110 protein-coding genes (1 of these 110 running past the window's edge) are annotated in these 115,343 nt (G+C 39.6%); 53 read left to right on the top strand and 57 right to left on the bottom strand.

Annotated features, from left to right (window positions below; genetic code table 11):
• The 12 genes from glmM to V4596_00495 form a co-directional block, all read right to left on the bottom strand.
• On the bottom strand, nt 1–380 hold the 5' end (the start) of the coding sequence (gene glmM / locus V4596_00550; protein ID MES2767606.1) for a phosphoglucosamine mutase. The gene continues 988 nt to the left of window position 1, outside the view; only the first 380 of its 1,368 coding nucleotides appear in the window; it begins with the start codon at nt 378–380; its stop codon lies beyond the left edge, outside the window.
• A 28-nt stretch (nt 381–408) separates the two neighbouring features.
• Nucleotides 409–1,095 (bottom strand): hypothetical protein, encoded by a 687-nt coding sequence (locus V4596_00545; protein MES2767605.1) that lies wholly within the window; start codon nt 1,093–1,095, stop codon nt 409–411.
• 33 nt (nt 1,096–1,128) lie between these two features.
• Nucleotides 1,129–1,947, bottom strand: coding sequence for a diadenylate cyclase CdaA (gene cdaA / locus V4596_00540; GenBank protein MES2767604.1), 819 nt, complete (start codon nt 1,945–1,947; stop codon nt 1,129–1,131).
• Between the two features lie 68 nt (nt 1,948–2,015).
• On the bottom strand, nt 2,016–4,016 hold the full coding sequence (gene ftsH / locus V4596_00535; GenBank protein ID MES2767603.1) for an ATP-dependent zinc metalloprotease FtsH: 2,001 nt from the start codon (nt 4,014–4,016) through the stop codon (nt 2,016–2,018).
• A 212-nt stretch (nt 4,017–4,228) separates the two neighbouring features.
• Entirely contained in the window at nt 4,229–5,182 is a 954-nt protein-coding gene (gene tilS, locus V4596_00530; GenBank protein ID MES2767602.1) for a tRNA lysidine(34) synthetase TilS, read from the bottom strand.
• The gene (lysS, locus tag V4596_00525) at nt 5,175–6,674 is read right to left on the bottom strand and encodes a lysine--tRNA ligase (GenBank protein ID MES2767601.1); all 1,500 of its coding nucleotides are present in this window, start codon (nt 6,672–6,674) and stop codon (nt 5,175–5,177) included. Before lysS ends, tilS begins: the two co-directional genes overlap by 8 nt.
• An 11-nt stretch (nt 6,675–6,685) precedes the next feature.
• A complete protein-coding gene (locus V4596_00520; protein ID MES2767600.1) occupies nt 6,686–7,636 on the bottom strand; it encodes a class I fructose-bisphosphate aldolase in 951 nt (316 codons plus the stop codon).
• 78 nt (nt 7,637–7,714) lie between these two features.
• Nucleotides 7,715–8,599, bottom strand: a complete 885-nt coding sequence (locus V4596_00515; GenBank protein MES2767599.1) for a hypothetical protein — start codon at nt 8,597–8,599, stop codon at nt 7,715–7,717.
• Nucleotides 8,600–8,609: 10 nt separating this feature from the next.
• Nucleotides 8,610–9,047, bottom strand: coding sequence for a serine protease spb1 (locus tag V4596_00510; protein ID MES2767598.1), 438 nt, complete (start codon nt 9,045–9,047; stop codon nt 8,610–8,612).
• 13 nt (nt 9,048–9,060) lie between these two features.
• Complete coding sequence (locus tag V4596_00505; GenBank protein MES2767597.1) at nt 9,061–9,603, bottom strand: thioredoxin-like domain-containing protein; 543 nt, start codon at nt 9,601–9,603, stop codon at nt 9,061–9,063.
• Between the two features lie 39 nt (nt 9,604–9,642).
• Nucleotides 9,643–10,305 (bottom strand): hypothetical protein, encoded by a 663-nt coding sequence (locus V4596_00500; GenBank protein ID MES2767596.1) that lies wholly within the window; start codon nt 10,303–10,305, stop codon nt 9,643–9,645.
• A complete protein-coding gene (locus tag V4596_00495; protein ID MES2767595.1) occupies nt 10,292–11,572 on the bottom strand; it encodes an acetyl-CoA C-acetyltransferase in 1,281 nt (426 codons plus the stop codon). Before V4596_00495 ends, V4596_00500 begins: the two co-directional genes overlap by 14 nt.
• A gap of 138 nt (nt 11,573–11,710) precedes the next feature.
• Between V4596_00495 and V4596_00490 the strand changes: the two genes are divergently transcribed.
• On the top strand, nt 11,711–12,463 hold the full coding sequence (locus tag V4596_00490; GenBank protein MES2767594.1) for a competence/damage-inducible protein A: 753 nt from the start codon (nt 11,711–11,713) through the stop codon (nt 12,461–12,463).
• A 92-nt stretch (nt 12,464–12,555) separates the two neighbouring features.
• Here V4596_00490 and V4596_00485 read toward each other — a convergent pair whose 3' ends face one another.
• Nucleotides 12,556–13,503: a response regulator gene (locus tag V4596_00485; protein MES2767593.1), complete on the bottom strand. Its 948-nt coding sequence runs from the start codon at nt 13,501–13,503 to the stop codon at nt 12,556–12,558.
• Nucleotides 13,504–13,661: 158 nt separating this feature from the next.
• Between V4596_00485 and tmk the strand changes: the two genes are divergently transcribed.
• On the top strand, nt 13,662–14,303 hold the full coding sequence (gene tmk, locus V4596_00480) for a dTMP kinase (protein ID MES2767592.1): 642 nt from the start codon (nt 13,662–13,664) through the stop codon (nt 14,301–14,303).
• Nucleotides 14,303–15,241, top strand: a complete 939-nt coding sequence (locus V4596_00475; GenBank protein ID MES2767591.1) for an AAA family ATPase — start codon at nt 14,303–14,305, stop codon at nt 15,239–15,241. Before tmk ends, V4596_00475 begins: the two co-directional genes overlap by 1 nt.
• Here the strand turns inward: V4596_00475 and V4596_00470 are convergent.
• Together V4596_00470 and V4596_00465 are read right to left on the bottom strand one after the other, a co-directional pair.
• Nucleotides 15,238–16,455 carry a hypothetical protein gene (locus tag V4596_00470; GenBank protein ID MES2767590.1) on the bottom strand — a complete coding sequence of 406 codons (1,218 nt, stop codon included), beginning with the start codon at nt 16,453–16,455 and terminating at the stop codon, nt 15,238–15,240. The two genes, V4596_00475 and V4596_00470, sit on opposite strands and share 4 nt — an antisense overlap.
• Before the next feature lie 100 nt (nt 16,456–16,555).
• Nucleotides 16,556–17,647, bottom strand: coding sequence for a hypothetical protein (locus V4596_00465; protein MES2767589.1), 1,092 nt, complete (start codon nt 17,645–17,647; stop codon nt 16,556–16,558).
• A gap of 89 nt (nt 17,648–17,736) precedes the next feature.
• Here V4596_00465 and V4596_00460 point away from each other — a divergent pair, with 89 nt between their 5' ends.
• The 3 genes from V4596_00460 (at nt 17,737) to V4596_00450 (ending at nt 19,537) form a co-directional block, all read left to right on the top strand.
• Nucleotides 17,737–18,507, top strand: coding sequence for a TatD family hydrolase (locus V4596_00460; GenBank protein ID MES2767588.1), 771 nt, complete (start codon nt 17,737–17,739; stop codon nt 18,505–18,507).
• Nucleotides 18,508–18,773: 266 nt separating this feature from the next.
• Nucleotides 18,774–18,959 (top strand): hypothetical protein, encoded by a 186-nt coding sequence (locus tag V4596_00455; protein ID MES2767587.1) that lies wholly within the window; start codon nt 18,774–18,776, stop codon nt 18,957–18,959.
• A gap of 215 nt (nt 18,960–19,174) precedes the next feature.
• Nucleotides 19,175–19,537: a hypothetical protein gene (locus V4596_00450; GenBank protein ID MES2767586.1), complete on the top strand. Its 363-nt coding sequence runs from the start codon at nt 19,175–19,177 to the stop codon at nt 19,535–19,537.
• A 90-nt stretch (nt 19,538–19,627) separates the two neighbouring features.
• Here V4596_00450 and V4596_00445 read toward each other — a convergent pair whose 3' ends face one another.
• Together V4596_00445 and V4596_00440 are read right to left on the bottom strand one after the other, a co-directional pair.
• Complete coding sequence (locus V4596_00445) at nt 19,628–21,769, bottom strand: 3-hydroxyacyl-CoA dehydrogenase NAD-binding domain-containing protein (protein MES2767585.1); 2,142 nt, start codon at nt 21,767–21,769, stop codon at nt 19,628–19,630.
• A gap of 2 nt (nt 21,770–21,771) precedes the next feature.
• Nucleotides 21,772–23,076, bottom strand: coding sequence for a thiolase family protein (locus V4596_00440; protein MES2767584.1), 1,305 nt, complete (start codon nt 23,074–23,076; stop codon nt 21,772–21,774).
• A 211-nt stretch (nt 23,077–23,287) separates the two neighbouring features.
• On the opposite strand from V4596_00440, the gene V4596_00435 reads away from it, so the two are divergent.
• The 6 genes from V4596_00435 to V4596_00410 all read left to right on the top strand — a co-directional run bounded on the left by V4596_00435 (nt 23,288) and on the right by V4596_00410 (nt 30,985).
• Nucleotides 23,288–25,576, top strand: a complete 2,289-nt coding sequence (locus V4596_00435) for an NADP-dependent malic enzyme (GenBank protein MES2767583.1) — start codon at nt 23,288–23,290, stop codon at nt 25,574–25,576.
• Nucleotides 25,577–25,629: 53 nt separating this feature from the next.
• Nucleotides 25,630–26,898, top strand: coding sequence for a GTPase HflX (gene hflX / locus V4596_00430; protein ID MES2767582.1), 1,269 nt, complete (start codon nt 25,630–25,632; stop codon nt 26,896–26,898).
• Nucleotides 26,899–27,017: 119 nt separating this feature from the next.
• Nucleotides 27,018–29,300 carry a thrombospondin type-1 domain-containing protein gene (locus tag V4596_00425; protein ID MES2767581.1) on the top strand — a complete coding sequence of 761 codons (2,283 nt, stop codon included), beginning with the start codon at nt 27,018–27,020 and terminating at the stop codon, nt 29,298–29,300.
• A gap of 159 nt (nt 29,301–29,459) precedes the next feature.
• On the top strand, nt 29,460–29,777 hold the full coding sequence (locus V4596_00420) for a hypothetical protein (protein ID MES2767580.1): 318 nt from the start codon (nt 29,460–29,462) through the stop codon (nt 29,775–29,777).
• A gap of 9 nt (nt 29,778–29,786) precedes the next feature.
• Entirely contained in the window at nt 29,787–30,479 is a 693-nt protein-coding gene (locus V4596_00415; GenBank protein ID MES2767579.1) for a hypothetical protein, read from the top strand.
• Nucleotides 30,480–30,592: 113 nt separating this feature from the next.
• Nucleotides 30,593–30,985, top strand: coding sequence for a hypothetical protein (locus tag V4596_00410; protein ID MES2767578.1), 393 nt, complete (start codon nt 30,593–30,595; stop codon nt 30,983–30,985).
• A gap of 67 nt (nt 30,986–31,052) precedes the next feature.
• On the opposite strand, the gene V4596_00405 is transcribed toward V4596_00410, so the two are convergent.
• From V4596_00405 to V4596_00395, 3 genes are all read right to left on the bottom strand, one after another.
• Nucleotides 31,053–31,577, bottom strand: coding sequence for a hypothetical protein (locus tag V4596_00405; GenBank protein MES2767577.1), 525 nt, complete (start codon nt 31,575–31,577; stop codon nt 31,053–31,055).
• A 158-nt stretch (nt 31,578–31,735) separates the two neighbouring features.
• Nucleotides 31,736–32,974: a diaminopimelate decarboxylase gene (lysA, locus tag V4596_00400; protein MES2767576.1), complete on the bottom strand. Its 1,239-nt coding sequence runs from the start codon at nt 32,972–32,974 to the stop codon at nt 31,736–31,738.
• Between the two features lie 17 nt (nt 32,975–32,991).
• On the bottom strand, nt 32,992–34,245 hold the full coding sequence (locus V4596_00395; protein MES2767575.1) for an aspartate kinase: 1,254 nt from the start codon (nt 34,243–34,245) through the stop codon (nt 32,992–32,994).
• 52 nt (nt 34,246–34,297) lie between these two features.
• Between V4596_00395 and V4596_00390 the strand changes: the two genes are divergently transcribed.
• The 4 genes from V4596_00390 to V4596_00375 all read left to right on the top strand — a co-directional run bounded on the left by V4596_00390 (nt 34,298) and on the right by V4596_00375 (nt 37,445).
• Nucleotides 34,298–34,954: a M14 family zinc carboxypeptidase gene (locus V4596_00390; GenBank protein MES2767574.1), complete on the top strand. Its 657-nt coding sequence runs from the start codon at nt 34,298–34,300 to the stop codon at nt 34,952–34,954.
• A gap of 22 nt (nt 34,955–34,976) precedes the next feature.
• A complete protein-coding gene (locus V4596_00385) occupies nt 34,977–35,801 on the top strand; it encodes a 2,3,4,5-tetrahydropyridine-2,6-dicarboxylate N-succinyltransferase (GenBank protein ID MES2767573.1) in 825 nt (274 codons plus the stop codon).
• A gap of 6 nt (nt 35,802–35,807) precedes the next feature.
• Nucleotides 35,808–36,260 carry a GNAT family N-acetyltransferase gene (locus V4596_00380; GenBank protein MES2767572.1) on the top strand — a complete coding sequence of 151 codons (453 nt, stop codon included), beginning with the start codon at nt 35,808–35,810 and terminating at the stop codon, nt 36,258–36,260.
• A gap of 75 nt (nt 36,261–36,335) precedes the next feature.
• Nucleotides 36,336–37,445, top strand: coding sequence for a M28 family peptidase (locus V4596_00375; GenBank protein ID MES2767571.1), 1,110 nt, complete (start codon nt 36,336–36,338; stop codon nt 37,443–37,445).
• Nucleotides 37,446–37,533: 88 nt separating this feature from the next.
• On the opposite strand, the gene V4596_00370 is transcribed toward V4596_00375, so the two are convergent.
• From V4596_00370 to V4596_00360, 3 genes are all read right to left on the bottom strand, one after another.
• Nucleotides 37,534–38,232, bottom strand: coding sequence for a hypothetical protein (locus tag V4596_00370; GenBank protein ID MES2767570.1), 699 nt, complete (start codon nt 38,230–38,232; stop codon nt 37,534–37,536).
• Nucleotides 38,233–38,309: 77 nt separating this feature from the next.
• Nucleotides 38,310–39,575: an FtsX-like permease family protein gene (locus tag V4596_00365; protein MES2767569.1), complete on the bottom strand. Its 1,266-nt coding sequence runs from the start codon at nt 39,573–39,575 to the stop codon at nt 38,310–38,312.
• A 22-nt stretch (nt 39,576–39,597) separates the two neighbouring features.
• Nucleotides 39,598–40,188 carry a hypothetical protein gene (locus V4596_00360; protein ID MES2767568.1) on the bottom strand — a complete coding sequence of 197 codons (591 nt, stop codon included), beginning with the start codon at nt 40,186–40,188 and terminating at the stop codon, nt 39,598–39,600.
• Nucleotides 40,189–40,411: 223 nt separating this feature from the next.
• On the opposite strand from V4596_00360, the gene V4596_00355 reads away from it, so the two are divergent.
• Nucleotides 40,412–41,335, top strand: a complete 924-nt coding sequence (locus tag V4596_00355) for an HD domain-containing phosphohydrolase (GenBank protein MES2767567.1) — start codon at nt 40,412–40,414, stop codon at nt 41,333–41,335.
• Here the strand turns inward: V4596_00355 and V4596_00350 are convergent.
• Nucleotides 41,332–42,231, bottom strand: coding sequence for a LysR family transcriptional regulator (locus V4596_00350; GenBank protein ID MES2767566.1), 900 nt, complete (start codon nt 42,229–42,231; stop codon nt 41,332–41,334). The two genes, V4596_00355 and V4596_00350, sit on opposite strands and share 4 nt — an antisense overlap.
• A gap of 245 nt (nt 42,232–42,476) precedes the next feature.
• On the opposite strand from V4596_00350, the gene V4596_00345 reads away from it, so the two are divergent.
• On the top strand, nt 42,477–43,421 hold the full coding sequence (locus V4596_00345) for a hypothetical protein (protein MES2767565.1): 945 nt from the start codon (nt 42,477–42,479) through the stop codon (nt 43,419–43,421).
• A 59-nt stretch (nt 43,422–43,480) separates the two neighbouring features.
• Here the strand turns inward: V4596_00345 and V4596_00340 are convergent, their stop codons facing one another.
• The 3 genes from V4596_00340 to V4596_00330 form a co-directional block, all read right to left on the bottom strand.
• Nucleotides 43,481–44,041, bottom strand: coding sequence for a YdcF family protein (locus tag V4596_00340; protein ID MES2767564.1), 561 nt, complete (start codon nt 44,039–44,041; stop codon nt 43,481–43,483).
• A 1-nt stretch (nt 44,042) separates the two neighbouring features.
• Nucleotides 44,043–44,429, bottom strand: a complete 387-nt coding sequence (locus V4596_00335; protein ID MES2767563.1) for a RidA family protein — start codon at nt 44,427–44,429, stop codon at nt 44,043–44,045.
• Between the two features lie 117 nt (nt 44,430–44,546).
• Nucleotides 44,547–45,005 carry an Hsp20/alpha crystallin family protein gene (locus V4596_00330; protein ID MES2767562.1) on the bottom strand — a complete coding sequence of 153 codons (459 nt, stop codon included), beginning with the start codon at nt 45,003–45,005 and terminating at the stop codon, nt 44,547–44,549.
• Nucleotides 45,006–45,176: 171 nt separating this feature from the next.
• Between V4596_00330 and clpB the strand changes: the two genes are divergently transcribed.
• Nucleotides 45,177–47,771, top strand: a complete 2,595-nt coding sequence (gene clpB / locus V4596_00325; protein ID MES2767561.1) for an ATP-dependent chaperone ClpB — start codon at nt 45,177–45,179, stop codon at nt 47,769–47,771.
• Between the two features lie 5 nt (nt 47,772–47,776).
• Nucleotides 47,777–48,418: an NAD-dependent epimerase/dehydratase family protein gene (locus V4596_00320; protein ID MES2767560.1), complete on the top strand. Its 642-nt coding sequence runs from the start codon at nt 47,777–47,779 to the stop codon at nt 48,416–48,418.
• Between the two features lie 10 nt (nt 48,419–48,428).
• On the opposite strand, the gene V4596_00315 is transcribed toward V4596_00320, so the two are convergent.
• Nucleotides 48,429–49,127 carry an RNA pseudouridine synthase gene (locus V4596_00315; protein ID MES2767559.1) on the bottom strand — a complete coding sequence of 233 codons (699 nt, stop codon included), beginning with the start codon at nt 49,125–49,127 and terminating at the stop codon, nt 48,429–48,431.
• Between the two features lie 132 nt (nt 49,128–49,259).
• Here V4596_00315 and dcd point away from each other — a divergent pair, with 132 nt between their 5' ends.
• Nucleotides 49,260–49,793, top strand: a complete 534-nt coding sequence (gene dcd / locus V4596_00310) for a dCTP deaminase (GenBank protein MES2767558.1) — start codon at nt 49,260–49,262, stop codon at nt 49,791–49,793.
• On the opposite strand, the gene V4596_00305 is transcribed toward dcd, so the two are convergent.
• From V4596_00305 to V4596_00295, 3 genes are all read right to left on the bottom strand, one after another.
• Nucleotides 49,790–50,608, bottom strand: coding sequence for a hypothetical protein (locus V4596_00305; protein ID MES2767557.1), 819 nt, complete (start codon nt 50,606–50,608; stop codon nt 49,790–49,792). The genes dcd and V4596_00305 overlap by 4 nt on opposite strands.
• 113 nt (nt 50,609–50,721) lie before the next feature.
• Nucleotides 50,722–51,693 carry a cation diffusion facilitator family transporter gene (locus V4596_00300; protein ID MES2767556.1) on the bottom strand — a complete coding sequence of 324 codons (972 nt, stop codon included), beginning with the start codon at nt 51,691–51,693 and terminating at the stop codon, nt 50,722–50,724.
• Nucleotides 51,674–52,582, bottom strand: coding sequence for a DMT family transporter (locus V4596_00295; GenBank protein MES2767555.1), 909 nt, complete (start codon nt 52,580–52,582; stop codon nt 51,674–51,676). The genes V4596_00300 and V4596_00295 overlap by 20 nt, the downstream gene beginning before the upstream one ends.
• A gap of 112 nt (nt 52,583–52,694) precedes the next feature.
• Here V4596_00295 and V4596_00290 point away from each other — a divergent pair, with 112 nt between their 5' ends.
• On the top strand, nt 52,695–53,060 hold the full coding sequence (locus V4596_00290) for a high-potential iron-sulfur protein (protein MES2767554.1): 366 nt from the start codon (nt 52,695–52,697) through the stop codon (nt 53,058–53,060).
• Nucleotides 53,061–53,139: 79 nt separating this feature from the next.
• Here the strand turns inward: V4596_00290 and V4596_00285 are convergent, their stop codons facing one another.
• The 3 genes from V4596_00285 to rpmG form a co-directional block, all read right to left on the bottom strand.
• Entirely contained in the window at nt 53,140–53,592 is a 453-nt protein-coding gene (locus V4596_00285; protein MES2767553.1) for a hypothetical protein, read from the bottom strand.
• Between the two features lie 103 nt (nt 53,593–53,695).
• Nucleotides 53,696–54,025 carry a hypothetical protein gene (locus V4596_00280; protein ID MES2767552.1) on the bottom strand — a complete coding sequence of 110 codons (330 nt, stop codon included), beginning with the start codon at nt 54,023–54,025 and terminating at the stop codon, nt 53,696–53,698.
• 207 nt (nt 54,026–54,232) lie between these two features.
• The gene (gene rpmG / locus V4596_00275; protein ID MES2767551.1) at nt 54,233–54,412 is read right to left on the bottom strand and encodes a 50S ribosomal protein L33; all 180 of its coding nucleotides are present in this window, start codon (nt 54,410–54,412) and stop codon (nt 54,233–54,235) included.
• A gap of 146 nt (nt 54,413–54,558) precedes the next feature.
• On the opposite strand from rpmG, the gene V4596_00270 reads away from it, so the two are divergent.
• Nucleotides 54,559–56,046, top strand: a complete 1,488-nt coding sequence (locus V4596_00270) for an OmpA family protein (protein ID MES2767550.1) — start codon at nt 54,559–54,561, stop codon at nt 56,044–56,046.
• 3 nt (nt 56,047–56,049) lie between these two features.
• Here V4596_00270 and hemF read toward each other — a convergent pair whose 3' ends face one another.
• Together hemF and V4596_00260 are read right to left on the bottom strand one after the other, a co-directional pair.
• Nucleotides 56,050–56,949 carry an oxygen-dependent coproporphyrinogen oxidase gene (hemF, locus tag V4596_00265; protein MES2767549.1) on the bottom strand — a complete coding sequence of 300 codons (900 nt, stop codon included), beginning with the start codon at nt 56,947–56,949 and terminating at the stop codon, nt 56,050–56,052.
• Between the two features lie 174 nt (nt 56,950–57,123).
• Nucleotides 57,124–57,657, bottom strand: coding sequence for a hypothetical protein (locus V4596_00260; GenBank protein MES2767548.1), 534 nt, complete (start codon nt 57,655–57,657; stop codon nt 57,124–57,126).
• A gap of 101 nt (nt 57,658–57,758) precedes the next feature.
• On the opposite strand from V4596_00260, the gene hmgA reads away from it, so the two are divergent.
• Entirely contained in the window at nt 57,759–59,051 is a 1,293-nt protein-coding gene (hmgA, locus tag V4596_00255) for a homogentisate 1,2-dioxygenase (protein MES2767547.1), read from the top strand.
• Between the two features lie 233 nt (nt 59,052–59,284).
• Nucleotides 59,285–61,273 carry a S8 family serine peptidase gene (locus tag V4596_00250; protein ID MES2767546.1) on the top strand — a complete coding sequence of 663 codons (1,989 nt, stop codon included), beginning with the start codon at nt 59,285–59,287 and terminating at the stop codon, nt 61,271–61,273.
• A gap of 195 nt (nt 61,274–61,468) precedes the next feature.
• Here V4596_00250 and V4596_00245 read toward each other — a convergent pair whose 3' ends face one another.
• The gene (locus tag V4596_00245; protein MES2767545.1) at nt 61,469–62,482 is read right to left on the bottom strand and encodes a SurA N-terminal domain-containing protein; all 1,014 of its coding nucleotides are present in this window, start codon (nt 62,480–62,482) and stop codon (nt 61,469–61,471) included.
• A gap of 127 nt (nt 62,483–62,609) precedes the next feature.
• Here V4596_00245 and mreC point away from each other — a divergent pair, with 127 nt between their 5' ends.
• The 6 genes from mreC to V4596_00215 all read left to right on the top strand — a co-directional run bounded on the left by mreC (nt 62,610) and on the right by V4596_00215 (nt 68,080).
• Entirely contained in the window at nt 62,610–63,473 is an 864-nt protein-coding gene (gene mreC, locus V4596_00240) for a rod shape-determining protein MreC (GenBank protein MES2767544.1), read from the top strand.
• A gap of 1 nt (nt 63,474) precedes the next feature.
• On the top strand, nt 63,475–64,008 hold the full coding sequence (locus tag V4596_00235) for a hypothetical protein (GenBank protein ID MES2767543.1): 534 nt from the start codon (nt 63,475–63,477) through the stop codon (nt 64,006–64,008).
• Nucleotides 64,005–66,014, top strand: coding sequence for a penicillin-binding protein 2 (gene mrdA, locus V4596_00230; protein ID MES2767542.1), 2,010 nt, complete (start codon nt 64,005–64,007; stop codon nt 66,012–66,014). Before V4596_00235 ends, mrdA begins: the two co-directional genes overlap by 4 nt.
• Nucleotides 66,014–67,129, top strand: coding sequence for a rod shape-determining protein RodA (gene rodA, locus V4596_00225; GenBank protein ID MES2767541.1), 1,116 nt, complete (start codon nt 66,014–66,016; stop codon nt 67,127–67,129). Before mrdA ends, rodA begins: the two co-directional genes overlap by 1 nt.
• Nucleotides 67,130–67,208: 79 nt before the next feature.
• A complete protein-coding gene (locus tag V4596_00220; GenBank protein ID MES2767540.1) occupies nt 67,209–67,586 on the top strand; it encodes a hypothetical protein in 378 nt (125 codons plus the stop codon).
• Between the two features lie 68 nt (nt 67,587–67,654).
• Complete coding sequence (locus V4596_00215) at nt 67,655–68,080, top strand: hypothetical protein (GenBank protein MES2767539.1); 426 nt, start codon at nt 67,655–67,657, stop codon at nt 68,078–68,080.
• Between the two features lies 1 nt (nt 68,081).
• Here V4596_00215 and trxA read toward each other — a convergent pair whose 3' ends face one another.
• Complete coding sequence (trxA, locus tag V4596_00210) at nt 68,082–68,408, bottom strand: thioredoxin (GenBank protein ID MES2767538.1); 327 nt, start codon at nt 68,406–68,408, stop codon at nt 68,082–68,084.
• A gap of 203 nt (nt 68,409–68,611) precedes the next feature.
• Between trxA and V4596_00205 the strand changes: the two genes are divergently transcribed.
• Entirely contained in the window at nt 68,612–70,543 is a 1,932-nt protein-coding gene (locus V4596_00205) for a DnaJ domain-containing protein (protein ID MES2767537.1), read from the top strand.
• A gap of 18 nt (nt 70,544–70,561) precedes the next feature.
• Here V4596_00205 and V4596_00200 read toward each other — a convergent pair whose 3' ends face one another.
• Nucleotides 70,562–71,248, bottom strand: coding sequence for a hypothetical protein (locus V4596_00200; GenBank protein ID MES2767536.1), 687 nt, complete (start codon nt 71,246–71,248; stop codon nt 70,562–70,564).
• Between the two features lie 124 nt (nt 71,249–71,372).
• On the opposite strand from V4596_00200, the gene lptF reads away from it, so the two are divergent.
• Nucleotides 71,373–72,479 carry an LPS export ABC transporter permease LptF gene (gene lptF, locus V4596_00195; protein MES2767535.1) on the top strand — a complete coding sequence of 369 codons (1,107 nt, stop codon included), beginning with the start codon at nt 71,373–71,375 and terminating at the stop codon, nt 72,477–72,479.
• Here the strand turns inward: lptF and V4596_00190 are convergent.
• Genes V4596_00190 through V4596_00180 form a run of 3 tightly spaced genes read right to left on the bottom strand, consistent with a single transcriptional unit; the run spans nt 72,429 to nt 75,987 of the window.
• Nucleotides 72,429–73,364 (bottom strand): DNA-processing protein DprA, encoded by a 936-nt coding sequence (locus V4596_00190; protein MES2767534.1) that lies wholly within the window; start codon nt 73,362–73,364, stop codon nt 72,429–72,431. The two genes, lptF and V4596_00190, sit on opposite strands and share 51 nt — an antisense overlap.
• A 47-nt stretch (nt 73,365–73,411) precedes the next feature.
• Nucleotides 73,412–75,235: a LysM peptidoglycan-binding domain-containing protein gene (locus V4596_00185; protein ID MES2767533.1), complete on the bottom strand. Its 1,824-nt coding sequence runs from the start codon at nt 75,233–75,235 to the stop codon at nt 73,412–73,414.
• Nucleotides 75,236–75,237: 2 nt separating this feature from the next.
• Entirely contained in the window at nt 75,238–75,987 is a 750-nt protein-coding gene (locus tag V4596_00180; GenBank protein ID MES2767532.1) for a tetratricopeptide repeat protein, read from the bottom strand.
• Between the two features lie 453 nt (nt 75,988–76,440).
• On the opposite strand from V4596_00180, the gene V4596_00175 reads away from it, so the two are divergent.
• The 3 genes from V4596_00175 to V4596_00165 all read left to right on the top strand — a co-directional run bounded on the left by V4596_00175 (nt 76,441) and on the right by V4596_00165 (nt 78,583).
• Entirely contained in the window at nt 76,441–77,331 is an 891-nt protein-coding gene (locus V4596_00175) for a ComEC/Rec2 family competence protein (GenBank protein MES2767531.1), read from the top strand.
• Nucleotides 77,332–77,359: 28 nt separating this feature from the next.
• Nucleotides 77,360–78,031 (top strand): hydrolase, encoded by a 672-nt coding sequence (locus tag V4596_00170; GenBank protein ID MES2767530.1) that lies wholly within the window; start codon nt 77,360–77,362, stop codon nt 78,029–78,031.
• 123 nt (nt 78,032–78,154) lie between these two features.
• On the top strand, nt 78,155–78,583 hold the full coding sequence (locus tag V4596_00165) for a hypothetical protein (protein ID MES2767529.1): 429 nt from the start codon (nt 78,155–78,157) through the stop codon (nt 78,581–78,583).
• A 384-nt stretch (nt 78,584–78,967) separates the two neighbouring features.
• Here the strand turns inward: V4596_00165 and lpxC are convergent, their stop codons facing one another.
• Nucleotides 78,968–79,885 carry a UDP-3-O-acyl-N-acetylglucosamine deacetylase gene (lpxC, locus tag V4596_00160; protein ID MES2767528.1) on the bottom strand — a complete coding sequence of 306 codons (918 nt, stop codon included), beginning with the start codon at nt 79,883–79,885 and terminating at the stop codon, nt 78,968–78,970.
• A gap of 450 nt (nt 79,886–80,335) precedes the next feature.
• Here lpxC and V4596_00155 point away from each other — a divergent pair, with 450 nt between their 5' ends.
• Together V4596_00155 and V4596_00150 are read left to right on the top strand one after the other, a co-directional pair.
• The gene (locus tag V4596_00155) at nt 80,336–80,626 is read left to right on the top strand and encodes a hypothetical protein (protein MES2767527.1); all 291 of its coding nucleotides are present in this window, start codon (nt 80,336–80,338) and stop codon (nt 80,624–80,626) included.
• 1 nt (nt 80,627) lies between these two features.
• Entirely contained in the window at nt 80,628–80,930 is a 303-nt protein-coding gene (locus V4596_00150) for an XRE family transcriptional regulator (GenBank protein ID MES2767526.1), read from the top strand.
• On the opposite strand, the gene V4596_00145 is transcribed toward V4596_00150, so the two are convergent.
• The 4 genes from V4596_00145 to V4596_00130 form a co-directional block, all read right to left on the bottom strand.
• The gene (locus V4596_00145; protein ID MES2767525.1) at nt 80,931–81,317 is read right to left on the bottom strand and encodes a hypothetical protein; all 387 of its coding nucleotides are present in this window, start codon (nt 81,315–81,317) and stop codon (nt 80,931–80,933) included. It abuts the gene before it with no gap.
• Between the two features lie 33 nt (nt 81,318–81,350).
• A complete protein-coding gene (locus tag V4596_00140) occupies nt 81,351–81,923 on the bottom strand; it encodes an NAD(P)H-dependent oxidoreductase (protein MES2767524.1) in 573 nt (190 codons plus the stop codon).
• Nucleotides 81,924–81,961: 38 nt separating this feature from the next.
• Nucleotides 81,962–84,439, bottom strand: coding sequence for an acyl-CoA dehydrogenase (locus tag V4596_00135; protein ID MES2767523.1), 2,478 nt, complete (start codon nt 84,437–84,439; stop codon nt 81,962–81,964).
• A 71-nt stretch (nt 84,440–84,510) separates the two neighbouring features.
• Nucleotides 84,511–85,128 carry a TetR/AcrR family transcriptional regulator gene (locus tag V4596_00130; protein MES2767522.1) on the bottom strand — a complete coding sequence of 206 codons (618 nt, stop codon included), beginning with the start codon at nt 85,126–85,128 and terminating at the stop codon, nt 84,511–84,513.
• Nucleotides 85,129–85,222: 94 nt separating this feature from the next.
• Here V4596_00130 and V4596_00125 point away from each other — a divergent pair, with 94 nt between their 5' ends.
• Nucleotides 85,223–85,957: a 4'-phosphopantetheinyl transferase superfamily protein gene (locus V4596_00125; GenBank protein ID MES2767521.1), complete on the top strand. Its 735-nt coding sequence runs from the start codon at nt 85,223–85,225 to the stop codon at nt 85,955–85,957.
• 54 nt (nt 85,958–86,011) lie between these two features.
• Nucleotides 86,012–86,212 carry a hypothetical protein gene (locus V4596_00120; protein ID MES2767520.1) on the top strand — a complete coding sequence of 67 codons (201 nt, stop codon included), beginning with the start codon at nt 86,012–86,014 and terminating at the stop codon, nt 86,210–86,212.
• 4 nt (nt 86,213–86,216) lie between these two features.
• Here the strand turns inward: V4596_00120 and V4596_00115 are convergent, their stop codons facing one another.
• The 3 genes from V4596_00115 to V4596_00105 form a co-directional block, all read right to left on the bottom strand.
• Nucleotides 86,217–88,292, bottom strand: coding sequence for a site-specific recombinase (locus V4596_00115; protein ID MES2767519.1), 2,076 nt, complete (start codon nt 88,290–88,292; stop codon nt 86,217–86,219).
• A 13-nt stretch (nt 88,293–88,305) separates the two neighbouring features.
• Nucleotides 88,306–88,731 (bottom strand): hypothetical protein, encoded by a 426-nt coding sequence (locus V4596_00110; protein ID MES2767518.1) that lies wholly within the window; start codon nt 88,729–88,731, stop codon nt 88,306–88,308.
• 314 nt (nt 88,732–89,045) lie between these two features.
• On the bottom strand, nt 89,046–90,209 hold the full coding sequence (locus V4596_00105; GenBank protein ID MES2767517.1) for a hypothetical protein: 1,164 nt from the start codon (nt 90,207–90,209) through the stop codon (nt 89,046–89,048).
• A gap of 289 nt (nt 90,210–90,498) precedes the next feature.
• Between V4596_00105 and V4596_00100 the strand changes: the two genes are divergently transcribed.
• Nucleotides 90,499–91,638: a DUF748 domain-containing protein gene (locus V4596_00100; protein ID MES2767516.1), complete on the top strand. Its 1,140-nt coding sequence runs from the start codon at nt 90,499–90,501 to the stop codon at nt 91,636–91,638.
• A gap of 203 nt (nt 91,639–91,841) precedes the next feature.
• A complete protein-coding gene (locus tag V4596_00095; protein MES2767515.1) occupies nt 91,842–93,227 on the top strand; it encodes a hypothetical protein in 1,386 nt (461 codons plus the stop codon).
• Here V4596_00095 and V4596_00090 read toward each other — a convergent pair.
• The 3 genes from V4596_00090 to msrB all read right to left on the bottom strand — a co-directional run bounded on the left by V4596_00090 (nt 93,175) and on the right by msrB (nt 96,501).
• Entirely contained in the window at nt 93,175–94,218 is a 1,044-nt protein-coding gene (locus V4596_00090) for a hypothetical protein (protein MES2767514.1), read from the bottom strand. The genes V4596_00095 and V4596_00090 overlap by 53 nt on opposite strands.
• A gap of 111 nt (nt 94,219–94,329) precedes the next feature.
• Nucleotides 94,330–95,886 (bottom strand): C25 family cysteine peptidase, encoded by a 1,557-nt coding sequence (locus V4596_00085; protein ID MES2767513.1) that lies wholly within the window; start codon nt 95,884–95,886, stop codon nt 94,330–94,332.
• Nucleotides 95,887–95,991: 105 nt separating this feature from the next.
• On the bottom strand, nt 95,992–96,501 hold the full coding sequence (gene msrB, locus V4596_00080; protein MES2767512.1) for a peptide-methionine (R)-S-oxide reductase MsrB: 510 nt from the start codon (nt 96,499–96,501) through the stop codon (nt 95,992–95,994).
• Between the two features lie 165 nt (nt 96,502–96,666).
• On the opposite strand from msrB, the gene V4596_00075 reads away from it, so the two are divergent.
• On the top strand, nt 96,667–97,782 hold the full coding sequence (locus V4596_00075; protein ID MES2767511.1) for an amidoligase family protein: 1,116 nt from the start codon (nt 96,667–96,669) through the stop codon (nt 97,780–97,782).
• A 43-nt stretch (nt 97,783–97,825) separates the two neighbouring features.
• On the opposite strand, the gene V4596_00070 is transcribed toward V4596_00075, so the two are convergent.
• Both V4596_00070 and V4596_00065 read right to left on the bottom strand, forming a co-directional pair.
• A complete protein-coding gene (locus V4596_00070) occupies nt 97,826–98,251 on the bottom strand; it encodes a hypothetical protein (protein ID MES2767510.1) in 426 nt (141 codons plus the stop codon).
• A 162-nt stretch (nt 98,252–98,413) separates the two neighbouring features.
• On the bottom strand, nt 98,414–99,457 hold the full coding sequence (locus V4596_00065) for a spermidine/putrescine ABC transporter substrate-binding protein (protein MES2767509.1): 1,044 nt from the start codon (nt 99,455–99,457) through the stop codon (nt 98,414–98,416).
• Between the two features lie 31 nt (nt 99,458–99,488).
• On the opposite strand from V4596_00065, the gene V4596_00060 reads away from it, so the two are divergent.
• From V4596_00060 to V4596_00050, 3 genes are read left to right on the top strand one after another with little or no spacing between them, the layout of a single operon-like run.
• Nucleotides 99,489–100,598: an ABC transporter ATP-binding protein gene (locus V4596_00060; GenBank protein ID MES2767508.1), complete on the top strand. Its 1,110-nt coding sequence runs from the start codon at nt 99,489–99,491 to the stop codon at nt 100,596–100,598.
• Nucleotides 100,595–101,422: an ABC transporter permease gene (locus V4596_00055; protein ID MES2767507.1), complete on the top strand. Its 828-nt coding sequence runs from the start codon at nt 100,595–100,597 to the stop codon at nt 101,420–101,422. Before V4596_00060 ends, V4596_00055 begins: the two co-directional genes overlap by 4 nt.
• Entirely contained in the window at nt 101,415–102,206 is a 792-nt protein-coding gene (locus V4596_00050) for an ABC transporter permease (protein ID MES2767506.1), read from the top strand. The genes V4596_00055 and V4596_00050 overlap by 8 nt, the downstream gene beginning before the upstream one ends.
• A gap of 92 nt (nt 102,207–102,298) precedes the next feature.
• On the opposite strand, the gene V4596_00045 is transcribed toward V4596_00050, so the two are convergent.
• Nucleotides 102,299–102,997 carry an FKBP-type peptidyl-prolyl cis-trans isomerase gene (locus V4596_00045; GenBank protein ID MES2767505.1) on the bottom strand — a complete coding sequence of 233 codons (699 nt, stop codon included), beginning with the start codon at nt 102,995–102,997 and terminating at the stop codon, nt 102,299–102,301.
• A 128-nt stretch (nt 102,998–103,125) separates the two neighbouring features.
• Between V4596_00045 and V4596_00040 the strand changes: the two genes are divergently transcribed.
• From V4596_00040 to V4596_00015, 6 genes are all read left to right on the top strand, one after another.
• The gene (locus V4596_00040) at nt 103,126–109,407 is read left to right on the top strand and encodes an invasin domain 3-containing protein (protein MES2767504.1); all 6,282 of its coding nucleotides are present in this window, start codon (nt 103,126–103,128) and stop codon (nt 109,405–109,407) included.
• Nucleotides 109,408–109,538: 131 nt separating this feature from the next.
• Nucleotides 109,539–110,054 carry a hypothetical protein gene (locus V4596_00035; GenBank protein ID MES2767503.1) on the top strand — a complete coding sequence of 172 codons (516 nt, stop codon included), beginning with the start codon at nt 109,539–109,541 and terminating at the stop codon, nt 110,052–110,054.
• The gene (locus tag V4596_00030; GenBank protein MES2767502.1) at nt 110,051–110,755 is read left to right on the top strand and encodes a MotA/TolQ/ExbB proton channel family protein; all 705 of its coding nucleotides are present in this window, start codon (nt 110,051–110,053) and stop codon (nt 110,753–110,755) included. The genes V4596_00035 and V4596_00030 overlap by 4 nt, the downstream gene beginning before the upstream one ends.
• Nucleotides 110,727–111,452, top strand: a complete 726-nt coding sequence (locus V4596_00025) for a flagellar motor protein MotB (protein MES2767501.1) — start codon at nt 110,727–110,729, stop codon at nt 111,450–111,452. The genes V4596_00030 and V4596_00025 overlap by 29 nt, the downstream gene beginning before the upstream one ends.
• The gene (locus V4596_00020; protein ID MES2767500.1) at nt 111,449–112,888 is read left to right on the top strand and encodes a hypothetical protein; all 1,440 of its coding nucleotides are present in this window, start codon (nt 111,449–111,451) and stop codon (nt 112,886–112,888) included. Before V4596_00025 ends, V4596_00020 begins: the two co-directional genes overlap by 4 nt.
• The gene (locus tag V4596_00015; GenBank protein MES2767499.1) at nt 112,875–113,450 is read left to right on the top strand and encodes a hypothetical protein; all 576 of its coding nucleotides are present in this window, start codon (nt 112,875–112,877) and stop codon (nt 113,448–113,450) included. The genes V4596_00020 and V4596_00015 overlap by 14 nt, the downstream gene beginning before the upstream one ends.
• Nucleotides 113,451–113,494: 44 nt before the next feature.
• Here V4596_00015 and V4596_00010 read toward each other — a convergent pair whose 3' ends face one another.
• On the bottom strand, nt 113,495–114,454 hold the full coding sequence (locus tag V4596_00010; protein ID MES2767498.1) for a hypothetical protein: 960 nt from the start codon (nt 114,452–114,454) through the stop codon (nt 113,495–113,497).
• A gap of 94 nt (nt 114,455–114,548) precedes the next feature.
• Between V4596_00010 and V4596_00005 the strand changes: the two genes are divergently transcribed.
• Nucleotides 114,549–115,106 (top strand): hypothetical protein, encoded by a 558-nt coding sequence (locus tag V4596_00005; GenBank protein ID MES2767497.1) that lies wholly within the window; start codon nt 114,549–114,551, stop codon nt 115,104–115,106.
• The last annotated feature ends 237 nt before the right edge of the window (nt 115,107–115,343 follow it).

Below are 115,343 nucleotides of genomic sequence, written 5' to 3'. Positions count from 1 at the left end.
GAAATTTTAAAACCATCCGGACCAAAAATTTTAATTCCATTATCATGGTAAGGATTGTGCGAAGCAGATATGACAATCCCCGCATCCGCTCTCATGTTCTGAGTTAAGAAACCAATTCCTGGAGTTGGTAGTGGCCCAACAAGTTGCACATGCACGCCCATAGAGTTTAATCCTGAAGCTAAAGCCATCTCTACCATATAACCAGAAAGCCTTGTGTCTTTTCCGATGACCACTCTTTTGTTATCTGATTTGTGAGCGCCTTCGGTTTTTCTCAAGATATAACCAAGAGCTTGCCCAATCTTCATCACAATGTCTGGTGTGATAGGATAAGTGTTCGCCGTTCCCCTAACTCCATCCGTCCCAAATAAACTTTCCAACATAATTTCTTTCTCCAAAAGGCGCACTTTTTTACTTTTGTTGTAGTGACACTGTCACATTTTTATTTTCTATAGGTAATACGCCAAAATAACTAAATTCTTTTAAACCTACTCTAAATTCTACATTTGTTTTTGATTTATCAAAAACCACCTCTAATGGACTAATTGGATCCGTCCAGACCTCTTGGATTCTACCAAGAACACTTGCAGCGCCTTTTACAATGATGCTTGCAGGTTTAATTTGTGAAACCTTCACAAATTGTGGCTCTTCATCTGCGTCCCAAGTGATCTTCACTGGAACTCTCTTAGTAATGATCTGATCAACATCGACAACTAGAGTCGCTGGATTTACACTCACAATCTGCGCACCAAACGGCAAGGTGATTTTATCCGTAGGAATAGCGATGATCGTTCTTCCCGGTCTTGCATCCTCAAGATTCAATTCGATGGGCTCTAAACCTTTTGCTAATTTTTTGAGTGACAATCTACTTCCTGAAATCTGCACTTGAACCTGATCTGTGATTCCGTTGGCAATGATATGATTCTTTGGAAGTATAAAATTCAATTTTACATATTGATTTAAAACTTGGTCTTTGTTTCCAAGAACCGTGATCCACAAAATCAAAGTGATCAGAAGAGCTACGACCTTGTAGCTTCCATTCTCATAAAGAGTTTCTTTGAACTTATCATTCCACTTTAATTTTGGTTTAGGTGACATAGGGCTCATATACTGGTGCTCATATACTGATACTCATACGTTGGCGCCTCTTTCCATATTGATCTCATGAGACATTTGAAATGCATCATATAAGAATTTTCTTAAAGTCTTATGATCTAAATCCTGAGACATCTGACCGCTCTCAACAACGCTCACAAAATTATTTTCTTCAGAAACCACAATCACAATGGCATCCGTTTCTTCCGTTAAGCCAATCGCGGCTCTATGACGAGTTCCCAAATTTTTATCCACCTGAGGACTCTTAGTTAATGGCAAGAAACATCCTGCCGCTCTAATGCGACCACCGCGGATGATAACGGCACCATCATGTAATGGACTCGATGGTAAGAAGATCGAACTCAAAAGTTCACTGCTCACCGAGGCATCGAGATTTGTTCCGACTTCAACGAACTCCTCTAAGCCCATCTCTCTTTCAATAACGATAAGAGCTCCGTATCCACGTTGTGCAAGCTGAATAGAACATTTTGCGAGCTCTTCAATAACTTGCGTTTCTTCCACAGCAGAAACCCCGCTAAAGAATGGATTTCTACCAATGTGTGCAAGTGCTTTTCTGATTTCATTTTGAAAGAGAACAACAACGATTACGAATAAATTATCGAAGAAGTTTTCTAATAACCATTTGATAGTAAAAAGATCTAACCAATGCGAAGAAACATAAGTGATGGCCAAAATTCCAAGACCTGATAACATTTGAATAGCGCGAGTTTGCCTAATCAATAGAAGAATACGATAAACAATAAGCCAAACGAGGAGCATGTCTAAGACATCCCATATCCTCACTTGTCCGAGGATCCAGCTTATGTTTTCAAAGAAGCGGCCAAAAAATGTCATCTTGTTGCGAGCCGTCAGCCAAAGGCTGACAACTATTCCCCTCACGTTGTTGACTTAGGTTGTTCTAGTTATGTAGTTACTGGACCGGTGTTACCCATTCCTCCACCTGAAGGTTTTTTCAACTCGTCTTTTAAACGAGCCTCTTCAAGTTCTTTTTTCTTATTTTCTTCTTCTTGTTTTTTATTTTGCTCTTCTAGAGTTTTTGCTCTGAGCTCTCTTTCTTTTTCGATATCTGCTAAAGTTTTACCTTCCATGATCATATCGATTTCAATACCATCAAGAGTTTCTTTTTCTAATAATGCTAGAGAAAGATTATGTAACGCTTGTAAATTTTCTTTTAAGATTGTGAGAGCTCTTTCGTGGCCTTCTTTAACAAGCTTTCTTACTTCGCTATCGATTTCTTGACCAGTTTGTTCAGAGTATTCTCTAGCCGGTTGAGCAGAGTTTAAACCTAAGAACACATGACCTTCACGCTTTTCGTAGTGCAATGGTCCTAGTTTATCTGACATACCCCACTCGCAAACCATCTTGCGCGCAAGTTCTGTTGCTCTTTCAATATCGTTTGAAGCGCCTGTCGTGAAATCTGTAAAAATGATTTCTTCCGCAGCTCTTCCGCCAAAAAGCATCGCAATCATGTTTTTAGCTTTTTCTCTTGTTAAGGAAACGCGATCATCGATCGGCAATGTTTGAGTGACACCCAAAGCCATCCCTCTTGGAATGATTGTTACTTTGTGAACTGGGTCCATATGCTTTAGCTTTTTAGCCATGATTGTGTGACCCGCCTCGTGATAAGCTGTATTTTTCTTATCATCTTCGTTGATCACCATAGATTTTCTCTCAGGCCCCATCAAAACTTTATCTCTGGCATTTTCGAAGTCATGCATATCGATAACTTTTTTATTGTGTCTTGCTGCCATCAGAGCAGCTTCATTCACTAAGTTCTCAAGGTCAGCACCAGAAAACCCCGGGGTTCCTCTCGCTACTTTTTCGATAGCCACTTCTGATGCCAAAGGAGTTTTTCTTGTATGAACTTTTAGAATTTCAACTCTGCCTTTAAGATCAGGTTTTCCAACGATAACTCTTCTATCGAATCTTCCTGGTCTCAACAATGCGGGATCCAAAACATCCGGACGGTTTGTCGCAGCGATAAGGATTACGCCTTCGTTACTTTCAAATCCATCCATCTCAACCAATAATTGGTTTAGAGTTTGCTCTCTTTCATCGTGCCCACCGCCCATGCCGGCACCACGATGACGTCCTACGGCATCGATCTCATCAATAAAGATAATGCAAGGAGCACTACGCTTACCTTGTTCAAATAAATCTCTTACTCTAGATGCTCCGACACCTACAAACATTTCAACAAAATCAGAACCAGAGATCGTGTAGAACGGAACACCAGCCTCACCAGCTACAGCTCTTGCAAGCAAAGTTTTACCTGTTCCCGGAGGACCAACCAGCAAAACACCTTTGGGAATTCTACCACCAAGGTTTGTGAATTTTTTTGGAGATTTTAAAAAGTCGATAATTTCAGTTAAATCATCTTTGGCTTCTTCCACACCAGCAACGTCTTTGAAAGTTACGCGATTTTTATTTTCGGTAAGAAGTTTTGCTTTAGATTTACCAAAGCTCATTGCCTTTCCGCCACCAACTTGAATTTGGCGCATGAAAAACATGAACATTAAGAAAATAATAATCAACGGTAACCAGTTTACAAAAAGTGATTGCAAGAATCCATTATTCTCATTTTTCACGTAGTTTGGTGTATACCCGTTTTCTTGCAAAATCTTAAACGATTGCTCGTCTGTGTTACCCACGATAGTGAATTTTTGAGCGCCCTTATATTTTTCTTTAAGCTCGTCTTTCAACTCACCAGTAATTTCATTTGTCTGTTGGTTGAATGCCACTGTGTCGGGCTTGATTTCTTTGGCTTTGATCGCTTCCACGAATTTTGCATAATTAAAATCAGTGATCGTAGTTTGAAGTTTTTGATCATAGAATTGAAAAAGTATGATTGCTACAACAACCAATAATGCCCACAAGGCTAGAGTTTTTTGAGTAGAACGCATCGGATTCCTTTCGAAGAGTTAAAAGCTATTTTAGGATAGCACAAAATCAGGATAATTCATAAAACAAATAAGTTTTAAACTAACAGCCGAAAGTATTAAAGAGACGAATTCTAAGATATATTTACTAGACTCTCGCAGCCAAATGCGAGGCGCAGAATCTTAACAATTGCGCTTGGCCTTAAGGTCGGCTGTTAGTTTAAAACTTATTTGTTTTATTTGATGGAGATATGCTCAGTGTCAACTACCCAGTCACAACCCATCACATGAAATGTGAGTGCCTTTTTGGAACTGTCAAGACGCTTTAAAATTTCATCAATATGAGAGTGAGAATAGTTCTTCACATTCATTTTATTCAAGTAGAAGGCAAATACTCTTCTTTGATCCAACTTATTGAGCAAAATGAGCTTGCTACGAATAATACCACTTTTGTCGATTGTGGCAGAAAAGTCACAGCCAGAATCTGCCTTTAGCATTTGTGAAATATTCTCTAACGAGCGCGTCAGGCTGGACTTTGCCCCAGGTCTATATGCCTCTAAATCTTTCAACCAAGAGTTTCTGATCCAATTTCTAAAATACTTTCCATCCTTGTTAGAAGGATCTTTTACGAAATCCAATTGATATTTTTTTGCATAATTTTCGATCTCTTCTCTACTCCAAGTGAGTAAGGGTCTAAAAATCTCACCATTGAACTCTGTCATAGATTCAAAACCTTGGTCACCCACACCGCGAATCAAGCGAATGAGCCTTGTTTCTAACAAATCATCTCGATGATGAGCTTTGAGCAAAATATCGATTTTATTTTCGGACATTGTCGATACAAAAAAATCATTTCGAAGATTTCTAAAGTATTCTTCGTCAGAGGATTTGTTTTTTTTAGGATCATTCGTAAAAAATGGAATTCTGTTTTCTTCCGCGAGTCTTTTTACAAACGAAAAAGCACGATCACGGTATTTGTTTTGTTTTTCATCAGCAGAAATACCGTGGTGAACGTAACAAACCGAAATATCAAGAGGCAATTTATCTGAAACTTTTAATAAATGATGAAATAAAACAACAGAATCAACTCCTCCGGAAACACCGACAAGGAGTTTTTTATTTCCAAGGTTGTGTTGCTTTAAAAGCTGTTCCGTATTCTTGATAAAATCAAAATCAAATTTCTTAATCATTCTTTATTTTCATCGTAGGGAAGAAGATAATATCTCTGATAGACGCTTGATCTGTAAGGATCATTACGATTCTCTCAATACCAAGTCCTACACCACCCGTGGGTGGCATTCCCACATCAATGGCGTGCAAGAAGTCTTCGTCCATTGGATGAGCTTCTTTATTGTGCGCTCTTTGCTTATCTTGTTCTTCTAGTCTTGATCTTTGCTCTTCTGGATCGTTCAACTCCGAATAAGAATTTCCGATTTCCATACAAGCTGCAAAAGGCTCAAATCTTTCCACAAGACCGGCTTTTGTTCTGTGTTTTTTCGTCAGAGGAGAAATTTCAACTGGGTGATCCGTAATAAAAATCGGATTCCATAAGTGCTCTTCTGCCACCAACTCAAAGAGTTCAGCAGCCATCTCTCCTTTGCTTGCAGGACCTTTTCTGTCGCTGCCACTTTTCTTTAACTGGTCGAAAAGTTCTGCCGAAGATAATTTTTCAACATCCACTTTGCCGTATTCTTTGATGGCATCGTAAACAGAAAGTCTTTTCCAAGGAGTTGTGAAATCGATTTCTTTTCCTTGATACTGAACTTTGTAACTGCCCGTGATTTCTTTGGCTAAGAATGAAACAAGCTCTTCAAATTGTGTCATTTGGTAATTGTAATCTGTGTAGGCCTCATACCATTCAATCATTGAGAACTCTGGGTTATGAGATCTATCGATACCTTCGTTCCTAAAGTTTTTATTTAGATCATAAACTTTATCAAATCCACCTACGATCAACTTCTTCAAATACAATTCTGGAGAAATTTTCATATAGAGCTTCATATCCAAAGCATTATGATGAGTCGTGAAGGGTTCTGCCGCTGCTCCTCCATAAACAGGTTGAAGAATCGGCGTTTCAACTTCCATAAATCCGCGATCGTCTAAGAATTTTCTGATCGCCTTGATAATCTTTGTTCTGGTTTGAAATACTTTTTTAGTTTCTGGAGACATGATGAGATCAAGATGTCTGTAACGATATCTTAAATCTGTATCAACAAGTCCATGATACTTATCTGGAAGTGGTTCTAGAGTTTTAGTAAGAATTTGGAATTTCTCACAGTGGATTGATAATTCCCCTTTTTGAGTTCTGAAGACAAAACCTGTAAGACCTACGATATCTCCGATATCGATATAGTCCCAAGAGATTGCATCTTCCGGAGATAACTCTTGAACTCTGATATAAGCTTGAAATGTTCCTTCTTGATCTTGGAAAGTAAAAAACGCAGCCTTACCCATCGGACGTTTTGTGATAAGACGACCTGCCATTGTGACTTTTTGATCTTTAGCTGCTTCACCGTTTTGAAGTGCTTCGTATTTTTTACGAGCTTCCGTGGCATCGATGCTTCTTTCAAAAGCGTAAGGAAAAGGATTAATGCCTTTCTCTCTGAGTTCGGTCAGTTTTTTTCTTTTCTCAGCTTTTAGCGGATTTTCTCTCTCAACGTGATCATTTATTAATTCACTCAAAACTTTTACCTCTATCCTTTTACAAAAATATCTTGAACATCGTTAATCAATTTAATTGCTTCGAGCTTTGGTCTTTGGAAGGCGTTTCTTCCCATGATCGAGCCAAATCCGCCACCTTTTGCGATATGCTTTACTTCTTCAAGCACCGCATCGGTGCCCTTAGCCGCTCCACCACTAAAGATAATAATTCTTCTACCATCAAAGCAACTTTGCACTACGTGCTTCACTTGTTCTGTGAGTGTTGAAATTGGGATTTTGAATTCATCGAATACTTTTTTAGCTTCAGCAAGTTCTACGTGTTTAGTTGGCGGCTTCACTTTAATAATGTGAGCACCAAGTTGTGCTGCGATTTGAGCAGCATAAGCAATCACGTCTACTGCAGTCTCACCGTCTTTAGAAAGATTCGGTCCTCTTGCATAAGCCCAAATTACAACAACTAAACCTGCTTTTTTTGCTTCTTTAGACATTCTTGCGATCTCTTCGTACATTTGCTTTCTGTCGCCACTTCCAGGATAGATAGTGAAACCAATTCCCGCGCAACCCAATCTTAGAGCATCATCCACTGAAGATGTTAAAGCAGAGATTGGAGATTTGTTATCGTAAAGAACATCGGAATTGTTTACTTTTAAGATCAAAGGAATTTCGCCGGCGTATTCTCTTGCACCTGCTTCTAAAAATCCGAGTGGAGCCGCATAAGCGTTGCAACCTGATTCAATTGCCAATTCGAAATGGTAATGCGGATTGTATCCTGCGGAATTTTTTTGGAAGGATCTTGCCGGCCCATGTTCAAAACCTTGATCCACCGGAAGGATAACGAGTTTTCCAGTTCCGCCAGTTCTTCCGTGATTAAGAAGTCTTGATAAGTTCGCAAGAACTCCAGGATTATCTGCTCCGTACCAGCTTAAAATTTCTTTTACTTTTTCACTGTTTGTTGCTTGATTCGAATAAGTGCCTTTAGCCATGAATGTCTCCTGATTTGAAAGATAGAATTTATATTGAGATCACGAATGAAATCAAGACTGAATGTCTATGCTTATGACTTATCTTGGCCAATGTTTTTGTAGACTCAAGAAAACTGCTCGGCTGAGCTGAGTATTTACCGGTTTTCCGATTAAGGTTTGATCAGAATAACTCGCCGTTACAGAGAGATCTTCTTCGTAAAGGTAACTGACGAGTAGAGTCGAAGAGACGTATCTCTCTATGGAAATCTTTGAATCCACCATTCCTGAGGTTTTACCAGAGTCTTGAAGGTAGGCCAGATTGTTGATTCCAAATCTCCAAGCCGTGTAGTTATAACCAACGCCCACACTTGTCTGATAGATATTTCCAGGCTCAATACGAATTGCGCCAAAACTTTTATCGAAGAGCTTTTGGGTAAAAATATTAGCATTGTAATCCCATTTTTTGATCGTTTTTACGGCAACCGCCCCAACTCCAAGGCCTAAGAGTCCCGTTCCTGTTGAATCCACAGCTTCTAACTCTTGAGTTTCGTAAATGGATTTGCCCGTCGGAAGCTGCGCTTGGGAATACACATAAATTTTTGGACGATACTTTGAGTAATCCCAATCTGTCACAGCTTCATACGCAAAGCTCATTTTAACATCGCCAACTCCTGAGCCATTGGCATTTTGTGTGGAGGATTCGTAAGAATTTTTTTGAAAAGGGGCGCTTAAAGAAATTTGGGTGCGGTCACCCAGAAGGGCTGAGCCTTCCATCGTAAAAATCTCGCGGGTTTTATCTCCATCAAGCTTTTGCCATTTTCCATCGGTGCGCGCTTGGGCATGAACCGACGAAAACATCATACTTGCCGTGAATTGCGCCTGATCATTGTTGGTGATGATGGCCGTGGTACTAGTCCCTCCACTGCAGCAGCTGGCTGCATCTGCGTTGTGACTTAAAAAAAGACCAATTATAAATAAAAACATTCTACTGCCATTATATATCTAGAGAATAAGTAGCTTCATCAAGAACTTGGGATCCATTCTTTAATACAAAACGAATTTCCCAATCCCCATCCATGATAAAATAAACATTCGATACATCAAATGTTGAAGAATTCACTTTTTGTACAGAAGTGGGAGAGCTTCCATGACCCATGGATGGCATCCACAAGATCACCTCTAGCGTTGCGCTTTCTAATTTTTGCATGCTTTCTTCAGATACCATCCCTAGAACTTTCAAATGAAATTTTGAATCTTGAGATTTTTGTGGTGGATTTGCCCATTCTATTTCCGCATAAATTCCAAGTTTTTTAAAAATCACCTGGTATGCTGAGCTCGGAGATACTGGTTTATCTTGAGAGACGTAATCAGCTTTTGCACAAGCCGTTAATGGTTGTATTAATAAAGTGAATGCTAAAATAAAATTTTTCATATGTCTCCTTCAGTTATGTGTCTCTGATCGCACAGCCCAAAACTCTTGTTTCTTTAGGGCTTACTTCTTTTTTTTCTTCAATCTGTTTTAATGCCGTATTCAATAATTGGTCGGAACCTTTTTTGGCTTTGCTACTGGACGTTACGCCGCCTTTATAAAGTATTTCGCCTTTTTTGTTGATCACAAATGCGTGGGGCGTACTTAACGCTCCCAGCTCATTGGCGAAAGTGTATTTTGCGTCTCTTAGAACAGGCATTCCAAAATCTTTCATCCTAAAGTATTCACGAAACTCTTCGTTTTCCTCTGCGCTGGAATAAATTCCCACGAATTTAAAATCTTTATATTCTTTCATCAGCGCTTTTATCGTACCAGTGTGGGCCTCTGAGCATGGGCAGAGTGGAGATAAAAAAAGCACCACCGTGCCTTTTTCAGAATCTTTTAAATTTGAAAAATCAATGACCTTAACTTCTTGAGAAATAATATCTAAGCCTTCAACTTTAGACACGGCAAAGGCATCAAAACCAAAACATAAAGACAAAATCAAAATGAACTTCATAAAGACTTTGTATGCCTGTTTTTAAAGATGTGCAAATAATTAGCTTAAAATTTTTGCGATGACTTTGATGGCTGCTTCATCGACTTCATGGCGGGTATTTGGGAGTTCATGGAAAGTAGCATTTAGGCCTAATTCTGCTTTTAGATCTGCTAAATTCTTTTTAGAGATTTCTATTGGTGAAACTTCATCTTTTGCGCCGTGGATGGCGTCCAATTTAAATTTATCATCCTTGCTGTAATAACGAGCAAGATAATCTGCTGATACAGCAATGATATGCTTTACGTTCATTTCTTTTGCCACCACTGGCGCAAGGTATCCACCTTGAGAAAATCCGATGATCGTAATTGGAAGTTTATCATAGCCTAGTTTTGCAATTAATTTTTTAAGAGCTTTGATCGCGGGCCCTGGCGGAATCACAAAGCGGTTATCTTTGGCGAGATAAAAATACCAAGCGTAAGCCTCTAGGTATCCCGAATCCGTTTTATAGGGAGCTGGAAAGGGTGCATTTGGAGAAAGGATCGCCGCATCTTGCGGTAAAATGGGCGAGAGCTTTTTCATGAGCGACTCACCTCTTTGCGAAAATCCATGCAAAAGTAAAAATAATTGCTTGGAATTTTTTCTATCTAAAGAAAAATAATCGAATTCGATTTCAAAGGAATCCGATTGCTTTTCTTTGGTGTAGGAAAAATTATTTTTCGACAATGGCCACGACTCCCATTCCACCAGCCGTACAAACAGAAATCAGTCCGCGACCTTTTCCATTTTGATTTAGAATCTTGGCAAGACTTGCAACAATTCTTGCTCCAGTTGCAGCGAAGGGATGGCCCAAGGCTACGCTTCCACCTTTGACGTTCATCTTAGATCTATCGATAGAACCGAGGGGTTTGTCTCGACCTAAAACTTTTTTGCAATAATCCGGATCTTCCCAAGCCTTCAATGTGCAGAGGACTTGGCCCGCAAAGGCTTCGTGGATTTCATAAAAATCAAAATCCTGAAGCGTCAAGTTGTTACGTTTTAAAAGTTCGCTCACCGCAATGGTTGGCGCCATCAACAATCCTTCACCGTGTACAAAATCCAACGCTGCCACTTGGGCATCGACAAAATAGGCAAGCACCGGAAGATTATTAGCCTTGGCCCATTCTTCTGAAGCCATCAGGACAGCCGAAGCTCCGTCAGTTAATGGAGTGCTATTTCCCGCCGTAAGAGTTCCTTGCCCCGATGTTTTATCAAAAGCAGGTTTTAATTTTGCTAGTTTTTCTTTGGTTGTATCTTCGCGAAGAATTCCATCGCGCTTTAAGCCTTTAAAGTTAATAACCATGTCTTCATAGAAACCTTCTTTATAAGCTTTTGCTGCATTCTGATGACTGATGAATGTCAATTCATCTTGGGCTTCTCTCGGAATTTTCCACTCTTTCACCATCATTTCACAATGGTCTCCCATAGATTTTCCAGTTCTCTTCTCTCCGGCATTTGGAAAATGAGGTTTTAAATCTTTTGGACGAATACTTAAAATGACTTTTAATTTTTGCATAAAGTTTTTAGCATTTCTCAACTCAATCATCTTCCATGCAAAAGATCTTGAGAATGTCACCGGCACATCGCTGTTCGTATCGGAGCCACCAGCAATTCCCACATCAATTTGTCCTGCTGCAATTTTCAAAGCAATTTGCAGAGAAGTGTCTAAGCTTGTGGAACAAGCACGCTGAACATTATAGCCTGGCGTATGAGGATGAAGTTTTGTTCCCAAAATAGACTCACGAGTTAAATTCCAATCTGCCGAATTTGTGATCAACGCTCCACCTGCAACATCGCCTAATTTTTTACCTTCGAGTTTATAGTCTGTGACTAGATTATTTAAAACTTCGGTGAACATTTGTTGATTCGTTGTTTTTTGATAAGCGCCCATAGATTTTACAAATGGCGTACGCTTCCCACCTAAGATTGCAACTTTTCTCATTGTTTTTGACATTATATCATCCTCTCGCATTGATCTGATACTTAAAGCCTGACACCCAAAACGTCAGGCTTTAAATATGACAACAGAAACTCTTTTTGACAAGTCCACATATGGTTTGATCTTTATGTAGAGAATGGTATCTTGATGAACATGAAAGCATCAATCATTGGCATAGGAACCGAAATTACGTCTGGACAGATCCTCAATTCAAATGGGCAATGGATTTCAAAAAAAATGACTGTCTTGGGTGTGGAGGTTACCACACATGTTGCCATTCCTGACGATCGTAAAATCATTTTAGACACACTCGACTTCTGTAAGGACAAATCAGATATTATTTTTGTTACCGGTGGATTAGGACCGACAACTGATGACTTCACTCGCGATGTGATCGCCGAATGGGCACAAAAGAAATTGGTCTTTGATCAAAAATCTTTAGAAAAAATAGAAGCCCGTTTCAAAGCACGCGGAGTTCCTTTCAGAGAATTTCAAAAACAACAATGCTACTATCCCGAAGGATCACAAATTTTAGAAAATGCTCTAGGCACAGCGAATGCTTTTTCTCTCACCGCTCAAAATAAAAAAATATTTGTTCTTCCGGGTCCTCCAAAAGAAATCGATGGCATTTGGAATGATCACTTAGAAAAAACGTTTGCAGAACTCACAAAAAATCTCGATAAACTCATCACAAAATCTTGGAAGTGCGTAGGCTACGGCGAGTCCGAAGTCTCTCACCGAGTCGAGACTGCTCTCCAAGGCTGTAAACTCACCAAAGGCTACCGCCTCCACGCTCCCTTTGTAGAAGTAAAACTTTCTTATTATAAATCTGAAGAAACAGAGGCCCTCAAATGGATACAAAAAGTCGAAGAGGCCATAGGCGACATCACCGACAACAACAGCTGACCAAAAGTCGCTTAGTCGCTTTTGGCGACCTACCGTGTCGCCACTAAGCGCCTTTTAGTGACGCAGACCTTTGGAAAAGGTGCGGCTCACCTTTATGCTGGTTGCTTGAATTCTATGGGGAGTGGGATTTGGGAGCTTAGAATTAGGCTGACAATTTGGCTGAGCATCATTGCAAAGCGTATATGATTTTCTGTAAATATTTGTGAGTTTCCCATTCTTGCAGAGATCACGCCGTAGAAATATCCACGACGATAAATTGGACAAACGATCATGGAGTTGAACGAAATACTTTTTAAATTCTTTTTCATTTCGACAAGAGTTGGATCTGAATCTAGATTTTCGATCACTACGATTTGCTCTTTGTTCATGACATCTAAAACTTCAGGGTATTTGTCTAAATCGATTTTAAAATTATTCATATCAATGTTGTCATGAGAAACTCTCACATAACCTGTTACACGATCCTCTAAGCATTCAATGAAAGAACATCGAACAGCTTTCAAGGCCAGCGCCAACATCTTTGCCATATTGAAGAGAATTTCGTGATCTGATTTTTTAGAGATTGCTTCCTTCAAGACAAGACTCAAAAGATGGTTGTAGAGATCTCCACCTTGGAGTGCGGTCACGACAGTTTTTTCTTCCTCTGTAAATTCTCTCTTCTTTTGCGCTTGAAAAATCAAACGCGGAAGAAGTGTTTCTGGCTTGATGGGTTTCAAAATATAATCACACGCGCCTTTTTTAATGCACTCTTTTACGTTCTGCACACTGTTGTGACTGGAAGTGATTAAAACTTTTATATCGCGCTTACTGAGTTCTGCATGAGATTTGATGTAATCTAGAACAGCAATTGCGTTCATATCCGGCAACATCAAATCGCAAACCACAAAGCGCGGCTTAAAGATCTTCATCTGCTCAATACCAGCTTCACCTGTCGATGCATGCTCAGCTTCAAAGCCATTTTCGATCAAATATTCGCACAGCCGCCTTGAGGTCTGACCGTCTTTGTCGATAATTAAAATTTTGTAATCGGGATGCCCCATACTATAAACATCGGACTTTCTTAGACTTTTACTTAAATGAAACGCGCGAACCGAGAGAGGCTTAGCCTAAAGAATGGCCATGCCGAGCCCCGTCCTAATAATATTCAAAGGTCATAAAAATAGTGACTCATAGCAAAGGTCCGTTCTATGAATTACGCATGGCTTTTATTGTATTTGAAGGATTGGATGGATCAGGAAAAACCACTTTGATGAAGAAGCTCTCTAGCCTCCTCGACCAAAGTTCAATCCCTTACATTATGACTCGCGAACCTGGCGGCACATCATTAGGTGATGAGCTTCGCGATATTATCCTTCGTAAAGAAGGCGATGCTCCCTGCCCAAGAGCAGAGCTCTTGCTTTATGAAGCCGTCAGAGCACAGCATGTTGAAAAACGCATCAAACCTGCTCTCAAGAATAATCAATGGGTATTGTGCGATCGCTACACAGCAAGCTCCATGGCTTTCCAATCCGGCGGAAGAAATATCAATGCGAAAGACGTAGAATGGCTGAATGCCTTTGCCACGGATGATTTAAAACCAGAGCTTTTTGTTTTATTGGATCTCACCGTTGAGGAAAGCGAAAAAAGACGCATTGGGCGCCAACTCGAAACACACACAGAAGCCGATAGATTAGAGTCTGAGAAAAAAGATTTTCATGAGAGAACAAGACAAGGATATATCAACGAAGCCAAAAAAGAGCCTTCAAGGTGGCTGGTGCTCGATGCCTCTAAAACACCAGACGAGCTTTTTGAAATATTAAATAAAAAAATCACCGAATTAAAACTTCTAAAGGCCCGCTGATGGCACAAATTCTAAAATCCATCATTGGACATAAAAAACAAATCGCGCAACTTCTTTCAGTTATTGAATCTCAAAGAATCTCTTCGTGCTATTTGCTTTCTGGGCCCAGCGGAATTGGAAAAAAGAAAGTGGCTTTTGCCATTGCTCAAGAAGTTCTTTGTAGCAATGGTCGTCCGGCCTGCGGAGAATGTGGTCAGTGCCTGAAAGTGGAAAAAAACGAACACGAAGAAGTCCGATACATAGAACCCGACGGCGCCCAAATTAAAATCGCTCAAGCTGAAGAAATTCATAGATTCTTAAATCTGCAAAAGACAGGGAAGCACAGATTCATTATCATTAACGATGCTCACCTTATGAATCCTCAAGCGGGAAATTCTTTACTTAAAATTTTAGAAGAACCACCGGCAAATACGACTTTCTTTTTAATCACTCACTCCGATCAAGCGGTGCTTAAGACCTTGAGATCAAGATCACAACTTCTCCACTTCTCGTCTTTAAGTTTTGAAGATATGAGAAAACAAACTGATGCTCCCGACTGGATCATTCGATCCTCTCAAGGTAGAATGGATTTACTGGAACAAACAAAAGATGCGGGGCTAGAGTTCGTAAGAACAAAGTCCTTTTCATTTTTAAGAGATGCTCTCAGTAACGACCTGAAGGCGGCAACATCTTTTAAAGAACTTATGTCTGACAAAGAGAGCGCACTAAAACTTGTGTCGCTATGGCAACAGATTTTAAGAGATATTCTTTTCTATAAAGAAGGTTTAAATCCAAGAATTCATTCTGATCAAACCGAAGTCTTCGAAGGCTTTCACGCCGTTTCTCCGGAAAAGATTCAGGATTTATTTCAAAATCTTATTCAAATGGAGCGCGATATTTACGGCAATGTGGATCGCACTCTCACTTTTGAAAATTTCATTTTGAATTTGAGAAGCTAGTTTGAGGCTTTTGCTTCCTCTACAGATTCCACTACAGATTCCTGTACAGGAATCTGTACAGATTCCTCAGAGAATATGTGACGCGATTTCTTCACATAAGTTGTAAAATCACCGGCACTGCAGCTACTATAACTTAAAACTCCTGAGCCTACTTCTGAAAGAAGCTTGCCATCTCCATCTTTACTAACAGGGTAATATACAAAAGCTTGCGGCTTATCAGCCAGTTCTAAAAGCTCTTCTCTAATTATTTTTTTCGTAGACTGTTTATTTGGACTTCCTACTCCAAGACCAATAAGCCTCTTCGCCTCAGCATCTTCTTTTGCAGCTTCTGCACTAGCAATCGCCTCAATGCTATTCTTGTCTTTTGGAGTATACATAAATATAAGTACAGAAGATTTTCCAGCTACTAGATCGTTTAGCATCTCATCAGCAAAACGAATGTCGCTCAGTTGATCTTCAGAAAAGCCAACGGCTTTAAGCGCATGCTTAACAAACACCAGCTGCCTATCCACCTCTTGATGAGCTTTACTTTTCTCAATCATTTCATCTTTGCATTTTTCATATTCTTGATCTTGCACCTGAACTTTTACTGCATTTTCTAAATGGGCACCATGAATAAAGTTCGGAAATAATAATCTTACCAGAGATTTTGTTTTTTCTTCACAGTTATTTTTAATAGCAACACTTTGCGAACAGTAAATCAGATATTTTCTCATTTCTTCTTGCTCTGACTTAGATAAGTAAACACGATTCGCATTTACGCTGCAACTTTTTAGCTTTTTTGATTCACAGATTTCATTAGAAAATTTTCTCATTTCATTATTAAATTGCCTGTTTATATTTTTCGGAACAGGTATCAAATCTCTGCTTTGGACAAATTTTACCTTTTCAGCAGAAGACTGCCTCACTTTACTGTCAAATTCATTTTCAAACATCTTAAGTGACCTTGAGTTATTTTGAACACATTCTTGGAATAGATTTAAAGCTCTACTAAGAGCTTTATCCTTTTTCAAAAATCTTTTTATCTCATCAATATGAATAGGATCTAATTTCACACTGCTCACATGAACATTCTTTGGATCAATAGCGCTTGGATAAAACGAATTGCCATCATCAATTTCCGAGCATATTTTTGCAGATTCGGCATTCGACATCGCATAAGAATTTGCTGATATAGAGAAAATTACCGCAATTGTAATTAAAAAGACTTTCATAAAAGACATCGTTTACCTACCTAAATTATGTTTATTATTCCATAATAGCTTAATTTTTAAACATGTAAATATATTAAGTCCCAATCTAGACCAACGTGTTTTAGCGCGACCCTGAAGATGAGTTATATAAGAAACTCTTTGAAGATGAACTGTTACATCTGATCTTATCTTCGTCGCGCACACTGATCCCTATTTTGGCTCGTGTCACTAAACCTGCTTTGTCATAAAGGTACATGGTCGACTTGGATTCGAAAGCTTTTATCAAACCGAACAATCTGGTCTGGTTTTTATAAAATTTAAAATCGCGATCTTTAATTTCTATTTTATTGAGTTGCGCGATTTCATTTTTTATCTCTGATAAATCTTCTGTGTTGAGTTCATAACTGACCTTCACGATGGTCTTTTTGCCCTTTAAAATCTCTTCAACTTCTCGAAATGAAAAACCATAAATATCTAGAGGTTTATAGCCTAAACTGACAAAAATACTCTTCAATTTTTCATTCTCACTTTGAATCTGCGTCTTTAATTTCTCTTGATCTGCGATTTCCTTTTGGCAATTTTTGCCTCTTATTTTTTTATATTTTTTATCTAAAAAAACATCTAAGCGACTTTGAACGATAGAAGAATAGGCAACGCTTGGCCGCAGCGATGCCAATATTTTTGCAGCATTCTTCACGCAATCTCTAGTCGATTTGACCTCGTAGCACTCATTTAAATCATTTAAACTTTTTTCTTGCTCTGAAGTGACATAAATATCTTTGATCTCGTTAAGAGAGCTTCCAAGCCCCTCTTGCATGACTTGGTACAATCCGGAATTTATACGATTTAAAGAAATTAATTTTTTATCTGTCGCAAACTCACTGAGTTCGCCTTCATAAGCCCAAATTTTTTCTACATCATTTTTTTTCTTAAAAAATTCTAAATCAACTTTATCCTGACATCGACGCAGTTGAGCAAAGTTCTTATCTTGAGACTCACCGATCTCTAAGAATTTCTTTAATGATTCCTTTTGCGAAGGACTCAATTCAACGATTTCTATTTTTGTTCGACCAGCATCATAAGCCAAGGCCGGCTCTAAATCCGGTTTATTTTTAAGCTCTTGAAAAAGGCAGGTGGTGAATTTATCCATCACACTCGCCTTTGCTTGGAGTGCACTTAAAACCATTATCGAAATCAAAAGAAATTTTGCCATAGGATAATTTTAAATCAAGAAACTCCATTTGGGAAATTTTACTCCAACCAGGTCTAGACTCTAGACCTGACTTCATATAGGATTGATTTATGGTTCAATGGATCGATACCCACACTCATTTTGGAATGCTCGAAGAAGGCGCAGAAGCTGGCTTAGAAAAAGCCAAATCACTGGGCGTGCAGAAGTTCATTAACATTGGAACTAACCCAGAAGACCATGAACAAGTTTATGATTTTGCCCAAAAACATTACCCCACGGTTTTTTGTACGTTGGGCGTTCATCCGCATGATGCAAAAATTTATACGGACGAAGTGGACAAGTATTTGAGATTAAAATCTCAAAACAAAGAAGTGATCGCCATTGGTGAGATCGGACTCGATTATTACTATTTGAATTCCACGAAGGAAGAACAAAAAGCGGCTTTCGAAAGGCAACTTCAAGTGGCAGCGGACTTGGGCTTGCCAGTAGAAATTCATACGCGTGATGCTGAAGAAGATACGATTGAAATCCTTAAAAAATACCAAGGCAAAGTTAAAGGACTTCTTCACTGCTTCACAGGTACTCAATGGCTAGCAGACGAAGCCTTAAAAATCGGATTCAATATTTCCATCAGCGGCGTGGTGACCTTTAAAAATGCTGAGGACCTAAGATCTATAGTAAAAAGTTTACCCCTTGATCGTATTCATGTCGAAACTGATGCACCATTTTTAGCACCAGTTCCACAACGCGGAAAAAAGAATACGCCCGCTTTCGTGACACACGTAGGAGAATTCGTCGCAGGTCTTAAAGGAGTAACTCCAGAGGAATTGTCGGCGCAGATTCTAAAAAACACCAAGACTCTCTTCCCTAAATTCATTTAAAAAATAACGCGCCTATTCTTGTCAGGCCAAAGCCAAGAAACATCGCATGGCTTTTCAGGTGTTCACTTAGCTTTTATGGCCTACAACTCGCTTTAAATTCTATTTTTTGAATCAATATCTAAATCTTTTGAATGAAATTTAATTTTATAATAACCATAAGGTTATGACAAGTATAATGAATATCATATTTGACTTATACCTGCCCTCTTACTAAACCTTATCACAAGGATTTTAGAGATTATTTTTGAAAACAATAAGGGGAAATCATGAAAACAATATTAGGAACAATTGCCTTAGTTTTAGCAGCAGGTACCGCAAAAGCTGAACGCATCGTTTGTGATGCTCAAGACCAATTTGGATCAAAAGTTCAAGTTGTCGTCGAAGACAAAAAAGTTACAGTGAAATCAGGATCAAATCCAGAAATGGCGTACAATAATGTAGATCACGTTTAGGATGGACATGCTTCAGGACTGATTACGGCTCCCGGATTTTCAATGAAGTACGAAAATCATTTTGGCTGCATTAAAAAAGTATTGATCGTCGCACCAGTTAAGAATTTAAACTTAGAAGTTCTAGAAATCGCAAAATGCTCTACAGAAGAGTGCCCGTAAAACAATTAAATAAAGGGATACCAGCTTTACCGTTGAAATATTTCATTGGAGAAAAAATGAAAAAAGTAACAGTGTTCATGTTTTTAATGTCTCTTGCAATCAATGCAGTCGGAAGTGAAAAAGAAAGCATTTCCTGTTTAGAAGGAAAACCAATAGATTACCAAGCAAGATTGGATATTGAAGAAACCATTACTGGTAGACTGGAAGGTCTAGGAGGATTTAATGGCGCGCTTAATGCGAGGTTTATTTGTGACGATGACATTCAAGCAGGAAAGATTTTATGTGCCGGATTGCTTGATAAGCTGACAGGCGCAGGGGATCGATTTGTTAGAATTGAAATTTCCAGAAAAAACATGATAGCAGTAATGCAAACCACCGAGCGCAGCTCTGAGCTAGAGTGCTCATCGAGTGTCCGTTAAAATCCTTAATAACTTTACAAACCAGATAAACAAAAGCCCTGACTGCTTTGAATAGTTCAGGGCTTTTTATTTCTAGAATAAATCTAAAAATCAGTTATAGAATTTTCTGTGCGTCTTAGCCATTTGCTTCAGTGGATTGGACGGTTTGAATCTCGGTCCAAACTTCACCGCAAACTCTTCCAAGGTATCAACGATCTTTTCGCTGCCCACGGAGTCTGCGTATCTCAGCAGTCCACCGCGGAACGGTGGAAAGCCCGTTCCCATGATCATGCTCATATCGACGTCTTCTGGAGTTTCCACGATCTTGTCTTCTAAATAGGCTAAAGCCGCTTCGTTGATCATCGCAAAAATACAACGATCTATAGCCACTTTTGCATCCAATTTTTTAGTCGGCATTGGGAGACCTAAATCTTTGTAAATCGTAGGATCAAGATTTAATTTGTAACCTCTGTCGTCATAGAGATAAAAACCTTTCTTATTCTTTTTCCCTAATCTTCCTGTTTCAATAATCTTCATCATGCTCTTTGAAGGAGCGGCTCTCTCGCCGAAAGCTTTGTGGAAAATTTTTGCTACCTTCACACCCACATCGATTCCCACTTCATCAATCAGATGTAACGGTCCCATAGGCATACCGAATTTTAAAAAAGCTTTATCGATATCTTCGGCAGCGTAACCTTCTTCCAAAAGATAAACCGCTTCATTCAAGTAAGGTAACAAAAGTCTATTCACCAAAAATCCTGGTCCATCTTTCATAACGACCGGAGTTTTTCCCATTTTCTTGCAAAGATCAAAAATCGTAGCCACCGCAACATCTGAAGACTTTGCCCCTCTTATCACTTCCACGAGTGGCATCTTGTGAACCGGGTTAAAGAAATGCATGCCCACAAAGTTTTCTGGTTCTTTAAGATCAGCTCCCATCTCGGTCACGCTGAGTGAAGAGGTATTGGTCGCCAAGATCACATCGGGCTTACAGTTTTCATAAGTTTCCGCTAAAACTTTTTTCTTGATGTTCATGTCTTCAACGATGGCTTCCACCACGACGTCAGTATTTTTAAAGCCATCAAAATTAGTCCCACCACTGATGCGGGCTAGTTTTTGCTCATATTCACTTGGTGTAAGCTTTCTTTTTTGCACAAGCTTTGACCAAATTTTTTGCGCCTGTTGAAATCCTAAAGCAATGGCGCTCGTGTTGATGTCTTTCATTCTCACTTCAAGACCTTTATCGGCACCCAGTTGTGCGATACCGCCACCCATGGTTCCGGCACCCAAAACTGCCATCTTCGAAATCTTCAGTGGCTTAACACTAGAATCGGAAACACCAGTTTGTTTTTTTACGGCTTCCATCATGTAAAAAAGATTGATCAAGTTCTTGCTCACATCCGTAGCTGCCACTTCACCAAAGGCTTTGGCTTCGATAGCTAATGCTTGCTTTCTGTTGCTCATGCCGTAAGTTTTCTGCACGACCTCCAAAGCTTTTACCGGAGCGGGATAATGACCTTTTGTTTGTGACAAAAGCATTTTTTTAGCTTGTGAGAAAACAATGGGTCTGCCGATTGGACTTTCTAAAAGTTTTCCCGGTAAACCTTTTGCCGAGAAAACTTTCTTTCTCTTGCGTGCGCCCTTAGCTACAATTTCTTTTGCAAACTTGATGGTGTATTCTTCGAGCATCAGCACCGGAGTCATTTCATCCACTAGTCCCAACTTCATGGCTTTTTTTGCATCTACCGCTTTACCCGCGAGAATAATATCAAGAGCTGCTTGAATGCCAATCACTCTTGGTAAACGGATACATCCACCAAAGCCCGGAAGAATTCCAAGCTTTGTCTCTGGTAGACCAATCTTTGTGGAAGGATCATCGGAAGCAATTCTGTAATCACAAGCCAGCGCCAATTCAGTACCGCCACCCATGCATGCGCCATTGATCGAAGCAATTACCGGGAACGGAAGATCTTCAAATTGATTGATGATCCCTTGCCCTTGAGAAGCTGCATCTTTTGCAGCCTCTGGAGTTTTGATATCTTTAATTTCTTCGATATCCGCACCCGCGATAAAAATTTTAGGTTTTCTTGAAATTACGATCAAACATTTTAATCCCGAACTAGAAAGTTGCTTTAGGGTCTCGCTGATCTTCATCAGCGCAACTTTTGAAAGTTTATTTACTTTCTCCCCTTCAAGATCCAGCTCCATCATCGAAATGTCGTTATCAATTTTTTTAATTCTTAGAACTTCCATGGTTAAGCCTCTCTCTCTATAATCATTGCGCCACCTTGACCACCACCAATACAAAGGGTAGCAAGACCAAATTGAACATTCTTAAGCTGCATCTCTTTCATCAGCGTCAGCACAAGTCTTGTCCCCGTAGTTCCCACAGGGTGACCCAGAGCAATCGCTCCCCCATTCACATTGAGCTTACTAGGATCAATGGTACCGACGGCTTTTGATAATCCTAATTTTTCTTGCGCGAATTTGTCCGATGCCATCGCTTTCTCACAAGCGATCACTTGTGCAGCGAAAGCTTCGTTCAGCTCTACAAGCCCGATGTCTTTTAATTCTAATCCCGCTTTTTTCAGAGCGTGTGGAGTAGCGTATGCAGGGCCCAATCCCATTCTTTCTGGTTCTAAACCTCTGAAGGAGTAAGACTTGATCGAAGCGATAGGTTTGTATCCCAGCTGTTGCGCTTTCTCTCGGCTCATCAAAAGAAGCATCGCTGCTCCATCTGTAATCGGACAAGAATTTCCCGGCGTTACCGTTCCAAATTTTCTATCAAAGAAAGGTTTTAATTTCGCAAGTTGCTCCATGCTTTGACCATCTCTTGGACCGACATCATCGGTGATCACTTTTTTGTAATCTGGACCCAAATAAAATGGCGTGATTTCTTTGGCGAAACGTCCGCTCTTTTGTGCGGCTACGGCTTTTTGGTGGGACTTCACCGCAAACTCATCTTGTTCTTTTCGAGAAATTTGAAATTCTTTAGCCAAAATTTCTGCCGTCTGCCCCATATTAATGCCAACAAATGGATCTGTTAGACCTTCGATGATAGAAATTCTTGGCTTTAAATCTTTGAGTTTAATTTTTTTTAGCGCGCCTAATTTTGCACCAATTGTTTTTGCAGCAGCAAAGGCTCCAAATTTATTTGCAAAACTTCTGGAGAAGAGAAGTGGCATATCTGACATGCTCTCGGTTCCGCCAGCGATCACGATGTCCGCAACACCTGCTTTGATTTTATCAAATCCACCCGCAATACTTTCCATCGCAGAAGCACAGTTTCTGTGAACAGTGTGCGCTGAAACTTCAAGAGGAATTCCTGCATTCAATGCAACCACTCTTGCGATATTCACAGCGTCCGAAGGACTACCCGTGTTGCCAATGATCACCTCATCCACTAACTTGGGATCAAGATTAGTCATTTGCAATAATTCTTTAAGTGCGGAACGGCCTAAATCTTTTGCATGTACATTTTTTAAAACTGTTCCAGATTTTGCAAAAGGTGTTCTCACCCCTTCTACAATGACGACATCTCTAGCGTTTGCGTTTGCCATATGGTGAACCTCATTCGTTGTGTCTTAATTTTTAAGATTTTTTAAATACCCTTAAATGATAAGCACCTGGAGAAATATTGTCACATCTTTATACCTTCACAACTTGCGTTGTGCATAGCAGAAAGTGTAGCTCTAGATACACCTAAAGAGCGCATTGACTATTCCAAGCGAGCCTCATAGTCTCAAGGCTTACATTATAGGGGAATTTTAAATGTCACGCTACACTGACTCACTAGAATATCATTCGTCTGGTAGACCCGGAAAAATCGAAGTTATTACCTCAAAACCTTGTGATACCGACCGCGACCTCTCTCTCGCCTATTCACCGGGCGTTGCTCAGCCTTGTATGGAAATTGCCAAAGATCCAAAAAAAGTTTTCGATTACACGGCAAAAGGAAATTTAGTTGCTGTGATAACAAACGGTACGGCAGTTCTTGGACTCGGTAATATTGGACCGCTTGCTGGAAAACCAGTAATGGAAGGTAAGGGCGTTCTCTTTAAAAAATTCGCTGATATCGATGTCTTCGATATCGAACTAGGATCTGAATCGGCTGAAGATGTAATCCAAGCCGTAAAAGCTATGGAACCTACCTTTGGCGGAATCAATCTTGAAGACATCAAAGCGCCTGAGTGTTTTATCATCGAAGAAGAATTAAAAAGGACCATGAAGATCCCTGTGTTCCATGACGATCAACACGGAACAGCCATCATCACAAGTGCCGCATTAATGAACGCTGTTCAAATTGCAGGCAAAAAAATTGAGAAAATCAAAGTTGTTGTGAACGGTGCCGGAGCCTCGGCTCATGCGTGTTCAAAACTTTTTGTTCATCTGGGTGTAAAAAGAGAAAACCTAATCATGTGTGACTCTAAAGGAGTGATCTACAAAGGTCGTACAGAGGGCATGAACAAATGGAAAGAAGAATTCGCTAACGACACGAAAAAAAGAAATCTCACCGAAGCACTGGATGGCGCTGACGTATTCCTAGGTTTGAGCGTTGCAAGATCCGTCACAGGTGAAATGCTCAAAAAAATGAACGATCGTCCCATCGTATTTGCTTGCGCGAACCCTGATCCAGAAATTATGCCTGACGAAGCCATTGCCGCTCGTCCAGACGTGATCATGGCAACCGGAAGATCAGATTTTCCGAATCAAGTGAATAACGTTTTAGGATTTCCATTTATTTTTAGAGGTGCTCTTGATGTGAGAGCGACTTCTATCAACGAAGAGATGAAGCTTGCGGCAGTTCATGCGATCGCAAAACTCGCGCGAGAAGAGGTTCCGGAAAGTGTTTCTAGAGCTTATGGCGGGAAACAATTTAAATTCGGTCCCGAATACTTTATTCCAAAACCTTTTGATCCTCGCGTTCTTCTCTGGGTCGCTCCAGCGGTTGCAAAAGCAGCGATGGAGTCAGGTGTAGCACAACTTCCAATTCAAGATTTTGAAAAGTATCATGATAAACTCGAAGCTCTTCAAGGCGCTGCAAAAAGTTTTATCAGAACTGCCATCAACAAAGTTAAAACTGCGGCAAAAAAATCTCAATCCGACCTTCCAAAAATTGGATTCACAGAAGCTCACTCAGAAAAAGTACTAAAAGCTTGCAACATTATCTTGGAAGAAGGGATCGCAAGACCCGTGCTTTATGGATATCCTGACGTGGTAAAAAAGAAAATCGCAAGCCTTGGCTTAACTCAACTTGCAGATGTTGAAATTCACAGACCGAGCCAGCACCCTAATCTCAATCTTTATTCACAAACTCTTTACGAAATGAGAAAAAGAAAAGGTGTTAACCTTCCAGAAGCCATGAGACTCATGGCAGATCCGAATTACTTTGGAACAATGGCTGTTCACCTTGGGGATCTCGATGCGGTGATCAACGGCGCTACACAGAACTACGCAACGTCAGTAAAACCAATCTTAGAGATCATTGGAAAAACAAAAGCCGGAGTGGCTTCTGGCCTGATCATCGTTGTTCTAAAAGACAAAGTATTGTTCTTCTCAGATTGTACATTGAACGTAAATCCCACGGCAGAAGAGTTGGCATCGATTGCAATCGATGCGGCGGAGATTGCTCAGTACTTTGAAATCGAACCAAGAATTGCAATGCTCAGTTATTCAAACTTCACCGCAAAGCACGAATCTCCACAAAAAATGAAAAGAGCAGCAGAAATCGTAAAAGACAGATTCCCTCACCTTGCAGTGGATGGGGAAATGCAAGCGGACACAGCTGTTGATCCGAGCATAATCCTAGAACAATTCAATTTCTCTGAACTCAAAAAAGGTGCAAACATTCTTATGTTCCCAGATTTGAGCTCCGGCAACATTGCCTATAAACTGCTCCAACGTCTAGGTGGTGCTGAAATTTTAGGCCCATTCCTCTTGGGTTTAAGAAAGCCTGCACATACTTTACAGCGTTCTTGCAGCGTTAATGATATCGTGAATACTGTAGCGTTAACCGCGCTCCAGACTCAAGTGATCAAAGAGATGAAAGCTCGTAAATAGTACTCACAACAGTGAGTACTGAAATCAGAGATGAAAGCTAGGAAGTAGGAGATATAGAACTGAGAAAAAATCGCGAGAAAGCAATTTTAGTAGGATTAGGACTTAAAACCGAAAACTTTTTTGATATCAAAGAAAGCTTAGGTGAACTTGCAGAATTGGCCGAGGCCGCCGGCGCCGAAGTCGTCGCCACTCTCACTCAGACATTACCCAAATACAATCCGGGAACACTCATTGGTTCCGGAAAAGTCGAAGAACTCCAACAGTTAGCCAAAGATACTAAAGCAGAACTTGTCATTATTGATCACCAACTTTCTGGCGTACAAGCGAGAAACTTAGAGAAAGTCATCGGTGTTCCAATCGTTGATCGCACGCAACTTATCTTAGATATTTTCGCTCAACGCGCACAAAGCCATGAAGGTAAACTCCAGGTCGAACTTGCCCAACTTCTTGATCAATATTCAAGACAGGTCGGTGCATGGCACGGATCTCTTTCGCGCCAAGGTGGTGGTATCGGAACTGTCGGTCCGGGGGAAAAAGCGATTGAATTGGATCGTCGTCATATCAAAGACAAAATCACCATGATCAAAAAGAAACTCGAAGTTGTCGAACTTGCCCGTAAAACCAGAAGAAGCAAAAGAGAATCCAGTAACGTTCCAAGCTTTGCGCTAATCGGTTACACCAACGCCGGCAAAAGCACTCTAATGAATGCAATGACTGGCGCAAATGTGGTGACCATGGACCAAGTCTTTGCCACTCTTGACCCTACCACCAGAAAATTAGAAATCGATCCTTACGGCGCCGTCCTCACTGACACCGTGGGATTTATAAATAAACTTCCGACAAAACTCATCGAAGCTTTTAAAGCCACTCTCGAGGAATCTGCAAGTGCCGATGTGTTGATCCATGTGATTGACCTCTCTCACCGCCAATGGAAACAGCAGATGGAAACGGTGAATGACATTATCAAAGATTTAAAGTGGGATAACAAAACCATCATTCATGCATTCAATAAAATTGACAAAGCTCCTCTGGAAAAAAAATTCCAAATCAAAGATGTTCCTCACCGTGTTTTTATTTCGGCAATTAAAGGTACAGGTCTCGATCAACTCAAAGCAGAGATGATTAAGACCATCGATTCTAGAGAATACACGACCGAACTTTTTATTCCTTTAGCTGATAAACAGCTTCTTTTTGAACTCTCAAGAGATGGGATTATTAAGCACCAAGAAATGAGCTCTCATGGATATATCTGCCACGTGAGAATGACGGCAGCCATGATTGCAAAATGGCAAAAATTTTCTACTAGCAACGTTGCTCATTGAGCATAGCCAGACCAAAGCCTTGATCCCTGCTCGTTCCATTCTAAAGTCCATCAACAGTTTTAACCATAACCCGATAAAGAGTTGTATAATTTAAAGAGTATATAACCTCGGGGACCATAATGAAAAAATCATCTTTTAGATTCAACTTCTTGTTTATGTTTGTGATAACGACGGTGTCACTCGGTTTGCTTTCATGTACAAAAAATAAAAGCCAAGAATTTGCAAACGAAGGCCCTACCGACGTCTCACCTTCTTGCGGCGCTATCGATATGTCTCCACCAAATAATCTTTACCCCAACAAGACAGTGAACTTTGAAATCATCCCTCCAACAGGAATCACTTTAAACAATATCCAATGGAATTTTTTAAAAGGCAGCACCAACATTCTTTCGACAACGACAACCACCGTGTCCCATATGTTCAATGGAGCTAACGAAGGTTCTGGAAGCTATGTTGCAAAGGCCACTTTCCAAAAATCTGATGGAAACTCTTGCGCTCTAGAAAAAGCATTTCAAATTTTAGCCCATGACATTTGTGTCAATCCAACTGGGATCAGTGGACCGACTATTGGATACGTGAACGAAGAAACTTCTCCTTTCTCAATCAACGCTGAACCTTGCTTCCAAGGTCAAATTCTTTGGGATATGAATAACGACGGTGTTAATGAGTACACTCTTGCTCCAGATGCTTTTACCTCGCACACTTACACGCAAACTGGAACTTACACTGTTAAGGCAATTGCTATAAATTTTGAACAAGATGAACAGCCTGCGTTCTTTCACACGATTGATATTAGAAATAAATCCTGTATCAATCCATTCACTAACGCTGTCGTCGCTCATGGTGAAACTGTAGAGTTCGCAAAACAATCAGCCCAATGCGGAGGAAAACCTTGCGATACAACTCTCAGAGCTTGTATCAACGGAGTTTTTGAAACTGGTGGAAATGCAGGAACCTTTACTCAAAATCCTGCCACTTGCCAAGTATCACCTTCTTGCCCAGCAACTTACTCTTGGGAAGCCAGTCAATTTGGAGCTTGCACAGGTCCTTGCGAATCCTCTGCAGGTACAAGACCCATCACAAATTACATTTGTAAAAAGACCGTCGAGGGAAATACAACAACGGCTCCAGATGCTGAGTGTGTTACCGGCGTTGGCGCTAAACCAACTGGCCAAACTCAAAACTGTACCGTTCCACCAGAAAATCAAACTTTAAACTGTTTGTCTTGCGGATCTACCCCTCATGGAGGATCAATCACTCAGTGGGCTAAAAATCCAAGATGTGGAGTCGCGTGTAATTCTCAGTCGAGAATTTGTAACAATGGAGTCATCCCTTCGTTTGATCCAGGCTATGCATATCCATCTCAACAAATGTGCCCAATTACAGAATGCCCGCCAGAGTACACTTACACTTGGTATGTTGGAGATTACGGCGCATGCAGCGCAATAGCGTGTGGAACTGAAGGAACTCAAACTAGAAGAGTAACGTGCATAAGAAATGACGGTGCTGCAGTTGAAGAAGCGCTATGCACGACTCCAAAACCTTCAACAACCAAAACTTGCTTTGCAGAAGAGTGTAGTTCTTCTGATCTCAAAGGAAGTTCATGTCATGCCTTTGCAGGAACCATGATCACGTGGAGTGATCCTTCGACTGGAAAAGTTTGCATTGGAAATTTATTTGGAAATCTCATGGTCGGAGAAACTCTGCAAGTGGGCGGAACTCAATACGACAATCCAAACATTACTCCTTGGGATAAGGCTTCTCGCAAAGGATCTGCAAAAGTGATCTGTAACCCTAAGCCCGATACGTTGGGAATGTTACCGTTCAAGGTTGAATCTGGTACTTGCAAAGAAAAAGAAGAACCAAATCTCATAAAGACTCCTCTTATCAACCAAGAGGCTTCAAAAGATTGTAAAGGAAGCCCCGTAACTCAGCAGGCTTTCGGAACTGGCCAGTGCGCGGTTTACAGACAGGGTAGTTCCGGAGATATGCCATTAAAAGGAACTTTCTTGTATAGCGGTGGAAGGAAGTACGTTGCCATGGGTGAATTCACTGATGGATTTGAACACGTATTCTCTCATGGAAAAGGAAAAATATTTACTTCGAGCGCAATGAATATCACCTACAATGGCGAAACCAAAGACCTTACAACTTCTTGCGGTGATATGGATGCGGATGCTCCTAAAAATTCAACTTGCTCAAACACGGCAACGGCAACTATCGGTGGCGTGACCTTCACTATGGGTGTCGGCGCTAAGAATACGGTGGATCCAAAAGGATATGTTCCGGAATACCTCGGAAGCTTTAAAAATACGAATAAAACCGAAGTTTGGACTCAAAAAACCTGCGCCGTGGTCACGGTGTCGACTTCTCTTGGTTATCTACCGCCGCCTTGCCCATGATCGGTAAGGCCGCGTAACCAGGTCGCAGGATTGCGTCAATAAACTCAAAGTTTCTTAAAAATTTAGAAAAATTTTAGGAAAGGCTTTGAGTTTTTTTATTTTCGCTGGATAGAATTAATCAAACAACATAGAATCAGATCTAACAACAAGGAGAGACCCATGAAGGTATTGAGTATTTTATTAGGCGTTTGTTTTATTTTTTCTGTTTCACAGAAATCTTTCGCTTGCCCATGTCAAGAAGGCAAAAATGCAGGTAAAGCACCGGCTTCAACAACTGTAGCTGACGCTAAGGATGCGGTTAAAGATGCAAACGCAGCTGATCCAAAAGCAGAGAAGGCATGCGCATGTGAAGCCTCTGGAAAAGAATGCAAATGCAAAGACTGCGGTTGCGGTAAACATAAAAAAAATGACAAAGCTCACAAGCACAAAAAAGGCGACAAAGACTGCGACTGTGAAGACAAGAAAACAGAAGCATAAGGATTCACTGTGGACTTAATGAAGAGCGAGCTATTTTATAAATTGAAGAATATGATGAATCCTGAACATAAAAAGAAGGATTTTTCTTTTTATGTTCATAAGATCAAAAAAATAGCTCCTCTTTCTTTCGCGCTTCTCGGGGAAGAGTTTTTCGCCAGCGTGCTGCCTCAATACTTCGCCGAAGTTGTAATCAATGAAGAAAATTTAACAGAAAATATTTTCTATTTTCCACTTTTCGTCAGAAAATACCAAACAAAATTCGATATCCAAGATTACGTCGTGGAATTGATTGATTATGAATTTACAAAATTCCAAATCGAAATCGATCCCACTCCTCTTCACCTCGCACTTTACAATCAAACCACTTCAAACGTATATATGAATCCACTGGCGCAAGCGATTCGCCATGAGTACGACATTCATGAATATGTTTTGAATTTTCAAAAAAAGCTCAGCAAGCCTCTGCTTCCTAAAAAGAATCCAACCTTACTGTTGGCATCTAAAAACCCAGAGACAAATCAGGTTATTTTCTTTAAAGGGAATATTCATCACGCTGCAATTATAGACGAATTGCACGATGGTAAAATCAGCAAAAAGAATTTACTTCAGACTTTACAAACCAAGTATGCAACAACCGCCCAAAGTGTCTGGGTGATCGCCCTAAACGAACTCAAGGCTAATTTCTTTATCTTAGAGTCTTAGGTAAGACGGCCTCAGGGCTTTCTATTCAGCGTTTATTTGAAAATATCTTGATCGTAAAACCAGTGGTTTTATTAAACTTGATGCCGAAGTTTTTCTAATGCTAGACTTGCTGAATGAAAAAAATATTAATCATATTTCTTGTTGTCGTAATCCTAGGTAGTTCAGGATGGTATTGGTATGAATTCATTTTTTCATTTAAAGAATTTGAACGCCTTGGTGAAATTCAATTTCCTAAAGGAACCCGTGTACTCGAATGGCATAACGATGGATTGAGAACACAAGGCAAATTTAAAATACCGAAAAATGAGGTAAGAGGATTTGTAGCTGCATACAAACTTACTGATGGCGGATATGTTGGATCAGAGTTTATGATTGCGGGTAGTTGTATTCACCATGGTAGCAACTCAGTTCAAATGCGCCTTTCAAAAGATTCGCACATCTTAGAAGTTGAAATCCTCTCACCAGGTATTACTGATGGTGATATTAAAATTTGCTCACCTGACTAACGATTTTGAGCCTACAAATAGCTTAAAACTTACAAGACTTCTTGATTGCGCCACATTAAGCACAATATCACTTACAAGGTGAGCTCATAGGTCCGCTAAAGAAAGATCCCATGTCTCTTCCTTTTTCGTCTTTGGCTTCAATGACAGCTTTCAAACCGTCATCGTCTTCTTCGCTACCAAAAGTGTAAGCTTTCGCTGAGCGAGCTCTCTCAAGATCAAGTCCTACAGAAGAAAAAGCTTTCGTCTCTGGATTCTTGGCCAAATTCATTGTATGAATAATCAATTTTTCTACAGAATTGTAATCCTCAGTATCAAATTCAACGGACTCTAGAGCATCATCTGACAAACCAGCTCTGACCCCACCTTCTGTTATGGAGGCATTGGCTTTTGCTGATACTGAGTGTCCTTCAATAGTTTGTTTAACATTTACTGAGAGAACACCATTGTTAGACATGATATTGATGAGTATGTTCATAGTTCCTAAATCATTTACTCTGACATCCGTATCGCAAGTTTTGAGAATTGTTTCTATCGCCATGACATTTGTCATCGCTAATGAAGAAACCAACGCAATAATTAAAATCTTAAACATAAGACTCCTTTAAAGGAGGAGAATATCACAGATAGCTCCCCCACCGCGCCTGTCAGGATTCTGCGCAGTCTTTTTTACAAAGACACTCACTCAAGAGGGGCTATATTCGCTTTAAAGTTTTAGGACTCTTCTAATTCGAATCAATAAGAAGACTTAAATTAAAACAGATTCTTCGGCAACGAAGGCTTCTTAAGAACCTTCACTTGTTTTTTTGAAATCACGATCTCTAGTGGGAGCCTGTGATGGTTGTAGAACGAGGCCATCGAATAACCATAAGCTCCCGCATCCAACACCGCTAGAATATCGCCTTGTTCAAGCTTTGGAAGATATCTGTCTTTGCCAAAAAAATCCGAGGATTCACAGATTGGTCCTACAATGTCGTAGAGCTCGGAGTTTCCATTGTCTGCCTCTTCGGGCTCTCGGTAATCCACGGGAAATATTCTGTGCACGGCTCCATACAGAGAAGGTCTCAGCAAATGATTCATCCCAGAATTTACGATGGCAAAGTTTTTGAATGGAGTTTTTTTGATGTATTGAATCTCGGTTAGCAAAACCGCAAACGGTGCCACGAGCACTCTCCCCGGCTCCGTGATGATTCTGCAATTGAGTGGTCTTAAAAGTTCTAAAACCATTTTACCGTAAGCTTTAAGATCAATTGAATCTTTGCCATCGTAAGGAATTCCTACGCCGCCACCGATATCAAACGTTTCTAATGGATAGCCCGAATTTTTAAAATCCAAGTAAATAGGAATGGTTTTCTGAATAGCTTCTTTGAGCGAATTCAATTCTAAGATTTGCGAACCGATATGAAGAGTCAAACCTTTGAGCTCTACATATTTTTTGTATTTTGTAAGAATCCCTCTAAGTTCTGGCAAAAAAGATGTATCCATGCCGAACTTGTTCTCACGAAATCCAGTCGTGATGTACGGATGAGTTCCGGGATTCACATTGGGATTCATTCTGAAGGCCACAGGAACTTTCTTTTTTAATTTTTTAGCGATTTCACCAATACGGATAAGTTCTTGCGGTGATTCCACATTGATCTGCTTGATTTGATATTTGATTGCCTTGGTTAATTCTTCTTCAGACTTTGCAACGCCGGAAAAAATAATGTCTTTGTGACTGAAACCTGCATCCACCGCACTCTGAGCTTCGCCCCAAGAAACGGTGTCCACACCGATCTTTTCTTTTTTGAAAGCTTTTAGAATTTCTGGATTGGCGTTGGCTTTGGTGGCGTAATGAATTTCGGCCTTTCCATTGAAGGCTTCTTGCAGCTCACGAACTCTTCCGACCATGCCATCAATGTCGTAGACGTAAGCTGGTGATCTATGCTTCTTAGCAATTGAGGTTAAAGACACTCCACCTAAATAAAGACCGTTTTCTCGAAATTCCAACATGATTTATTCTTTCAGCTTCATGGGGTGGCATCAAGCCCGAATGCAGTGTGAAGAGCTTTTGCAGCAACTTCGAGGTCTTTTCTGTCCACGATTGCACTGACCTTGATCTCTGATGTTGTTACCAAATGGATAGAAATATTATGTTTCGCTAATACTTCGAAGAATTTTGCTGCGACCCCAGGATGATTTCTCATTCCGACACCTACGATGCTGACTTTAGAAACATCGTCCATTACTGAGCAATCCACTTTAGAGGATAAACCGGCAGAGGATAAGCCGGCCGAAAATTTCTTTTCCACGATTTGGCGAGTTGGGAAAATATCATCCACCGGCACCGAGAAGGCCAATTGTTGGCCTTGGCTTAACTCGGATTGAGAAATCACATCCACCACGATTCCCTTTTCCGAAAGCGCCGTAAATAAATCGGCCAATACATTGGCGCCACCGGGAAGAGGGGCCAATTTAAAAATCGCCGTATTTGTATCATGCGTGACGGAAGTCACGACCGGGCTTTCCATGTCAAAGTCTGTCTCATTCATAATCCACGTTCCTTCTGTTAATTCAAATGTCGATCTCACATGAAGCTTCACCTGAAACTTTGCCGCGATCTCTACACTTCTAATATGTAAAACTTTAGAGCCCAATGAGGCCATCTCTACCATTTCTTCAAAACACAATTTATCAATCTTGTGAGCTTTAGGGACAATCCTCGGATCTGCGGTGAAAACTCCCGGCACATCCGTATAGATCTCACATTCGGAAGCTTTCAAGGCCACCGCCAACGCGACCGCAGAAGTGTCTGATCCTCCTCGCCCCAAAGTTGTGATGTTATCAAATTCATCAACTCCTTGGAATCCCGCCACCACCGGAATGATTCCATTCTGAATGTCTTTCATGATCATGTCTGTATTGATTTCTTTGATTCTAGCGCGCGAATACATCGAGTCCGTCTTGATACCCAATTGATAAGCCAAATAAGGTTTTGCCTTTAGACCTTTTTTCTCTAAAGCCATTGTTAGCAGAGCAATAGAAACCTGCTCCCCTGAGGCCACTAGCATATCGTAGGCTGGCCCACGATAACCCATATGCGTTCTATTTGCCAAATCCACAAGGCGATTTGTCTCGCCGGACATCGCACTAGCCACAATCACCGTCGGCCGGGGATCCTTTTTAGAATCGTTCAAAATTCGCTCTGCCACAGAGTCAATTCTCTCGACTGAACCGACTGACGTTCCACCAAATTTTTTGACACAAATTTCAGTTTTGCCCATACCACCACTTTCTGATACTAATAGGTACCTATTTACCACAAGAGGATTTTAGATGAAAAGCATTGTTTTTGGTCATACATCATCGGGGCTCCCGATTCCTGCATTTCAATGGGACATGCCCTACCCTCATGTGATGATTATTGGTGGAGTTCATGGGGATGAAGTCGAAGGTGTGCAAGCGGCTTATGGTCTTTTTGAACAATTTCAGAAATCCTACACTTACAAACTCAAGCTCACCTTGATTCCGACCTTAAATTTGGATGGGGTTTTAGCAAAAACAAGGCAGAATAAGCGTGGCGTAGACCTCAACCGCAACCTCCCTACGCAGGATTGGACATCGGACGTTTTAAATCCTAGATATTACCCGGGTCCTCAAGCCAATTCCGAAGTGGAAAATAAAGCACTCACGCAATTTATTGAAAAAGAAAAGCCAAGAATAATTTACAGCTTACATTCTTGGCACCCACTTTTAAATATCAACGGAAAGTGCAGAAAAGAAGCCGAAGCAATTAAAAATATGACAGGCTATGTAATTCAAGAAGACATCGGGTACCCCACTCCGGGCTGCTTAGGAACTTACGCGGGATTGGAAAGAGATATTCCTACCCTGACTTACGAAATTCAGCGCGGGCTGGCTTGCGAAGAAATTTTAAAGGTTCACGTGCCCGCAATTTTGGAAGCCTTAAAAGTAACAGAGAGAATGGTTTAGTCTTTTGACTGAGGAAATATATATGAACGAAAAAATTATCCACGATGCCTTTGAGGGAAAACTAGATTTAACTTCTAAAGAAGTTTTGAGTGCCATTGACTCTACAATCTCTGCTCTTGATAAAGGCCAAATCCGTGTTTGCGAAAAAATATCTTTAGACAATGGCCAAACTGAGTGGAAAACAAACACTTGGGTTAAGGAAGCGATTCTACTTTACTTCCGTACACAGAAAATGAGCGAGATGGAATCTGGAATTTTTAAATTTGTAGATAAAATTCCCCTCAAGAATTTTACTTTAGAGCAAGGTGTGAGAGTCGTCCCCCATGCGCTTGTACGCAGAGGTGCGTTTGTCAATAAAGGCGCCATCCTGATGCCTTCTTATGTAAATATTGGAGCTTACGTGGATGAGGGCACCATGGTCGACACCTGGGCCACCGTAGGATCATGCGCGCAGATTGGAAAGAACGTTCACCTTTCTGGTGGCGTAGGAATCGGCGGCGTGCTCGAGCCTCTGCAAGCTTCACCTGTCATCATTGAGGACAACGTTTTCGTAGGCAGCAGATGTATCGTAGTCGAAGGTGTACACGTCGAAGAAGGCGCCGTGCTCGGCGCTGGCGTTACGATTACGGCATCGACAAAAATCATTGATGTGACAACCAAAGAAGCGACTGTCTATAAAGGTCGCGTTCCTAGAAATTCTGTAGTTATCCCTGGAACTCAACCTAAGGAATTTGCAGCAGGCACTTTCCAAGTTCCGTGTGCCCTCATCATCGGAAAAAGAACTGAGAGCACGGACAAGAAAACGTCTTTAACTTCTGCGCTCAGAGATTACGACGTTTCAGTCTGATTTTTTATGAAAATCACAATCAAACATCTTTTTGAAGTTCCAAACCACACCGCCGAAGTTGCGGAGTGGATTTATCAAGAATTTTGGGCAGATAAGAATGAACTTTCGGCAAGAGACTTAGAGAAATTATTAAGAGCGGCAAAAACTCCGGATCAACTGCCCTTATCATTAGTCGCCATGATCGATAAGAAAATCATCGGAACCATTAATTTTATTGTAAATGACGACAGCGATCGCCCGGAACTCACTCCCTGGCTCGCAGCCCTTATCGTAAAGCCCAATCTTAGAAAGCAAGGAATTGGCTCACAGCTTGTGAACGCGCTTTTGAATAAGGCAAAAGATCTGCACATCAAAAAAGTTTATTTAGGAACGGACAATCCAGATTTTTACACGAATCTCGGCGCCAAAAAACATGAGGAAAAGCGGCCCGGCTTTTTCATTATGTATTTCAATATCTAACACTCTTCACAAATACTAAAAAATTGATATACACCGGTGATTTTAGTGGTACGCTATTTCTCGAGGGGAACAAGGATGTCACAAAAAGTCAAAGCACTCATTATCAGTTTTATTTTATTATCGGTGATTCTCATTCAAGGATCAGAAGTTCAGTCTACCGCTTCCAACGGAAGATACTGGGCGATAAAAGTCCACGATCACAATATCGTGAGTGAAATTGGGAAATACACTTACTCATTCATCAGTAAGGCTCGTGTACAAGTGGTTGAGTTTAGAGAGAACTACTCCTATGACACAATCCCTTCTCATCTAAAGCAATACTTACGCCCCTTCAACCCTGACTCATTAGTTGCCTATGAGAATAATTATTCTACCTCCTCTCATATCTCTCAATTTTTTAGCAGGATGAAGGCTAAAGCCGAAATCAAAGAAGTTCTTAAAAGTATCACTCCAGATTCTTTCTATAATCGCGTAAAAAGCATCACGGATTTTGGACCGCGTACAAATACTAAAGCCATTGAATCCTTCGTTAAAGAATTCGAAAAAATGGGTTACGAAACAACTCACAATTTTAATATCGAAGCTTGGAAAAAAGGAAAAGTTGATTCTTCAAAATTTGTTATCGTGATGGGCCATATGGATACTGTAGCTAGAACAATGGGTGCAGACGACAACGCGAGTGGCGCAGCTGGTGTGCTTGAAATTGCCAATGCCTTAAAGGATTTTGAAAGTGATTACTCAATTCTATTTATGCTCACTGAAGACGAAGAGGTTGGGCTTGTAGGCGCCGAAAGATACGTTAGATACTTAGAGAAAAATGGTCTTAAAAAAGACGTTCTCTTTGTGGTGAACATGGACATGATCGCTTACAATTCTAATGGTGTTGTAGATCTTGAGACGGAAGATCAATTCGAAGACCTCGCAAAATGGATGGCGACTCTCACAACACAATACACTGCGCTCACTCCCAACATCATGCTAGATGCTTGGGCCTCTGATCATGTACCGTTTATTCAAGCGGGAATCGAAACCCTGCTCACGATTGAACACTGGAATACGCATACACCTTGCTGGCATAAAGCGTGTGATACTTTGGATTCCATCAACCCGACATTTGGAGCAGAGATTGTAAAGCTCAATCTAGCCGCGACGATTGAAAAGGCTAAGGTAAAAATTAAGCCTTAGATTCTAGGCTGACTTTTTCTTTTCAATAATTTGTTTTTCGGACAAATGACTTGAAGTTTATAATCATAGGCGGACTGTATATACCCAGTTAGTTCGTTCCCTGAGTATCGTCTATTTCGGGCATTGGTTTATTGTAAGGATTTCGTTTCGGTTTTGATGCCCCGTCTTTTTTATCTAGCATTGCCATAAATTGGCGAGAACATTGGGACGTAGACTTTTTGTCTTTAGAGCAGCTCAATATTGCCTCTAAAAATACATCACATGATTTTTCAGTTCTTTTAGGATTTTTGATTGGATCTCTTGCGCGGGTAGCCTGACATGCCAATTGTGTTTTCGTAACTGGATCGCTAATTTTCACAGGTTCTGCATTACAAAATCTCTTTTTTCCAACATAATCAATTTTATACTTATAAAAACAATCAGAACCTTCTACACCTTGCTGGAATTGAAGTACTTTATTATTTTTATCGGTTTTGATATAAAATGCATAATCAACAGTTTGAAACTTAGTGTAGCCTTCACCTGACTCTTCATTAACATCTTTGCGGAATACTTCTAACTCACTGAAGTTTGGACTTGCAGATACTTTAATTACTTTATCGAGTTCAGCATCAAATAATTTTGCTATGGCCTTCACGGGAAACTTCTTGGGACAATTCGTAATTGCCGAATAACTCAGCGGATTTTTTGAACATACTGGATGCAAAACTGAATCTAACATGCTTTGAGCGCTGGCTTCGGATATATTTAAAAATATCACTAAAACTGATAAGATAAAGATCTTCATTAAAGTGTTCTCCCCTAACAATAATTGTATCGTTTTATAGACAATCGAACAACAGGACTAAAGTCTGAAATTGTCTTTCAAGATTTACGCAAAATATCCTGAGGTTGAAACGATGTGATCAGGCGCGCAGGATAGCGAGCGCTCAAATAGCTAATGGTGAAGGTAATGCCCAAAATCCAGAGGTATTCCTTCACGTTGAACTGCACTGGGATTGTTCTGTCATAATAAACGTCAGGAAGATTGATAAATTGGAATTTCGCCAAAATTATGCAAATCGCAAGGCCCACCAAGAACCCAAGTAAAACTCCCGCCCCGGAAAGCAAAAATCCAATCTGTGTAAATACGCGCACCAGATCTTTTTTCTTCATTCCTAAAGTCAAAAGCACGCCAATGTCTTTTCTTTTTTGTGTCGCCAATAAAACCAAAACTGTTACGATCGTAAAACATCCAATTAAAACCGATAAAAATAAAAAGAAACTGATCAAAAGCTTTTCCATTTTTAAAGAATAAAAGAGCGAAGAGTTTCTTTCTCTCCACGTTTCCACTTGGTATTTCTTACCTTTAGAATTTATCAGACCAATTTGCGCCACAACGGCATCGAGATCTTTGTGATTATCGAGATAAACTTCCAAGAGCGATTCTAAGCTGATTGAATCCCTAAAAAGTTTTCCCTTTTCTCTTTTTTTATAAATCACGACTTGAGAATCAATGCTTTGAACACTGGTTCGGATAATATCTGCTACGCTCATCTTTACAAACTGAGGAAGCTCTCCCGGTGGCAAGATCAAGGATTCCGGTGGAGTTAAAACAATTTGATCTCCTACAAAAACTCCTGTTTGATACGCAAGCTCCGAACCAATCATAATGTCTTGGTTTGTAATTACCATTTGGGATTCCGGTGTTTGATCCCATGAGAATTTTTTGATTTTATTTTGACCAAATAGTCTTGAAGCTTCGATAAAGTGCTGTAAAGATTTTTCCTCTAAGCCTTTGGCAATCGCTCCACTGTAATGTCCACTGGGTGTTCTTAAAACAATTTGCTCTTGATCAAACAAGAATGCATTGAGCTTTGTTTTCTTTTTTAGATCCGCTGCTAGATCTGTGAGCATGTTTTTTTCTAAACGAATGTCATCGGTTTTGGCTTTGACGATAAGGTGCGGTTCGAAATTGATCAAACGATCTTCGATGGCATTTCCAAATCCACCCATCACGCTCGTCACAACAACCATTGCCATCGTGCTCACCCCAATTCCCAATAGTGAAAGCCAAGCAATGGCCTTTGTCACAGAGCCTGCATTTTTGGAAAATAGGAATTTTCTAAAGAAGAACCAAGATGTTTTCATGACTCAAACATCTTTTCAGATTTTATTTCTTAAAGCAAGATAAGATGAAGTTTTTGAATCTAGAAAACAATGACCCACTCCACAAAGACTCACCGAGCAAACTATTAGATCCCAAGCTCTGGGAACCTAAAATGGGAAACCCAGAGAATCCCAATCCTTGATTGAACTGTCTGAGCATCAATTCTTTTAATTCCGGCTCGACACATGTCATGTTTTTTAAAATTGAAATAGAAATATCCACAGTTCTCTGCTGTGGATTTCTGTCAAAATGAATCGCTTCACTGGCAGTATCATCCGGAGTGAGTCCGTTTTGCGCCAGGTCTTTAGAACTCATTTCACTCTCAAGGATGACGCCCGTTCTCACTCCATCCAAAATATTCCACTCTGTCAAAAGCCCCATCACGGACACTTGCTGCTTAATCATTCTGCGATCTTTATTCATCCAAACAAAAACATCGGTCTCAGAAATCTGATCCCTAAACCATCTGGTTTCAATTTGTTTGGATTCGATCTCCTGATAATCAATACCCACTTCCTTTAAAGAAGCTCCCACCTTGGCTGGATCTAAAAATAGCGGTGTGGGTTTTTGAGAGGCTTTAGAACTCTGTTGCATAGCCTATTATCGGAATATTTTTAACCTTAGTCGAGACATTCATTGAGGGCAATACAACATAAAGTCCTAGACATGGGTTATTCTCATTTCGAGACAATCAACAAACCAACTGGACTTCAATTCAGTGGTATAAAAACCGAAATGTTAATTAATGTTAATCTAGAGGTAAATTTTGTCGCTAGTTAAAGACTATTCACAAATTAGTATTGATAACATCCTGTCTATGTCGGGAGAGTTACCCTTTGGCGTGTATGTCAAAATCAGTGACGACAAATTCACATTGATCTTTAGAAAAGGTGACACCGTAGACCTCGAACGTTTTCACAAGTACGCTGCTAAGGGCGTGCAAGAACTTTATATTCATAAGGCCGAACGTCGCGAATACATCACAGCAACCGAAGTTTTAATGAACAAGCTTCAAGCCAATCCGACAGCTCCAATCACAGAAGCTCACAAAGCCATCGAAGAATTGACTGAGCAAACAATGTTTGAAATTTACGAAGATAAAGTTTTCGATGAGCAATCATTGAGACGCGCTCAAGCTATTGTAAAAAGTTATATTGATGTTTTGAAAAATGATCCTAAAGGACTTGCCACTTTCATTAACCTTTCAAGAAACGAAACTTATCCTTGTCGTCATGCTATCGCCACCTCTGTGTTTGCAGTACTCCTCGCCAGAGCTCATGAAAATCAAAACGAAAAGACTTTGATGATTGTAGGACTGGGCGGACTTTTACATGATCTCGGAATGAGCAAACTTCCCGAAGACATAGATGATGTGAACAGAAAGCTTACTCCGCAAGAATGGGCTGAAGTAAAAAAGCATCCAAATTTTGGCTTAGAAATGATTCAGGATATTAAAGCTTTCCCCGAAGAAGTGAAGTTCGTTATCGAACAACATCACGAGAATTGGGATGGCTCGGGTTATCCACGGAACTTGCGAGGCGCTGAAATCTTTTACCCCGCAAGAGTTATAGCCATCGCCGATGCCTTTAGTGCGCTCACCACAAAACGTGGTGGGAGATCACTCTATAAACCCGAAGACGCTCTTGCACTGCTACTCACAGAACACAGAAAATACGATCCCCAACTGATTAAAGCCTTCAGATCTCTCTTCAACGTCAACATTGTTAAAAAAACTGGTTAAACCAAATCAAATTTGGCTTTTTTTAATAAATCTACAATTAGCTCTGTTCTTTTTGTTTGTTTAGAACCAATTTTCTTGGCTAGAAATATCGGGCAAGACGCAATTTCATTCTTGAGCTTGAATTCTTTTAACTCTTTAGAGCGAAGCTCTTCAAACAAACAGTGAGTTGGAAACACCCCAACTCCAGCTCCTTCTTTGAGTGCATATATGGCTCCTGCCAACGTTCCTATTTTTACTGTGGGCTTTCTCATATTGTTTTTAAATTTAGACCATACACCATTGGTCTTTGCCCAGGTTGTGAAGAACAACTCCCACCCTGGATAACTGATGATTCGCAGAGATTCATTCTTCGAAACAAAAGCCTCAAAGAGATCAGTACTTTTACCAACTAACGAATATTGTTCATCTGAGAATTTCTCAAATCTCAACTCTGGAGTTAGCTTCTCACCTGTTACAAATCCAAAATCAAAAGTTCCATCTATAATTCCTTCTGCAATTTTATCATTAGGCAGGATTGAAATTTCAAATTCAATTTCTGGATACTGCGTAAGCTGTGACATTATTTTTTTATAATGAGGCGTCCACTGACAACTTTCAGGCATGGCATATCGAACCAATCCTTTGGGTTGAGATCTGCTTGTCTTGAATTCACCTTGAAACTCGTCGACACTCTCGACAAGTTTATTTCCAAAATTATAAAACTCCCTAGCTGCATCTGTAGGAACAATATTATGACCAACCCTTTCAAAGAGCCTTGCCTCTAGAATCTGCTCAAGTCGCGAGATCTGCTGACTTATAGTTGGCTGAGTCATTTTCAGAGACCTTGCGGCCTTAGAGAAGGAACCATCTCTGATAACCTGGATAAATATCCGAATTGTCTTAATATTCATATCCATAGATAAACCTTATGCTGAGTATATAATTTATAGGAATTTACTTTAATACTAAACATTCATAATTTCTTTTTGAATTTAAAACAAGGAGATATTCAATGTTTAATTGCACAAAAATCTTATTATTAATAATGGCGTTTTCTCTATCCTCTCACGCCTCACCCACTGCAAATTACTTTAGGGTGTGGCAGGGATTTAAGAGATCCCAACTTACTCAAAATGACCTTCACGAACAAGTCGCTATCTTTATGAAAGACACTTTAGATTTGTATGGTACAAAAAAAGCACTCAATAATTATTTAGTGATTATACCACCTAAAGAAAAACCGTCTTACGTTCCCGATGAGTTTGCATTGGTGGGGTTAAGCTCAGAACAAACTTACCGAGAAATTCGTGCAACGCCAGCAGGAGAGAACTATTCAGCAAAGCACTGGGATATTTTTGATAAAGAAACTTCAAGCAGTGCTAAGACTTTTATCGATTACTCAAAACAGCCGCCTCAAAATCTAACCCACAATGCCGCCTATGATATGCTTGGAGAGCCAATAGATTGGTCTTCTGGTTACAATAGAGTTTATATTGGCCTGAGAAAAGATCATCTCGATTCACAAAATTTTTTATTGAGACTAAAAAATCACATCGAGTCAGTAAAAAACCAATTGGGCACTCAAGGCCTCAAGGGCTACATTGTTCTTGCCAATGAGAACTACGAAGTGGCTTACATGAACTGGACTTCAAAAGAAGATTTTGATAAAGCGCAAAGTAGTTCTGACTTTAAAATCATCACTGAAGATGCCCAACAATTTATGGATAACCTCATGTATGCAGAAGCTATAGACCACAACGCAGGAGAGCCTATTTCTTACGGCATGGCGTATTCAACACTTTCTAAAAAATCAAAAACAAGTCCACGTACAATCTATAAATGCTACGGCAGTTCTGACGACCTAGTCGAAAATGACATTTACGCAGAAGTTTTTGAATCAGAAAAAAAGTTATATCTGAGTCTAGAAATGCCACCTTCAATCCAAGAAACACTTTCAATCGATAGAATTCAAGAGCCTGAAATTTTATTTTATGACATATTTATGAATAGAGAAAAAGGCATCGAACTTGAAGTTTTCTTAGATGATATGGGCAGTATGTCATCGCTAACTTTTGAAAAACATAAGTACTCTTTAAGTTGCGAATAAAAAATAATCTCAAGTACACTTTTTTCAAAGTAGCTCTTAAAGTGAATGCAGCTTAGCTATCAATAAGTCCATACTGAATAGAACAAAGATTTAATCGCTTCTTCATATTCCTCAGAGGTATCGCCACCGAGAACACTTCTTTTTATGATATTAAAGCCCTTCGGGAAATTTGCTTTAAAGGTTTTGTAGGCACGGTACATGTGAGTTTGGCTAGTGATCAGGATCATATCTTTGCATTTAAAAGCATCCACCAGTGTATAGGTTTGTAAGGCATTACCAAAAGTGGTCTTAGAATATTTTTCTAAGATCACATCATCGGGATTTAGATCTCCGTAATAAGGCCACTCAGGATAAATATCTCGAAGGTTAGCCTTTTCATAAACTCCAGAAATAACAAGTTTCCGTATAGACCCGCGAGATAAAAGTGCCAAACCATCTTTTACTCTCCCGCGACTCCCCGTCAAAACTACCGCGCAATCAGCCACAGAATCCTCTGTCCATGCCGTTACTTTTTCTGTTCTCACGTTTTTTAGCTCTTTTAAATAAAACCCCAAGGTGAGTATTCCACTCACCACTCCAAAGATAATAATAAAAAACCATGGGGTTTGATTTTTAAGCATTTTACTCTTTATGAGCCAGAACTTCGATTTCGACTCTTACGCCCTTGGGAAGACCCGCTACCGCTACCGTTGATCTTGCAGGATAAGGTTCTTGAAAATATTGACTGTAAACTTCGTTAACGTTCCCGAAATCAGCCATGTCTAAAATAAAAATCGTTGTTTTCATCACGTGCGAAAAATTCATTCCGTTGGAGCTAAGAACAGCTTTGATATTTTCCATGACTAATTTTGTTTGATCTTGAACAGATGCCAAAGATTTTACTTCATCCGTTTTTGGATCAATTGCAATTTGGCCTGAGCAGAATAAGAATGGACCATTGGCTATAGCTTGCGAATAAGGACCCACGGGGTTTGGAGCGGATAAGGTTTTTACTGCTTTTTTAGACATATGAATCTCCCTTGAAATAAATAAAAAATGGCTAATACTTTCTAAAGAAAGTACTGCATCAGAAGGCGGAAACCAAGAGAAAATTTCCGCCTTCACCGACTATAAGATACTATAAGATTAAGATGAGGCGATTTTTAGTTTTTTAACTTTAGAGACTTCCTTATTTTTCGGAATCTCCAGAGTTAAAACGCCATTTTTAAAGCTTGCTTTTGAGGCATCAGAATCTATCGCTTCTGGAAGTCTCAATACTCTTTCAAAGCTTCCATAACTCGCCTCATAACGATGGTAATGCTCATCTTTATTTTCTGACTCTGCTTTTTTCTCACCTTTTATTCTTAAAATATTATCTTCAATCGTTACATCAAAATCTTTTTCTTCCATGCCCGGAAGTTCCGCAACAACTTTGTACGCGGTTTCCGTTTCGCTAATGTTTAAACTTGGAACAAAGTCCGTAGTTAAAGACGGTGTTAAAGATTTATCCCAACCATCACCAAGGTCTCTAAAGAAGTCCTGGAATAAGCTTGGAATCCCAGACCCATAGTAATTTCTGGATATTAATGAATTGTTGTTTCTCATAACTTTTCCTCCTATTAAAGTGGATTGTAACCACTTGATCTACATTAAATGTGTAAGTGCTTTCAAAGCTGTCAAGGCCTTCCTAAAAGCCAACTGATCGATTATTAGAATTCTTAAAAACTACTAATGCTCGCCCTTGACAGAAATTGTTATGAACAACACATTAGAGCCATGGATATAAATAAATTTACACAAAAAAGCCAAGAAGCCCTTCAGAGCGCTCAAAATATCTCCGCAGAAAATAAACATCAAGATGTGGATGTAGATCATCTAATCTACGCACTACTTAAGCAAGATCACGGACTCATTCCAGAAATATTTAATAACCTAGGTGTAAATTTAAAGAATATAACAAATGATATTCAAACAGAATTAAACAAGCGTCCCAGTGTTACCGGTTCTGGCGCCGATCCCAATAAGATTTATATTACACCAAAATTAAATCTTTTAATGTCGAGCGCAGAAAAAGAAGCCAAAAAATTTGGCGATGAATATATTTCCGTAGAACATTTTATTTTAGCGGTCTTAGAAAAACAAGAACCGCAAAATATATTCCAAATTTTTAAGAAAAACTCGATCGTTAAAGATAATTTCTTAAAAACTTTAACCAAAATTAGAGGAAGCCAAAAAGTGACATCACAAAATCCAGAAGAGACATATCAAGTTTTAGAAAAGTACGGTCGTGATTTAGTAAAAGAAGCCAACAACGGAAAAATGGATCCTGTGATCGGTCGAGATTCAGAAATTCGTCGCGTTATCAGAATCCTCTCTCGAAAAACAAAAAATAATCCTGTTTTGATTGGTGAACCCGGGGTAGGTAAAACAGCTATCGCCGAAGGCTTGGCCCAAAGAATTGTTCGTGGTGATGTGCCTGAAGGGCTGAAAGATAAAACGGTATTTGCTCTCGATATGGGCGCCCTTGTTGCCGGAGCAAAATACCGCGGCGAATTTGAAGAGAGGTTAAAAGCCGTTCTCAATGAAATTAAAAAATCCGAAGGAAGAATCGTATTATTTATTGATGAGTTGCACACAATTGTGGGTGCAGGAAAATCAGACGGAGCAATGGATGCTGGTCAATTGCTAAAGCCTATGCTTGCCCGTGGAGAGCTCCACTGCATTGGCGCTACAACACTTGATGAGTATCGTAAATACATTGAAAAAGATCCGGCTCTAGAAAGACGCTTCCAAACTGTATTGGTCGAACAACCCAACGTGGAAGATACAATTTCTATCTTGAGAGGGATCAAAGAAAGATTCGAAGTGCATCATGGCGTAAAGATTCAAGACAGAGCCCTGGTTTCTGCTGCGGTTTTGTCTGATAGGTATATTACTGATAGATTCTTACCTGATAAAGCGATTGATTTGGTCGATGAAGCTTGTGCAAAAATCCGAACAGAACTCGATTCAATGCCCTCAGAGCTCGATCAAATCACGAGACGCATGATGCAGCTACAAATCGAAGAGACGGCTTTAAGAAAAGAAAAAGACGAACAAAGTAAAGATCGCCTTCAGAAATTACAAAAAGAAATCGCAGATCTTAAAACTGAATCCTCAACCATGAAAGCTCAATGGGAAAAAGAAAAAGGTCAAAACTTAGATGTTCGGAAAATCCGTGAACAGATTGAGCAATACCGAAACGAACTCGAAAAAGCCGAGAGAAGCTATGATTTAGAAAAAGCCGCAGAACTAAAACTGGGTAAAATTCCAGAGCTCGAGAAAAAATTAAAAGGCTTAGAAGAAAACGCGCAAGAAACAAAACTTTTGACAGAAGAAGTGAATGAAGACGAAATCGCAGACATTGTTGCCAAGTGGACCGGCATTCCTGTAAAAAGACTTCTTCAAGGCGAAAAAGATAAACTTCTTAAACTTTCAGAAATTTTACACGACCGCGTGATTGGCCAAGACGAAGCCGTAGAACTTGTTTCTGATGCAGTTATAAGAGCAAGAGCTGGAATCAAAGATCCTAAGCGCCCAATTGGCTCATTCATGTTCCTAGGACCAACGGGTGTTGGCAAAACAGAACTCGCAAGAGCCCTTGCAGAAAATCTTTTTGATTCCGAAGACAATATCATCCGCATTGATATGTCCGAGTATATGGAAAAGCATGCGGTATCTCGCTTGATCGGCGCACCTCCAGGATATGTAGGCTACGATGAAGGCGGACAACTCACTGAAGCCGTAAGACGCAAACCCTACTCTGTAATCCTGTTTGATGAAATTGAAAAAGCGCATCCAGATGTGTTCAACGTTCTTCTGCAAGTTTTAGACGACGGTAGAGTGACAGACTCTCAAGGAAAAACAGTAAACTTTAAGAACACAGTGATCATTATGACTTCCAATATTGGCGCGCCAATCCTAATTGAAGAAATCAAAGACGGCGGAGATATTTCAGAAAAAACTAGAGATCGAGTTTTAAAAGAACTAACAAGTCACTTCCGTCCAGAGTTTTTAAACCGAGTGGATGAGGTGGTATTGTTTAGCCCGCTGAAACTCTCAGAGATCGGAAAAATCGTAGATATTCAATTGGCACAAATCACAAAACGTCTAACCGATAGAAATATTAAAATTTCTGTGACGGAAAAAGCGAAAAAATTTATTGCGGAAGAAGCCTACGATCCAATTTACGGAGCAAGGCCTTTAAAAAGATTTATCCAACGCAATATCGAAACTCAACTTGGGAGAAAATTTATCGCCGGCGAAGTCAAAGATGGATCTCATGTAGAGATTGATGTTAAAAATGAAAAACTAGAATTCACGGTGAAGTAGGTAAAATGATAGCAGTTATCGCAGGAGCTACCGGATTGGTTGGATCATATCTTGTGCAACTTCTTTTGACAAATACAGAAATCACCTCCGTAATTTCTGTATCGCGAAAGTCTTTGAATATTAACAGTCCGAAGCTAAAAGAAGTTATTGTTTCTGATTTTTCTAAGCTCGATCAACACATTTTAGATCTCAAAGGAGATCTTTATTTTTCGTGCTTAGGTACAACCATTAAAGACGCCGGTAGCAAAGAAAATTTTCGTAAAGTTGATTTCAATGCCATTGTGGATTTTGCAAAAATTGCTAAAGCCAACGATGCAAAATCACTCACCGTGGTTTCAGCTTCAGGTGCTAATCCCAAGTCTCCTATTTTCTACAGCAAGATCAAGGGCGAAACAGAGCTTGCCCTTATGGCGCAAGACATACCTTCTCTTGTAATCTTCAGACCTGGATTACTTATTGGAAATAGAAAAGCAAGGCGACCTACCGAGAAATTATTTATTGAAGCATTTAAAAAAATTTCTTTAATATTACCTACTAAACTTCAAAAAATTGTAGGTACCGATGCTCGGCTGCTCGCTCAAAGAATGCTTGACGAAGCCAAAGTACTTTCTAAAGAAACCGTAATTATTGAATCAAAAGATATTTAATATCTAAGGCTCAGTAATCAAATTCGATTAACTTTTTAAAATAAGAAGGAACATCCGCTTTAAAGCTCATTCTCCGTGCTTTAAAGGGATGCGTGAATTCAATGGAGCTTGAGTGAAGGTATAGATCTCTAAAATTATCTTTCTTTCCGTACTTCTCGTCACCCACAACAGGGCAACCTTTGTCTGCCATATGGACACGAATTTGATTTTTTCTACCTGTAAGAAGGTTTATTTTTATCAAAGAATATTTATCTGTTTCATTTAGAACTTCGTATTCCGTTTGCGCAAGCTTACCTTGGTTGTCTTTTTGGCTTGAATGAATCACGTAATCTTCATCTTCGGTGAGATAACTTTCGATCAAACCTTTTTTATCTTTCATTTTTCCATGAACGATCGTGTAGTAAGTTTTTACTGTAGATTTCCAATTGTTTTTTAAGTACTGCTGAACGCTTTCCGTTTTTGCAAAAATCAAAACTCCTGAAGTTGCTTGATCCAATCTGTGCACCACAAAGACGCAGTTCCGCGAACGAGGATTTCCTTTTCTCACATACTGATTAAGAGCATTGTGAATCGTATTCACTTTATCAAACTTCGCCGCCACCGTAAGATAACCCGGCGACTTGCTCCCCACCAAAAGATCTACATCTTCATGCAAAATCTTGTAACCTTTCGGCTGATATTTTTTTGGTACTTTTTTGATACTGCTCACTAAATAAATACATATCTGAACATGAGAAGTCCTTGTAGCTTTTAAGAGCTAATTATAAATAATGCATTGCAACCTTATTGCTTAGACTCCCCCTGATTGCTAAAAGGTACTCTATCTAAACCAAGGAAAATCATGATTCTCACAGACCAAGAAATTCTAAAGTGCATTGAAGAAAAATCCATCGTTGTTGAACCCTATAGACCAAAATGTTTAGGCACCAACTCCTACGATGTGCATCTCGGAGCAACTCTTGCTCTCTATACAGATGAAATTTTAGATTCTAAGAAACACAATAAAATTCAACCCGTAACCATCCCACCCGAAGGTTATGTATTAATGCCTGATCAGTTTTATTTGGGCGTGACGGAAGAATACACCGAAACTCACAAACATGTTCCATTCCTTGAAGGAAAATCTAGCGTCGGTCGTTTAGGAATCGATATCCATGCCACGGCTGGTAAAGGTGATGTGGGTTTCTGTAACTATTGGACTTTGGAAATTTCTGTGAAAAAACCTGTGAGAGTGTATGCAGGAATGCCGATTGGTCAGCTGATTTACTTTGAAATCAAAGGCGACATCACAAACTACTACAACAAAAAATCAAATGCGAAGTACAACGCAAGAACTGATCAACCGACCGAATCCATGATGTGGAAGAATTTTTAGAGTGCAGCTTTTAAAATCTGAAGCATATTCATAGATTCTTTAGGAGCCGATCCTTTTTTCTGTACATACAATTGCAATGCAAGATCATAGGCTTTTTCACTGATCATGACGATATCGTTTTCTTCCATTTTAATTTTGGATCTGTGATTCAAATCGTATGAACCGCCTATGTTCGAAATAAAATCTAAAGAAGCCTGATCCAAATCCTTAAATAGTACATACTGAACACCATCGACGTTATGAAATGGTGACGCTCTCAACATATTCCGCCCCTCATACGTCACGGGAATAGGTCTTTTTTTAGCAGAATTTTTAAGACTTATTGATGTCAAATCTCCGTTGAATCTATATACGCTGGCGTAGTCTTTGTTTTGAATTACGACCACTGAATCTCCACGGAATTTTTCTAAAGTACTCGCATCACTAAGATTCACTTTGTTTGTGGATCTTTCTGCAAAGAGACTATGAATTCTAGAAACAGAATCATCTTCTAGATTGAATTCGAATTTTAAACCGCGTCCTTTTCTAGATTCGTGAACTGACACCAAAAGTAGCAAAGCACCAATCCCGTCGTTTCTAATGGTTTTTGTATAAATTTTTACAGTAGAGTTATTTGGAGCATTTAAGATTTGCTCGAACATGTCCAATAAAACATCACCCGCATTCATGGATACTGGCTCTGACATTTCAACATTCTTTAGAAGCTGTTTTAGAACCTGTGACTCAAAAAGACCTGCACAGGTATTCGCGAAAACTTTTGAACCGATTACACTAAAAGTTAAAACTAGTGCCAAAATCAAACTAGATAATTTCATATAAAATTCCTTAGATCTTACCAAATAGCCTGGAGACCTGAATGTTAAAATTCAAACAATTTATAATGGATTTAAGAGCAAAGGCTGTGCCGAACTGAATATATTAAAAGAAATTAACATTCTGTCGTAGATTCCGTGAACTCTATCTCAATAGTGGTATGCCAGAGACCGTATTTTTTAACTTCATCTCTCGCCCACTTTTGCACTTCAAGATAACTCTCTTTATCGGCGTCAGCCTTGAGAACTATATGCGTAGTGAGCACATGTCTTTCACCATCGAGAGACCAAACGTGTGTGTGATAAACCTTAGAAATACTTTTGTGCTTTGCTAATGCTTCCTCTATCAGAGTTTGATTGATCGAAGCTGGGGTTGATTGCATGAATACGAAAAAGACTTGCTTAAAATTCCTAAACACATTGAACACAATGATCGTAGTGATCATCAATGATAAAATCGGGTCAAGAATCGGAATGTCTTTAAACTGCAAAACGATGGAGACAATCAGCACCGCAAGCCATCCCAATACATCTTCCATCAAATGCCATGAAACTACTCTTTCATTCAGCGAGGTCCCGGTTCTTATCAACAAAACAGACGCACCATTTACGACCAGTCCCGCAATAGCAAAGTACATCATTCCTTTGGCATGCACCGACTCTGGATTCATAAGTCTAGGAATCACTTCCGTCAAAATCCAAATCGACCCACCCAATAAAATTACTGAGTTGATTACAGCTGCAAGAAGCGAAAATCTACGATAACCAAAAGAGAATTGTTTATCACTTTTCTTATTAGAAACTTTTTCTAAATACCAACTGAGAGCTAAAGACAAACTGTCTCCAAAATCATGAAGAGCATCAGAAAGAATTGCTGTACTGTTTGTCATGATGCCACCGATCAGTTCTACAATGGCCATAGTAAAATTTAAAAGGAAAACCACGAATAACTTTTTTTGTGTCGTCATACCCGGAACATAATGATGGTGATGCCCATGGTGACTATGTGAATGACCAGGCTTGTGATCATGTTTATGATCATGCCCGCCATGGTCATCGTGATTGTGATTATCGTGTGAGTTTGCCAACGTATTTTCCTTTGCGCTTAATATAGTTCTGATAAAGCGTACTTAAAACTACACTTACAAGGATAATCAAAATCCCGAAACTTGCAAGAACAGTCAGAGTCTCATCAAAAAAGATGTAACCAAAGCCTGCGCCTAAGAAAATTCCGAGATAGTTAAAAATACTGATATAGCCTGGGGCATCCGCCTGGTAAGCCTTGGTCATAAAAAGCTGAGCAAACCACGTCACAATCCCTAAAAAGAGAAAGAGTAGTGATTGTCTAAAATCTGGCGTAACCCATCCACCACCTATCTCTGTAAACAAAAATGGAAATGAAATGATTGCACTTACCATCGGAAAGTAAAATACGATTCTTATTGGAGGCTCTTGATCTTTTAATTTTCTGATCAAATTGTAAGTAAGACCTGACATAAAGGCGGCGGTAATTCCTAGACCCAATTCTATCCAGCTGATGCGGTAATCAAATCCTTTCACCATCATCACACCCAAAAAAGAAAACAATAAAAAGAACCACTGAAGCCAAGTCGTTTTCTCATTTAAAATAAATCCCGCTAAAATCGCCGTGAAGAGAGGAGCCAAATATTGGATCGTAACTGCCGTCGTAAGCGGCATTCTCTGTAATGTATAAAAAAATAGCATTAAGGAAATTGTTCCCGTTATACCCCTAAGTAAAATCATTTTAGGATTACTGGGCTTAAAGGAAATCTTCATTTGTTTTAAAGTAAAGTACCCAATGATGCAGGAAATGGTGGCTCTAAAAAATACGAGTTCGAAAAAAGGGATGTCCTTTAAGTATTTTACGACCACATTCATAAACGCAAAAAATAAAGTCGATAGCAATATATTGAGGATTGCATTTTCAGTTTGGAGCTTCTTGAGATTGACTTTCATTTATATATTTTAATGTACTCCTCTGTCTTGCGCTTGCCAAGTATATCTAAATGAATAATAATTGAAAACGCATTGAAAGCTTAATGATTAACGTTAACCTATGGAGGTTCTAATGAACTCTAGACGTAGTTTCCTGAAAATGATTCTTGCCGTACCCGCAGTTCTTGCTATGGGCAATATGGCATTTGCTCAAGAAAAGAAGAAGAAAAAAGGGGATGCAGGAGCTGCAGCCGCTGAAGTTGGCCAAGCCGTACCTGGAAAAGGTGCAGCTGCAACGATTAAATATGTAGAGGACAAATCAAAAGTTGCAAAAGCTGATCAAGTTGCAAAAAGCGGAATTACATTTGAAAAGCAAACTTGCGCAAACTGCATATTGTTCCAAAACGGTCTTTGCACAATTATCACTGATAACAACAAAAAAGTAAAACCTACTGCGTGGTGCCCAACTTGGACACACAATCCCGCGGTTCCTGCTTAATCAAAAACTAAAAAAAACGCCGACTTTTTTGAGTCGGCGCTTTATTAAGTCAGTTTAAAGTAAACTAGTATCTCGACGATTATTCTCCCTCACATCTAATTTTGCCTTTAAATGTTTTCGTTGAGAGTTCCGTACCCGGAGTGCTGGAAACTTGAGTTACGGTGTATGTTCCTTTATAAGAACGACCATCCGCCCATCTGACTTGTTTGGCATTGATGACCAATGAGAGAGATACGTACATATCCAGCGGATTGCCTTCGCTGTCAGTATCTGGTTCAGCATAAGCCCCAAGTCTTAACTCCTTACCCACATTAAACCAGTAAGGAATTTCATCAGCTTCATATGACTTCTTGAACGTGTACTCCTCTATACCTACTGTGAGTCCATTTTTTTTAATCCTTACTTCCGCCGTGGAGCCTGATACAATGGGATTACCGAAAATACGGCCGTTAGTGAGATTTACATTAATTTTTATTTCATCGTTCTCTACCGAACAGTTTGTCCCGCCCGTAGCAAACGCTACATTCGACAAAGTCAGCATAAGAATCGCTATAAAAAAAATTTTCATATTTTATTTCTCCATTCATTATGATCTATGATTCGTTAATATACTAAATTGCGCCTATCTAAAGTGATCACTTTTTACAAGACGTAGTTACTTTAAAACCTTCAAGCTGTGGACACATTCCTGGTTCCTTGTCCTTTTTCCATTGAGGCTCTGCCACTATTGAACATTCATTGGACAAGGCAATTTGATATCCAACATCTGTCGTGCTGATGGAAGTAATGTAAGTTCCGCGATTGTCATTCACCGCTTTTTCTAAAGCCGCTTGCACATCTTTATCCTCTAACATTGACGAGATCTCCATTTTCTGAGGAATAAAGGCGTAGTACGGTGGTGAACAAGCGTAAGTTTTAGCTGAATTTAAGATAAGCACTGAAGCGATTAAAATAAATAATTTCATAGAACTCCTCTATATTATTAGTTTTTCGTAGGAGTAATCGAATATAAGAAAATTGTAAAAGGGAGAATAATAAACTGTAATATAAAGACAATTAATTAGATAGGTATGGATGTAGGAACTACTAAAATGTTTGGTAGAATCTATAGCTTAAATAAAAAAAGCACCCTGTAAGGTGCTTTTTGTGAAGATAATTAAATAAAAAATTAATTACTTAATTTCTTTATGAATCGTGTGCTTCTTTAAGAACGGATTGTACTTTTTCTTTTCTAATCTTTCTGGATGAGTTTGTGTGTTCTTCGTAGTTGTGTAACGAGAAGGCGGTTTTCCTTCTTTTCTGGCTTCTGTACATTCGATTGTGATGATTCTTGTTTTGCCTTTTTTAGCCATAAAAATTCCTTAAATTTCGATTTCAAGTGTTTGTTAAGAGTGGCTAAATTAGAGATTCTCTGTCCTTAAGTCAAGAATATTACTTTAAGCTATCGGACTGCCACTCTTTCCTTGAAAAAAGGACATTTTGAACCCATCCTTGAATAATGAAAAACATCAAGATTATTAACTACTTAATGATTCTTCTACTGACAACCAATTCCCTAGCCAACGTCATAGGAACAGACGCTCAGAACTTCAATAGTATCTCGAGCGGTTTGGATTTCGTAACGGTTCAGTCCTCAGAGACCTTGGCTCCGGGAGTTTTCAACTTGGGGCTGTTTTTCAATTACGCAAAAAACACTCTTCCCTACTTCTCGCAAGGCAAAGAAAACGATTCACTTCTTATTGCAGACATGAACATTGGTTACGGCCTTGGAGAAAACTGGGATATCGGACTCAGTTTTCCATATTTGATTGATCAATCCGTAAAGAGCACAACTGCTGGCGGAGAATTTGTCGATCAAGGTTTTACAGAATATAGAATCAATTCCAAGTACAGACTCTTTGGAGACAACACTGGCGGCCTCGCTCTGGTGGGTTCCGTAAATTTCAATAGAATTGAAAACAATCCTTTCGTTGGAGAAGGCTCAGGCCCCACTTACAATTTAGAATTGGCAGCAGATACAACTTACAAAAAAATCGCACTTGCAATCAATGCTGGTTATCGCTTTAGGGATCCTGGTGAACAGATTGCTTCTATTCCAGAAATTGCGCCTTTTGAAAATCAATGGATCGGATCTCTCGCTGCAAGCTACTATGTTACAGAATTAAATTTAAAGTTGATTGCAGAAATCTTTGGCAGCTGGCCCGCAGAAAAAAGCTCTCTCAATACTCAGAGAGAACTTTCCTCTCTAGAGTGGTTAGCAGGCGTTAAGTACAATGCTTCTCAAAATATCGCTCTACATGCAGGGGGCGGAACAGAACTTCTCCAAGGCAGTGCGACTCCCGACTGGAGAATCTATACTGGAATCAATTGGACATTCGGCCCACTCTTCAAAAAAGAAAGAGAGATTGATCCTGTCACTCAAAAAGAAGAAAGTTCTCCCATCTACAAAGTGACTCGTAACGAGGAAGAGGAAGTGATTTCTATCGAAGTGGATGATCTTGACGGTCCGATCGCGGAAGAAGAATCATTCTTAGTTCGCGATATCTTATTTGAATTCAACTCTGATCAACTGGACGACAAGTCTCTTGAGACTTTAGATAAATTTGCAACATACTTAAAGCGCCCACCGGCACTTGAGCAAGTGGTTGTCGAAGGTCACACCGATTCAATTGGTGCAAACAAATACAATCTTGAACTCAGCAAGAAGCGTGCGATCTCTGTTGGTAAGTATCTCGTGGATCAACATAACATTCCAGTTTCTAAAATTAGAGCTATCGGTTACGGAGAAACTCGTCCAATCTCTGATAATGGAAACTTCCAAGGTCGCGAACAAAATCGACGCGTAGAATTCCAAGTGACAAGAAAAGGCGCCTCAGAATCTTTTAATGGAAATAACATGCAAGAGGTTGGTACTAGCACTAAAAAAGATCAGCCCATAAAAAAGGCTCCAGTAAAAAGAATTCTTCAAAAGAAAAATAAACGTTAAGAATTAATCGCCTAAAGAATTTATCCAATCCCGGGGCTTTAGGTAATTTGCTAAAGCCGCTTCCGGACTGCCGGGCTTTGTTTGGTAGTCATATTCCCAGCGTGCTTTGAGTGGTAGAGACATTAAGATAGATTCGATTCTCCCGTTGGTCTTCAAACCAAAGATAGTTCCGCGATCATATAGCAGATTAAATTCCACATATCTTCCACGTCTGTATTCTTGGAAGGTTTTATTTTCCTCTGTGAAAGGAAGGTGAAGTCTTTTTTCCACAATAGGTAAATATGAATTTAAAAATGAATTTCCACAAGCCTTCGACATTTCAAATACAGGCTGTTTGCTGTCGAAGGCTGTACCTTCTAATTGATAATCAAAAAAGATTCCCCCTACTCCACGCGTTTCTGCTCGGTGGGGCAAGTAAAAATATTCATCGCAAGTGGCTTTAAATTTTGGATAAAGATCTTTGCTAAATGCATTCAAAGTATTGGCGTAAGTCTTGTGAAAGTGAATAGCATCTTCTTCGAATAAGTAATAAGGAGTAAGGTCAGCACCGCCGCCATACCATGCAGCACTTCCACGCTTTAGATATCTAAAATTGGCGTGAACTGTGGGTACAAAGGGGTTCTTAGGATGAAGCACTAAAGAGATTCCAGTAGCGTAGAAATCAAGGCCTTCTCCGTAAGGAATTTTTTCGGCAAACTCAGGCGAGAATTTTCCGAAAACTTCAGAAAAGTTTACTCCACCCTTTTCTAGGAATTCTCCGTCTAGAAAGATGCGGGTATCACCGCCACCGCCTTCATCTCGCTTCCAAATGTCTTGCCTAAAGGGGGTGCCTTGGATTTTTGCTAATGAATTCGAGATTTCTTCTTGGAGACTTTTAAAAAAAATTGACTGGGGAGTTTGCATTTTAAAATCCTAATATTATCTAAAAAGTTAACAGCCGAAAGAATTTAAATACCTCAAATCTTCCGATGTCAACTGTACGCTTACGCGGCCGATTGAATTTTGTTTATTTATGAAGATTATATCGGCCTTGTGGTCGGCTGTTAACTTTTTAGATAATATTTAGGATTTTTATTTCTAAAAGTGGTTCTTCTTGGCTTTGGCTTGTTCTATTGGAGATTTTGCCTTAGGGATGTATTTGCGCTTTTCTCGAGGCACTCTTTTTAGAGGTTGATCTTCGCCACTTTCGAATACAGAGGCCACCATTCTAGTAGGTCTTGACTTCATCACTTCCGCATCTCTTTCGGCAAGATACATCTGCTGATACTTTTCATTCATTTTAGTTTCTGCAAGTTTTTCTTTTTCATATTCTGCTTCAAGCTTGGAAAGATCTTTTTCTGCGGGTTGCGTATCCATTTCTGCTAAATGTTGAAGCCGAGTTCTTTCTTGCTGAGCCTTAGATTTTTCCATTTCGGTAAAATACTCTTCTACGCCGACTCTTTGATTACGCGCTTCGGCTCTTTTTTCATTCACAAATGCTTGGTAACCGGGATCTTCCTGGAACCTAATATATTCGTCGATCTTATAATAGCGCCCCTCATAATAGTAGCCATCGTTAGAGAAGACTCTCCACGAGAAAAATATAATTGCTAATAATATAAAGACCTTCATACTACTTTAACGGCTTAAGTCTGTTGATTACTTAAGACTTTTGTGGATTTTTGAGGGATTGATCGATATTATCTCAATCTGAGACAGCAATGGAGGCTCGAATGAAACTTGATTACATGTCAGGATTCCAAAATACATTTTCAACAGAGGCCGTTAAAGGTGCCTTACCTCAAGATCAAAACTCACCCCAAGTGGTGAATCATGGTCTCTATGCAGAGCAATTCACATCTTCTGCCTTCACCGCTCCAAGACACGAAAACCTCAGATCATGGTTCTATAGAATTAGACCTTCAGTTCTTCATAGCGAATTCAAACCTTATCTTGGAAATAAACTTTTTCAAACCCACGTTGCAGATTTAGAAACAGCACCTAATCAACTTCGTTGGGACCCTCCGAATCACAAACAGAAAAAAAAGAAAACAGATTTTATCGATGGACTTGTGACTTACTGTGAATCTGGGTCACCGAAAACCCAAAATGGATCTGCCATTCATATGTTTCACATCACGGATTCTATGACAGATAGAATTTTTATGAATGCAGATGGCGAAATGCTCATCGTCATCCAATCCGGAGAAGTGTTATTTAAAACAGAATTTGGTTTTTTAAATGTTCGTCCCAGCGAAATCGTCGTGATTCCAAAAGGTGTAAAATTCCAAGTGACATTGCAATCCGATTCTGCAATCGGATACGTGAGCGAAAATTTTGGAAAACCATTTAGACTTCCTGATCTTGGACCAATTGGGGCCAACGGCCTTGCAAACCCAAGACATTTCTTAGCGCCCGTTGCGGCCTTTGAGGAAAAAGACAAAGCTCATGAGTTTATCCAAAAATTTAATGGCTCTCTCTGGAAAACCAATCTCGGCCATTCACCACTTGATGTAGTGGCATGGTACGGAAATACTTATCCTTACAAATACGATCTAAAACTTTTCAATACGATCAATACCGTAAGCTTTGATCATCCGGATCCTTCGATCTTTACTGTTTTAACTTCACCATCCAGTGACGCTGGAACAGCGAATCTGGATTTCGTGATTTTCCCTCCACGATGGATGGTAGGAGAAAATACGTTCAGACCTCCATACTTCCACAGGAATTGCATGAGTGAATTTATGGGATTGATTTATGGCGCTTACGATGCAAAACAAGATGGCTTTGCTCCGGGTGGCGCGAGTCTGCACAATGCTTTCTCTGCTCATGGACCCGATCAACAGACTTTCGAAAATGCCAGCAAAGCGCAATTGAAACCGCACAAGATCGAGCACACTTTAGCCTTTATGTTTGAAAGCCGCTATGTCTTCCAAACCACAGAAGCAGCCATGAACTCGCCGACACTCCAAAAAGATTATCTGTCGTGCTGGAAAGGGTTAAAAAAGAATTATAAGAAGTAGCAGACCAAAAGTTGTTTAATAACGGAAAACTTTTAGCCACTTTTTGGCAACTTCCAAGCACTTTTTTTATTTCTGTCTCACCTTGATACACATATTCACCGCTGCTTCATATTGATTGTCTTTAGATGAAAATCGCATCTAACCTCCTCTTTTATTCCTGGATTTATTCAAGGTTCAACAGTCCTTTCGCCGAGAAGTATGTATAGCCAATCAACCCATACGTGGAGCGTTTGATGAGATTCTTTTTTCTCATAGTGTTTGCTGTTACATTTCTAGGCTCACTATTTATTTCTGAAAGTGCGTTCTCGCAATCACTAACTAAAAGTTATGTGCCAGGCGAGATCATCGTAAAATATAAAACTCCTGCAGCAGATTCTGGCGGCAAAAGTTTTTCTTCTAAAGCAAAAGCACAAGCAGCTCAAAAATCGAACTCAAGAATTATGGCTCAAAAAGGCTTCTCTGTAAAAACAGCGTGGAGTGATGTTGGCGCCTTCCACTATAAAATCAAAGACGATCAAAAAGTATCTGATGTTATATTAGACCTCAAGAATGACCCAGAAGTTGAATACGCAGAACCCAACTATTATCTGCAAGCGGCAACTGCTGTTAAAGAAACTGGAATCATGAGCGATGAAGAGCTTCAAAACTATATTGATGAAAACTATGCACCTTCACAAAACGAAGCCAACGCTCTTCCCTACGGCCAAACAGGAGCTCCGATCAATATTCCTGAAACATGGGCGCTTCTCTCGCCCACTGGAGCAAAACCTGTCGTTGCCGTGATCGACTCGGGCGTGGATATAAATCATAGATCACTAAAAGATGCCATCTGGACTAACTCGGGCGAAACTCCGGGAAACGGTATTGATGATGACGGAAACGGATACATCGACGATGTTAACGGGTGGAATTTTGTTTCTAATAATAATGACGTGAGTGATTGTAACGACCACGGAACCCACGTTGCCGGTATTGTGAGAGGTTCTACTCAAGACGTCATCCCAAATATGGGCGGAGTCTATGATGGTGACATCACTCAATCAAAATTAGAAATCATGCCTGTAAAATTCCTCGACTGTGATGGTATCGGGATGACTTCCGATGCCGTGAGCGCAATCTATTACGCTGTTCGAAAAGGCGCAAAAATTTTAAATAACTCATGGGGCGGTGGTGCTTATAGCACTCCACTTCATCAGGCGATTGTTTATGCCTATGATAATGACACACTCTTCGTAGCGGCTGCTGGTAACTCAGGCCTCAATATTGATAATACTCCGACATACCCTGCTTCATATCCGGTTCCGAATGTGATCGCCGTTGCGGCAACCAACTCTTTTGACTACTTACCATACTTCTCAAACTACGGATTGAGCTCTGTTCATATCGCAGCACCTGGCGTTGGAATCACAAGTTCTGTTCCTGGCGGCGGTCATATCTCTATGAGTGGTACAAGTATGGCCGCTCCCTTTATAGCAGGTGTTGCCGCGATGATGAATTATGAAAAACCAACTATGATTGGTTACCAATTAAAGAACATTCTTGTTGGTGCCATAGACCAACCTTTCATAGACTCTAATTCCAATTCAGTGAAAGACTCAAACGAGTCCTATAAGTTAGATAATAAAGTCAGCAATAACGGTAGGATGAATTCAAAAGTTACAGTGCAAACTGCACAAGCAACAAGTATTAGTTCTTTTTCTCCAAGCTACAATGCATCTTCATATGATGCCGCTATGAGAGGCCCTTCATCGGAAGCGGGTGGCTGTGGTTTAGTTCAGAAGGTGTACACAGACTACGAAAAACACCAAAGCAATCCAAAAAATAATGGTGCTCAGCCCTTCTCGGTGATCATTACGTTCTTAGTATTGATGATCCCAATGGCGGTGGCTTTAACTATGCGCCAAAATACAAAGTACCAACGTCGCTACGAACGTTACTTTTTGGGCTCACAAGTTCAAATCCAAACTGGGCACAAGGAATACCTGGGTTCAGTGGGCACAATTTCATTAGGCGGCTTGAGCTTTAGCTCGAATGCGATATTAAAGTTGGGCAATTCATTGGAATTAAATATCGCAAACCCGGCTGGTAGCGAAAACTTAAATGTTAAAGGCCAGATTGTTTGGATGTCGAGCAACAATAGTTATGGTGTGAAATTCCAAAACATCGCGGAAGAAACTCTGATTAAAATCAATGAATGGTCTAAAGGTTTAAATAAGGCGTAGGAAAGGCATCCTGCCTGAAAAGGGCCACTGCCCTTTTGAACCCGTTTCGATCGGCCATCGTGGCCGCTCGACCTTGTCTTTAGATTTTTTTTAATAAACCAATTAGAAAATTAATTCGTGAAACTTTACCTCGAAGAGGCCACGCCGGGATGGCGTGGGTTTCGCGAATCGTCAACCATGGATGGGCGACAGTCCCTACTGCCCAATCAACGCCAAATTCTTTTCAATAGAAAAATTCTTTGAAGCATTTTGAGTCCACTTTGATAAAAACTCATTCGATCTTTGCGATCCGATTTGGTTCTTCGTGGCATCAAGATTTTCAGGGTTTGCCGGCACAGCCTTGCTTTCAATTTTGTTCAATCTTACAGCAAAGTAACCTTGCGGCGTGGACAACAATTCAGGAACCACTTGTCCCTTTTCTGTGAGTTTAAATACTTCACCCATCACTCTTTCAGATGCACCCACCTCAGGGATTGTATCTGAATCTAATGATACAGGTTTAGCCGTCTGCCACTTTAAGCCCAACTTCTGGACGTCAGCTTCGAAAGCTTTTGAATCCTTAAGCCTTCCACCCAACTCTTCAAGTGATACTTTATCTTTTAACGCAACTTCATCAATCTTCATGAAGTCCACAGTGTAAGCCTTTGATTTCAATACTTGAATTTTTTTAAGCTCACTATTGAACGGCACGATACCTTCAGAAATCACACGACGAACTCTATCCACTACCATGTCACGCTTTAATTGATTTTCAAAACGTGCCGCCGTAGTTCCTTGGTTTTGTAAGTAAGCTTCATAATATGATCTTTGGAAAACTCCGTCTTTTTGAAACGTCGGAGCTTTTAAAAGAATATCTCTGATTTCTGCATCTGTAACTATAAAGCCTTCTTTGTGAGCAACTTGCGAAACCACTTCACGTTGAATCAATTGATCTAACGCAGAGTTTCTCATCTGAGCTTGCATTTCAGGGGAATCACCGATTTTTCCGCCCATCAATCCTGAGTAGAACTGCATCATTTGATTGAGGCTATTTTGGAATTCTGGGATGCTGATCGTTTTATCATTCACGACTGCTGCATAACCCATCATCTGGGGGCCGCTGGCTTGGTAACCGAACAGTACAAATACCAAAATGATCGCGCCGAAAATCAGGTATGCAAGGATGTTTCTACGAGTAAGGTTTTTCTTTAGTGAATCGAGCATGTTCATTATAGTCTCCTAGAGTGCTTTGGTCTTGAAACGTCATTATCCGCAATTTTCTTTAAAATTTTCAAGTAGTTTATTGGAATCTTCAAAGAGGTTTGATAACTTTATTCATATAGAGGTCAAAGCAACTATGAATATCTTCCCGTTTGATTTTAAAAAATTGATTATAGTTATCGTGTTGGTCGCAATTCCGCTCGTTGCCATTAACGTTAAGCGCAAAGAAGAACAACTCGCTTGGTTTCTAAAGCCTGTATTCATCACATCTTCTTTCTTACAAAATATTTTTACAAATTTCAGTTTAGGTGTAAGAGATACAACAAGCTTGTATTTGAACTTAGTAGACATTCGCAAGGATAACAGGTTGCTTAAAGAAAAACTCAATGAACTCGAAGCAAATCTCAGTCAGTTCAAAGAAATCAAAAGCGAAAATGATCGTCTCACAAGTCTTCTCGAGTTTAAAAAAGAATCTCCTCACACATTATTAACGGCAAGAGTTATCGGTCATGATATCCTTGGCCAACACTCTACCCTCTTTATTGATAAAGGTTCTGATGATGGAGTTGTTCCAGGACAAGCAGTTATCACTCCAGTTGGAGTTGTGGGCTCTGTACTGAATACGGAAAAAGATTTTTCGCAAATTTTAACTCTCACCGATCGTTACTCGGATATCGATGCTGTGATCGACAGATCTCGTTCGAGAGGAATCCTTGAGGGTGTTTCTCCGAGCGTGTGCAGACTCAAATATTTGCAAAGAACAGATGACGTTCAAGTTGGTGACATTGTTCTTACGACGGGCCTTGACCATATCTTTCCAAAAGGGTTTCCAATTGGGAAAGTAACAAGAGTCGATAAAAAAGATTATGGCATCACTCAAGAGGTGCAAGTCGAACCCTTGGTTTCTACTTTTGATAGCGAAGCTGTCTTTGTTGTAATCAAAGCAAACGACAAAGTTGAAGTGCAAGAAAAAATTAAAGAGATGAGCATCAAGGATTAAGATGACCGAACGGGATAAGCGCAGTTTTCACATTGTATTCAATCTCTTATTAGTTGTGCTTTTTGCAACGTTAGAGACGTCTCTATGGCCTAGAGTGTTTTCACCTATTCCTAATCCTCAAATTTGGCTTTCTGTCGTTGTGTTCGTATTTCTATACCGCACACCTGTTGAATCTCTACTTATTGTGTATATTCCAAGTCTTTGTCTTTATCTTTTGACAATGCAACCTCTGGGATACTTGCTTCTTGCGCAAACTTTTCTCTTCTTCTTAGTTCTAGCCGTAAGAAATAGAGTCTTTGTACCAGGGCAATTTTATTATTCCGTGATGTATGCATCGTCTGTTTTAGTATTTCATATCCTGATGTTTATTTTTGCTTGGGTATTTGAAACCCAACCCACATCTTTATCGCAAGTTCTCACCTGGTTTATTCAAAGTATTCTGGCTTTTGTTATCAGTCCGTTCCTTTACAGTTTAATCAAGCGCATTACGCCAATTGAAGAAACTATTGATTCTGAGGGAGGTAGCTTTTTATGAGCGAATACCTCAATGATCCCGAAGAGGCGAAAGAGTTTTTGCCTAGGTTTAAATATATTTATGCACTTATTGCATTTACTTTTATTATTTTTATTTTAAGACTCTGGTTCCTTCAAATTTTTCAAGGTGAAGAACTAAGACTTTTTTCTGAGAGAAACAGATTTAAAATTAAAAAAATTCAGGCTCCGAGAGGTATGATCATCGATCGTAATGGACAAATCTTGGTGGATAACTTCCCAGGTTTTGAAGTGACCATCACTCCTCAGTACGCTATTGAGCTGGATAAGACGGCAAAAGAAATTGGGGATATCCTAGGTATTCCAAAAGAGAAAATTACGCACCTTGTGAATACCGAAAAGAAAAAGAATGGTCCATTCAGACCAGTCCTTATCAAAACCAACCTTGCGCGTGATGAGGTGGCAAGACTTGATCGATTGAGAATCAATCATCCAGGTCTTGATATCGCTATGTCGATTCAGAGAACTTATCTGATGAAGGACACTGGCGCTCAAATGTACGGTTATGTAGGGGAAATTTCTAAGGAAGAACTTCCACGTTTAAATAAAAACAAGGCTCCTGATGAGCAATTCGAGCAAGGCGATATCGTTGGTAAGAACGGCTTAGAAATTGTTTACGATAAAGAACTTCGCGGAGAAAGTGGACAGGACTTTATCCAAGTGGACGCAAGAGGGAGAGAGATCACAGCCCTTGGGGTTCCAGAATTTATTGGGGAAGTGAGCTTATCAAAAGAACCAGTTCCTGGTCACACTCTCATGCTCACGATTGATAAGGATGTTCAGCAAGCAGCTTACAATTCGTTTATCAACCAGGCAAAGATTGGTGGTGCCGTTGCGATGAATCCTAAAAATGGTGAAATCGTAGCGTGGGTAAATGCTCCATCTTTTGATCCCACTGAATTCTCAAAAGGGATTTCATCAAAGATGTGGTCAGTACTTGTGAATGATCCATTCAAACCTCTCAGAAATAAAGTAATTCAAGATCACTACCCTCCTGGATCTACATTCAAGGCGATCACAGCCCTTGCCGCTCTCTCAGAAAAGCTGATTACAAAAAATTCTACAGTGTTCTGCCCAGGCTTTTATAAATTTGGTCGCAGAAATTATCACTGTCACGCAAAACACGGTCACGGTTATGTGAATGTGACACAGGCGCTTGAACAATCTTGCGATGTATTCTTTTATAAAATGGGATTGGCACTTGGAATTGATAAGCTTGCTAGCTACGCAAGAGCACTAGGGCTTGGTAAAAAAACTGGAATTAATCTCGTAAATGAGGTTCCCGGACTTGTTCCAAGTACAGAGTGGAAAAAGAAAACTTTTGGTGAAGAATGGCAACCGGGCGAAAACCTATCCAATGCCATTGGCCAAGGATTTTTGCTTACGACTGGAATGCAACTTGCTCAAGCCTTCTCAAGTTTTGCAAACAACGGTCCTGCATATCAACCGCATTTTGTTAAAAAGATTTTAGATATCGATGGAAAAGTTTTAAAAGAGCTTCAACCAGAATTAAAATTCGATCCAGTTGCCGGAATCAACACTAATGGCCTTCAAGTGACTGCCGAGAACTATAAACTTGTTCGCGAAGGTTTATGGATGGTGGGTAACGGTGCTCGCGGTACCGCGAAATGGCTAAAAGTTCCAGGAGTTCCAATCTCTGGTAAAACTGGAACCGTTCAACTCTTCTCACTCACCGCCGATCAAGTTTTTGCAGATTGTAAATCTCGCCCTATCAAACAACGCCATCACGGTTGGTTCGTAGCCTACGCACCAAGTGATGATCCAGACATCGTGGTTGCTGTTCTTGCAGAGCATGCTTGCTCAGGTTCTGGTGGCGCAGGTCCCATCGCAAGAGATATTATTGAATCTTATATGCAAAAATATCACCCAGAAAAAATAGAAGCCGCAAAAAATGCTAAAGGGCCCAAGACTGCAGCACCTGCTGCTGTGACTCCGCCCAAGCCACCTGCGGATGAGGTACCGGACTGATGGAACTTCAAGTTGAAGAACGGACATTCCTAAAGAAGATAGATTTCAATCTCGTATTCGTGATCATTGCACTGAATATTATCGGGTTGATCAATCTTTATAGCGCCACTCACGATCCTGAAACTGTTGGCGTACATAGACTGTTTACAATGCAAGTTTTTTGGATTTTATTTGGTTGGGGACTTTTTCTAGTTATGACGGTATTGGATTACAAAATTCTCACGAAGCTTGCTTATGGACTTTACGTTATAAATCTTCTGTTCCTGGTCGTCGTGGAACTTTTTGGTAACGTGGCTTTAGGAGCTCAACGTTGGATTGATTTTGGATTCTTTAAATACCAGCCTTCTGAAACCATGAAGCTTATGCTTGTGATTCTGCTTGCAAAAATTCTTGCTGAGAGAAATACATCTTTGGGTCTTGGAATGAGAAAGCTTGCACTGCCAATTGTTTTAACAGCAGTGCCCTTTATGCTAACGGTAATTCAACCCGATCTTGGAACCTCGATGATGCTAGCATCTGTAAGCGTTTCTATGCTTTTGTTTGTGGGTATCAAGAAGAGAATTTTAATTTCGGCGATCATTGGATTCATTCTCATTTTACCATTGGCTTATAATTTTGGCCTCAAAGAATACCAAAAAAATCGCGTATTGACATTTATAGATCCCACTCGTGATCCAAGGGGTGCTGGTTACAACAGCATTCAGTCCAAAATTGCTGTCGGTAGCGGAAAATTCTTAGGAAAGGGTTTTCGAAAAGGAACACAGTCTCAACTCGATTTCTTACCAGAGCGTCACACGGACTTTATTTATAGTGTTCTTTCTGAAGAACATGGATTTATCGGAAGCTTTACAGTCCTTACTCTTTTTATCATTCTCATTCTGATCGGAATTAAAATCGCAACCCAAGCCAGGGATAAATTTGGAGCGTTATTAGTTATAGGGTGTCTCTCCCTCTTATTCTGGCATATGTTTGTGAATATCGGGATGGTGATTGGAATACTGCCTATTGTGGGTATTCCCCTTCCAATTCTATCCTATGGTGGATCTGGGATGATAACTGCATTTTTATGTTTAGGAATTATCTCTAGCGTAGCCATGAGAAGATACATCTTCTAAGCATCTTTCATTTATACTATTGACTCAAAACTGCGAACTATTATCCTAGAGTTAATTCAATTTTCAAGAGAGGATGTCGATGAAAATTTTGATTTTAACTTTAGCTTTATTTTTAGTTTCATGTGGCAAAGAAGATGAAACTAATACAGAAAAACCTACAATTTCCCAACAAGAATATAACAAGCTAAAGGCATTAAGCCCTGAAGCGCTTTTAAGTAAAGCCTCTACTGATGAACTTGGTGTTTGCACCATCGAAGCAGTGAGCTGTACAGATATGGCTGAGGGCTGTGACCGTTTGATGGCAATGTACCACTTTGTTAAGCTCACTGATAAAAATGTTTATTTTCCTTCAATGATTTCAAATAAATCGGATTTAAAGTCAGTCCACGGACAATATCCTCAAACCTACGTCAAATTGGCCTTCGACGAAGGCTATTGCTATAATGTTGAATTCTAATAATTTGAACTTTGCTATTGACTGAAAATCCAGGTCCCCATATCACTTCTTCAACAAAGGGGAATCTTATGAAGTTATTTTTTGTTACCACACTGACACTGTTATCATTCCAGGCTAATGCTAAAGAAATTACTATTGCAAATTGTTCCGGCGAACATCATGGAACTTATGTTGATGTATTGACATTAGAAAATGGAAAGACTGTTCTTCGAACTTCATATGATAGCGATGAAGGTGGACAAACTTACTCCATTACAAAAGCCATATCTTATGGATCAACAATTCCAACAACCGATCCTAACTATGAAGCGCTAGTCATTAAACAAGCCATCGCTGACAGCCTTCTCGGCGGAGAGCATGAAGCGGGACTGCTTATCGTTGAAGCTGAAGGTGGAAAAGATAAACTTATTTTAAACATCAATAAATACAGCGGAAAAAACTATCTTGTGAACAATCACGTCGTAGAAGAAATGACGTGTGTTCTTGCAAAATAAATTAAAGGTATTTATTCATTAATGCAGAGATTGTTTCTTTTGGGACGTTGCCAACGATTTGGTCGACGTCTTGTCCGCCTTTGAAAAGAATCATTGTGGGAATTCCTCTTACACCGTACTTTGCTGCCGTCTCTGGATTTTCATCCACATTCAATTTTACGATCATTGCTTTAGGACCAAGGGCCTGAGCAACTTCTTCTAACTTAGGACCTAAGGCCTGACATGGACCACACCATTCTGCCCAGAAATCTACTAATACTGGAATGTTTGCTTTTAATACATCTGCTTCAAAACTTGCGTCTGTGATTGGTTTTGTAAATTGACCCATTTCATCTCCTTAAGCATACACCTGTTATTACTCAGGCTTATATAATCTAAGCACACATTGGTTGTGCACCTTCTCAATATGAGATTCAACCCCGCTGCCGTCAACCCCAAAAGCGCTATAATCTAGACAATTAAATCTTCGATTTCTTTAAAAATTATCCCAAATATTACCGATAGTTATCGTAGGCGAAGGTTAAAAAAATAATGGAAAAAAGAGATATAAATATAGCCGTGCTTGATATCGATGCCACTTTTAGAGGCGCGACAAAAGAACTTCTTGAAAAAGAAGGCTATACCGTTTCTGCGTTCGCAGATCACGAACAAATACTTTCCAACTTGAAGATGAGAAAGTACGACGTTTTCATTATCGAATGCTTAACTCAAAAAACTTCTCTCGCTAACTTAGTGACATCCATTCAAACGGCTTCGAATCACGAATGTCTATTTATTTTTGTGAGCTTAATTTTAGAAAAGTCTTCAGTAAAAGATGTATTGCTTCAAACCAAGTCTCAACATTTTTTAAAAAAACCAGTGATCCCAGCTCATATTGTATCTGCAATTAAAGATAGGTTTGCCGATCAATTGACAGAGGCACATGAGCCTTTCATCGAGGCACTTTGCACACCTCAATTGACTTCTGCTCAAAGAATAAATGCTCTTAAGACTTCACAAAGTGTTCATTCTTATGAAGTTCCAAGAATTTTAAGTTATTTATCTCGTACACAATTTTCAGGGATCCTAAAATTCAAGAACCCTGACACCAAAGATGCACAAGTTACTCTACGCGCAGGCCACGTGATCAAGGCCGAAGTGGATGACCCTAAATCATTCTTCGGAGCTTTATTGGTTGATAAAAACTATGTGAGCCTTGAAGAACTTGAACTTGTGCTCCAACAAAAAAATACCAAAAGAATCGGTGAAAGATTAGTGGACTCAAACCTTGTGAGTCCCCATGTGATTGACCTCGTCAACGTAGAACAATTGGGTATTCGCTTAGGTTACCTGATTAAGAATACCTCTTATGATATGGAGATTTTCGAGCAAGCGGTCGGCCAAGAAGAACTTCCTATGGATCTGCCTGTTCTCCAAAGATTCGTGAGTGACTGGGTGAATTCTAAAATTTCACTTTCTTGGTTAAAAACTTTCTATCTGTCTTTTATTGATAAGAAAATTATGAGAGGATCACTCTACGCGGATATCTCTCCCATGCATACCCTGCCGCCACTGAATAGAATGCCCAAGTTTGCGCAAGAACTTATCCAAGGTGTGACAATTCAACAGATCGTAGACCAGAGAAAATACTCAGAAGATGATGTGTATTCGGCTGTTCACTTGCTCATTACTCAAGAATTTATTTATTTTGATAAACAAGGTAAACCCCAAGATCATAAGTCTCACCTCGATCGTTTAGTAAAGTTGAGACGTGAAATGGATCATCAAAATCATTTTGAAATCTTGGGGTTAAGCGATAAGGCAAAATCTAAAGAGATCAAGAGATCTTACTATGAACTTTCAAAGTTATTCCATCCAGACAAAGTCTCTGCTGACGCTCCAAAAGAAACAAAGGAACTCACTTCGTATATCTTCTCGAAAATCTCTAAAGCCAATGAAATTCTAAGTGACGACAACCGGCGCGCCACTTACTTGAAAGAACTTGAAAAAGGTTTTGCCGAAAAAATCTTAGAATCAGAATCATTATTCGAAGAGGGCCGCTCATTCTTAAAAGCCAACCAGGCGGCAAAGGCTCTTCAGTTGTTTGAAAAAGCAATGAGCCTAAGACCTCCTACTTCGGATTTAAAGCTGCATTTCTTGTGGTCAAAATTATTAGTGGCCCCAACTTCCAACATTGAAACCTACTTTAAAGGCCTGGAAGCAGATCTTAATCGTATTCCTCCAGAAGATCGCCACAACTCTACTTACTACTTTGTAAAAGGTCTTTACTTAAGACAAATTGGCGATTTGGACAGTGCTGAAAAAACGGTAAAACACGCTCTTTCCCTCACACCGAGCTTTATAGAAGCCCAAAGAGAATTGCACATTATCACTCTGCAAAAAAAGTCTTCAAAACCCGTGGACTTCATGAATGCCGATTTAAAAGACGTAGTCGGAATGCTATTCAGCAAGAAAAAGAAATAATTAAGAAGACGACTGAACTTATTTTTTAAATAGTGCGCGAACGAAATTTTGTCTTTGTTCGTCTATTTTTATTATTTCAGGGTCTTGCAAGCGCGAACGGAATTCTTGAGCTTCTTTCAGTGCAACTTTATGATCTACATTTGTGGCCTTAGGTTCACCAAGAGAGCTCACTTGAGCTGCATATCTTTTCTTTCTTTCTGCGGCACCTTTTTCGTGAGCCATTCCTTTGAGATTTTTTATGTACTGGGTGTCAGGAGTATTTTTGACTTTACCACTCACCTTGAAAGCTTCTGTTCCTTGAATACCTTTGAATAATCCCAGTTTATAAAATTTCTCAAGCAGGAGGTCGACATTTAACTTTGCAACTTCTGCAACACTTTGAATGAAGTCTACAGGATCTACTGGAGATTTTATGGTCTTGTTTACAAACTCACCTACGTGTTCAGTTTTTGATCCCACATCGCTCTTCATTAGAATAACAAACATGTTGGGACGATAACCAACCATCGCCTCTAGGAGTTGATGAGTAGATTGTCCTTTAATGAAATCAGATAAAATTAACATTTCTGGATTCATCGTCATCGCCTTTTCTTGTGCGACCGATGGATTTTGAATACCTAGAGTATCGAAACCTAACTTTTTTAGCAAAGTTTCAAGAAATGTCATCTCGTTAAAATCTTCGCTGATAAGTAATATTCTTTTCATATACTCATTAGTATGAGCCAGACGCCCCTCCAAATCATTTGTTATTGTTATGCGTTATGCGATAGCATACTTTTAAAGAGGGCCGTGCATACATTCCCACAGTGCAGTACGATAGAAAAACAACATGATTAGAAACTACATGAGACCTGTTACTTACATGATCAAAGAAATGCTCCCAAGTCTTCTGACTGGGATTATTGTTTTCATTTCTATTCTTCTTATGTTCCAAGTCTTAAAACTCACTGAATTTGTTCTCGCTCATGGTGTAACCATCGAAGTGATCATGAGACTCGTGATTTATTTATCGATCAGTTTTTTACCTGCCATTTTACCAATGAGTGTTCTCTTCTCTGTGCTTATGACCTACGGAAGACTCAGTACAGACTCTGAAATTATTGCCTTTAAATCTCTAGGCGTTTCCCAAAAATATTTGACGATTCCCGCTATCGTTATTGGCGTTGTTATGTGTGTCGTTTCAGCCCAAACCTATTTTTTTATTGGGCCCTGGGGAGCAAAACAATCTTATTCCCTTTTGAACGTATTAGGATCTAGCCAAGTGATTTCAAATATTCGTGAAGGAACTTTTGCCGAGGGATTTTTTGATCTTGTTGTTTACGCCAATAGTGTGAATGAGAAAAAAGGAATTCTAAAAGATGTTTTTATCTACGATGAAAGATCTCAGTCTGTTCCTGTAACCATTATTGCCCAAGAAGGACAAATTTTATCACCAAAGGATTTCTCTTTAGCTTCCACAGTTTTAAGACTCTTTAAGGGGAGCATTCATAGAACTGGCGAAGGTGTTTATACAAAAATTCAATTTGAAAACTATGATATCTCCCTCACTCCGGAATTAGATAAAAATGAAAAAGAAGATTCTCCAAAAGCCATGACCATCACCGAAATTCACAGAGAACTTGCCAAAAAAGACATCACGTCAGATCGCTATCTAAAGCTAGATACAGAATATCACAAAAGATGGGCCCTCCCCTTCGCTTGTATTATCTTTTCCCTTATCGGCGTAGGACTAGGTACTGTGGTGAATCGCCGTATGGCAAAGTCTGGTGGATTTGTAGTTTCCATTGGCTTGATTGTAACTTATTGGATTTTATATGTCTCCATGGAAACCATTGCTAGAAATGGAACAATTCATCCCGCAATTGCACTTTGGCTTCCAAATGTTTTATTCTTTATAACTGCGCTCTATGCCCTGAAACAAATCTGGGATAAATAAATTTCTCTGCAAATTTCTCTGTGTCGACATTTTCTCTGCTTCGATTAAGACTTTCAGATCATCACTGTCTCTTATAGGTAATGCTCCCTGAAATAGTAAATCCAAACAACCTTGACTGTTTTTACTTGTAGGGAATCCTGGTAACACGCAGACAGTCTTAGAGTTTTCAATTGCAAGCCTTGCTGTCATAGTGGACCCACTCTTTCTTCTGGCCTCACAAACCAGTAAAAATAATCCAAGCTTTGCGATCATTCTATTTCGCTCATGAAAGTGATGGCTGTGAATAGACTGATCGTGAGCGTATTCACTTATAAGCAATCCTCCGCAATCTGTAATTCTGTCTTTCCATCTTGCAAATTCTTTTGGATAAATTTCGCCTAACCCCGATGGCAAAAAGGCAATCGTCGGCTTGCTGCTCTTAAGTGAAATCGAATGAGCTTTTTGATCAATACCTCTCGCGGCCCCACTTACAATAACAATATCATCTTTTACGATAGGATCTAAATACACATCCATCCACTCCAAAACGGCAGACGTTGGATAGCGACTCCCCACCACTGAAATTTTATCTCGATTGAGACATGAGATATCCCCTAGCATCGAAAGAAATAAAGGTGGTTTTTCTAAAGTCTTAAAATCCTTTGGATAAAGTGGATGATCGGGATAAATATGATGAATATTATTTTTTTGAAATAAATCATACTCATGCAAAACCTTATCGAACCAGTTTTCGGACAACTTCTCCGGCAGCTGGTCACCAAAGATCATTCGGGGATCTTTTTTAAGATCATAAATATCGATTAAGCTATGTAATTTTTGGAAACTTTTTAAGTTAACTCCTGAGACTTGTGTGCTCAGGATAGATAAAAATTCAACTGGTTTCATGATTTTGCCACCTCTATGGTGACAGAGCTGCAAATATCGTGAAAACCCTATTCCAATTCTAGTTCATCTGACTCCGATTCTTGTTCGGAATCTGTATCTTCGTCCGGAATAGCCTCTTCACCAACAGAATCTTGGTCCTCCATAGTCTTTAGCTCTTCAGGCTTTGGGAGCTTTGCCTGAGAGCCTATAAAATCTCCGGGTCTGACAAACTGAGAAGAGTTTAGGACAATTGCAGTGGCCCTTTCGCTTGTTGTTTTAATGACTTTGATTCTTGCTATCTGTTCTTTTAAATCTTCAACCAGGCTGGTTTTTTTTCTATCTCTAACACTTTTTAGAACTGTAAAGACCTGTCCTTCTTTAAGTCCTTCATTTGAACCTTTATTTAAATAAACAAGATCTTGAAATCCTAATATCTTTCTTTCTCCATCAAATGTGCTTCCTACAACCTCTGCATTGATCGTTGGTGATGGTTTTTCTGCATTGATATTTCCAACCGCCAAAGGACTTCTCGCAACAAAGCTTCCTATTTTTGCATTGCCTATACTGCGAATAACAAGCGCTTTGTAAACGTCCTCTTTTTGATTCACAAGCTCTTGAATCTGAACTTCGCCCTCTTGAATCACTGCATATCCCATTCCTCTGCCAGCTGTGTCTTTAATGCGAGGGCCTAGGCTATGAACTGATAATTTTTCACCAATCTGCGCACCATTTGTCATTTGGATAAATACAGTTTCATAAAGAGTTGCCGTTTCGTCGTCTTCTTCATTCATTTCTATAATTTTACCAACGTGGATTGGTTTTTCTTCTGAAAGATACGAAGTCAAATAAACTTTTGCTGGCTGAATAGCAGGTCGTTTATTTTGAATATCAAAACCATCTTTATCAAAACCTTCTGATTTTGGTCCCATGATGTAGGGTAAACTTGGTGGAAGTGTTGTAAGAACAGGAGCATATTTTCTTTCTGGCGGAGGAATAATCGGTGTTGGTTCCCCTCTACCCGCAGCAATTGAAGGATCTTCAATCTTTGTAGAAAGTTCTGTCGTGCCTGGAACAAGCTGGGTCTCGCCATTCTCTGTAATTCTCAACTGTGGAGCTGTATCGATTTGCCCTGGAACAAACTTTAAAACATATCCCGTAGAAACCAAATGCGGATTGGTAATACTCTCATTCATCTGCCAAACCTTCGGCCAATAATGTCCATTACCAAAGAACGTCACACTGATATCCCAAAGTGTATCTCCAGGCTGTACTGTGTATGTTTCTTTAATTTTTTCGCCAGCGATTTGTGTCCATGCTGAATCCGATGTCGCCTCTGTGTAAAACTGACTGTAAATACGGTGCATTCTTTCTTCGAAATCATTCGGAACACTTTCTGAATAAGTGGGTTCAGATTGTGTTGGCTCTATATAGGGCGCAAGTTTTTCTTCTTCTACTACTGGAGTTTCCTCTAAGTTTTTTGCTGGAGGAGGATTGATAGGTTTGAAATCTTGAGCTTTCTTTTCGGTATCCATTGGAACAGTTTCTTCCAATGTTAATTCTTCATTCAGCTCCTCAGGACTCTTTGTTTCTTCCACGATAGGAGAAACTTCGTCTTGGGGACCTGCAATCTCATTCGGCAATTCCTCAGGAGCCTCCACAGGCTCTGGTGCAGCTTCAACTGCTTTTTTCTGATTTGAAATACCAAATTCTTCGTTGAGTTCACTTTCGATATCTTCTGCCGATTGAGAAGGATCTTCGGCAACAGGAGATTCACTTTCCAATTGGCCACTCTCAAGCTTATCTATCTCGCTCGAAAGTTCGTCTTGAGCTGAAACTGGAGCCATAAAAAGTAACAAAATTACCCACGATGTATTCACTAAGATGCGCTTCACAGTTATTTCCTTTTCGTTTGTGGTCGTAACTTATTTTCAAGCTTTGCTTCCGCTCTGATCTCAAGCTTTGCTTCCGCAAAATGCTTCTCTCTCGAGTGGGGATAGTTTTTTCGGATGTCTGAGTAGATTTTTAGGGCTTGAGGTTTTAAGTTTAGTTTTTCATAGAGTTTCCCCTTGAGAAACAGAGCTTGTGGAGCGTATTCACTGTTTGGAAAAATCTTTATAAACTCGTCGTATGTCACAAGTGCCTGGCTATTTAAGTTTTTGTTCTCTTGAAGCTGTGCTAGCCAGAAGAACATACTCTCAATGGTCTGAGAATGAGGTTGATTGGCTCTCATAATACGAATCGCCTCTTGGAGCCTTTCTTCGTCTTTCTCTCTGTATGCAGTTTTAGCCTGATCAAAGATCAATTCCTCAAACTCTGGAAATTGCTGTACCACTTCACCTTTGGGAAGTTTGTGGATTGCTTTTTTTCTCTCGCTCAACGCCTGCATAAGCATCGAATTTTGGACTTCAAGCTCTGATTTTTCTTTTTCTAGTTTTTCGATGAGTTTTTTTGTGTAACCTTCGCCATCTTCTTCGCTCTTTTGTACCGAAATGACGTCTGCCTCTTTTTTCACAGCACTTGGTTTTTTCGCGTGTTTTTTCGCATTGGCTTGCTTTGCGCTGCCTTTGTTTGTTGGGGTATGAGCGCAACCTACAATAGTGAGTATACTGAATACAGCAAATACAAACGTAATAATATATTTCATAAAGCCTTATCCCTTCCTTAGGATTTGGATTTTAGTTCACTACAAATTTTAGCATGCTAAAGACCTAAATTTTGAGGACAATTTGTATCCTTCAAGCTATTAGTCCAGTGTTGCAAAAAACCATCACAAATAAGCAAACATTTCTGACTCTAAATACTATTTATGGTTTTAATGCATCACACTGATTACTAAGGAATTCTTCAGGGACTTTTCCACAAAAAATGTGGATCATTACAAAACCCAGACCTTAGACCTACTGTTTTGCAGGGGTTTCAGCACTTTGCTTAAAAAATAAACATAGATAATTACATGATATAACTATGTTTTTGTGTGTATTTGACAAAACCCTAACATAATAAAACTGTTTCTTAAATTCGATCGAAAGAACATCTGCTTGGAACTTTGCGTAACAATAGAGCTCTTGTTGATCCGAATTTGCATTATATAAGATTCATGTGGTTCATAGCTATTATATTGAGTTTGATTATTGGAATTTCCGAATTTGACCTTTTTGTACGCATTTCGGATATTGCAAGCTCTCTCCAGTCTCAATGCTTAAAGTTTACGCCAGATAGTTTCTACAAAGAAATTTATGCAGCCATTGTCTGTGGAAAAAAACTTCAATCCTCTGAGTTTTCCCAGAACTTAAAAAATTTGGGGATTTATCACGTGATTATCGTTTCCGGTTCTCACTTAATTTTTTTAAGTCTATTGGTAGAAAAATTTTTTTCTTCACCTCGCTTAAGTCAACTTAGGTTTATTACTCTACCTCTTTTGGCCACTTATGCCCTAGCAACAGGAGCAGAGCCGCCAGTGGTAAGAGCGCTTTTGAGTATAGGCATCGACACTTACCAGAAAAAGAAAAAGTTATTTTGGAATCAAAACGAAGTAATTTTTATCTCAGTATTGATTTCCTTAGCCCTCTTTGACCCATGGAAAAAATCATATTCTTTACTCTTAAGCTATGTGGCCTCCGTAACATTAAGTCTGACCGGAAAGCAAAATCTCATTGCAAAAAATATTTGGATTTATTTTTTGATTCTACCCTTTCTACTCCCACTCTCTGCGCCGAACCCTCTGAGCTTTATTACCAATATGGTTTTGGCTCCGCTCATTGGTTTTCTATTTTTTCCTTTAAGTTTTTTGTCATACATCATTCCTTATTTTTACTTGCTGGTGGATCCACTATGGAAAGGGTTTTTATTTCTCTGTTCTGCAGTTGGACCAGAGCTAGAGAGTTTAGATAAATTTCAAATTTTGATTTCTTACATGTGGATGATGGCAGTAGCTTTAAATATCTACGGCATTTACCAAGAAAAGAAGGCGTTCCATGGTCTTCCTTAGTTTGTTACTGATCCTTTTTCCAATAAAAATGTCTTTGAATCTACAAAATCAAATAGTGTTTTGGAATATTGGCCAAGGACAATGGATCACGGCAATTGATTCTAAAAATTGTTATCACTTTGATGTCGGCGGTGAGTTCTTTAATCCCAAAAACATTTCTGAAAGTTGTTCCAAGAAGCAAAATATTATTTACTATAGTCACTGGGACTGGGATCATATCGGATTGACGAGTAAGTTAAAGAATTTCCAGAGAGTTTGTATTGCTGTGAGACCACAAGGAGTCGCGAAATCCTATAAACTGGCCACTTTAAAGATTCCCTTGTGTGAAAAAGCATATTCTTTTGTTGAAAAATTAAAATTCAATTATCCTAAAAGCAAGCTGGATAATGATCTCAGTCAGATTTTTATTTATAAAAACAAACTCTTGTCTCCCGGAGACTCTACGAAAAAAATAGAAAAAATTTGGTCACCTCTTCTAAGAAACAGAAGAATAAAGTGGCTCTCTGTCAGCCACCATGGAAGCAACACTAGCACCTCTGAATTCTTTCTCAAAAATACAAAAATAAATCAGGCTATAATCAGCGCACGTAAAAAAGCTTATGGTCATCCTCACAAAGAAGTCTTAAGACGCCTTAAGGCACACAGAGTTCCTTCAATTCGAACCGAAGAGTGGGGAAATATCAGAATACTTACAAACTAATCTATTAATTTTTCAAAAAAAATAAATAGATTTAACCACAAATTAAGTATGCCTTGCGACTTCAGATCTAAAAGATTTATTCCTTTAGAAAGTAGGAAGAACTTTAGGATTTGGAGGATTTCAGTGAAAACAATGTTTTTAATTTTGCTATTTTTAATGATTTTGAGTTTAAATTCCTTTGCACAAGAGGGACCCCGCTTTCTCCGAGTAGAAAAAATTAGTGCTGCCAAATCTCCAGACGATACATCAGAAATTTCTCTGAGCTTTGAGGGGAAGAAGGCAGAGATTTTTAGAAACTCACTACCTCCAATTTCTTCAAGCTTCCCTAAACTGGATCAGCATATCAATGAACTGGTTTTCTTAGATGAGAAAACAAAAAAATCCATCATTATTTCTTGTGCTAATGCTACAGTGAATGAGAATTTTAAATTGAATATTTTAGACAAGACCAAATGCACGATTCGGCTTATAAAGCATGATCCTACAAAAGCAGGGATTGAAGAGGATTACGGAAACGCAACTGAACTCACCTCCCCCATCTGCAAGAAATAATTTTCATTTCTTATAAATCATAACTTAAGCGCCCTCGCAGAACTTCTCTAGACTGAACTCTATATTTCCAGATTTAAAGTCCTGTCCTTGGTCTTACCAATTAATAAGTCTAGGCTAATTCCATAGAGAATTAGAGAACGTTTAAGATCTTCGAAACCAATAAAATTATCCAAAGAATAGCTTTAATAATTTCTAAAATACTCCGAATAAGAAATACTGGTTTGTATTTCATATCGGACCTCCTTTGTTTTTTGGAACAAAGAGGTTCATCCAAAAGCGAAGTTTTGCGAAGGCATCTTCGCTTTTGCATTTTTCAGACCAGAGTTTAATTTATTATATTTGTTTTAAATTTAAAAAAAGACAGTTTTCGGATTATTGTCCGATCTACAAACGTTTTGCTGGCATGAAGTTACCAAAAGAAGTCATCTCAAATTCATCAATGTGTGTCCCGAGCTCCATTCTCTTTGTGGACTCTTTACTCTCTAAAACCTTCTGAATGAACTTATTCATCATATCGTGACCCGATTTATAGAGTACAACGTGACCCATGAGAGGAGCTCCTAGAGTCACAAGATCACCTAAGGTATCTAAGACTTTATGCCTCACAAATTCATCTTTAAATCTCAATCCGCCTGGGTTCAAAATCTTTTCGTCATCAAGAACGACGGCATTATCTAAGCTTCCGCCCTTGATCAATCCTTTGGCTTTCAACGCTTCTACGTCTTTCATAAATCCAAAAGTTCTAGCCGCTGCGATTTCTTTTTTGAAAACGTGTTCGTTGATATCAAAATCCACTTCTTGCCTACCAATCGCGGGATGCGGGAAATCAATCACGCAAGTCACTCTCAACCCATTGTAAGGCACTACATAGGCATATTTATTTTCATCACCCACATGAATCGGTTGTGTGATGTAAAAATACTTTCTAGGCTGCTCAAGTTCAACAACTCCCACTTTAATGAATGCATCCAAAAATGGCTTTGCGCTTCCATCAACGATAGGAATTTCTGGTCCATCAAGTTCGATGATCAGATTGTCCACTCTCAAAGCAGCAAGAGAAGATAAGCAGTGCTCAACCGTCGAAACGTAGAATTGATCTCCTCCTAACGTTGTTGCCATAAAGGTTGCTTGAACTCTTCTGATATCGAGTGGAATCGAAGGTCTTCCAGGAAGATCCGTTCTTACGAAATGAATTCCAAAGTCCGCGGGAGCTGGACAAAAGTGTAGAGCAGCTTTCTCGCCCGTGTGAATTCCGATGCCTTCTACTGTGACTCTTTCTCTAATGGTTCTTTGGAAAAACATGATCTCATCTTAATCGTAAAAAACTCGAGAGACAAGGTCATTTGTCCGATATGAATGCTGATGAAAAGCGTTCTGATTCTGCTATTTTTACTACTGTCATCCTTAACTTTAGGCTCCTGCGCTTCTGGAGACTTAGATACTATGGATAACAGCAATCCTGTTGGCGACATCGAAGAAGGGTTTATGACGCAAGAACCTCGCACCTACCGAGAGGACAAATACCGTCCGAATGAATTTTTCTTCAAGCAATGCGATCAAAATTTCAGGGAATCTCACTATTCAAAGACCGCCTACTTTTGTAATGAAAGGTAGGCATTTCGGATTATTGTCCGGAATACGTTCATCTTTTTATTCAAATTCAACTCGTTAGCCCTCCTCATGCTCTTTAATTTGCATAGATTCTTATGTGACAATAAATGTTGCTATATTTGGCAACATTTGAGAGGATGTATGAAACGTCGAGAATACCCGCTTTTTTTAATTATTAATGATATTCTCATTACAAAGGTTCTTATTGATCCTCATTATGAGCAAAAACATACTAATAGTGTAAATGATGAAATTATTCTTGAGCTTGCAAAAACTCTTAGCACAAAAGAGCATCGACACATTGCTGTATCAAAAAATTTTAAATATTTTGTGGATGATAAAATAAAATATAAAGAACGATTTTATAAATTAATATGGATGCTAGAAGATAACGAAAATTATCTCGGCATTATCAACGCTTACCGGAGATAGAATGGGATTTCCAAATAAAAAAGAAATTAATAAAATACTAAAGCAATTAGAGAAAGCCAAAGGCTCATTGGCCCTACAACCCAATGCAACGCCATTAGAAAAATTCCGATGGGATATATGTCAGAAATTTATTAAATATGAACGGGAACACGGTTACAATCAAACTGAGCTTGCCGCAACTCTAGGAATAGATAAATCTAAAATGAGCAAGATTCTGCATCACAGAATTGATGAATTTTCAACGGATCGCCTTTTGACTCTATATCAGAAAATCAATCCAAAAGTTAAACTCAAAGTGAGTTAATTAAGAAACTTTGTTTCTAGCTTTTCTCACTTTAATGAATGACATCACACAAAGTGTGACAAAAATCGCTGACAACAAAAACATTCCAGATTGCATGATCACGGCATTGGGTCTTAACACTTCTCCGCCGCCCACAAGGGTTGGCAACTGTAAAAAACCTCTCACCGAAGCAAATACTCCAAGTAGACCTAGCATCGCTGCTGCATGCATTGCGTGCTTTAAGAATTTTTCTTTTCTAGCGATAAGACCAACAATCAAAACTATTGCTCCGAAATAGGCAGGAATTAAAATTGTTTTGCTAGCTTGATCAAAATAAAAGTATCCACCAATTCCCATAGCAATAAGTAGTAGTGCGTATCCGATTGTGACTTGAGGCATGTTGTTCATGAGTAATCTCCTACGTTTTTCTCCCTAAGGTAATTACTTCTGGCTATTCACAGAATTGGCGTCGATACCTTGGGATTTGAGTGCTTGTATGAACTTCATAAACCCCTTTGCTTGTTTTTGCAAAAGCTTAAAACAATTTTCATCTTTTAACTCACCGTCCACTACGACTTGTGGAGCGTTGGTGATAAAAATTCTCTCAGGGTATACAAAGGCATTACGGTAGTTGAAAACCTGCTGCAAATGCTCCACGGGTCGCAATCCACCAAATCTCCAACCTAGTCCCACAAAAGCAACCGGGCGATATTCAAATGTCTCTGGATATGAAAAGTAATCGATAAAATATTTTAGAATTCCTGGAAATGACCCATTGTACTCGGGAGTCACAAGAAAAATGCCATCAGCTTTATTTAATTTACCAACTACATCTCCAATAATTGGAGGAACATTTTTTCCATAATTAACGGCGTGAAGCGTATCAAGCGGGAGTTCGCACAAATCTATGATGTGCGTCTCCTGCCCTAATTGACGAAACTCTCTTTGAACTATCTTTGCGACCTCAAGAGTTTTACTGCCCTTCCTATTTGTCCCTGAAATTATGTAAATCATCTTTCCGCCGCCAGATTTTCTGAAGAGTCTCTAAGGAATTATTTCCCAGAGACCAACTTAAAATTTTCTGCTTTCTTTGGAGATCTATTCAAGTATTCTTCTTGTGTGAAGTCATCCACTTGAATTGCATCCCAAACCGCAGCAACACTTTCAATCAATACTTTCTTGTCTTCATCATTTATTACACCTTTTTCATAGGCAAGCTCAACAAGATTTCCTGCTTTTTTCTTAGGAAGGATCTTAGCTCTAACAGCTTTTCTGATTTTTCTTTCAGCTTCTTCTGCTTTTTTAGCTAGCTTGTAAGCCTTTTCTTGGCGGCCAAGAGCTTCCGTAGGATCTTTAGGAATGTAAATCCCTTGAGTCATACGATCTCTTTGCTCCGTATCGGCAAGGACAAGTGAAGTGACTTTTTTAGACAATGAATCTGACAAATCCTCACCCAATGAGTTCACGTTTGCCCAAGCTCTGATTGGACCCTTAAATAAGAATCCAATGATTGGAACATTAAGATTTGCAAAAATTCCATCAAACGCTTGTTGAATACCTGTAAAGAGGTACTTCATAGAGTAATGAACAAACGGTAGATCTTCTCTTCTTCTTCCTTCAGCTTCATAGCGTCTCAATACAGCAGTCGCCATGTACATGTAAGAAAGAATATCCGCATATCTTCCTGTGATTTTCTCTTTTGATTTTAAAGTCCCACCAAGTGAACCCATGGCAATGTCCGCCATAATGGCAAACGTTGCCGAAGTCCAATTTAACTTTCTATAATAACGAGCAAGCTCGCCACCTTGTGGAGTGGATAACCAACCTCTTGTCACTGATAACAAGAATGATCTAAATACGTTTTGCACTACGTGTCCGATGTGTCCCCAAAAGGCTATATCAAAATCTTTTACATTGTTTCTTTCAACGGCATCGACTTCTTTGTATGCCCATGGATGTGCTCTTAAAGCTCCTTGACCAAAAATGATCAAAGTTCTTGTCATGATATTTGCACCTTCAACGGTGATACCAATTGGAGTTGCAATATATGAGTGTGCTACAAGGTTTCTTGGACCACTTGATATCGCTGCTCCACCCAATATATCCATGGCGTCGTTCACCATTTTTCTTTGAATTTCAGTTGCATGATACTTTGCAATGGCTGTGATCACAGGAGGTTTAATTCCTTTATCTAATGCACCAAGAGTGAAAATTCTCATCGCCTCAAGCATATAAGACCCACCTGCAATTCTTGCGATTGGTTCCTCGATTCCTTCGAATTTACCAATTGAAATCCCAAATTGCTTTCTAATTGTTGCGTGATTAGAAACGACACGTGTGTAGTACTTAGCTCCACCCGTGCTTTGTGCTGGCAACGATACTCCACGACCAGCAGCAAGACATTCCATCAACATCTTCCAACCTTCGCCGATTCCTTTTTCACCACCAACGATACAAGCTTCTACCTCTACAACAACATCTTTACCTTGCGTTGGACAGTTATAGAACGGAGTTCCTAATGGATCATGACGTTTACCGATAACAACACCTGGAGTATTTGAAGGGATTAAACCGCAAGTGATACCTAGGTCTTCGCCTCTGCCTAATAAATTTTCCGGATCTTTTACTCTGAATGCTAAACCAATAATTGTTGAAATTGCCGCCAGCGTAATCCAACGCTTATTCCAGTTCAAACGTACATATAATTTCCCGTCATTACCTCTGAACAAGATACCTTCAGCTTGAATTGCTCCAGCATCAGATCCTGCTTGTGGTTCTGTTAAACCAAAGCATGGAATTTCTTGTCCTATCGCTAGTCTCGGCAGCAGTCTTTTCTTTTGTTCATCTGTTCCGTAGTGAATCAGTAATTCTGCAGGACCCAGAGAGTTTGGAACCATCACAGTGACACAAGCTGGAACAGATCTTGTAGCAAGCTTCATGATCACCTCTGAGTGAGCAAGAGCTGTGAATCCTAAACCACCGTATTCTTTTGGAATGATCATTCCTAGAAATTTATTGTCTTTAAAATACTTCCAAACATCAGCAGACATTTCTCTTGTTTGCCAAAACTCCCAATCATTGATCATTCCGCAAACTTTTTCTACAGGACCTTCCATGAAAGCTTTTTCTTCTTTTGTTAATTCTGGATATGGTTCCTGCATAACTTTTTTCAGATCAGGTTTTCCTGAGAATAAATCTGCTTCCACCCAAACCACACCAGCATCAAGTGCCACTTTTTCTGTTTGAGAAATTTTTGGTAAGAACTTAAGAGCATTCAGAACTTTCAAAACCACGCTCGAAACCAGAATCGCTCTTACTGGTTTAATCACAAAAGCCGCTAACACTATTGTCACCGCAATCGTTAATCCAGTTGGCGCTCCAAATCCTAACAATGATACCACTGCTAAAATTGCCCACATGAAGAGTGGCGCACCTTTGTAACCCAAAAGGAGAGCCAAGAAGGTCACTCCACCGATATAATATGAAAGATTCTCGTCGAGGAAGAATCCTTGTATTGTTGATAAATCCATAATGTATCCTCACTTTTGGTGATGGCTTCCCACCACATCTAAAGTTGTTTATTGTTACTAAAATTAAAAATCTAAACTCTATTTTTATCTATCAATTCTTTCACTGCGTTTCTCATCAGCTCTTCTGCTTCAGGGTGATTCAACATTCTTTTGAAATGATGATATCCCAAAATGTAGGAATATAATTTCCAAGCAAAATCATTTTTATTTGTTGATGATTTCAAGTGTTTGCAATCGATCGCCAACTGCACCGCTTTTTCCATATTAAGGATAAGGTCATTTTGAGATTTTTGTACAAAATCCTTTAAAACCCCTGGACGATCATCAAGCTCAAACGACGCCGATATAAAAATACTTCCGCCCGGCAAAGTCGAGTGGTCATTTAAGAACACTAACCAGTGGTTAAACATTGCCATAATACGCGGAAGACCTTTCTCTTCTCTGAAAGCAGGCTTCATTACGGACTCTACAAAATGCTCTGATGCCATTCTTAAAATCTCTAGCTGCAAATTATCTTTATTCTCAAAATGAGCAAACAATCCGCTCTTTGACATCCCCACTTTCTTGGCAAGCTCCCCAATAGTGACCCCCTGAATTCCATGAATCGAAGCAATCTTCATAGCTTCATCAAGGATGATCTTCTTAGTAGTTTGTCCCCGCAATGGTCTAATAATAGCAAGACTTACCATATACTTACAATAATAGCACGACCGTTCGTATTATGCAAATAATTAAAAGATAGTCTTATTCAAGACTTACAAGTAAAACCATAAAAAGGAAAAGGTGAGCCGCACCTTTTCCTCAGATTTGTGTCAATTGACGCAAAGTTTTGGAAAAGGTGCGGCTCACCTTTTGGATGTTATGAATAATGTGATTTTTCAGATTGAAAAGATTCCTGAGAACTTTACTGAAGCGAGATATCTTCCTGTTTTGAATCGCGAGGAAATTTTTCGTTATAAAAGTTTTTCAAATGTACTGAGAAAACGCCAATTTCTTTTTTCAAGATTTATTTTAAAAAATAAACTTTTTGAAGTGACGAGCAAAAATGCTGATGAAATTCACTTTGAACTTGGGCCTCACGGCAAACCTTTTATTCCTGGAAAAAGAATTCAATTCAATCTTTCCCATTCGGAAAACTACGTGGGCTATGTGATTTCAAAAAAAGAAGTGGGCCTTGATCTGCAAGTTCAAAGAGAGTTTTCTAATCTTAATGGAATGATTAAAAAAGTTTGTCATCCCAACGAAATCGAATTTATTACAAAATCCGCACACCCAGAATCTGAATTCTTAAAAATTTGGAATTTAAAAGAGGCCTATTCAAAATGTCGTGGATTAGGGATACAAATCAAATTTTCAAAACTCGATTTTTCAAAAATTACTCAAAGGAATTTTGAAAGCGAAAATTCTCCCACTGTCTCAATTGAAGGGCGAGATTTTGAGGTACTTTTTAAAGTTTTAGAGCGCACTTCTATAATCTACGTGTCCGTTTTTAAAGAACTCGGCCCCTCCGCTGCTTAATAAATAAGCTGACACCTTTGAATTTGACTGGGGAATTAAAATTCTATACGGTTAATGAATCAACTAGCACTTACGGAGAATTCCATGAATCAAGAAAACCACCAAAAAAACGAACTCAGAGAAAAAGCAATCTCATTTGGAAAATTAGCAGCCCTTCTCGGCTTTATGGCTTTTCTTTATATTAATTTGTTAGCGGGTGGAGTTATCACAGTTGGTGTTGGCGCAATTTTCATTCGCATGATCACTGGCCAATAAGTTACTATTCTTTTTTCTCGGCAATCACTAATTTATTTTCTACAGGATAAAAGAAGCTAAGAGGCTTCTTTTTGAATCTGCTCCATAATGATTTATAAATGTTTTCTCTCTGAATGGATTTAATATTTCTAGATTTGATTGCTGTCAACAGTGCCAGCGCAAAACTTACACCCAAATTTAAAAAAGCAATCAGTATGATGCCAGCTACCGCAAACCAGAATTCCTTCATATGAAAGACTTCAAGTCCATACTGAGGAACCGCAGCTGCCAGTGAGCCCGAAGAAAGCGTAACGTGCCTCACGTCCAATCCCAATCCTAAAAACTTCATAAGCTCTGGAACAAACCCCAACAAAAATCCCAAGGAAATGCTTGCTGCCAATGCCGAAATGTTTTTTTCAAAATAACTGGCCACACTTTTACAAGCGTCCAGCCCGAAGATAAAATTCATTCTGCGATTATACATGATCGTGGTTTTCATATTGTTGAATACAAACCAATTGTCCATCCACCCAGCGAAGATACTTGAGAACCACAATAAAACTCCAGTAAAAGCACCGTAAATAATTGTAGGACCAAATATATTGGTAGAATCGATAATTCCCTTAGCCTTTTCTTCTCCGATCAAATGGTGACCAGATATCAAGTAAACCGCCGTATCGATAATTAAAACCACCGGGATCACAATTCCCACATTACCTAAAACTCCCGCTACCTGAGACCTCACCAAATGAACAATCTCATCAATCAAGACTTCGACAGACTCACCGGTATCGATAAATTGCATTTTTGCAGCAAGTGCTGAAGCGGTCATCGAAGGCTGTTTTGTCGCCAACGTAAATCCACTCAACTGGATCGCAATAAAACTGATTGAATAATTGAGGGAAGCTACAAAACCTTCCATAAAAAGCGGCATATGAAAGCTTACAATTAAAAATTTTAAGTAAACCGTCATTGCCGTATAGGCACCACCGCCTGCAGCTTTCTTAAACATAGACTGGTATTCACTTTTATCGCGAGTGATATAGTGTTCACCCGTTTCAGCTGAGCGATCCACAATCTTTCTGGCAAGTAATCTTGTATTTTGGTTGAAAAGTGCTTTTAAACTTTTTCTTTCTTGGTTTTCTTGCACCAATTGAATCAGAAAATACATCAAAAGCTCAATGTCCAATTCTTCGAACATCAAAAAACCAATCAGATCATCGGTACGCTTGAGTTTCGACTGAGCTGCTTCCACGTGATAAACAATAGAAACACTCACACCATATCGGTTGAGATGTTTATAGACTTCCCTCAGGGCGTTGATGCAATTCCAAATAAGCTTTCTAAATTCTTTGGCTTTCACTAAAAAAAGCGCACGATCACCAAGTTCATAAACATCTAAAAGCTCATCTAACTGGCGGCTCAATTTAAAAAATGGAATTTCTCTAAAGCTCTTTTGTCCCATTCTCTTTCGAATCATCGAATTTAAGCCTGTCGCACTCACCTGTGCCACCAAACTCAAAAGTGCTTCCTCGATATCTAATTGCAATCGATTCCAATTCTTTTCTTCAGGAGCGACTTCATAGAAGAAAAGCTCAATCAACTTGCCCATCACCTGTGGATCCAATGATGCCATCCACTCCGGATCATAATCGTGAGGAAAAAGTGCGCTGAATAGCTGCCCCATGCCTTCACTGAGTGGTCTTTCTGGCATGATCTTGTTGAAGAATCTGCTGGTAAACTCTCCCATCAAACCCAATTCTTGAGGGAGGCCGATCTCAGCAAAAAGTTCCATCGCAGGAACATCATGAATGATTGATCTTAGAGTTTTTGCAACACTCACTTTCCAATCTGTGCGGCGCTCGAGCACCATTAGAAGAAATCTGAGCCTTGCTGTCGGGACTTTGATATGTTTGATTTCTGAATAATCGTCTTGAGTGGGTCTTTTGTACCTTACCCACTGCATAAGGTCCACCGCCCAATCCAATCTTTCGTGAAGAGGATTCTCTGGGTTGGCCTTACCTAATAAAGCATCTAGATCATGCTTATAATTTTTAGATTCTTTCCACCGTGAAAAGTAATGTTTGAGATTCTCAAGCATTACTTATGTTTACTCAGTTTACTTGTTGAGACAAGCAAAACATAGGGATTTCATTGAGATCAGGATTTGAGCTATAAAGACTGGCGCGTTTTTTTTCAGGAGCAATAGCCAAAGCCCATTCTAATGCTTGGACCGTAAGATAATTGCCAGTATGCTGTACGTGCGCTTCACCCGTAGAAAGGGTTTCTGTTCTCAATTCTTTATTGTTTGCGATAAAATTTCTTTTTGCTGTAAAGTAAGCTTTTTTCTCGTCAATTTCTCTTACTACCGCTGTATATTCTGAAACAGTCAGAGCTTTAGATTTATTTTTATAATTCTGAGAAATTTTTTTGTCTGAATAACACTCGTAGTATTTTCTTTTTTTGATCGCAAAAGCTGTATGCATCGGAATCGACGATAACAATACTGCCCCTAGAATATGCAAACCAAGTTTTTTCACGAAAACCCCTCTCGTACTCTTTGCCTACGTTTTGAAGCAATAGACAAAGTAATAGATATTAGGTCTCTATCGCAGCAAAGAATCAAGTGTCATTGAATAGACTCTATATATTTTTTAAAATGAAAGGGGTCATCGACTGAAATTGTTACTGCGATTGATACTTATATGAGCATCTACTCTACTATATTGCTTTTGATATTAATGATTTATTGAGGATGCTTAAAAAATTGAAGCCGAAGGGGCTACTCCTTCGGCTTCTAGTAAATTTTGATCTTCAAGGGGGATCAAAGATCTACTCTTACTTGATTACAATATTATTTAGCTCTCATGGCTGCTGCTTGATCTCTTAAAATCTGACCATCAGCATCTTTTTTATCTTTACCCATAGAACCTAATTCTGCTCTTGGCTGAGTTTGAACCTTAACTTCAACAAACGCATTCGTATCTTTTACTGGCGATACAACTCCAGGAGCTGCTAACGCGTGAGAACGCAATCCAGTTTGAACGCTGACCATTTTATTGAGTTGGTACTTCACAGATCCAGATCCGGCATTTCTGGCGTTAGCGCTTGTACCTGCCGCTTGAATTCTAGAATAATCCGCACCTACAGACCATTTTCCGCTTTGAGTTGGTAGAGCTTTTGTTGCTCCAATAGTTCCCACATTGATATCTCCAGTATATGGACTATGACGGAGGATTTGGAATTCAGTGTAAATTTCAAATGGACCTACAATTTCCGGAGCAAAAGCTCTGGCTGCTGACAATGAAGCACGATACTCTGCACGATCAGTTCTCATATAAGAAGCTTGCGTAAGAACTTTACCAATTGTAGCGATAACTCTTGCCGAAGAAGTATCTAGCTTGTCGTTGAATCTCACATCACTACGACTTGAGGCACTTGCAGATCTAGCCACTTCGATAGATTCTAATTTTACGGCGGTGTTAAATACTTGTTTCGCAAAAGCCGGCGTCACCTTCACAGCAACAATCGCACGTCTTTCTAACTGTTCATTCAATTTAGTGACGTCACTTTCTGCGTCATCCGATTGATCGGCACCAAAAGGGATATCTGTTTTACCTGCATAAACATACAATTTATTTTCCACAAGATTCACGCCCACCAATAGATCTCTGACTTTATCTTTTAATGTAGTTGCATCTACAGACAAATCATTCGTGTTTTCTTCTAGAGTTAATTTTCCGGAAAAAATACTCATGGTCGCTTCCGCTGATAAATTCAAATCTCTAATTCTAATTTTTCCACCGAGCTCATCGAAATTTTCGATGTCGTCAATAGCAGAATCTGTAGAACTTGTTGCATACACGGCGGTGCCTCCACCACTCAATGATAATTGTGGCTTTTCCCAATGTGGTTTATTCAGCTTCCACTCATCGGACTTGGATTGGGCAAATACAGTTGAGGTTGAAAGAGTGGCCAGTGCAGCAAATGCAGTGACAAGCTTAATACTCGTTTTCATTTCATTCTCCTTTTATAGAGGTTGGTTAAAAAATTTTCCCTTAAGGCTGTGTCATCGTGACCGGATCCACTAGAGCAATGATCGTTCCAACTAAAAATAGAGTCTGATTGATCTCATCTCAAAATTTCGATCTAGCTAAAAAAATATTCAGGGTGTGTAGAGAAAAAAAACAATCACGTTAAAATTGACATTAAAAAATATCCTTTAATTTCAGGTGGTTGTGTAGAAAACAACACAACTCATTTTCAAATAAATATTATCGTCGAAGTCATTTAGACTAAATTAGATTATGTTCAAAAAAAATATTTTTAAAATTCCTACATCACTACTCTACATACTGTTTGCTTTAATATTGATTAGAGTAACTTTGCCTATGATTGGAAAATATGCGGTGAATTGGTATCTCAAAGATAAAATTCTACCCTACACCGGACGCATTGAAGATTTTGATCTCTCTATATTAAGAGGCGCTTATCAATTCGAAGGCTTCGTCATTGAAAAATATCGCGAAGACCAAAAAAAGAAATTAGACCCGCTCATCAAAGCAGATCTCATTGACGTGTCTTTAGCTTGGCGTGCTTTGTTTAAAGGTCGCCTGCTTGGTGATCTTAACATCAACAAAGCAGAAATTACTTTCTTAGACGGAACAAAAAATAATACGCAAAGTGGAATGGAAGAGGATCTCAGCTGGAAGGACGTCTTCGTGACTCTCATTCCGATAGACATAGAAGATTTAAAAATTCATAACAGTATTATTGCTTTTAAAAATTATGATTTGAAAGAACCTATAAATGTTTATATTTCACAGATTGAATTGAGAGCTAGCAATATCAATAACAGTGAGCGTAAGAGTAAAACCATATTCAGTGATTTGAATTTTTCCGCAAAACTTCAGGATCAAGCTCCCATCCATATTAAAGGATCATTTGATATCTTATCAAAAATTCCGGCTTATGATTTATCTCTCACCATCAAAGAATTCAATTTACCCATCATCAATAAATTGCTCTTTGCCTATGGGCCGGTGACTTTCACGCGTGGGAATTTGAGTGTTTACTCTGAAATGGCTACACAAAAAACCCGTGTTGATGGTTACGTAAAAGCCTTCTTTAAAAATTTAGACGTAGTTGCACCTAAGGAAGTTTTTGATAGTTTTAAGCACTTCCTCTACGAAATGGTGACAGCCCTGGGAAACCTTTTACTGAGAAGCTCTGAGAAAAAAGAAATTGCCTTTAGGGTTCCCATTGAAGGACCCATCACGCAACTTTCGGTCTCTGGAAAAGAAGCCTTCTTTTCAGCCCTAAAAAATACTTTTAAAGATGAAAAACTCAAAGAAGGACTAGAGAAAAGCATTTCTATGGAAGACGTCAAAAAAGGTAAAAAACCTGAGGCAAGTGCTGAAGAAAAGAAAAAAATCAAAGCTCTTTAAATTTTCTAAAGGGGAACTTCACTGTGCGTTACAAATATCTGCTTAGAATCCACTCAAATTCTCAGAAAAACGTAAAATAAAGACATATATACGGAATCCTTACAAACCCAGTTTTTACAATCAACGGGGAATACTTAGCCCCCTATTCTACCTTACGCTAAAAAAGCCATTCACTAAAAAACGAGAAGCGCTAAGGAGAGTCGATGAAGGCACTGATTTCTGTATTTATAGCATTACTTATTGTAGTTGTTAGTCACTACGCCCATGCGAATGACATTAAAGTAACGAGAGCTCAAAACGGAGCTAAAGATCCAAATGTTCAAGTTATCAAAGAAGATAAAAAATCTTCCGGCAAAATCACCCCAGAAGATCTTAAAGATTTTTCTACGCGATCTTATGACAGTAGAGTTTTAGGATTTCAACGTGGTAATGAATTTATTACGATGATTCCTCTAACAGATTTATGGTGGTCGAAAGAAAGAAGACAGATCTTTAATGACTCGCAAATCCTTGCCGAAAAACTTATGAAAGTTTGGCTGGAGAAGGCTTTCAGTCTACGTTTTGATGGAAATCAATCCTTGGTGGAGCAAGAGCTCGTAAATTTCACAGCAGGAGAAATACGAAAGAAATTCACCGATAAAGTGGGCGGAATGCCAACAAGATCTGAAATCATCTCCGCGGCAGGCGATGCAAGAGATGCAGCAAAAAAATTACAGGATAAAGCAAAGTTCTTAGTTGAATTCGATGAACTTATTGATGTTTTTAATAAATACCAAGACGATCATTTACAAGATTCATTCGTGAAAGAAAAATTGGCGCCATCGGCGTTTATATTCGTAGTTAATTTTAAATTGCCGGCAAGTTTTTTAGAAGCTCTACCAAAAGTAGCGTACTTTCAAGCTATCGGAAAAATTATTAATTCTTCTCTAAATTTCACGGTCACGGTTCGTCCATGGAAAGTGGTCAGCAGAAACTTAAACACTGGCGTGATCACAACATCACCTTACTTTGAAATTTCAGCACAAGCTTGGGCGCTAAAAGATCTGAAAACTGATAAACACGAAGTAAAAGGTCCACTTAAATTAGGAGGAGGATTGCTGTTTGGAAACTTCAGCAGAATGGCAGACGTCCATGGTGGTGTTCTCGGCTTATCAAACTCTTTCAACGTTAAAAAATCTATGCTCGATGGCGCCCTTACAATCCCTACTCACGTGAATTTAAGCTATGGAATTATCGGTGCGGTTTTAGAAACATTCGCTGGCTCTTTACAGCTCAGAGATGTTCTAAAACACGGGTACATACTGTTAACGAAACAATTTGGATACCAAACCCCTAGAGGTAAAATGTTTAAAGGAGAGTATGGTGGCGTGGTCAATTTCAATGCTATTGCAAATCGTTTCTCCTCCTTTGATCAAGAAACTCTCAATGGAATTATAGAGAAGGCTTTAGAAATTCCAGGTGCAAATGTTATGGTACATAACAATCAAGTTGAGATTTCTCTTCCAGAGGAAAGTACAACCGTTAAGCCCGCACAGCCTACTCCGGCAAAGCCAGAAACTGTTCCCACTCCCGTAAATCCTGTTCCTTAGTAAGGTCAGGATAATGCCCGTTGGTGGCCTGGTATGTATCTGCCCAAGCGCGATAGTGTGCTTTGACGAAAGTCTCCCACGCTGTACGATCTTGGGCATTTTTCATATCTAGCGGTCTACTTTCTCGTTTTTCATAATCCGCTTTCCACAGTTCAAAATAATCCTTATAGATAGAAGCCTTTTGCTCTGCCGGAACGGAGTACCTTACTTCTTCAATTTTTTTTTCTACTCTAAAACTCAAATAATTATATCCGATGTAACTCGCCACACTTAAGAAAAGCACTTTCGGCGCTTGTTCTAGCGCTATTTGCGAGCGTAACTGCAATTTGTATTTTTGCAAGATTTTGGGATAAGCCTTATAAAAACCTACAACCCGAATAAGGGTGAGGTCGGCTTGGTCTAAATCTATATTTCTTAGGATATCAAGCTTTGGAACATAGATTAACGCCGGAACGAATGTGCCGGTCAAATAGTAAATTGCCGACATCAATGCACCATTCACCGCCACAAATTTTCCCAATTGAATTTTGTTATAGTGGTTTTTTCTAAAGGCTAAAGAGTCTTTATTTGTGAAATAGCCCCGCACATCCATTGCATCAAGGATATCTATGGTAAGATTGCGGGTCTCAGATCTTACTCTCATTGCTTCTCTAACGTAGTCACCTTTTAGAATTATTTCTCGCACCCACTGGAAAAAAGTTCTCTTTTCATCCAACTTAATAACAAGAGCCTGCGCAATTTTCTCTATTTGCGCAGGAGAGGAATCTTTTAAATTCCAACGATTGAGAACCTCATTGATGTAGGATTTATCGCCTTTAAGCTGGATGTGAGGGTTTTGCCTTAAAGCATCTCTTAGGATCAGAGCTTTAAATTCATCTACAAAAACTAAAGATTTAAGTTGAGCTTCGAAATTGACTTTGGGTTTTGCTTCAAAAAGTGTCGCACAGGAATCTGCAGCGTAAGACCATTGAGGAAGTATCAATGAAAGCATCAATGAAAATAAAAAAACCCTTAAAGTCATCCGGCCAATATAGCCTGCTTTAAGGGTTCTTGAGTAGTGTCCTATAATTTTACAGGAACTTTTTACTCTATACTATGGCGATTAAAACTCGATATTCATTCCTGGATCACCTTGTAGATGGTACCACTCGAAATTATCAATAACTTGCTCTTTGTTGTTCCATTTTGCAGCTAAGTACAATTGACCTGCAAATAATGCTTCACCCAAGTGCTTGAACTTCTTAGAAAGATGTTCTGAAGCAATACCTTGAGCCATGACTGCAGGTGGATGCCAAGAGATATTCACTGTTCCACCGTAGTAAGCCGCAACACCAGCAGCATCGGAATTCTCAAACCCTGCCATCAATGTCGATCCGAGATAACCTGATTCAATCACACCATTCATGCAGGCAACGTCGATCACGATGGGTTTTACTGAAGAAGCATTCTTCATTCTTTGAACGTCACTAACATTGTACCACTTAGCCATACTTGCCCAGTCAGTTCCACTACCGTGACCAAGATAAGTTAGCCAGAAAGCTCCACCATTGAAAGCTTCATTGAGCTCTGTTGGATTTGAGCTTGAATCGTCTTGGTTGAAGTGGGTTGAAGTTGTACCCAGTACGGATGCAAAATTCTTTTCGATAGATCTTACGTATTGTTCGTCAGAGGGACCGCTGCCTTCGTTAGAAGCAATACCGATAATCTTTTTAAGACCTGTTAAATCTTGAGCGCTTTTTTGTTCGAACTCTGAAGATTTGTTCAACTCTGTTGCAACTTGGGCCGCAGATGAAGCTACGATTCTTGAGTAGAACATGTCAGGAATATAATCGTTTGCTCCGTCTAAAGTGAAATACTTGATGTCCGTTGGAGTTTGGCTTGAACCATCAGTATCTACTTTATGCATAGGAATTTGTTTTTCGTCACCGATAAAGATCGCGAAATCCGCTCCTGCCGCATAATGTTTTTTCACTAACGCAGAAATAGAAGCAATCGTTGGAGCTGAAACTTCCTCAACGTTAACATTGTAACCTTGAGATTTTTTCCAAGTAACAAATTGATCTACACCGCTTTTTAGGTTTTGCGTGGTAACGATCAAATAATCTTTATAATCACCCGCTTGGAATGAGTATTCAGGAACATTGAATTGCACATTCATTTGTGTTTTTACTGCAACCTGATTTTTTGTAGCATCGTAAGAAGCAACATTCACATCCAATCTAGTGATTGGTGTTCCACGGAACGCACCTAGGTATGTCAATGTGTATGGAGCTTGTGACTTATAGAGGTTTGCATTGTATTGAAAACTTCTGATTTTTTGAGTTGCGCAACGGCAGTCTTCTTCTTGAGTAGGAATTGGCTTTACGTTAGCTAGTACTTGCTCAGATTTTACGGATACTGCAACTTGAATTTGCTCTGGTGTACCTTGTAACAATAAGCTTTTTACCGGAAGCGCTGGAGCTCCAATGTTCTTATCGTTCTCTAAATCTTCTACCGTGATTGTTGAAAATCCTGCAATGTTTTGATTAACGATACTCTTACTGAGTGTGGTTTTAGTTGCTTTAGCAACTTTGATATTTGAAGCGCTGATAGAAATTTCCGCAGCGTTCACCTTAGTTACAAATGCGAGTACTACTAATAATAACGATAATTGTTTCATCCTTGAATCCCCCTTGAATATTTATTAAGGGGGAGCTCTGGATGAAAGTCATCCTAGTCTAAAAGGCATATGATGAAACTGGTCTATGGTAGCGTCTAGTTTTTCTTACTTTTTATCGAATAATTTTAGGTACTGACCGTACCCTTTCTTATCTAATTCATTCTTAGGAACGAATTTTAAAGATGCGGAATTGATACAGTACCTAGGCTGGCCTTTTGGCCCGTCGTCAAAGACGTGCCCCAGATGAGATTTTCCCGAGGCCGAAACAACCTCGGTTCTCACCATCCCGTGAGTAGAGTCTTTCTTTTCTTGAACATGCTTTTTATCGATGGGTTTGGTAAAACTCGGCCAACCGGTTCCGGAATCAAACTTATCAGTGGAGCTAAAAAGAGGTTCTCCTGTAGCAACATCCACATAAATCCCCTCTTCTTTATGGTTCCAATATTCATTTTGGAAAGGAGGCTCGGTATTGCATCTCTGCGTGACTTCATATTGTGTTGGTGAAAGTAGTTTTTTAAGTTCATTGTCAGATGGTTTTTTGTACTCTTGGCTCATGGCTGCTCCTGCATTTAATAAAATATTTAGTAAAATGGATAAAATAATATAGTGTTTCATAGGCCACCTTTAGTGCTTTAAATAGAATGCTTTAAATATGAGTCCATTTTACTAAATGGCAAGAGGACCAATCATGTGGGTAACTTATACAACTCTTACATTAATTATTTACTCTATTCCACATGATCGAATAAAACCATTCTTTACATTTTGTGGGGAATTTAATTGGGTTTTGGGTTTAAATACTTTCTACTTATTTTTCTTTGCAGCGTCCAACTCTGGGCGGACAGCACCCCCTCGTTTCTTAAAACTCTTAGAACTCAATACTTCTCTTACGATGGCAAACAGCGTTTTGGACTTGAAGTCGAATACACCCATCTCTCCATTGAAGAAGCCGCCGGCATTGCAAAATCCTTTTTAGGTGGCACCATTGAAGCTTCAAAATCCAAAGAAGGTTTAGATGCACTGACTGTTAAATCATCCCTTATTGGAGATATTAAAATCAAGGTAGAAACAAACCAAACAAGCGAATCCATTAATGATAAATCCAACTGGGTTTATGAAATTGTTTCGGATCCTCTTACCTATCCACAAGTATTTTTATTCCAACAGCTTTTAAATAAACTCAAATCTGCAGGAGCGAGAGGGGCCGAAAATGGAGCGCCACTTGCCACTCAAACCAATACTGAAGCCCAATTTAAAACAGAAGCGCCTATCCTTTCCGATGAAGACATCAAATATGAATTCCGTGTCGCAAGAAATCACTACAACAATTACGATCAAATCATGAAAGAGCTAGCTCCAAATGATTCGCGCTTAAAATACATTCAACCGGCATCTGACGGAATGATGGAGCGATCTAGTGACCCTAGCTATGACCCGACAGCATTGGATATCCTTCATGATTATATCTATCGTCAATCAATGGAACTCTTTATAAAAGATCAAGCCTGGAAATTGCCAATTGCAGAAGTTAAAAGGATAGCCAAAGAACTCAGATACCCCATTGTTAAAAGAGTTGTGAAGTTAAATTCCTACAGAATGAGCTCTATGCTTTTATATCAATTTCCAGGGGATCCTTATCTACAACAATATTTGAAACACACGTGGACATTCCGTGCACCCATCTCAGAACAAAGAGCCCGCGATAATGACTTTAATGTTATTGAACCAGTTCAGGATAGCGTAGCCCTACGAAATGCCACGCGACTTCTTGGGCTATTTCTATACAATCCAGACACAGGCGAATTGGAACCACTTCGTAAAAAAACCGCGGTCAGATCGACGCCCTCTTTAACTCTCAAAACCCCTGCTCTTTGCGCTCCTCTATTTGCTCACTAAAATATTTGAATGACCAAATAATTGAGGGTTTGGCTTTGAAAAATTATTTTACTTTTACTAATCCGCTACAAACTTCTTTTACAGACTTTGTCGCATCTTTGTAATTGTCTTCGATGAAGGTGTAGGATGTTGGTGCGTGTGGTTCTGCATCGTGATTGATTGTCATTTTTAGAAACTTTGCACCTGTTGGAGTTGGTGATACCGTTTCAAAGAAATTGTGATTGAATCTCACTTTGCCTTCTTCTTCGTTGATGACGGGCGGATGCCTTACGATCCACTCGGTACCATTTTCAACGATCGTGACCCTCTCGTTCAATGGATGATGAACATCGTTTTCATAGCTGTAGCTCAGAACTTCCAACTTACAAGGCTCACCTTTTTGTGATGTTCCTTCGTATTTACCGATATCGATACCGGCAAAGCTCGTAACTGAGATTGAAAGTGCTGTAATAAATGCGAATAGTTTCATGAGGCCTCCCCTAGAATGGTTAAGACGAAAAGTTAATAAAGCTAAGGGAGTATGGCAAATAGAAAGCGTTATTGAAAATGAGTTGATCGCAGCTAGTAATCAAATGCAAATCAACTCATTTTTAACGCAGTATAGACGTTAAAAACCAGGGGGTACTTTTGGTTATTCGGATTTTACGGAGGTCCAGATGGTGTCGTAGAGTTTTGTATTTTCTCCTAGATCTTGGAGGCTCTCAAATTTTGAGAGGGTTTTTGAATCTGGGAAAAGTGATGGGTTGTTTTTGATGTCCGCAGGCAACAGATCTCTTGTTGTCTTTAAAACTGGCCCGCCTCTAGATCTCACTACAAAGGCAAGGTTTGAATCTTTGCTCGATATAAAGTCTAAAAGTTTAAACGCGTTTTCTTTGTTCTTAGCATTTTTAAAAACAACGAGATTGTCCATGGCCTTTGTTCCACCACTTGCGGGAAGGATGTACTCAATATTAGAGTCTTTAGATCCGGCCATTAAAGCATCTGAAGAATAAGCATGAGCTACCGCAATCTCTTTGTGCACTAGAGCTTCTACAGTATCTGATCTAAACATCTTCACATTGGGTTTTACTTTTAAGAGAAGTGCTTTTGCTTTTTCCAGCTCCTTAGGATCCACAGAATTTACTGTCGCTCCATTGAACTTCAGAGCCATGGCTGTAACCTCTCTCACATCATCCAAGAGAGAGAATTTGCCTTTGAGCTCGGGATTCTCCAGGACATCTTTCCAGTCCTTAATTTCGCCTTTATAGAGCGCTCTGTTCACAGCAATACCCGCCGTGCTCCAAGCATATGGCAAAGAAAATTTATTTCCTGGATCGAAAGATTGATTCATCCACTCTTGAGCAAAAAGATCTTTGTTTGTGATCTTTGCCATATCGATGGGCTCAAGCAAATCCAACTTGATCATGATTTGCACCATATAGTCTGAAGGAACTGCTACATCGATTCCGCTCGATCCAGCTTGTACTTTTGCCAAAAGCTCTTCGTTGGAAGTGTAGTTTGAAACGTTAATTTTGATTCCATTTTCTTTCGTGAACTTTTCCACCAGTTCTGGAGACAAGTAACTGCCCCAAATTGCTAAATTGACCTCTTTGGATTCTTTTTTTGTACATCCAAATGTAGCGATTACAACTGCTGCCAAAAAAAAGTGTAAAAAATAATTTTTTAGTGTCGACATTTTACTCATTCCTCTTTATTTTACGTGACCTATGGTTAATGAAACTGTTTTAAGCCCTACAATCCTAAAGCTGGGAAATATTAGAAAACAATTTTTAAGTCAAACTGCCTTGCAAGAAATCAACCTTGAGATCAAAAAGGGTGAGTTTTTTTCCCTATTAGGGCCAAGCGGTTGTGGCAAAACCACTCTGTTGAGAATCCTCGCAGGATTTGAGACTGCAACGTCAGGAACAATCCATCTTGGAGGTAAGCGCATCGACACGCTCACTCCACAAGAAAGGCCATTCAATATGGTTTTTCAAAAGTATGCTCTATTTCCTCATTTGAGCGTTTTCGAAAACGTTGCCTTTGGACTTAAAATTAAGAAAAAATCTCAAAAAGAAATTCGCGAGAGCGTGGAAGAATCCCTTAGCCTTGTAGGACTTTCTCAATTCAGTCAAAGATATCCTGAAACTCTTTCAGGCGGACAGGCGCAGCGCGTGGCTCTGGCGAGAGCTCTCGTCAACGAACCGGAAGTTCTTCTATTGGACGAACCTCTTTCAGCTTTAGATCAAAAAATGCGAGAGTACATGCAGGTCGAGCTAAGAGCTTTGCAAAAAAAATTAGGTATCACCTTTATTTTTGTAACTCATGACCAAGAAGAAGCCATGATCATGTCTGATCGTATCGGAGTTATGAATCACGGAGTTCTAGAAGAAGTAAATACACCAGAAGAACTTTATGAAAATCCGAAGAGCCTATTTACTGCTCAGTTTGTCGGCCAAATGTGTGAGTTGAAAGGCAAGATCGTCGATAGAACATCTCAGCACGCCACGATTGAACTGACTCAGCAGCACAGAATTAAGGGTAAACTTTTAAGAGAGCCAGACTCACCCGCTGCTTTAATTTATATTCGTCCAGAAAATATTCAAATTTCCGCTCATATCCCAAATCCATCTGACCCAAACACCAAAAACTTCAATATATTAAAAGGCCAAGTCACCCAAAAAATCTTCAGAGGAGATCAATCTGAGATCTGCGTAGATATCGACAACAAGCTCAGCATGCGCGTAATGGTCGACTCTGGTCTAAAAGACATTCAAATCTATCAATCTGTATTTTTAAGTTTTGACCCTGAGGAAACTTTGGTTTTCGGCACATGAAAAAATTAGTCTATCCTGCATTCATATGGTTTTTACTGTTTCTTATCATTCCTCTCTTTATAGTTTTATTTGTAAGTTTTTTATCTCGCAGTGAATACGGAAGCATTCAGTATATCTTTCAAATCGACAATTACGCGAGAGTCTTTCAATTTGTTTATTTAAAAATTTTTGCGGCCTCTTTAAAACTTGCCTTTCTCACTTCTTTTCTTTGTTTGATGATTGGCTTTCCCATTGCTTGGGTGATCGCCACATCGAAGGCCCAATATAGGCCGGCGCTCATTATGTCTCTAGCCATTCCGTTTCTAACAAATTTGATCATTAGAATTTATGCTACTAGATTATTTGTGGGAATCGACGGCCCCGTGCAAGGTCTAATGAGATCCTTAGGTATTCCTTTTGATGAATTTGCCTTCACACAAAACGAAGTGCTCGTGCTTTACGGTATGGTGACGACATATTTGCCATTTATGATTTTCCCTCTCTATGCGGCCTTTGAAAAATTCAACTTTTCTCTTGTAGAAGCGGCGCTGGATCTAGGAGCCTCTCCAACAAGAATTTTATTTAAAGTACTACTTCCCAATATGAAAGTTGCCATCGTAAATGGTTTTATTTTAGTTTTTATTCCTTGCTTAGGGGAGTTCGTTATTCCTGATCTTTTGGGCGGAGCCAAAAATATGCTCGTAGGAAACCTCATCACCGAACAATTTCTAAAAGCACGAGATTGGCCATTCGGCGCTGCACTTTCTATGGTTTTGATTTTGATTTTAATCTTGATGCCAATTTTACTTAAAAAAGTTTTCTTAAGGAGGGTGCCTAGTGAGTGAAGCTCTTAGACCAAAACCACCTCTCTACACGAAATGGATTTTCGCTTTCACACTGATCTTACTCTATCTGCCTATTGGTATGATGATGGTGAATTCCTTCCTCAATAATGAGGGATTTACTTTAGAATGGTACGAGGCCATTTTTCAGGATAACGAGTTGATAGAATCACTCCTTCGAAGCTTGATCGTGTCTTTCTCGGCAGGAGCTGTGGCTTCTGTGATTGGAACTTTGGGAGCCATTGCTCTTCTAAGATCTCAATCAATACTTAAAGAATATTTAGAATTTTTCTCTACAGTTTCTCTCATTCTTCCAGAGCTGGTATTTGCTCTTTCTCTGCTATCTTGGTTTTTCATTTTAAAATTGGATTTGAGTTTATTTACTGTGATCATCGCCCATGTGACATTTACAATTTCGTTTGTTATGCTTACGGTGGGCGCAAGACTCAGCAGTTTAGATATTTCCATTGAAGACGCGGCGAGAGACCTTGGAGCCAATGATCTCATCGTACTATGGAAAGTTATCCTTCCCTTATTAAAACCCGCTATTGTCACTGGGTTTATCTTGAGTTTTTTGATATCCTTTGATGACTTTCTCATCACCTTCTATACCAACGGACTTGGCAGCGATACGTTACCTATCAAACTCTACAGTGCAATGAAGGTAGGACTTTCTCCCAAGCTCAGTGCCCTGTCCACATTGATGTTCTTATTCACTCTCATTTTAACAGTGATTTTCTTTAGAACTCAAAATGTAAAAGAATTGATCGGTCAGAAAAAAAACTAATTATCTTTCTGGAATAATATGGCCATCGGTTATCATATTAAAGATAAAAATAAAAATGGCTCGCAAGAGCTGCGAGCCATTTTTTTAGAAAACTATTTCTTTAGAATTTCGATAAGTTCGATTTCGAAAATTAGAACTGATCCTGGTGGGATCTTTGGACGGCCTTGATTGCCATAACCCAATTCTGGTGGAACGAATAATTTCATTTTACCACCAGCTTTTAACAACTGAAGACCTTCTGTCCAACCTGGAATTACGCCTTTGAGTGGGAAGTCCACAGGCTCGCCTCTTTCGTAAGATGAATCAAATACTGTTCCATCAACCAAAGTTCCTTTGTAATCACATTTTACTGCGTCGTCAGCTTTTGGAGACTTTCCCGTTCCTGGTTTTTCAATGATATATTGAAGTCCGCTTGGTGTTACTTTCACTCCTTCAACTGTTTTGTTTTTTTCGAGGAATTCTTGTGCCGCTTTTGAGTTCTTCTCAGCGTCCACTTTTTGTTTTTCCATTGCAGCCATTTGCATTTTCATCATGGCATCTTGCATATCTTTATCTGTCATTTGGTTTTTATCTTTTTGTGCGTCTTTTATTGCTGCTGCAAGTGCATCCGCATCGAAGTCTGGAAATTGTTGTTTCAAATTTTTTCCAATTTGTTGGCCTATAGCATAGCTAGCCTTCTTTCCATCTGTGTCTAGTTTTTTTGTACAAGATGAAACACCGACCATAAATAGAACCAAGACCAAAGTGTTTATTGTTCTATTTTTTATTTTATTTTTTAATGAGAAATTCATTTTAACCCCTTTTTTTCGTTTTAGAATATTAATGAACAGTTAAGCTAGACCCTCATAAGTGTCTTATGGACTTAATATTCTTAATATTATCTTAACAACTTAATACTTTATCCCGAAATGTATCAGGAATGGAACGTATATTCATAGCATCAAAAATTTTAATAGTCGCAATTTTTTCTCTAATATTTACGGGATGTGGCTCTAGCTCAGGACAGATCGATGATTTGTTTGGCTCTAGCAGTGCTCCAGTACTGACCTCTATTCCAAACCAGACAGTAGCTCAAACTACAGAAGTTATTGTTGATATAAATAATATCCAAGTAGGACTTCCAGGTAATGATACCGGCATGAGCTATGCTTGCTACTATGACCAAACAATAGATGATAACGTTGATGAAACATTACCCTGCACTTCACTACCCAATTCAGCAATTTCATTTGATACAGCGACTGGAATTTTAAAATGGACGCCTTCTACATCTGTCATAGGTAACTATGAATTTAAAATTAGAGGTACCAGCTCTGACGGAACATACGATGAAGTATTCACTATCGGCTCAAGACTTCTATTCGCAGGACTTGATGCCTTTACTAATATTACAGGTTTGGGTGTAACTTTAAATTGGTCTCCCAACACTGCTGCCACTGGCTATCAGATATATAAGTTGAATACGATTACAGGACAATACGAATTGTTGGGTTCAATCATTGGTGGATCAACAAGTACCTATAATCTTACAGGCCTCGTCCCAAATTCTCCTTACACTTTAAGATTAAAAGCTGTAGATGCCTTAGGCTATCCAGACGGAAATGTTGTATCAAGATCGTTCACGACAAATAGTTTAACAAAATTTTCTATGATTCCAGCAACTGCGACTGTAGCTTCTGGAAGCTCGCAAACTATTACTGCACAAGCCTACAATTCAAATGATACACCGCAAGTTGTGGGTGGACTTTCTGTTACTCCTCAAATTCAAAGCGGGACAAGCACCGGAACCTTCACCCCAGTTATAGATAACAATGATGGCACTTACACTTTCACATTCACTCCGGTGATTGTGGGAACTCCGGTTTCATTAGAAGTCACATCAAATACGACTTTCTATTTAAATAATACCAGTGACATCACCGTTATCACAGGAAGTCCAAGCAACTCTTTATCTAATATAAATATCAGTTCGAGCACTGTGGTTTCTGCCAATTCCGTAACTGTAACTGCAACTATTAAGGACAGTAATAACAACCCTATCGTTTCTGGTTCAACAATTACGTTCAACAAAGCGGGGGGAACATCTACTGGGTCATTCAGCGCAGTTACAAATCAAGGAAATGGTGTTTACACTACAACTTATACGGGTATTACCTCAGGGACTGCGCAAACAATTTCTGTATCTGTGGATGGAACACCGCTCACTCCCTCAACCACAGTTCAAGTGTTGCCAGGAGCTCCTTCAAATGCTCACTCAACTCTGACAATTAGCGCAGCTAGTATTTCTTCTGGCGCATCAGCAACCGTAACTGCAACATTAAAAGATGTGAACAATAACCCTGTTCCATCAGGAATTTTGGTGGCTTTCAATAAAGCGGGCGGTACAAGTTCAGGTTCATTCAGCGCAGTGGTAAATGCAGGTAACGGCGCTTACACAACGACATACACAGGATTAATTTCTGGTACCGCACAAGTTCTCTCTGTTGCTGCTGATGGTGTAACCCTTGCTCCCACGGTGACAATCACTGTTGTTCCAGGCGCAGCTTACCTTGCAAATTCCAATTTAACTGTAAGCAACCCAACTGTAATTTCTGATCAGTTTGTGACTCTTACTGCAACTCTTAAAGACTCAAACAATAATCCTATTGATTCTGGAATCACAGTGACTTTTGGAAAAACCGGAGGAACAAGCACAGGTACTTTCGGAACTGTAACGAATCAAGGTAACGGCGTTTACAATATAAGATACACAGGTGTTGTTGCCGGGACTGCGCAAACTCTTACCGTTCTCGTGAATGGCGTTGATCTAGGTGCATCGACTTCTGTAAATGTTGTACCTGGCGCTCCTTCTTCAACACAATCTGCAATCTCCGTAACTTCTGGAACAGTTGTCTCTGGAGCTACTGTTACCGCGACAGCAACAATCCGCGATACCAACAATAACCCAATCAGTTCTGGAATTTTGGTTACCTTCTCAAAGGCTGGGGGCACAAGCACAGGTATCTTTAGCTCTGTGACCAATCAAGGTAATGGTCAATACGCAATCAACTATGAAGGCGTTGCCTCTGGAAGCGCGCAAACAATTGGAGTGATTGTTGACGGTAGTAACCTAGGTCCTACAACTACAATCACCGTAACTCCGGGCGCACCTGCGAATTTACTGTCTACATTTACAGTTTCAGCTGCGACAGTAATCTCCGGCTCTGACATTACACTGACTGCAACTATTAAAGATGCGAACAACAATCCGATCAGCGCAGGAATTGTTGTGGGCTTTGATAAAGTTGGCGGTACATCCTTCGGTAACTTGAGCGCTGTTACAAATCAAGGTAATGGTGTTTACACGGCGACGTACACCGGTATCACCGCAGGAACTGCCAACACATTGCAAACCACAGTGAATGGATCTGGTTTTGCGACAACACAAACGGTTCAAGTTTTAGTAGGTGCACCGAACCTCGCAAATTCTTCGCTGACTGTTGCCCCAGCTACTCTCGCATCTGGCGCCATTGCAAATATCAGCGCTGTGATCAGAGATGTGAATAACAACCCTATCACAAGTGAATATGCAATTTTATTTGATACTATTGGCGGATCATCCACTGGCACCCTAGGCACAATGAACAATGCTGGTAATGGTAATTTCACAAATACATACACTGGTGCGACTGCTGGTTCAGCGCAAACTCTGCGCGTGTTGGCTGATGGAGCTCCGATCGCGGGATTAACAAGAACAATCCAAGTTGTTCCAGGATCAGTAGACCCTACCAACTCTACATTTACAATTTCAAGTTCTACAGTTCAATCTGGTTCCACTGTAAATTTAACGATGAATTTACGTGATGCAAATAATAACGCCATCACGAGTGGCTTAACTGTAACGTTCAACAAAACAGCCGGAGTAAGTAACGGTACAATCAGTGGCGTTTCAAATTTAGGTAGTGGCAATTATTCTGCAACCTACACGGGCACTACTCAAGGCTCTGCGCAAACAATTACTCTTGTCACCAATGGAACAGCAATTTCTGCAATGACTGTGAGTGCGACAGTCACTGAAGGCCCGCCAAATCAAATGTCTATTGTCGGGCCCGCAAACCCTCTAAACAGTATCGATTGTAATGGTCCATACGTTGTGACATTGCAAGATGCTGCTGGAAATACAACATCTTCACTTTCTTCTTTCAATATGAGTTTCTCATCATCAGGATCTGTACACACAGGAACTCTGTTTACTGATGCTTCTTGCACTTCAACATTAGTCACTCTTCCATTTGGTATCAGTGTGACAAGCAATAGCTTCTACTATAAATCTTATCTGCCACAATCAATGAGCTTAACTCTGACTCCTTCACTCGGTACGATTGCATCTCAATCTACCACTCTTACTAACGTTCCGGTAATTTCATGGATTGGTTCTGCGGGTGAATTCACTATGAGTGGTAGTGGAAATGAAATGGTTGCCGATGACACGAATGGTTTGTACAATCCACAAGATGTTGTTGCCGATGGAAATTATATCTACGCCGTTGAGGCAACTTACAACAGAATAGTAAAATATGATGTTGTATTGAATGAAGTTGTGGGATGGATTGGTCATGTAGGTTCAACAGAAGGAATTTCTGCTTACGACTCTTCTGCATCTTGCAATAACTTAAACCCAACCCTTGGTGATTTAACTCCTGTGTGGTGCAAAGGTGGTCGTAGTAACACTGTGACGGCTGCACTGGTAACAGGTTTAAAATACATTACCGTGGATTCAACATACATTTATGTCACAGCAGGATCCCATAGAATTTTAAGATTCAACAAAGATACTGGTGCGTATGGAGGTTGGATCGGTCGCATCTTAGCTTCTCCAGCAACGGGTCCATGTGCTTCTTCGAATGGACTTGCTGCTCCTGGATGGTGTGTAGGTGGAACCTCACAAACTGGTACTCTTGATGGAATGCTCAATAACCCACAATCTATTGTTCACTACGGTGGATATTTGTATGTGATGGATTATGCGAACCAACGTTTACAAAGATTTGTAGCCTCAACTGGTGCAGCCGCAGGTTGGGTGGGTCTTACAAACGCAGCTCCACAGAACTGGGCAGGACAACTCGCAACGTGCAGCCCGATTCCTGCAACAAACGATAGTACTCCGGGCTGGTGCTTGAGTGGTACGACAGGAACAGCGAAGGCTTCCGACAGATATAACTTATCTACTAATCCCGTTGAAGTTGCCGCGCCAAATGAAGGATTTAAAAATGCGATTGGTCTTACAACCGACGGAACATACTTGTATGTGGGTGACTCTGGTAACGTGAGAGTTGTAAGGATCGATTTAACTTCAGGAGCATTCTCTGGATACATTGGAAGCGCGCTCACAAGAACTCTTCCTACAAATATACCATCGCCAGCTACTCTTGCTTCGACATACACTTCAAATTGGACAACAAATGGCATTACATACCCTAGAGATACAACAAATGGTTTCGGAACAATCCGCGGCTTAACTACGGATGGGACATATCTTTATATCACTGATGATTATCATAGATTGATGCGCGTACAACTTTCTGACGGACAAAATTTCCGCTGGATTGGTAGAGTTTCAGTCTCACCTACAGGTGGATACATCGGTTGCAGCAGTACGCCAGTGAGCGGGGTCACGCCGGGATGGTGCATAGGTGGTCAAGCAAGTCGAGTTGGCAATACGAACAGTGCCTTCTATAGCCCCTACGGCATGACAATTTCAGGTTCTAAAATTTATGTGGCTGATTACAACAATTTTAGAATTCAATCTTTTGATTTGGCTGACGGTACAGCTGCGGGATGGATTGGCACTGCTACATCACAATCTACAAAATGGTCGCGCACGATTGCTTCAGGTGTATTGGCTTCGCGTGCTGGTATTGACGACTATGCAAACTTAGAAACTAGCACTGCATACAACAGTGTATCCATGAACAGCACTCACATGTTTGAGACCGATTTTGCTTCTGCTAGAATTAAAAAGTTCAATCGCTTAACTGGTCAGATGTTGGGTTATATTGGTATCATTGGTACTTTTGCTCCAACAGGTCCTGCGGGTTGCGTTGGATTCACCTCAGGTATGACTCCAGATTGGTGTACTGGAGGAGGAAGAACTTCGGCCGGCTCTGGTATTCATGGTTACAACAATCCATATTCTGTTACAGCAGATAGCACTTATATTTATATTGCTAATTATTCGAACCATAGAGTGGATCGCGTGAGAATCAGTGATGCTCTCTATCAAGGTTGGATCGGAAAAATCAATACGGTTCCTACCGATGGTGGAGCTTCTTGTACTGGAGCCAACGTCAACGATCCTGCTCCAACTTGGTGTATTGGTGGTTCGGCCATTAACGGCACAACAAACGGAATGTTCAATGCTCCAAGAGTTGTTCACTATGATTCACCATACTTGTACGTGACAGACAACACGGCAAGATTGATGAGAGTTAATCCGACAACAGGTGCCTTTGACGGAGCGATCGGACACATCACTTCAGGCTCTGTCTGTACAATCACTAGCAACGTAGCTCAAGGTTGGTGTACAACTGCGGCAACTGGTGGTGGCGGATCAAGCGGATATGGGTCCATCAACTCTGCGAGTGGTATTGCGGCAAACAGCTCATACATTTTCGTTTCTGATACAGGGACTCATAGAATTTCTAGATACAATAAAACTTCAGGAGCTCCTGCCGGTATCATTGGTAGAATTGGTGTTCTCACAAACTTAAGCTTAACTGGATATTGCGTAGGACAAACTGCAAACAAGCCACTGCAAGGCTGGTGTAACTCCGGAACAGCGGGACAGAATTTAACCACCGGCGCGGGTTCAGAAGATGGCTCGTTCAATATTCCAAGAGCAATTTGGGCGAACAATACTTATTTATATGTAGCTGATTCTTACAATCACAGAATTGTTCGTATCTCTGCTACTGACGGATCATTCCAAGGGTGGAAAGGTTATATTTCAGGATTGGGATCTGGACCGACAGCCATTGCCCCTGCTGCCTGCAATACCGCTGGTATTGGCAATATCACTCCTACATGGTGTACAGGCGGATCATCTGGACCAGCGAAACAACTTGGTGGATTTGATAATCCAGTTGGACTCTATGGAGACACAAATTATCTCTATATTAAAGACGGCAGAAACAATCGTACTGTTACAATCCCCATCAACTAAACAAAAGTCGCATGCGACTTTTGTCTCTTTATTAAGATAATTCAATAGTTTTATTAAGATGTTAAGACTCTATACCGAGAATTATTAAGATGATGTTAAAATACTTTTCAACAATCTTAATTTTTGGGTACATGTCAATTTCCTTGGCTGAACAAATCAGCTTTGAAACTGATGTACAATATAAAAAAAACGATCAACAAAATTTTGAGATGCTCAAAGCTGGACAAAAGATCGAGATCCAAAAGGGCGAGAATGTCTTTATCATTTCTAAGAAAAACATTCCGATGTTGGTCTTCTCTGCTCATAGCTCAGATTCCCAAATCACCATATCTGAAGCTAGTATGAGCACCGGTGTAATTGAGCTTATAAACTCCCACGTTGAAAAATCAACAGATGAAATCATTGAGAATTTAAGAAGAGCAGAAGTATTCATTCAAAAGCGTGACTACAACCAGGCTTCTCAAACAATCAGCATTCTAAAACAAAAATACAAAAACAATTCCTCCATATTGTTTATGAGCGCCAGCATCAACTACCTCAAGAACGACAAACAAAGCGCCATAAATGATTTACAAGAAGGTCTTGTGATCAACCCAACTAATGAAAATGCAAAAAAGCTTTTATCAAAGCTTAAAGGCGGCACATGAGCAGTTTACCAATTGGTATTTTCTTAACATTCTTTGTATTTTTATTCTCAATGGGTTTAGACACTATTGGAACTTACTTCAACCTCCACTCTGTCTTGATCGTTGGTGGTGGTACCATAGGAATTTTATTCTTCGCTACCCCACAAGCTGTTTTAAAAAATCTTTTCTATGAATTAAAAACTCTAGGCGCCAAGCCTTTGACAATGCAAGATACCAAAAGCGAAATCGAAGCGTTGACTAAAAATAAAGAAGCCACCTTCACCTCAAAAGACGACCTGGTGTCTTACGCGCAATTGCTTTGGTCGCAAGGTGTTGCGCAAGATCTTTTTGTAGTCTTAATCTCACAAAAGAAAAAAGAAATTGAGCAACGCTCAGTCGATGCAATTCAAGCCCTAAAAAACTTAGCCAAATACCCACCCTCTCTCGGAATGGCAGGTACTGTGATGGGTATTGTGACCCTCTTCCAAGCTTTGGATGGAGCAAAAGACAAAATTGGTCCAGGACTTGCGATGGCGATGACAGCAACGTTCTTTGGTTTGATTATCGCCAACGCGATCATCATGCCTATCTCTGATAGATTGCAAGTGAAGCACATGGCTTCAACTCGTTACTTACAAAGTATTTATCAAATTTTACTTTTGATTAATCAAGATGAAGCGGCAGAACTCATTAATGAAGAGGTCGAATTACGTGCAAGCTAAAAAGAAGATTCGATTACCGCGAATAGAACGAGACGAGTCTACGACTCTCCATGAGGACGAGAACGCTCACCTTTGGGCCGTTTCTTACGCCGATTTCTTGATGGCGCTCATGAGCTTCTTTATTTTGTTTTACTCGGCAGATCCTGCTTCTAAAAGTAAAATCATCTTTAATCTTGCTAAGCAATTTGATAGCAAAGGCAAAAGCGACTTACAAACCGCTGATGGAAAAACCAAAGGCACGGGCGGTGCCCTAGCCAATGCGATCAATGACAAAGTGGATGACAGGCTTCCTTCGAGTCTTTCGGACTCTTTAAACAAGTTCAATGTGAGCGTAGATACTGATCATGAAAGTTTGATTATCAATTTTGCAGACAACATGTACAAAGCTGGGCAACACGAAATGTACAAAGATCAAATTGCAGTCTTAAAGGAAATTTTAGAAAAAATTCATCCATTCTCAGAAAGTGTTAATCTATACTTTGAAGGTCACGCGGACAACCGTCCCATGAACATACATAAAACAAACATCGTGGTCGACAATTTTGTGCTCTCTTCCCTAAGAGCATCAAGCGCTCTTATTATAGCAAGAGATCTAGGGTTCTCAGAAAAAAAATTATTTATACAAGCAGCTTCATCAAATATTAGAAACTCCAGATCTCTCTCTATCAGGATAGAGCCGCACAAGGAGACACTATGAAAAAGACACTATTATTAATACTATCATTACTGATGCTCCCACTGATCAGTCGAGCGGATTTACTGGATCAACTCAACCTCGAGCAAACTCTCCAAGAGAGATTACAAAATACATTCAAGATGTTTGATGATTCAGCAAAGATTGTCGTAAAGCTCGAATTTGACAGCTTTCAAGGAACTCTGCCAGGTACAAATTTTTCGGATGGAGAAAAAATATCTCCAGAAAAAATCCAATTGAATGATATCAAAAAAATCAATGTGGATATTTATAGCTCTTTAGAGACTATCCCACCAGGCGCACAAGATGCGCTTTATAAAGCAGTTCCTGTGGAGAATAAGAAAAATGTATTCATCCATTTTAGCAAAGTAGACCAAAAACTTGTTAAACTTTCTAAGTCTATTGAAGTGAAAGATTTATTTGAAGTTGCAGATAAAACAATTTGGACATTTGCAAAACTTATTTTCGCAATCTTTGCTTTAGGGTTTGGTTGTACATTCTATTTATCAAATTCTTTCAGCAAGAAAAGATCATCCGAATTAAAAGAACAAATCAAAGTTTTAGCCGGTGCACTTGCGGAAGGAAGTGGAAACACACCTGCTCCAAGAACTTCTCCTGCATTTACTCCTTCGATGCCGCAAAATCAAAATTTTGTGCCGTCTTCATCAAAGAATCAAGATTCTATATTGGATACGCTCAGCACAAATTCTTTAAAAGAAATTTTTGCAGATTGCTATTGGACCGAGCAGGACGGCTATGCGAATTGGTTATGGAAAAACATCTCTACCGAACAAAAGAAAGAGATCACATCAGAACTCCCCTTCTTGAAGGAATACTCTCTTTTCTTTGTCACAACAGCAGCAAGGCCTATGTCCTATCACGAGCATCCTTATTATATGGAACCTTGTTCTCTTGCGCAAATTTCACAAAAAGATCTTAGTGAATCAGTAAAAAAAGACATCGGATTATGGCATGCTATCAGTCCGATGAGAAAAGAGAACATGAAGCTGGGTTTTGATGAAAAATTAAAAGCAATCCAAGCAAAACCGTCTGTATCTGAATTCACTGCAAAAACCAAGAGCACTCTAAGAACCTTCAGCGCCACTCCGACTTGGGGAGAATTGTCATTGACTGATGAAGCTGCAATATTCAATAACCCGCAAATGGTTCCGGACAATTTACGCAAACACGTAAAGACTCTGGCCTGGTTAGCTCTCAAGTCGCCAGAAGAAATCAAATCTGTACTTTCACAATTCGACACAAGATCTCTTGCCGCGGCATGGGTTGGGCCAGAGGAAATTTTAAAAGCATTAGAAGCTCACTTACCAGAAAAGAAATTAAAACTGTTATTGGTTTATAAAGAAAAATCAAATCCTAATCGCCACAATGACGTCTACCAACTCCTAGTCGATGAAGGATTAAAAAGTGAAGCTGCTTAATATTGCTCTCATGCTATGGTTCTTTGCATCGCCGGCATTTGCAGTCGACGTTGTGACTGAAATTAAAGAGAGTAGAAACTATTTATCTGCAGGCTTAGAGTATGCGCAGTTCAGTTTGGAAAGTGGATCCATCACAGGCAGCGCAATCCGCGTTGATTTTACTCATTACTTTGTCAATAAGTATAGTATTGAGATGTTTATCACATCGGCCATAAATGCCAGCACATCTTCTAGCTTCACTACTCTTGGAGGATATTTTTATTACACATTGACTGGAGATTGCTGTAGCTTTAATAAAATTATATCTCTCGATGGAGCGCCAATCGTCATGGAAAGCACTAATAAAAAGAACTCTTTGAAGGTAGGGCTTGGCATCGATCAAGTTTTCTTAAATGGATCCAAATCAGTTTACTCCATTTCTGGTTTAGGCTTTGGAACAGAATATGATTTCAAAATGTTCAACAAACTCTTCAAGGCCGCAGGGAGATATTCTGTGATGTCTTCTAACAATACTAACATTCAAGGTTTATTTTTCAGTCTGCAAATGACTTTCGGTTTATGAGTCATTCTTTTGCTCAATACAAACTGAGATCTACCTTAGAACCATTAAAAATTTAAGCGAAAGTTAATCAAGGCACCGTTGATTTGCTTAAAATTTTCTTCTCGTTCAAAAACAACATAAGGCTTAACTTCCATAGAAAGAACTTTTTTGTAAATCACAGAATTAATAGTAATGTATCCCCCGTAGGCCGAAAGCATGTAACCGGCAATGTCATTTCCAAAGCTTCTAAAATAATGAGTGGAGACACTAAATCTATCATTGGGAGTATAAGCGAATCCTGCAGAATGGTTTTCCGCTAAAATATTTCGTAGATAAAGAAATCTGGCGTCGTTCCCCTGCTCAAATGAAATCATTTTTTTATACAACCAATAGACAAACTTTAATGAAATCGAGGACCCCGCACCATCATCGTGATTGGCAAAGAATTCGAGACTAGGCTCAAAATTAAATCTTCCAAATTCATACTCTGTATCAGCCTCTATCGAATGATCTAGCCCGATTCCATCACTGATTGCAATTTGAGGTTTATATTGGACTTCAACACGATCCCAATTTTTCATAAAGCTCACGCCCAAGAAAACATCATCGTTTGTATTTCTAGTTCTCTGCTGCCTTGTCACCGAGCTCTGACCACGATCTCTTTTTTCATCTTGGTTGGCAAATTTTACTTTCCAGTATCTTTCAAAGCGAGGTAAATGCAATTGAACGCCATAGCGAAAGTTGGATTCAATATCGCCATTATCGGCAAAGTCTCCTCCTAAGATAACATAGACTTGGGTTTCGTTTTTTCCAACCGCGCCGGCCATTTTAGGAGAAACATTCTTGTCAATAATATCAGCGGCTTTATCGATTTCTTCTGCCGCGGCTTTATTAGCTCGGATCAACTCTCTTGTAAATGGTGAGGGGTTTTCGATTTCGTCAACTTTTGCTGGCTTGTCCTTATTTGGTTGCGCTACTGATTCACTTTGTGCATAAAGTACTGAAGGCACATAAACTATGAACACGAATGTACAGATAAAGCGAACTATGAAGTTATTCAAAAATTTTAAGCTAAATTTTAAGTCTACACTCATAATAACACTTTTAAGTTTTTATCCCATGGATAAGATTGTTGCTTCTTACACTCCTGAGGACGGTCGAATCACATATCTTGCAGGATTTCTCGCCAACGCCAATTTCCAAGAGAACTTATTTCATAACAACGATAGTCAATCTAAGTTGGATCGAAGTCAAAGCTTTGCTGTGCTCGCGCAAGCCTTGGGAGATCTCAGTTCCAAGAGTAGTTTGCTAGCAGAGGTTACCCTAGGAATACACAATTTCCGTAAAGAAACAGAGTTATATGTAGATAAATACACATTGGAAGCCATTTCATTTGATCTTGGTTATCGCAGACACATTGCCGGAGATTTCTGGGCCTCTGCAAGTTTAGGCTCTATGTATCCATGGAGAGTTAGGCAAAGGTTAACTTCAAGCACGACAAATTTTGATAAATCAGAATTCGATTCAATATATTCGGCTATCCTAGGTATCCAATACGAATCGACCCTTTTCGAACGCCCCGTCTCCTACGATTTAAGAATCCGAAAATATCTCAGCAGCCAATTCGACGACCAAATGTCATTGGGCCTCTCCATAGGCTGGCGCTTTGGTACTTAAAGAAACTTACGAGAGTTAGGCGCCACTCAAATTTTAACCTATTAATCTTCTTATCGTAAGCTCAATTGCATTATGCTTAGCCATGTCTCTGATATTTGAATTTATTGTGAGCTTGGCATAATACCTGAAGGTTATCGGTTTGATTACTGCCATTCTTGCTTACAGATTTTATATGATCAATTTGTAAGAAATGGTTTTGAGTGCATCCTGGGTATTGGCATTTGTAATTGGCTTTTT

Source organism: Bdellovibrionota bacterium (assembly GCA_040386775.1).
Classification (GTDB): Bacteria; Bdellovibrionota; Bdellovibrionia; order Bdellovibrionales; family JAEYZS01; genus JAEYZS01.
Note: the sequence above shows the minus strand (reverse complement) of the source record. Positions and strands in the feature narration are given on the sequence as shown.

What these genes read in the sequence shown, in the direction of transcription:
- V4596_00545 (MES2767605.1), bottom strand. Translation starts at nt 1,095, where the DNA reads ATGTCACCTAAACCAAAATTAAAGTGGAATGATAAGTTCAAAGAAACT.
- cdaA (MES2767604.1), bottom strand. Translation starts at nt 1,947, where the DNA reads ATGACATTTTTTGGCCGCTTCTTTGAAAACATAAGCTGGATCCTCGGA.
- ftsH (MES2767603.1), bottom strand. Translation starts at nt 4,016, where the DNA reads ATGCGTTCTACTCAAAAAACTCTAGCCTTGTGGGCATTATTGGTTGTT.
- tilS (MES2767602.1), bottom strand. Translation starts at nt 5,182, where the DNA reads ATGATTAAGAAATTTGATTTTGATTTTATCAAGAATACGGAACAGCTT.
- V4596_00520 (MES2767600.1), bottom strand. Translation starts at nt 7,636, where the DNA reads ATGGCTAAAGGCACTTATTCGAATCAAGCAACAAACAGTGAAAAAGTA.
- V4596_00515 (MES2767599.1), bottom strand. Translation starts at nt 8,599, where the DNA reads ATGTTTTTATTTATAATTGGTCTTTTTTTAAGTCACAACGCAGATGCA.
- V4596_00510 (MES2767598.1), bottom strand. Translation starts at nt 9,047, where the DNA reads ATGAAAAATTTTATTTTAGCATTCACTTTATTAATACAACCATTAACG.
- V4596_00505 (MES2767597.1), bottom strand. Translation starts at nt 9,603, where the DNA reads ATGAAGTTCATTTTGATTTTGTCTTTATGTTTTGGTTTTGATGCCTTT.
- V4596_00495 (MES2767595.1), bottom strand. Translation starts at nt 11,572, where the DNA reads ATGTCAAAAACAATGAGAAAAGTTGCAATCTTAGGTGGGAAGCGTACG.
- V4596_00490 (MES2767594.1), top strand. Translation starts at nt 11,711, where the DNA reads ATGAAAGCATCAATCATTGGCATAGGAACCGAAATTACGTCTGGACAG.
- V4596_00485 (MES2767593.1), bottom strand. Translation starts at nt 13,503, where the DNA reads ATGGGGCATCCCGATTACAAAATTTTAATTATCGACAAAGACGGTCAG.
- tmk (MES2767592.1), top strand. Translation starts at nt 13,662, where the DNA reads ATGGCTTTTATTGTATTTGAAGGATTGGATGGATCAGGAAAAACCACT.
- V4596_00475 (MES2767591.1), top strand. Translation starts at nt 14,303, where the DNA reads ATGGCACAAATTCTAAAATCCATCATTGGACATAAAAAACAAATCGCG.
- V4596_00470 (MES2767590.1), bottom strand. Translation starts at nt 16,455, where the DNA reads ATGAAAGTCTTTTTAATTACAATTGCGGTAATTTTCTCTATATCAGCA.
- V4596_00465 (MES2767589.1), bottom strand. Translation starts at nt 17,647, where the DNA reads ATGGCAAAATTTCTTTTGATTTCGATAATGGTTTTAAGTGCACTCCAA.
- V4596_00460 (MES2767588.1), top strand. Translation starts at nt 17,737, where the DNA reads ATGGTTCAATGGATCGATACCCACACTCATTTTGGAATGCTCGAAGAA.
- V4596_00455 (MES2767587.1), top strand. Translation starts at nt 18,774, where the DNA reads ATGAAAACAATATTAGGAACAATTGCCTTAGTTTTAGCAGCAGGTACC.
- V4596_00450 (MES2767586.1), top strand. Translation starts at nt 19,175, where the DNA reads ATGAAAAAAGTAACAGTGTTCATGTTTTTAATGTCTCTTGCAATCAAT.
- V4596_00445 (MES2767585.1), bottom strand. Translation starts at nt 21,769, where the DNA reads ATGGAAGTTCTAAGAATTAAAAAAATTGATAACGACATTTCGATGATG.
- V4596_00440 (MES2767584.1), bottom strand. Translation starts at nt 23,076, where the DNA reads ATGGCAAACGCAAACGCTAGAGATGTCGTCATTGTAGAAGGGGTGAGA.
- V4596_00435 (MES2767583.1), top strand. Translation starts at nt 23,288, where the DNA reads ATGTCACGCTACACTGACTCACTAGAATATCATTCGTCTGGTAGACCC.
- V4596_00425 (MES2767581.1), top strand. Translation starts at nt 27,018, where the DNA reads ATGAAAAAATCATCTTTTAGATTCAACTTCTTGTTTATGTTTGTGATA.
- V4596_00420 (MES2767580.1), top strand. Translation starts at nt 29,460, where the DNA reads ATGAAGGTATTGAGTATTTTATTAGGCGTTTGTTTTATTTTTTCTGTT.
- V4596_00410 (MES2767578.1), top strand. Translation starts at nt 30,593, where the DNA reads ATGAAAAAAATATTAATCATATTTCTTGTTGTCGTAATCCTAGGTAGT.
- V4596_00405 (MES2767577.1), bottom strand. Translation starts at nt 31,577, where the DNA reads ATGTTTAAGATTTTAATTATTGCGTTGGTTTCTTCATTAGCGATGACA.
- lysA (MES2767576.1), bottom strand. Translation starts at nt 32,974, where the DNA reads ATGTTGGAATTTCGAGAAAACGGTCTTTATTTAGGTGGAGTGTCTTTA.
- V4596_00395 (MES2767575.1), bottom strand. Translation starts at nt 34,245, where the DNA reads ATGGGCAAAACTGAAATTTGTGTCAAAAAATTTGGTGGAACGTCAGTC.
- V4596_00390 (MES2767574.1), top strand. Translation starts at nt 34,298, where the DNA reads ATGAAAAGCATTGTTTTTGGTCATACATCATCGGGGCTCCCGATTCCT.
- V4596_00385 (MES2767573.1), top strand. Translation starts at nt 34,977, where the DNA reads ATGAACGAAAAAATTATCCACGATGCCTTTGAGGGAAAACTAGATTTA.
- V4596_00380 (MES2767572.1), top strand. Translation starts at nt 35,808, where the DNA reads ATGAAAATCACAATCAAACATCTTTTTGAAGTTCCAAACCACACCGCC.
- V4596_00375 (MES2767571.1), top strand. Translation starts at nt 36,336, where the DNA reads ATGTCACAAAAAGTCAAAGCACTCATTATCAGTTTTATTTTATTATCG.
- V4596_00370 (MES2767570.1), bottom strand. Translation starts at nt 38,232, where the DNA reads ATGAAGATCTTTATCTTATCAGTTTTAGTGATATTTTTAAATATATCC.
- V4596_00365 (MES2767569.1), bottom strand. Translation starts at nt 39,575, where the DNA reads ATGAAAACATCTTGGTTCTTCTTTAGAAAATTCCTATTTTCCAAAAAT.
- V4596_00360 (MES2767568.1), bottom strand. Translation starts at nt 40,188, where the DNA reads ATGCAACAGAGTTCTAAAGCCTCTCAAAAACCCACACCGCTATTTTTA.
- V4596_00355 (MES2767567.1), top strand. Translation starts at nt 40,412, where the DNA reads ATGTCGGGAGAGTTACCCTTTGGCGTGTATGTCAAAATCAGTGACGAC.
- V4596_00350 (MES2767566.1), bottom strand. Translation starts at nt 42,231, where the DNA reads ATGGATATGAATATTAAGACAATTCGGATATTTATCCAGGTTATCAGA.
- V4596_00345 (MES2767565.1), top strand. Translation starts at nt 42,477, where the DNA reads ATGAAAGACACTTTAGATTTGTATGGTACAAAAAAAGCACTCAATAAT.
- V4596_00340 (MES2767564.1), bottom strand. Translation starts at nt 44,041, where the DNA reads ATGCTTAAAAATCAAACCCCATGGTTTTTTATTATTATCTTTGGAGTG.
- V4596_00335 (MES2767563.1), bottom strand. Translation starts at nt 44,429, where the DNA reads ATGTCTAAAAAAGCAGTAAAAACCTTATCCGCTCCAAACCCCGTGGGT.
- V4596_00330 (MES2767562.1), bottom strand. Translation starts at nt 45,005, where the DNA reads ATGAGAAACAACAATTCATTAATATCCAGAAATTACTATGGGTCTGGG.
- clpB (MES2767561.1), top strand. Translation starts at nt 45,177, where the DNA reads ATGGATATAAATAAATTTACACAAAAAAGCCAAGAAGCCCTTCAGAGC.
- V4596_00320 (MES2767560.1), top strand. Translation starts at nt 47,777, where the DNA reads ATGATAGCAGTTATCGCAGGAGCTACCGGATTGGTTGGATCATATCTT.
- dcd (MES2767558.1), top strand. Translation starts at nt 49,260, where the DNA reads ATGATTCTCACAGACCAAGAAATTCTAAAGTGCATTGAAGAAAAATCC.
- V4596_00305 (MES2767557.1), bottom strand. Translation starts at nt 50,608, where the DNA reads ATGAAATTATCTAGTTTGATTTTGGCACTAGTTTTAACTTTTAGTGTA.
- V4596_00295 (MES2767555.1), bottom strand. Translation starts at nt 52,582, where the DNA reads ATGAAAGTCAATCTCAAGAAGCTCCAAACTGAAAATGCAATCCTCAAT.
- V4596_00290 (MES2767554.1), top strand. Translation starts at nt 52,695, where the DNA reads ATGAACTCTAGACGTAGTTTCCTGAAAATGATTCTTGCCGTACCCGCA.
- V4596_00280 (MES2767552.1), bottom strand. Translation starts at nt 54,025, where the DNA reads ATGAAATTATTTATTTTAATCGCTTCAGTGCTTATCTTAAATTCAGCT.
- rpmG (MES2767551.1), bottom strand. Translation starts at nt 54,412, where the DNA reads ATGGCTAAAAAAGGCAAAACAAGAATCATCACAATCGAATGTACAGAA.
- V4596_00270 (MES2767550.1), top strand. Translation starts at nt 54,559, where the DNA reads ATGAAAAACATCAAGATTATTAACTACTTAATGATTCTTCTACTGACA.
- hemF (MES2767549.1), bottom strand. Translation starts at nt 56,949, where the DNA reads ATGCAAACTCCCCAGTCAATTTTTTTTAAAAGTCTCCAAGAAGAAATC.
- V4596_00260 (MES2767548.1), bottom strand. Translation starts at nt 57,657, where the DNA reads ATGAAGGTCTTTATATTATTAGCAATTATATTTTTCTCGTGGAGAGTC.
- hmgA (MES2767547.1), top strand. Translation starts at nt 57,759, where the DNA reads ATGAAACTTGATTACATGTCAGGATTCCAAAATACATTTTCAACAGAG.
- V4596_00250 (MES2767546.1), top strand. Translation starts at nt 59,285, where the DNA reads ATGAGATTCTTTTTTCTCATAGTGTTTGCTGTTACATTTCTAGGCTCA.
- V4596_00245 (MES2767545.1), bottom strand. Translation starts at nt 62,482, where the DNA reads ATGAACATGCTCGATTCACTAAAGAAAAACCTTACTCGTAGAAACATC.
- mreC (MES2767544.1), top strand. Translation starts at nt 62,610, where the DNA reads ATGAATATCTTCCCGTTTGATTTTAAAAAATTGATTATAGTTATCGTG.
- V4596_00235 (MES2767543.1), top strand. Translation starts at nt 63,475, where the DNA reads ATGACCGAACGGGATAAGCGCAGTTTTCACATTGTATTCAATCTCTTA.
- mrdA (MES2767542.1), top strand. Translation starts at nt 64,005, where the DNA reads ATGAGCGAATACCTCAATGATCCCGAAGAGGCGAAAGAGTTTTTGCCT.
- rodA (MES2767541.1), top strand. Translation starts at nt 66,014, where the DNA reads ATGGAACTTCAAGTTGAAGAACGGACATTCCTAAAGAAGATAGATTTC.
- V4596_00220 (MES2767540.1), top strand. Translation starts at nt 67,209, where the DNA reads ATGAAAATTTTGATTTTAACTTTAGCTTTATTTTTAGTTTCATGTGGC.
- V4596_00215 (MES2767539.1), top strand. Translation starts at nt 67,655, where the DNA reads ATGAAGTTATTTTTTGTTACCACACTGACACTGTTATCATTCCAGGCT.
- trxA (MES2767538.1), bottom strand. Translation starts at nt 68,408, where the DNA reads ATGGGTCAATTTACAAAACCAATCACAGACGCAAGTTTTGAAGCAGAT.
- V4596_00205 (MES2767537.1), top strand. Translation starts at nt 68,612, where the DNA reads ATGGAAAAAAGAGATATAAATATAGCCGTGCTTGATATCGATGCCACT.
- V4596_00200 (MES2767536.1), bottom strand. Translation starts at nt 71,248, where the DNA reads ATGAAAAGAATATTACTTATCAGCGAAGATTTTAACGAGATGACATTT.
- lptF (MES2767535.1), top strand. Translation starts at nt 71,373, where the DNA reads ATGATTAGAAACTACATGAGACCTGTTACTTACATGATCAAAGAAATG.
- V4596_00190 (MES2767534.1), bottom strand. Translation starts at nt 73,364, where the DNA reads ATGAAACCAGTTGAATTTTTATCTATCCTGAGCACACAAGTCTCAGGA.
- V4596_00180 (MES2767532.1), bottom strand. Translation starts at nt 75,987, where the DNA reads ATGAAATATATTATTACGTTTGTATTTGCTGTATTCAGTATACTCACT.
- V4596_00175 (MES2767531.1), top strand. Translation starts at nt 76,441, where the DNA reads ATGTGGTTCATAGCTATTATATTGAGTTTGATTATTGGAATTTCCGAA.
- V4596_00170 (MES2767530.1), top strand. Translation starts at nt 77,360, where the DNA reads ATGTCTTTGAATCTACAAAATCAAATAGTGTTTTGGAATATTGGCCAA.
- lpxC (MES2767528.1), bottom strand. Translation starts at nt 79,885, where the DNA reads ATGTTTTTCCAAAGAACCATTAGAGAAAGAGTCACAGTAGAAGGCATC.
- V4596_00155 (MES2767527.1), top strand. Translation starts at nt 80,336, where the DNA reads ATGAAACGTCGAGAATACCCGCTTTTTTTAATTATTAATGATATTCTC.
- V4596_00150 (MES2767526.1), top strand. Translation starts at nt 80,628, where the DNA reads ATGGGATTTCCAAATAAAAAAGAAATTAATAAAATACTAAAGCAATTA.
- V4596_00145 (MES2767525.1), bottom strand. Translation starts at nt 81,317, where the DNA reads ATGAACAACATGCCTCAAGTCACAATCGGATACGCACTACTACTTATT.
- V4596_00140 (MES2767524.1), bottom strand. Translation starts at nt 81,923, where the DNA reads ATGATTTACATAATTTCAGGGACAAATAGGAAGGGCAGTAAAACTCTT.
- V4596_00135 (MES2767523.1), bottom strand. Translation starts at nt 84,439, where the DNA reads ATGGATTTATCAACAATACAAGGATTCTTCCTCGACGAGAATCTTTCA.
- V4596_00130 (MES2767522.1), bottom strand. Translation starts at nt 85,128, where the DNA reads ATGGTAAGTCTTGCTATTATTAGACCATTGCGGGGACAAACTACTAAG.
- V4596_00120 (MES2767520.1), top strand. Translation starts at nt 86,012, where the DNA reads ATGAATCAACTAGCACTTACGGAGAATTCCATGAATCAAGAAAACCAC.
- V4596_00115 (MES2767519.1), bottom strand. Translation starts at nt 88,292, where the DNA reads ATGCTTGAGAATCTCAAACATTACTTTTCACGGTGGAAAGAATCTAAA.
- V4596_00105 (MES2767517.1), bottom strand. Translation starts at nt 90,209, where the DNA reads ATGAAAACGAGTATTAAGCTTGTCACTGCATTTGCTGCACTGGCCACT.
- V4596_00100 (MES2767516.1), top strand. Translation starts at nt 90,499, where the DNA reads ATGTTCAAAAAAAATATTTTTAAAATTCCTACATCACTACTCTACATA.
- V4596_00095 (MES2767515.1), top strand. Translation starts at nt 91,842, where the DNA reads ATGAAGGCACTGATTTCTGTATTTATAGCATTACTTATTGTAGTTGTT.
- V4596_00090 (MES2767514.1), bottom strand. Translation starts at nt 94,218, where the DNA reads ATGCTTTCATTGATACTTCCTCAATGGTCTTACGCTGCAGATTCCTGT.
- V4596_00085 (MES2767513.1), bottom strand. Translation starts at nt 95,886, where the DNA reads ATGAAACAATTATCGTTATTATTAGTAGTACTCGCATTTGTAACTAAG.
- msrB (MES2767512.1), bottom strand. Translation starts at nt 96,501, where the DNA reads ATGAAACACTATATTATTTTATCCATTTTACTAAATATTTTATTAAAT.
- V4596_00070 (MES2767510.1), bottom strand. Translation starts at nt 98,251, where the DNA reads ATGAAACTATTCGCATTTATTACAGCACTTTCAATCTCAGTTACGAGC.
- V4596_00065 (MES2767509.1), bottom strand. Translation starts at nt 99,457, where the DNA reads ATGTCGACACTAAAAAATTATTTTTTACACTTTTTTTTGGCAGCAGTT.
- V4596_00060 (MES2767508.1), top strand. Translation starts at nt 99,489, where the DNA reads ATGGTTAATGAAACTGTTTTAAGCCCTACAATCCTAAAGCTGGGAAAT.
- V4596_00055 (MES2767507.1), top strand. Translation starts at nt 100,595, where the DNA reads ATGAAAAAATTAGTCTATCCTGCATTCATATGGTTTTTACTGTTTCTT.
- V4596_00045 (MES2767505.1), bottom strand. Translation starts at nt 102,997, where the DNA reads ATGAATTTCTCATTAAAAAATAAAATAAAAAATAGAACAATAAACACT.
- V4596_00040 (MES2767504.1), top strand. Translation starts at nt 103,126, where the DNA reads ATGGAACGTATATTCATAGCATCAAAAATTTTAATAGTCGCAATTTTT.
- V4596_00035 (MES2767503.1), top strand. Translation starts at nt 109,539, where the DNA reads ATGTCAATTTCCTTGGCTGAACAAATCAGCTTTGAAACTGATGTACAA.
- V4596_00030 (MES2767502.1), top strand. Translation starts at nt 110,051, where the DNA reads ATGAGCAGTTTACCAATTGGTATTTTCTTAACATTCTTTGTATTTTTA.
- V4596_00025 (MES2767501.1), top strand. Translation starts at nt 110,727, where the DNA reads ATGAAGAGGTCGAATTACGTGCAAGCTAAAAAGAAGATTCGATTACCG.
- V4596_00020 (MES2767500.1), top strand. Translation starts at nt 111,449, where the DNA reads ATGAAAAAGACACTATTATTAATACTATCATTACTGATGCTCCCACTG.
- V4596_00005 (MES2767497.1), top strand. Translation starts at nt 114,549, where the DNA reads ATGGATAAGATTGTTGCTTCTTACACTCCTGAGGACGGTCGAATCACA.